This window comes from Paenibacillus sp. UNC451MF (assembly GCF_000686845.1).
Lineage (GTDB): Bacteria > Bacillota > Bacilli > Paenibacillales > NBRC-103111 > Paenibacillus_S.
In genome coordinates this window covers 1-107,292 of the sequence record NZ_JMLS01000027.1, presented here as the reverse complement: position 1 = coordinate 107,292, position 107,292 = coordinate 1, and the positions used below count along the sequence as shown (strand labels likewise).

Genomic DNA, 107,292 nt, shown 5'->3' with positions numbered 1-107,292 from the left:
TCACCTGTAGATCCGGTTGCTCCTGTTCCACCTGTGGCTCCCGTCGAGCCTGTTGCTCCTGTGTCACCTGTAGATCCGGTTGCTCCTGTCGAACCAGTAGAACCCGTGGAACCAGTTGCCCCCCCGGCTGGTCCTGGAGCTCCTGTCGAGCCTGTTGCACCAGTTCCCCCTGTGGCTCCAGTTGCGCCTGTGGAGCCCGTTGCACCAGTTCCTCCTGTAGCTCCTGTCGAACCTGTTGCACCAGTTCCCCCTGTTGCGCCTGTGGAGCCTGTCGAGCCCGTTGCCCCAGTTGTTCCGGTTGCTCCTGTCGCTCCAGTTGCTCCAGTTGGTCCTACATATTCTTCATAGCCATACTCTACTTCAATTTCAGTATCGTCGTAGAGTTCTATCTCCATTTCACTCACTTCATTCCAATTAAGAGCGGCGAGAAATAGATTCATTTCTGCTAATCTTTCACTCTCGCTTTGGGAAGGGCTAAATTTGATCTCGTATTTTTCTCCATCATAATATTTAGCTTCAATTTCTTTGACATCTTCGATATCTAACGAATCCATAACGGTCATGAATATACTTAATTTACTCAAGAAACTGCCACCTCCTTCATTTTACTAGATTTCGTATTTCTTAATCATCGTCATCCTCATCATCGTCTTCTTCTTCATCATCGTCTTCTTCATCATCGTCTTCTTCATCATTTTCCTCTACGTCTCCTACTACTACAGCCTCTTCTCTACCTGGTAGCTCTATTGAGATCTTAACATCGTCAACATACTTAAACTCTACTTTGACTATTTGATCTAAACCAACAATCTTAACTAATTTCTTTAAAAACTTCTCATAATCGTCGTTTTCATCATAGGATACTGAGATTTTTTCTCCGTTTATGAGTTTGACTTTGATTTCAATAGGCTCCATGTCGAGAAGGGTTTTAATTAACTTTTTCAATTCCTCCAAAGTATTTCACCCCTCCCTATATAAATTTGAAACATTCTAGTTTCAATATGTAGTATATGATTACTAAAAAGGGGTGGCTTGGGCGAATGAGAGAAGGCATTCATTACAAAAATAACAGAAAATGGTTAAATCCATCACAAAAGAAAACATTATAAAGAAATTCGCTACAATTCCTGACGGCGCAAAAAACAGCCTACCTCTAGGGCAGACTGTTCGTCTCAAACGGTTTAGCGATTCAACTATTTTTTCTTATTTAATTCCTGTTCAATCGCCTTATCCGCATCCTCCTGCGTCTCCCTCAGAACAGTATTAACATCCTTTGCTCCAGTTGCGAGATTAGTGACAACACCGTTGATCTTCCCTGCTACGAGTACATGATACGGATTTGGCGGAGCCATTTTAGCAGGCTTGATTTTTAAAGCACCTTGAATATTTTTCCCTTTGGTCAAAGGCAAATCAGCAAGGAAATCCTTTCTTATGGACTCATCGGCCAGTGCAGTCAAGCGGCTTGACCGGTTTAGTATATTCTGCACCTCCGGCGAAGCGAATAATTGAATAGCTGCGAAGGCTTCCTCTTTATGCTGGGATGTTTTGGAAATCACCATCATTTGGGCCCCTGGATCAATGGTAATTCCTGGCTTATCCGTGAAGGATGGGGCTCCCACTATATCGAAATTAAGCTGTGACCCTCCTTTTTGAATAAACCCTAATGTATCGGGGATCCAGTTCAAGTACATTGCCGTTTGCTGATCTTTAACAAAGCTATCCTGGTTAGGCGGCAGCTTACCATCAACGACCATGCCTGGTATTTTATAAAATTCTTGTACCCTATCCAGAACGGACTTAAACGAGTCATTATTAATAAGAGCCTTATTCGTCTTCGCATCTACCAAAGGCATGGATTTCATTCTTGCGATAAACTCCGGATTGGGAGGCAGACTACCTCTAAATTGAACCCCGCCATCGTTATACGTCATTTTTTTGACGAGCGTGATATAATCATCCCAGCTAATCCCATCCGTTGGATAAGGTACCCCCCGCTTGTCGAACAAATCCTTGTTATAAAAGAGCGCCATCTGATTTAAAGCGAAAGGAATGCCATATATCTCCCCCTTGGTGCCTAGCTCCTTTATCCAATCGATATTCGGGCTGGAAAATTTATTGAGATCCATGTTATTAGACTTAACTAACGCACTGAGGTCAGAAGGAATATCCAAGTCTTGAAGCACAGAGAATCTGGAATTTGCGCCGTATACGATGTCAGGGGTCTGTCCTGCTGCTACGAGCTTGACTATATCTTCCCTCACGATTTTTAGAGTAATATGAGGATACTTCGCTGCTAACGGCTTAATCATAATTTGATCGAATTCTTCATCGGTCATATTCAGAAAATAAGGTGTTAGCGTAAGCTCGACAGGTGTTTTTGGCTTGGCATCAGCTGTTTTCATGTCGGGAGTCGACGCCGGTGTGCTTGGGCTGCTGCAGCTTGTGAGCAATCCGATAAGTAGTGAACCAACAGTTAGGTAAGAGGATTTTTGTATAAACCGATCAACAACTATATTGGTCATTGTTATTAACCCCTTTTTGATTAGATGGTTTTTTCTCCATGCTTACTTTTTGATCTGTACCAATTTTGCATGTTCTGTTCACTACTTTGTCGCTCCCCGCTCTTCGCGGATATTATGGCCGGTAAGCACTTTGCTTTGAACACGAATCCCCCTTCTTCACAATCAGTTATGTTCCTCTATCTACACAAACTCTACAAAATTATGTAAGCACTTTCATTTATTATAACAAAGACATCTCTGCTTTGAATGTCTTTTCTTTGTTATAAAATATCGTTGTATTGCTGTTCATTTATCCATTAATATTCCAGTCCATAGTACCTTGTTTGACCAAGAGCTGATATGTAGTCTAGTTTTTTAGAATATCAGCTACAACTCTGGATTAGTTTGTCATCGCAAGCAGCCCATGTGTGTGGTACAATGTTAATAATTCCCATTAACTGTCGTTTATTTAGTTAGACTATTTGGCGTAAGGAGAGGAAGTGTATATGAAGCTGATCGAGTTCGTTAACTTTATTGGTCGCGGCCCGTTTATATTGAATTATAGGCATGAATTGATTGGCTCCGTATATGATCAATTTCATTCGCACCAGGGGATTGAGCTTTTGTTTATACATGAAGGCTCTGGCCAAATCGTGCTGGATCAAAAAATACATAACATTACGCCCAACACCCTTATCCTCTTTCAACCTTATCAGCTTCACCGGGTGCATATGAATTTATGTGCCGCCAAATATTTACGAACGGTGCTCAAATTTGATCCGGTCTTTCTTGACACTCATTTGAAACCGTTTCCTGAGCTTCGCTCCTATTTTCGTTACATCTGGAAAGACAAGCTATTACAGCAAATTTTCCATCAGGAAGACAAAACCGAGCTTACCTTCTTGTACGAAAGATTTCATACAAGGTTATCTCAAGCTTCACAGGAAACCCGTAACGAAGAATTCATCATCTTTATCGTCTCGCTGCTCAATTACTTAAGAGACACTTCGTTGAAAGCGAATACATACACCCAAATGAAATCGGTTCGATCTGATCATCACACTGAAAAAGTAATGGACTGGGTGGAAGCGCATTACAAACAGAAGTTTTCTCTTGATGAACTTGCCGCGGACCTGCATTTATCGCCCTACTATATCTCTCATCTTTTTAAAGAAACAACCGGTTTTTCCATAACCGATTATGTGATAGCACGGCGGCTTCGAGAGGCTTGTCTGATGCTTGGCACAACCGATATGCCAATAAACAGTATTTGTTACGAGATTGGTTTGGACAGCACCTCTTACTTCTCTCAATTATTTAAGAAAAATATCGGAATGTCCCCTAAAGCTTTCAGGGGGGAGGTAGAGCTTAAATTCAAGTGTAATGGGATAGAAGTTCCGCGCAACACTTACTAATTAACCCCAAAAACCGCTCGGTATCTACCGAACGGTTCTTTTCATTTAGCTTGTTGCTATTCCTCTGGAGTTAAACTATATATTTTTCACGGGCGATGCGTGTTGCTTCTACCATGTTGCGCAATGAGACAACCGTTTCCTCATAACCTCGAGTCTTAAGCCCGCAATCCGGATTAATCCAAAATAGCTTAGGATCCAGTACGCGCAATGCCCGATCAATCATACTCGTCATTTCTTCAACCTGCGGAACACGCGGGCTATGAATATCATATACGCCCAATCCGATACCTAGCTTATAGGTTTGCAGCTCGAAGCTATGAATGAGTTCTCCATGACTGCGGGACGTTTCAATGGAAATCACATCTGCGTCCATGGCTTCAATAGAATCAATCATGTCATGAAACTCGCAGTAGCACATATGAGTATGAATTTGCGTCGAATCCTGTACTGTGCAGGTGGTCATTCGAAACGCTTTGACTGCCCATGCAAGGTAGTCCTCTTGCTCCTCTTCTTTAAGTGGGAGTCCTTCTCGAACCGCTGGCTCGTCAACCTGTATCATGCCGATACCTGCTTGCTCAAGCGCCTCCACTTCTTGTCTAAGCGCATAAGCCAGTTGGTAGGCGATTTGTTCACGCGGAATATCGTCGCGAACGAACGACCAATTCATGATCGTAATAGGTCCGGTAAGCATACCTTTCACAGGTCGATCGGTCCGGGATTGAGCGTACTTAGTCTCCTCAACCGTCATCTCTCCTTCAAAAGCTACATCACCATAAATAATAGGTGGTTTGACACAACGAGACCCGTATGATTGCACCCATCCGTTTTGCGTGAATGCAAAGCCTGCGAGCTTTTCACCGAAGAACTCTACCATGTCGGTTCTTTCAAATTCTCCATGCACGAGTACATCCAGACCGATTTCTTCCTGAAGCTTGATCCATATGTCGATTTGCTCTCTTATATAATCAGCGTACCTCTCATTGTTCCAATCCCCTTTGCGCCACAGCTGACGTGCCTTACGAACCTCAGCAGACTGAGGAAAGCTGCCGATGGTTGTAGTTGGGAAGATGGGTAGCTGCCATTTTTTCTGCTGATCGATATGACGCTCGGCAAACGGTCTGCTGCGTTCGAGGCGTTCATTACTTATGGCTGCCACGGCATGCTGCACGTCGCTGCGTCTGCGCACCCCGGACTGATCGAGCGTTTGATAAATTCGATCGTTCTCCTCTAATTGAATAGAGATATTGTTCGTATTATGAAATACACCTCTGGATAAAAGTACAATCTCATCGAGCTTTTCATCAGCAAAAGCAAGTGCTGCCTTTAATTCAGGAGCAAGCTTCTTCTCATGCTCGACCGTTACGGGAACATGGAGTAAGCTGCACGAGGATTGAACGATAATCCGGTCTTGCGACACCAATTCGGCCAATTCCTCTATTAATGAAATCTTATCTCGAAGCTGCGCTTTCCAAATACCGCGTCCATCTATAATTCCTGCACCTAAAACTTTGTCCTTAGGAAAACCATGCTCGCGAATCGAGGATAAGTTTCTGGACAATCCATGTACGAAATCAAGTCCAATCCCTTTGACAGGCAAAGCGACAATATCACTGTAGTGCTCTACCGATTCAAAGTAGGTTTGCAGCAAAATATTTATTTGAGGTACAGAGGCAGTTAAGGTTTCATAAGTCGACTTAAGTCGTTGAACGTCATCTTTACTTAACTTGGTTACAAGAATCGGCTCGTCCATTTGAACCCATACAACCCCTTCAGCAGCAAGCTCCTGCAGGACCTGAACATAAAGAGGTAGCAATCGGTCAAGCCATGCATCAGTCTCGGATTGGCTGTATCCTTTAGACAGCTTGAGGAATGTTAGCGGTCCAAGGACAACAGGCTTGCCATCGATACCCAAACTCTCCTTAGCTTCCCTATAAGCTATAAGGGGTTTATTCTCTGTTAATACTGGCGATGCACCCTCAAGTTCAGGCACAATATAGTGATAATTAGTATTAAACCACTTTGTCATTTCACTTGCTGTGGAATCCTTCGTCCCGCGAGCAATACCATAGTAAACAGATAACGGAACAGGTCCTCCATTATATAGGAAACGCTTTGGAATAATTCCGAACATAGTAGCTGTATCCAACACATGATCGTAATAACTGAAATCATTGACTGGGATGAAGTCGATCCCTTTCTCTTTCTGATTACGCAAATGACTAAGACGAATTTCTTTCAATTGGCTATGAAGCTCTGTCTCATCCAGCTTGCCTGACCAGAAAGATTCCAGCGCTTTCTTCCATTCTCTATCCGCACCAATACGCGGGTAACCCAACACACTGCTTTTCACCATCTTGTAAACCCCCTGAGTATAATCTTACCAACCATCAGGTTAGTCGCTTACAAGAAAGATATCATGATTGCGTGTGTGTAGCGTAACTCCAATTAACTATATCTGGTTATAGCCTAAAGCTATAGCAAAATTCCAAAACGACCTTTGGCCCTCATTTCTTCGTCAGTACCTTATTCCGTGCCGTGTGCATTATTCATTGTTCTCTTTTAGTCGGGTCGCTTGAACTAATCCATAGGCAATTCCTGGTGTATAATGGGCTGCACCTACTAACAGCTGTGACAAAAGCGGAACATCGAACAGCCTTTGAAGAAGACGCCCCCATTGTAAAGGTCCTCTAAATTCCCGTAGTATAGATCTCGAGTAATCACGCTGCCACTTAGCCCATGTTATATCTCCTGCTAAATAGCTGTCTGCAAGCGGCGCGCATAATTGAGCTGAACGAAGCGCCATGGACATTCCGTCACCGCAGAGTGGCGGTATTGTTAATACGGCATCCCCTACTAGTGGGATCCTATCCCATGCAACGGGTTTACGAGTTAAATCTACTGGGGCAACTGCTGTTTGAGTTTCTGGTACAGGAATCGCATCAGCAAGCTTTTGATGAAGTATTGGATTTCTACGAGAACATTCATACAGTAAGCCCAAGACCGTTTTGTCACCATTCTGAAAAGCTTTCCGTTTCAGCAGTGCTGAAACATTCACTACACCGCCCCCAATGGAAGAAATACCCAAATATCCCCCTTCAAAAAAATAAAGCTCTATTACAGGTTCCATCCCTACTCCTCTAAAATGGGATTTCACCCCCATATACGAGTTATTAATGCTGCCTTTGGGATGGGGGCCAGGGAGCATCGTACGACAATTAGCGCCCCATGCAGCAATAAGAGCACGTACCTGATAGGTTCTGTGCTCGTCCCCTTGTTTCGTTTCAATCAAATATCCTTTGTTATTCGGCGATACGGAGGTTACCGTTGTTGAGGTTTGTATATGCACCCCAGAGCTTAATGCCGCACTATGGAGAGTGGAATCAAGTAAATACCGGCTTACCCCTAAAGCAATACCGGGTAGAGGAATTTCTAACACCTTACCATTGCTGAGGATCAATCGTATCCGGCTAATCACGCTAGGCTGTAAGGATTCTACATATTCACTTAGACCCAGAGATTTCAGCATACTTTGAGATTCAGGGGACAAAAATTCACCGCAAACCTTATGTCGAGGAAATTTCTTGCGGTCGATCAGTAGGGTCTCCCAGCCGCGAACGGCCAAGGCTCTTGCTAATGTGCTGCCCGCAATCCCAGCCCCAATGACAGCAGTATCTAAGTGATGCATCCCCTTCAACTCCGGTTACTTGTATTATGATTCCTAATGACGACCGCATACCGAAACAAGGGTCTCCACGAATAAAACATCTCTTCTATACCTAATGTTTTCTTGAGATATTTCCAATCATCCGAGCGAAAGCCTTTGGCCACCGACAAGGGCCCGTCATTTAAAATGTAGCGGTTTTTGGAGAAAACTCGGACCGTACACCACACTGCTGCCCATGGAATCCAGTGTCGATGAATATCATTGATGACAACGCCTAGTCGAGATGCCTTAAGCATGCTTTGAACCACCATGGGGAGCTCATTCACAGCAAAGTGATGGACAAATTGTGTTGCCGTCACAACATCTACGCAGCCTTCCGGTAATTCAAATAAATTACTTCGTTTAACTTGAATTCTCGGTTCATGTCGGAAATACAATCTTGCCTCTTCACAAGCTTCTTCCGTAATGTCGGCCAAGGTGATTTGGAGATCGATATGGTTACGCTCCGCCCATTTAAGAATGTGCCGGTTCACATCGCCCGAACCCGCTCCAATATCCAATATAGTAAACCGTTGCGGTTTGCCCGCTTCCCTCCACACTCTCTGGACTCCGAAGAGTGTAGGCGCAGCGGCTCCAAAGATTCGATTAAGCCTTCGAAGATGCGACAAAGCTTCACGAAGCTCCGGCCCTCCAATCGAAAAGTCATCCATTATTTCGTGTTCTACAGCCCGTTCCTTGAACCTGCTAAACATGGATTTCCTCTAAAATGGTTTTCTGGATTTGGACGGAAGGCATATAAGTAATTTTGATTATTTCACACGTAAGACCAGGCCCAAATGCGAGGGCTACGCCACTGGTTGGTCCGGAATTACGTCTTACCAGCTCGTGTCTCATCTCATTAAGCACAAACAATATAGTGGCGGAGGACATATTCCCATAATTGCGCAGAACGCCTCTACTATAGCTGGTTTGTTCTTCCGTCAGTTCGAACAGATCTTCCAGAGTGTCAATAATCCCCTTGCCCCCGGGATGAATCGCCCATAATAGGGGCTTTTGATCACCGCTTAACAACCGTTCTACTTGCTCTGGAACAAATCTGCCTAACAGTTTTGGAATGCTGGTTGATAAATACAGATCGAACCCGTAATTGCCTACCTCCCACAGCATCTCTTCAGAAGAATCCGGCAGGAGAACGGATAGCTCCTCCCTTAATTGGAATATCCCCCGCTGATCTGCACCCGCTGTACCTACCAGACAAGCTGAAGCTCCATCACCAAAAAAAGAAGCACTAAATAGAGCTTCACGCTGGCTCGATGGCTGAATGTGGAGTGTACACAATTCAACACATACAATTAGTATTTTGGCAGATGGATTACTCGACACAATTTGTCGCGATAGGCATATTGCCTTTAATCCAGCGGCGCATCCTAGAAAGTTAAGCGGGATCCGATTGACCGTGACTTCTAAACCCAATAGACGGATCAATGCAGCATCCATACCAGGAAGGAATTGTCCTGTACAACTAACTGTTATCAGATGAGTGATGTCAGATGCATTCACATTCCCATCGGATATGGCTTTTCGTGCTGCACTCACCCCTAACGGGATGGCCTCTCTTTTATAGGTTTCCATTCGTTCTGCAGTTGATGGAACTGGCAAATCCGCTACATGGGAGAAATAGCGGCACTCCTCCGCAGCGTCCAATAAGTTAGGTTCGCAGGTATAACGGCTTTCGACTCCGCATTGTTTAAAGATTTTTCTCGCCCATCGAGCTGAGTCTGGGAACTCGTTTAATGCTTGACTTAATCTTAGTGAAGTGTCCGTTTGATCCAGACGGTAATTCGGGACAGCTGTACCGATACCTAAAATGAAGGGGCCCGCTTCTTTCATCCTTGGTCTCATCCTCTCGCGAAATGATGTTAAGCGTAACGGCATATGAGCAAAACAACAGCCCTGGGATAAGAGCTGTTGTTGATATAAGGCAAAAAACTGTCTGTTCAAAAGTTTCACGCACTTACCAAATCTTTACCATATTTATCATCAATATAGCCCCGATGCGGATTTTTTATACAACCTCTATCAACCTGAGAACATTATGTTCCTTACCTTGTTTCACGATGAAGTGTAACTTTTTTAAGACGAGGACAATACTTTCGAAGTTCTAAACGTTCCGGGTTTGTCCTTTTGTTCTTAGATGTCGTATAATTGCGGTCTCCTGTTTCTGTGCATGCCAATGTAATTGTAACTCTCACCCTGCTCACTACCCTTCAGTTTATTAGGTTTCGTTCGCCTATAGTTCTGTTTCGCTAACATTCGGCAGCGTATCTGGAATTTGATTCCAGTCTCGATCCATCTCCTCGGCAGTTAGCAAGCATGAATCCAGACTTGCCTCGATTTGAATACGATCCATATCAATACCAATAAAGACAACTTTATTTATTCGATCCCCATATTCGTGGTGCCATTGCGCGGCAAGCTCTGGATCTTCACTCAGCATTACCCTTTGTTCTTCCTTCGGTAAAGCAGCAATCCAGTAGCCTGATGGGCCGAATCGAATGGATGGTCCTGCCTGGCTTAAGCTCTGTCCAAATTGATCGCGTGTCGCCAGCCACATGATCCCTTTTGCTCTGACAATTTCAGCAGGCCATTGCTCCATCCATTGTTTTAAACGCTCAGGATGAAAGGGTCTTACTCGCTCATACACAAAGGAGGTAATCCCATACTCTTCCGTTTCAGGTGTGTGCGCCGGTTTCTCCAGCTCTTTGATCCATCCTGCAGAATGGCTCGCTTCATCGAAATTGAACAAGCCCGTATTTAGAATGTCTGTAGGATTAACGCGTCCATGCTCAGTACGGATCAATCTAGCTCTCGGCTGCAGCTTGCGAAGAATGGTTTCCAATTCAACGAGATCGTCATCGCTCACTTTATCGCACTTGTTTAATAGAAGCACATCGCAGAACTCTATTTGATCCACCAATAGATCTACAACCTCGCGTGTGTCCTCTTCCCCTACTGCCTGACCTCTCTCCAGCAGCATTTCTCCTGAAGAGAAATCATGCCAGAACCGGTAAGCGTCCACGACCGTAACCATACAGTCGAGCAGACAAAATCGGGATAAATCGATCCCTTGTTCCTCATCAATATAGCTGAAGGTTTGAGCCACTGGCAGCGGTTCTCCGACACCTGTAGATTCAATGAGAATATAATCGAAGCGATTTTCTAATGCCAATTTTTCAACCTCTCTGAGCAGGTCCTCGCGAAGCGTGCAGCAGATGCAGCCGTTAGACATTTCCACCAGCTTTTCATTTGTTCTTGAAAGTCCCCCTCCATCCTTTACTAAGGAAGCATCGATATTTACTTCACTTAGATCGTTAACTATGACGGCTACTTTCAAGCCGTTGCGATTGTTCAGGACATGATTAAGCACGGTTGTTTTACCTGACCCCAGATAACCACTTAATACGGTTACTGGAATTTTGTTATCAATGTTCATCATTTTCATCACCTTTTATATGTAATTTTTACGATTATAACTTATAGTTAAAGGGTATAAAACCAACCTTTCAACTAATAAGCTCTCCTTCTGTCTTAACTATTTTTTGCTGCTCGTTACTTAAACGTAATTATTACGCTTTATGGATTGTAGCAAATAGTTATCCAACAGTCAAATATAATTTAAAACCCCAAATCCATCGATTTGGGGTTGGTAGCTTCATTATGTCCATTTAGAAGCACCCGGCGAGGGACAGCTCCTCTCCTTAAGCAGTGCCCTTACTTGCACAAAGCACCCGCAATGGCGGCATGTATGTGCACTCATTAGAGCTTCGCATTTGCTGCATGCAGCCAGTCTTTCGTTATATATATTTTCTGCTACACAATTTGAGGGAATGCGGCGAAGTATGGCAATCATTCGGTTTATCTGTTCTTCCGACACATCCTCGTCATCCGAACAGCTTCGACAATAGGGATTTGACATGCTGCATTAACCTATTGTCAGCAAAACCACAGACTTCGATGGCAAATTTGTGCTTAACAAGCCATCTTGCAAATGGGCTTCCCAAAAATCAGCAGTATTTACATGATTAGGTTCGGCAAACGTATTATGCGCCTGCATGTGATCCGCCGTTACGATTCGTCCTGCTACCTGTGCTGCTGAATTCACATATCCGCGCAGCTCCAATTCGACTTGTGCCTCCTGCTCATGATGAATGTTGCACAGGGTGATTCGTACAAGACCATCTGAACCTTTTGAGGCGGACACACTTACCTGTGGTAGAGAGACACCGTCCAGATCATAATATGCATTTTCCATGATATGCAGATCCAGCAACTCAGCGCCCTGGTGATCTTTGTACAGGTCAAATACATGGTAGGAAGGTGTCTTAATCATGCTGCTGCCTTCTGTTAAAATCATTGCTTGGAGCACGTTCACGGTCTGAGCAATATTAGCCATATGTACACGATCACAGTGATTGTTAAAAATATTCAAAGTGACTCCGGCAACCAGCGCATCCCGCAGCGTGTTTTGCTGGTAGAGAAACCCAGGATTGGTTCCCGGCTCAGGGTCGAACCATGTCCCCCATTCGTCTACAATGATGCCTACCCTTTTATCTGGATCGTACTTATCCATAATCGTAGCATGTTTCGTAACAAGCTCATCCATAACAAGCGCTTTACGGAGAGTCGTAAACCATTCATGAACTTCAAATTCGGTAGCGGAGCCCTTTTGCTTCCACACTCCTGGAACAGTGTAATAATGCAAGCTTAAGCCATGCATATATCGGGCAGCTTCTCGCATTAGAATTTCAGTCCAATTATAGTTAAAGTCGTTGGCTCCGCCTGCGATTTTGTAAATCTTATTCTCTCCAAAATTGCGCACATACGTTTGAAATTGTCTATAGAGATCTGCATAGTATTCCGGTCTCATGTTGCCGCCGCAGCCCCAATTTTCATTGCCCACACCAAAATACTTCAGCTTCCACGGCTTTTCTCGCCCGTTTCTTCTTCTCCAATCCGCCATAGGGGATTCTCCGTCAAACGTCATATATTCTATCCATTCCTGCATCTCCTGTACGGACCCGCTGCCAACATTTCCGCAAATGTACGGCTCGCAATCCAACAGCTCACAAAGCCTCATAAATTCATGTGTTCCGAAATGATTATTCTCCACAAGTCCGCCCCAATGAGTGTTTACCATACGCTTACGGTTTTCTTTGGGACCCACGCCATCCTTCCAATGGTATTCGTCAGCAAAGCATCCACCAGGCCAACGAAGAACCGGTATATTGATTTGCTTCAGAGCCTCAAGTACGTCATTGCGGAATCCTTCGGTATTCGGAATTGGAGAGTCTTCCCCGACCCAGATGCCTTCATAAATACAACGGCCGAGGTGCTCTGCGAAATGTCCGTAAATATGCTCGCTAATTGTACCGCGCACTAAGTCCGTATGAATAACAATTTGAGTTTTCATTGAAGAACATTCCTTTCTAATTTATAATTGAATTAATATAAATATTAATTTAATAAATATATGTATTAACCTGATAATAGTAAATCATAAGCCCAGAGGTTTGACAACCCCTTTTTAAGCTCATTTTCATTGACTTTCTTGAATTTATGTTTATATTAATTACAGGTAAAGTTCAACTGAGGATTTCTAAACGAGAAAGGAACCCCGCGTATGCTTAAGGTCACAACAGAAACCGACCATTTACCCTTGTTTGAAGCATTGGCAAGTGAAGTACGACTTCGCATTCTACAAATGCTCTCTGCCCAACCTATGAATATAAAAGATATTGCCCACCACTTGGAGCTAAGCAGCGCTATTGTAACAATGCATATTCGCAAGCTCGAAGCAGGCGGACTCATTCAGACACAATTGGTTCGCAAAGACGGCGGTACTCACAAAATGTGCTCCCTTGCCGTGGAGCGGATTCAGATAGAGCTCCCTCATACGGGAGAAATTCAGCGACAAGTATACGAGAGCACCATCCCTATTGGACATTATACGGAGTTCGATATTTACCCTACCTGTGGAATCGCTACTAAGGATAAAATTATTGGTCAATTCGATGATCCCCGTTACTTTTTGGAGCCGGAACGGATGCATGCGCATATTCTTTGGTTTGGTAAAGGATATGTTGAGTACCGAATTCCCAACTACCTTCTTCCCGGACAACAGCCTGAAGAAATCGAAATTACTATGGAGCTTGGTTCGGAAGCCCCGGGTGCAAATGATAATTGGCCTTCCGATATTCGTTTTTATTTGAATAATACGCTTCTCGGTCAATGGACAAGCCCTGGAGATTACGGGAGCAGCAGAGGAAAATATGCACCGGACTGGTGGCGGACTGGTTTGAATCAATACGGTCTCTTGAAAGTCATCAGGATTAAAGAGGAAGGAACCTTTATTGATGGTCAACTGATGTCGTCAACCGGACTAGCGAGCCTTTCACTTGATCGAAATCATTGGACATTGAGGCTTGCCGTAGAGGAAGATTCGGCTCATGTGGGTGGGTTGACTTTATATGGAGAGGGTTTTGGTAACTACAGTCGCGACCCTTTGTTCAGGGTCTACTATCGATGAAACGTCTCGCTTCTACCCATCTATGAAAAAGACTTAACGAGTCGGCTGATTCGTTTCAGATATAGCGGGCAGGACACGGACGCTCGACCCAATTATATTGTGTTGATTTCTCTGCTTTCAATGATTGATTTAGGATATCCTTCCCTAACAACCTTGATCATTGCACGTCCAAGCTGCTGCGATGTTGTGATAGCATTAGGAAACATTTTTTGTAACAATGGATTGAACGGTCGCATGAGAGTATAAAAAAATTGATAAAGCTTAGTCCTGGATTTAATGTTGTTCAGAGGCAGAATTCCTCCAGGTCGGAACATGTAAGCTGCTTTAAATGGAAGTTTGAGTAGATCGTTCTCCGTCTTCCCCTTCACCCGCGCCCACATACTGCGCCCGCTCTCCGAGCTATCAGTGCCCGCTCCTGTTACATAAATGAAGGTCATCTCAGGATTAAGTATCGATAACGTCTGAGCTACACTGAGGGTAATATCGTAGGTTACTGCCCGATACTGTTCTTCCGTCATTCCTACCGAGGAAACACCGAGACAGAAGAAGCATGCGTCGTATCCCACAAGTGACTGTTCAATATCGGATAAGTCAAGCATGTCCTGATGTACCAGCTCGTGCAGCTTATTGTTCTGCTGGTCTGTAGCTCTACGGCCGACAGTTAGCACCTTTTGCACATGGGGATCCAGCAAGCATTCGCGCAGCACGCTTTGCCCTACCATGCCCGTCGCCCCAAAAATAAGTGCCTTCATGCTTCATACCTCCATGATGAACCCATATTTTATCAAAAAAAAAGGGTTACAACCCGATTGACCATTGGTGTAACCCTTCTCAGTTTAGATGATTGCAATAATAATCCTACGAACCTGTGTGTTAAGAAGTGTGGTTAAGAATCCCTTTTATTATGAGGTCCCAATCGTCAAAATGTATTTCATGACCAGACCCGTCGAGTGTTAATATCGTTGCATTCGAAAATTCTTTCACTAGAGCTTGACCATGCTCATAAGGAAGCACTGTATCTTCTGTACCATGAATCACCAGAACAGGCATCTTGATTTCTTGCAGCCTTCCCTCATAGGAAGCGTCACCTTTTAATAAAGCATGGTTAAACATACTCAGTAGGTTGTTAGCTCGGTTTATTTCTTCTCTTACCTGCTTATAGGCTCTCTTCTCATCGAACACATGCTTCGATCCGCAGAGCAAGCTGGACCCAGCAGTTAAATAGGCCGCGACCGCATCTTCATCATTCCAGTTCAAAGAAGCTGCATTCGCGTGATAAGCAAGAATCCTCTCGTCCATGGGAGGCAAATTGCGATCATTATCCTCCGAGCCAAATATCCCCGAGGCAATCAACGTTAACGATAGCACTCTTTGCGGATGATTAATGGCCGCGATTTGTGCAATCATTCCACCTAATGACATGCCTACAAGATGCGCTTGCTCAATCTCGTAAGCATCAAGCACCCTAACTGCGTCTTCAGCCATATCTACGACTGAATAATGAGAACTTCCAGGTTCATAAGTCGTGGAACATCCAACATCTCTATTGTCATAACGGATAACAAATCTCCCCGTATCGGCTAATCGTTGACAAAACTCCTCGTCCCAATAAACCATCGAACACATGGCTCCCATAATCAACAGAACTGCAGGATTCTCGGAATTACCGAAGCTTTCGGTACATAGTTCAATTTCGTTATGATGGATAATGTTTACGCTCATGTTAAATTCCTCGCTTCATTCGAATTTTAGTTAAAATAAAAGGCACAATCAAATAAACTCATCGATTTGCATCAAAAAAAAGGTTGAGTCAGATTGGAACGATTTATTTTAACGTAAGCGAATGAATTTAATAATCACGATAAGCACACTCCTTGAAATAGATGCTAGGGTTGTTAACCCACTATAGATTATAACATGTCACGAGTACCTTCTGCATCTACACTAAGAGTTGATAGTGGTTGAATTACTTTATCTGAACAACTCAATCATTTTATTAATAAGTGCAAACTCAAGAACGACAACGATGATACACACCAGCGAGTAGGCCTGCAGCTTTACAGTGCTAAATTTATCTTTCCAATATTCTCCTCTGAAGAAGGAAATAAAATTAGGAGTAAAGGAATACCTAACGGATTCTTCAAATTCATCTGCGTCGTAAAAAAACAATTTAAAAATGAATCTGTACACCGGATAATTTATAATAAATAAAAGGATTAGGATCAAAATGCTCCAATTCATCAGGCACCTCCTTTTATTTTACTACGAGAAGTAAATTAAAAAGTTCCATATTTTACCTAAATTCATTACGAACGAATAGGAACAATTTGGGTATGGTTGAGCGCCACAATGTGCACTACCTCAGCAACATAGCGGTTGATAAGAGCCACAACTCCAGCTCTAATGACATCCTGATTAATGGTAAAGTGCCCCATATGATCACGTAAAATATACGGATACCGAGCGCAGTCCCCATCGTGCTGTTCCTCTGTATCGATAACAATCATATTTCGTTCATTCATTTGCTTCCTTACCGCGGACAGCTCTTCACGCATTCGATTGATCATGATCATTGCTGTATCTGCATAAAGCTTGCGTAAAGTCGCTGCGGATGTTTCCATCTCAATGCGATTGGTATTGACCACTGTAATGGCAATCGGAATTAATATATAATCCACCATTAATTCAAATTCTTTGTCCGAAGGTTTCATGGATATCACCTCAATCTCATTATATGAGAACTAGCGTTCCCATATCAATAAGAATTTATTCCATGAATTTATGCTGACTCCATGACAAGCATCCTTCACTCAACTTCATCGTCCTCCATGCTTCGTGCTTCCACCATCTCCAGATGTTTTCGTCCCCAGCTGCACATGCTGTCCAAGACAGAAGATACAGTCTTACCATGTTCAGACAAGCTATACTCGACCTTCGGAGGCATCTCTTGATACATGACTCGAAGGATTAGCTGGTCCTCTTCAAGCTCCCGCAATTGTTTTGCCAATGTGCCTTGAGATACATCAGGGATTAGACGTCGAAGTTCACCGAAGCGTTTGGTTCCGTCAACAAGCAGAATAAATAAAATAAGTGGCTTCCATTTGCCACCAATCATTTCGAGAGTTGTAATGACCCCTTTTAGTCTGGGCTCTTTTAAATTCATCTTTATTCTCCACCTCAACTTCTATGATACCTGCTGTTCTACACTTTTGCACGATGATTTGTACAAGCCCTATTAGCATCCATTAGTACGAAAATTCGTACCAAGTACGTTCCAAGTGCGTACTTGGCAGTTTAGGCTGCATCGCTAATAATAGTAAACGAAGACTATTCCATACTATTCAGAGGTGAATACAATGTCGATTTATACATTGAAAGATCAACGCGTCGTCATCATTGGAGGCAGCTCGGGCATTGGTCTTGCCGTTGCCAAACAAACCATTGAACAAGGCGGTCAAGTTGTAATAGCCGGTCGATCCATCGACAAACTAGAGCAGGCTCGCCAACTGCTAGGAAATGGAAGTATAGAAATGCACCCTTTAGATAATCGAAATGTGGATGAGCTCCAGACTTTTTTTGAGAAGATCGGAAGCTTTGACCATCTATTTACACCTGGCGCGTCCTATGTGAGAGGCCCTATTACATCCGATTTGGAGATTGCCTGCAGCTGTTTTGACGCCAAGTTTTGGCCTCAATATAACGCAGTGAAGTATGGAGTACCCTATATTAGCTCTAATGGTTCCATTGTTTTGATGTCTGGAGCTTTTAGCCAGCGCCCCCTTGCGGACGGGGCATCCTACGCTGCATGTAATGGCGCTATAGAAAGCCTCGGCAAAGCGCTCGCGGTTGAATTGGCACCTGTTAGAGTAAATGTCATTTCTCCAGGTACGATTCATACCTCTTTTAATTGGGAAGGAGCAGAACAAGCGGTGAGAGATAAATCCTATGAGGAGTATACTCGATTGAATCTGCTTGGACGCGTGGGTCATGCCTATGAAGCCGCGCATACTACGATCTATTTAATGACCAATGGGTTTACGACAGGTAGTACACTCTTTCCTGATGGGGGTTATATTCTAAGATGAGTACGAGATGCCATTGTAATAGCTACTGAAATAACAAACGGGCCGACAATTGCCGGCTCGTTCTTCTGGAGATGTATATTTTATCTCATTATGTAGACAGATACCAATACAAGGCTGTCTCCTCTCTGCCCTCTAATATATTTTTGTATATATAGCAATCAATTCCGCCCAGCACGAACCCACAGCTTTCATAGAACTTGCAGGCTTTCACGTTATTGTTTTGCGTTTCCAGCATGATACCCTTCATATTCCCAGACTTGGCCCAACTCTTGGCTTTATCTATAAGCTGTCGACCGATTCCATATCTTCTGAATTGTAAGTCGACCTTGATGTCCTCAATATACGCATATTGATTCCAGTTTCTCTTTATCATGATTTGACCTGCTAGTTGCTCCTCGCAAAAGGCCAAATACATAACTTGATCTGGATTATTAATATAGGATGAATAGTCGGTTTCTTCATCGTCCTTCCCCTCTATATCCATATAACTTTTCGTATACGGGGGAATTTCCTTAATTACATAGTGGAATTTATGTCCCGTAAAAGTTAGAACAAGCATGGAATCAACCGTAAAGCTGTCATCTATTGGATCTAGTCGATCCCCATGCGCAAATTCTTTTACATAAATTTCCATTTGACGCCTCCTTTTAGAGAGATTTCGCGATTGCTGCTTTCCAGTTAACTTTAACAATAACTGTCACGAGAGCAAGTATGGCAAATAAAGCACCACTCCATATTAATTGATGGATTCCCAAATGAGCGATGAACCATCCGCCCGTCGCAGTCCCTACCGTAATACCCAAATTCGTAAATGATACAAATAAGCTGTTACCGAATTCGGGAGCTTCCTTCGCTTCTGTAGTTAACCATGCTTGACTCACAATAAGCCCGCCGGAGTGCACGATTCCCCAAATGATGATAATTACTACCATCGGATTGAAATATTCTCCCAAAAAATAAACAGCAGTATAGACCCCTATATACAATAAGGGAAATATAATGACAGTCTTCCTTAGGCTTTTGTTGAGAAATCCCCCAAACACAAAATTGCCCCAAATCATAATAATACCAAAAATCATTAACATAAGACTAATCCAGGAACCGCTCATATGAGTCACTTCAGCCAGATACTCAGCAAAGTAACTGTAGACCGAGAACATAGCCGCAAAGATTAAAGTGATGGTTGCGATATGTAACCATAGCTGCGGTTTTCTTAATATGCTCAGCTGCTTGCCGTAAGACATTTTCTCTTTTATAGGCATAGACGGAAGCCAGGCAGCAATTCCCGCAAAGGCAATACCACTGACTGCAGCTCCAAACAGAAATGCGGCCTCCAGCGAAAGTCGTTCCGCAAGGTATGAAGTTAAAGGGACGCCAAAGGCAAATCCAACCGTGATTCCTGCAAAAACTTGTGTGACCGCTTTGCCGCTTTTTTCAGGCGAGACTAATTGTGCTGCCGTAACCAGAGCTACCGAGAAAAAGATAGGGTGAAATATAGCTGGGATAATGCGAAATAAAAGCATAATATCGAACTTGGACGTGAAGGCATACACAACATTGGATACAGCAAACATCAATACTGCAGTTAGTAATATGGTTTTACGATTAATACCAGAAGCAAGTAATGTCACGAATGGGCCTGATAGCGCAACAACAAGGGCAAAAATACTGACAAGCCACCCTGCCTGCGATGCCGTAATATGATATTTTTCAGTGACCTGCGGCAAAATACCGACGATCCCCATTTCCGTTGTAATAATGCCAAACACGCCTAAAGCTAGAATCATAATTAACATCGGGTTTATCTTGTTCATCTTTTATTAAGTCTCCATTTCCATGTACTATTCATGCGGACCTTTAATGATTCATTATCTATATAATCATATATCTAAATATATAGATATGTTGAGACAAAAAAAAGAGGTGCCTCCTCTCCCCTTAAAGTTCCTTTTGAACATATTCGGCAAATTCCTGAATCGTCTTTTCATTTCTTCGATAAAACGTCCACTTTCCGATCCGTTCGGATTCCAGCAATCCGGCTTTTAGCATGGTTAGCAAATAGCTGGAGATAACTGACTGAGCAAGCTCTGCCTTTGACTGAATATCCGCCACGCATACGCCAACCTTGAAGTTGATCCCATGCTGAATGTAAGGACTTTTATCAAAAAAATCCTCGGGATGCTTTAACCAATACATAATTTGACGCCGCGTCTCGTTCGACAATGCTTTATAGATTAATGAAGGGTCCATAACGGTTATTATATCTATTTTTATAGATTTGTAAATGCGTATTTATAAATGCCCATATCTGCTTATGCTTTATTTTTGCTACCTGCTAACCGTTCTAAAATAGCGGAATACTTTGTTTAGCTTTTCTTCATGTCTGCCTTTGGGGCTTTCCATGGACCCGAATTCAAAAAACTTGACCTTCTTGATTCCTACAAATTGAAATAATGCTTTCCTCATTAAAATTTGATGTGCATTGTTCAGCCAAAGCAATGGGTAATGCGCCGGACCTTTCATGGTTGAAATACATACGACCGACTTTCCTTTCAGAAGTCCTTCGGGCAGTAAGCCTTTCTTGTCTCTGTAGGCAAAATTAGCGGCAAACATCTTATCAATGTAACCCATTAGCATAGCCGGAGGCCTTCCCCACCAGATAGGGTATACGAATACGATTTTTTCAGCCCATAGGATCTGCTCCCGGTACTTTTCAAGTGCAGGATCAGAATGCATATCCCTTCTGCGTTTATTCTTATTGAACACCAGAACAGGATCAAACTCCTCTTCATATAAATCCAAAATTTTAACCTCAGTAATATGGGGATTTTCACTGCTTCCCTGGACCACTTTTTGCAAAAAAGAATAGCTTAAGCTTTGGTGATTGGGATGAGTGTAAATGACAAGCACGTTCATAGATCCACCTCTTTTGTTATCATTTGATAACCAAATCGTAACACTTTCCATTTTTGTTGTCAATTGATAATTGTTATTTGAACATTATTTTGATATCGTATAAAGAAGAGGTGAATAAATGGATAAGCATGCTTTCTTCCAAAAATTCGTAGCATTTTCTGCCGCTGTTCATCAAACAACACACGAAATGACCAAAGACGTTAAAGCCGATGATATCACCCCCGTTCAGTACAACATTCTTGAATATATTGCGATTAGTCAGCCGGTTACACCCAGCCAAGTAAGCGATTGCCAGCATATGTCCATGCCAAATACGAGCCGTGAATTAAAAAAATTATGTGAGAAAAACTTATGTGAGAAGTTCGACGCGCCAGACGATCGCCGTAAACAATATTATCGTCTTAATCCAGAAGGAGAACATATGATGAGTGAGGCATTCAAGCTGATCGAGGCTCGTTTTCTACAGCGGCTGCGTGATGCTTCCAAAGAAGACCTAGAAGAGATTGAATATGCTTTGGATGTGCTCAGCACCAAGGTATTTTACTCGGATAAACCATGATGATAGGTTCTGATGTGTTACTTTGTCTCTACACCACAGCGAAGAAGCTCCGCTTCCTTTCGATAAGGTCGCAGAGCTTTTTTTGTAATGGAAGCCTTTAGTGTCGAACAGCCGTTTTGCGAAGCACCCTTTTGAACACAGCCTTCAAGAGCGGAGGCACGGCAATGAAGATGAACAAGGTGCGGAACAGCTGGTAGCAAATCACCACGGACAATTCAGCCCCCGCTTCTTTGGCGATAATCCCCATCTGGTCCATCCCTCCGGGAGATAGACTTAAAAAGGCCGTGACTAGAGTTACATCATGAAGTTTGGTCAGCAATAGGCTCAAGCCAATAGAGCATGAGATTAAGATGATTCCGCTTAGGATGGCGAGAACAATGATTTTGAGCTTCTTGTTTAATTGCTCTGGCTTCAGCAGCATTCCTACATATATCCCAACAAACATCTGTGAAAAGTTAATGATTAAGGTCGGAAGCGCATGTCCGTGATAGCCTGACAAATTCAACAAAATGGTTGCTATCATCGGTCCGAGCAAGTATGCCGTTGGAAGTTTGACCTTATTCCCTATTATCGCGAACAAAGTACAAACCACGGCAAATACCAGAATAGATGGGAACAAATCTTGCCATCCGCTTGAAACACCTGGTATGGTGCTCGCAAGCTGCTGATGATGCTGAACGCCAAATAGTGGACTGAACACAAGCACAGGAACGAAGAAAATAATCATCATCAGCCGGGATACTTGCAAGAAAGTAACCACCGTCAGATCGACGCCCTTAATCTCTTCGGCTAACGGTATCATCTGTGTCAGACCACCAGGAATACTTCCCATTAACACAGTTGGAAAAGGAATACCCGACACCAAGGATACGATGAGTGCAATAATGAAGCTGCAGCATAAAAGAAGTACCGTTAATAAAATCATTGTTGGCAGCTGCCGACCAATTTCGTGCAAAGTCTCCAACGTAAAGGATAGCCCAATCGTATAACCAATGATGATCATTCCTGAGCTACGTATCGCAGAAGGCCAATAAGGCTGAATGGACCTGATGGATTTGGACCCAACAAGGACAAGAAACATCGGCCCAAGCAACCATGGAATCGGCATATGAATCAGTTGAAAAAGAAGCGCCCCTAACACACCGACGATTAACGTGTAAAGGAATCTCCCCCACTTTTGTCCTGCTAGCTGTTGATATTTCAAATTCACCACTTCTTTTCCTAATACAAACATACAACCAATTAATTCTCGGCTGCTGTCAATTCATCCAGTCGTTGACGAATATTCCCTTTGTATAGCCCGCCATGGTAGCAGATGACCGCTTGAATGTCATATTGTTTATATTTATTAAGGGATTCGATAGCCTGCTCCATATTCGGTGTAACATTCGGATTAGGCCCTTGCAGCTCTCCTCCTATTACAACCATAGCATCTCCTGCAATCAAAGTTTTGCTTGGCTCGTGGTAAAGGCTGATATGTCCTGGAGTATGTCCCGGTGTGTGAATAACGACCACCCCGCCGGCTAACGCAAGCTTTTCACCATCATTCACGGTATGAGTAACAATCCCAGGAGTCGTGTTCGAGAATGCTGCTTCGAATTGTTCTCGCAGGTTTTCAGGCAATGATTGAAGCAGCGTCTGCTTTCTTTCAGGGCTCACTTTAATAAACGGAATTTTTCCATCAATATAAGGCTGGTCATCCGGATGAGCGAGGACTTCTATTGGAGCCTTACTCTCTGCGAGAAATTGCGGAAGCCCTCCTACATGATCGATATCCTGATGGGTTAAAATAATCTTGCTGGGCTCATCGACTTGAATTCCTGAATTACGAACAAGATCTAATATAATATTGCGGCAGCCTGGCATACCTGTATCTACAAGTACATACGATTCCGAATCATAAAACACAGTCGGGTGAATAACCATCGGAGTACCTGGTATAGCTAGTTCAAGCATTTCAATTCCTTCAGCAATTTTCATAGTTTCCAAAGCCTCCTAATCTATACTCAGCAAAAACCAACGAGTTCATTATATGACTCGCGAGTTTCATCTGTCAATTCTATTATTGACCATTCTTATGGTATCATGTCAAAATACGGAGGGGGTGCAAGGATTGGAAGAACTAAAAAAACAGCAAATCATTCATACAGCAATGGGTGTTTTTAAGGAAAAAGGTTATTTTGCCGCTTCAATGAAAGATATTGCGGAAGCCTGCGGCATGGCCAAAGGAAGCATTTATAAAATATTCCCTTCCAAGGAGGATTTATTCACAGCAGTATTTGTAGCGTGTCATCAAACAATGTTCGATCAAGCAAAGAAGCTGGACCAGCAAGGAGGTCTATCTTCCCCCAAAGATAAGTTGCAGCGCAAGATCGAATTCCAGCTTCAATTCATGATGGAGAACTACTATTTCACGAGTGAATTCAAAGAACTCCCCGTTAAAGATAACGAGCAATTTATTATTGCCTGGAAGAAGAAAAGAGTGGCTCTTCTCAAGATGTTACGGGATTGCTTCCATGAAGCTTATGGTGATACAATCAATGATTATATTTGGGACATTGTCGTTATTTATCGGGGGTTATTGAAAGAATATTTATCCTTTACGATTCAAAAAGCGATAGCTCTTTCTATGTCCGAGCTAGCTCTCTTCTTGGTGGAACGAATGGATACGGTTGTTAACGGATTAATTACGCAAAAGCCAACAGCCGTGTTGAAAGAGTGCAACGTATATTTCAATCAACTGAACCCCATTGATCCCGCTACACTAAAGCAAATGATTAGCGAAGTGCTAGGCTCTATTGAGACTAAAATTAATGTACTCGCGGTTGCCGCTCCAGTACACAAGGAACTGCTTGAAGTTATCGGACTGCTGCAAAAAGAATTTGAGCAAGAGGTCCCTAATCATACACTTCTTCGTGTTTATGCCTCCTATCTAGAAAACAACTCGGAGCTAAGTCCCTATATACGTCAGCTTCAATTAATGATGGAACGGTGATAACCTATTCCCACAAAAATAGGATCAAGTACTTGCCCTCTATAGGACAAAAACTTGATCCGTTTCGTTTCAACTCAAATTGGGAGTGGGCTGAATTATCAGCATTCGGGGTAAGTACACGCTTACATTTTAGATTAAAGATCAATCTTCGATTCTTAATTGAATCATATCTTCATTCAAGTTAACTAATTTGCTCTTGTTCAAGTTATAAATCGATAGCATCGCGCCCAGAGATATTAATGCTCCTATTGCAGGTATGAGTGTGATAATATCTTTTATCCGGAATATGCGTAAACGTCATCACTCCCAATAAAGTTACTGGTAGTGCACAATACAATAAATACGGACGAAACTTCCCTTTCGTGCCGGCAGGCTTCGAGTCAACATAAGCCCCCACGCAACGTCAAAAAGTGCATCAAGCACTCGAGCGACCAATAAAATCATGCCCGCAGCTGCAGCTGATATACCGTAGACATCCGTATAAAATAACATCAGGTAACCGCTTATTAAACCGAAGAATAAATCAGTACCTATGTCACCAAACATATAACCAGTTTTATCTTTAATCCCAATTTTACGAACTTGATTTGTAGGTCTTGTGTCAACTGCGGTCGAGTATTCCATATTTGTATTCATGCTAGTAACCTCTATCATGATCGTTCGGAAGAGTGGCTAGTGAGTGGTTGCTCACTAGCCTGCTGCCGTTTCTCGGTAAGGCTATTACTTATATCCGAATTGGGGAATCGAATGCCAGCGTTTACGCAGCTCGTGCGCGGCGTACTTCGGCTTTCGGTCCCTAGTAAAAATGCCTTTTTTATTCCCTTGGACACGAATGATGCCTTGGCTCGTATTAAAATCAGCAAAGTTCCATACTTGTTCACCTACGAAAGTCTTGAATTCATCAAAAACCTCATGGTTAGCACGTAAGTATTCAACCTGGAACTCTTCGGTAAACATGACCGGATCCACATCGTGCAAGCCTGCTACGGTATCTGCTCCATATTCCGTCATAATAATCGGTTTGCCCGGGCAGCGCTGACTCCAGCCATTAAACTCTTCACGGAGCTTAAGCTTAGCCATCTCCCAATCACCGCTCTGAACGTACCAGCCATAGTAACGGTTTAGAGCAAGCACATCGACAAGCTCTGCTACCTTGCAGGTTTCCGGCGTTGACATCAGATGAGTTACAATCGTAACTGGTCTTTTCTGCGGATCCAGTTGTTTGGCAAGCTCTACCAGCGGTTTAAAATATTCATAAGCTCCTTCCTCCTCTGATGCCGGTTCATTGGCAATGGACCACATAACGACGCATGGATGATTTTTGTCACGAGCAATCAATTCTTCTATAACCTGTTTATGATGCTCCGCAGTTTGTAGCTCCTCCCATGTTTTTCTCTTCGGTCCGCCTCCGAAAATTGCCATAAAGTTCAAGTGAAGTCCGACTGCAGGCGTTTCGTCTATAACAACGATTCCTTCTTTATCAGCAAGTCTCATGATTTCTTCCGAGTACGGATAGTGTGCGGTTCGGAACGAATTGGCTCCAATCCATTTCATCAACCGAAAATCCATAACATTAGCCGCTTCGTCAAACCCTCTGCCATGAATCGCAGTATCCTCGTGCTTCCCGAAGCCTTTAAAATAAAACGGCTTGTGATTAATAAGAAACTGTCCGTCTTTCACTTCCACAGTCCTAACACCGAAAGGCTGTTCATATTCGTCCATGGTTTGTTCATTTTCACTTACTTCGATTCTCATTTTGTATAAGTACGGACTTAGAGGCTCCCACAGGTTCACTCCGCTAATGGTTATAACACCTTGTGCGGCACTACTCTCAGCCACAATTGTATCCTGTTCATCAAGGATGGTCACTTTCGTCTTCGCAGCTCCATTTACCTCTACCTTATAATGAACCGATCCGGAGGTTCCGTTCACTTCCGAAACAATCGTTACATCCTTGACATAAGTATGAGGTGTTGTATAGATTTTGACCGGCCGATGAATTCCTGCATAATTGAAAAAATCGAAATTGGGTTGATTACTTACAACCTTGCCTATCCCCGGCACTTCATTCTCGCTATAATTTCCTACAGGCAGTGTCGATTCATCCACGATATTGTTCACGGCAACTGTAATTCGGTTTTTTCCTTGGTTCAAGTGCGAATTGATCACGCTTTCAAAAGGTGTAAAGCCTCCTTGATGTTCAGCCACTAACTCCCCGTTAACATACACTTTTGCCTTATGGGTAGCAGATCCGAACCTCAATACGATACGCTCAGCTAAAAGCAAGCTTGGTATTGTGAACTCTCTTTCATACCACACCCAACCTACATGACTGCGAATGTCCGCCGTCACTCCAAGATCGTTATAGGATGAAGGCACCGCCATATTCATGGTGGCTATTAGAGGAGATTCATACCATTTGTCTTGAAAGCCCTTTCCAGAATCCAGTTTAAATCCCCAAATACCGTTCAAATCTATCATGCTGCGTGACTCAGTAATAATCGGATATAACATATGATGGTCTCCTTTTATTCATTTTTTTGTCGCTGTAAGACATATTATACTTATTACAAATAGGTGAAGTTAGGATTATAATTGCATTATAGGGACTTAATTAACATTTAAAAAGGTGATCAAGATGACTTTCCAACTTCAATTAACCGTTGCCAGCCTGACCCTTTATCAATTAACTGACATCAACACAATTATATTGAATGGCAATGGCTCTCCTTTTCTTGTTCATGAACGAGATCCGTTTCCAGAATATATGCTTGAACTTCAACAAAGACATTTTCAATACTTGATGGCAGAAACAAAGCACTCCCCGGAGGAATGCTGCATGTTCACCGATGAATTAGGCCTATCTTATTTAGGCAAAATCCTGCTTTTCGAAGAACAGGACACGAAAATCATCATCGTTGGGCCATTCTTGAACCAAGTTCCAGACATGAGCCGCGTTGACCATAAATTCAAGATCGATACACAGAAGCAAATCGAATTAGAGACCTTTTACCGTACTTTAAAATTGCTAAGCTCATCCAGAATTCAAAGTATGGCGAATCTTTTGGATCAAGTAAGCACCATACGCCAAACCTCTCTTCGCGTTTTAAACTCGGAGTACAATGCAACCGTCAAAGCACACCAAGCGGATATTGAGCTTATGCTTCAACAACCGGATGATTCCTATATTGAGTTAATCGAGCTGCGTTATAAGATCGAAAAGGAAATGACGCGAGCAGTTGAGAAAGGCGATAAAGCAAATCTGCAGCGCATCCTCAAGCAGGTTAAGAATTTGTTCGATTTCTCCGAAAGGTTCCCTAATCAACCGGTCCGGGCCTTAAAGAATGTGCTCATCGTATTAAATACGCTGCTGAGGGGCGCCGCAGAACGTGGAAAAGTACAGCCGCTTTTCTTGCACCGTATTTCAGAGAAATTCTCCAAACAAATCGAGCGCTCGGACACTATTGACTCACTTATTAAGCTGATGGGCGTCATGCATGAGGAATATTGTGATTTGGTACGAAACCGGGCTATTTCCGGCTATTCCCCATCCATACAAAAAGCGGTTGAACATATTGTAAGCCACTTTAATCAATCGTTAGATGTGAACCATATTGCCGATTTATGCGGGCTTCACCCGGCACATCTTTCAAGACGGTTCAAAAAAGAAACGGGTATGACTCTTACAGAATTTCAACAAAAACAAAGGATGGAGGAAGCCAAAATTCTATTAAAATCCGAACGAGCTTCCATCGGTTGGATTTCGGGGTATGTCGGATACGAGGATTCAGGCTACTTTACACGTGTTTTCAAAAAGCTCGAGGGTATGAGTCCATCGCAGTATAGGGATCCAAAGTGAAAAAAAGCGTCCCCTGAAGGACGCTTTTTTAAAGCTCATCGATAATATCGCCAGCGATGATCGACAGCTCCGTCTGGCTCAACGGTCACGGTTCGAGCGCCTTTCATTACAAGAATGACGCCATGTCGCATCGCAAAGTCTCTCGCTAATTCAATACGATCACGCTGCACATCCTGTCCGCATCTCTTGATTCGTTACTGCATACATCGGCCTTATTCCCCTCCTGGTCGGAGGTGCAGCCTTTGATGTAAAGCCTAGTTTAAGGTCTATTCATCTTAATGCGTTTTCGAGTAACCGACGACACAATTAGCAGCATTACGGGAAGGAACAATGTAAAAATAAGGGCAAATGGCCCCCAATTTTTCGATAAATAATCATTTATAAAGATGGTATTCGGATAACACATAATGGACAGGACGATCATGCCCAAGGCTAATGGAGCAATGAGAGGCTTTTCATCTTTAATATTCAATATTTGAACTAATCCTATCAGTGAAGCGTGAAACGTTAACACGATTTTAACAAAAATCGATAAAACCCAAATGGAGATCAAAATCCCTTCTACCCTTTCAAGAAAATGGCCAATGCTAATATTTTTAGCAAGCGTATAAGCAGGAAATAGTTGATTCGTTGTCAGTGTCACTCCAAGTACCGCAATGCTTCCAAGCGTTGTAACAAGAAGAATAGCTCCGCCAATCATAATACCCGTAATAAATCCATTCAAACGACCTTTCATAATGTTAACAAACGGATAAAACATTAACATGACAACCAGCTCCTGTAAGCCAGAGAACGTAAATGCACCTTGTAGAATTGGCTTCATACCGAATTCCATCATAGGAAAGAAATGCCTAACGTTAAATTTGGGTATCAATGGAAACACAAGAAGCATGAACAAAAGAATCATCCAGGGGAAAAAAAACTCGGCTGCACGCGTATACACTACAAAGCCGGACCAAACTGCCATGACAACAACCAATGTAAACAGCATTTGTACAACCTCTAAGGGTGTTTCCTGCATAATCTGCGATGTTAGGAAATAGCCTAAATCCCCGATCATTAACGAGGCCAGTAAATAAAAAAACAACACGAAGGCCATAGCTATGATCTTACCTATCCACTTCCCAAGCACGGTTTCACAAAATTGGACTAATGTCTGATTTTCCTGACGTTTACCTAGCGCGATATATAACAGACAGAGTAATAAATTAATACCGATACCTGTGAAACAAGCGATCCAGGCATCTTGTTTCGCTTCATGGGCAAGAGCTGAGGGAGTAATAAGAATGGATGTACCAATCATAAAAAAAGTAACTAGTATCGCAAACGAACGATTGGTTATACTCCCTTGGTTCAGCATCGTCAAGTCTCCTTTCATCGAAATAGGGAATAAACCGCCTTTGGATACGGACCTAATGCCATGGCAATCCAATCGAGCGGGTTCGGTAGGTGAGCTCCGATACTTTCTGCTAAACTTAGCGCGCTAACTACGATAGTAACCAGAGTCAGCAGGACAAGTTCCTTCTTCCTTCGTTCCTTCCACAATCTAGGGTATTCCTTAAGACAAGTCCATACTAAAGTCAAGACAATCCCTATTAAAAGCCACATGAGCTGCTCCTTATTCTTTGGTAATCATGTCTATTGGTTGCAAAATGGTTCCCATCCGACGAAGGATAGTGTTCACATGGACTCGTATTTTGACCGTTTTGAATACTTGCTTCCAATCCTTGATTTCATGCCAAACCTTAGGATGCTTTTGATGAAGCGTTTCGCCAAATCCGTATATATCCGTACCGTATTTTTTTTGGATTTTTTTGATGGACGTGGAGATTAATGCTTCCATTTGGCTGTCGGATTTTCTTTTCAATTCATTGACTATAGATGCATTTGAGAGATCTATCTTACATTCGGCATCGGCTATATCTTGTTCAAGTCTAATATTCACATCGAACTCGGGCTTTCCGTTATTAATGCTTGATTTGATGACCGCTTTAGAACGGATAACCTGCATCGTCAATAAGCCTTCCCCTCCTGGGCATGCAATATGGCCTGCCGATTGATGGACAGAATCGAGTACGTAATTTAGCGCCTTCGTGTCATTTTCATCCAACCATCCGACAAACCGGTCTTCATTAAATGCAGCCATACCGGCATATTTTAATAGTGCAGGAGGATTAACATATTGCCCAACGGATGTTTTGTCACCAGGCTTAAGACTACCGCTAATTTCAATCCCAGTCATAGTCGGAGATTTGCCGTTTGCTCCCAAATCCTGAAGTAAATTATTAAGATTCATGCTACCTGTTGACGCCCAGTAATTATCCGAAGTCTCAAGCTTCGTGTACATATTGTTAGATGGTATCGGATCCATCACAGTAAGTACCTGTAATATGTCTGCTGCTTTGGCTTCTCTTGCAATGACAAAATAAAAATCGGTTCGCATTTCCATATTTCGGGATAAATAATCGAGCGGTTTACTAATCCCTGCTTTAGCCACCTCTTCACCTATCACGACCATACGCAAATGCGCAAAGTATAAATGACGAGGAACTTTAACACTTATCCGAGTCAACGCTTCGGGGATAGTAGCTCCAACTTCTTCGTAGGTAATTACTGGACTTGCGTTTGTCGCTGGACCCTTTTTTACTGCGACCTGCCCTGGGTTCACCGTTTGAACAGTAACATTGTATTTGTCACCTATTCTATCGATACCCATCCCCACAGCAATGCTCATATCGTTAAGCTCATGACGACTCCAGCAGCCGCTTAACATCAAAGTGACTAGACACAGGCACAGACTTTTCACAATAACATGTCCCACGTCTGCTCCCTCCTCACTTACGCTTTTGCCGAACGAGATCTTTAGGCCGCAGCATCTTTGGTCTTGTAATAAAGTTCGGAAACGAAAATCGGAATAACGTGTCTTTTTGATCCGTGAGATGGAACGGAGCAAGCGGTGACATGTAAGGCACACCGAAAGACGTAACACCACACATATGAAGAACGATAGCTATAATCCCAAGGAAGATTCCATACAGTCCAAACGATGCGGCAAGCATCATCAGCATAAAGCGAATAATGCGAATCGTAATTCCTAAATTAAATGCAGGCAAAACAAAATTAGAGATAGCTGTAATAGACACGACAATAACCATGGCTGCACTTACCAACCCTGCTTCTACGGCTGCTTGTCCAATGACAAGAGTCCCTACAATAGAAATGGATTGCCCTACCGTTCTTGGCATGCGGACACTCGCTTCGCGCAAGATTTCGAATGTTACTTCCATCATTATTGCTTCGATAAACGCGGGAAATGGCACGCCTTCCCTCTGACTCGCCAAATTATAAAGGAGTGTTGTTGGAAGCATCTCCTGGTGAAATGTCGTAATTGCAATATAGAACGATGGCGTTAAGAGCGCCAATCCAAACGATAAGAATCTCAAGAGACGGATAAATGAGGAGAAATCTGCTGGCTGGTAATAATCCTCGCTGGACTGAAAAAACTGGGTAAATAATGCAGGAACCAACAAGGCGAACGGCGTTCCGTCCACTAAAATCGCTACCCTTCCCTCAAGAATACCCGCCGCTATGACATCGGGCCTCTCCGAATTAAAAAGTGTCGGAAAAGGAGTATAGCGTTTATCTTTAATTTGCTCTTCTATGTAATTGCTTTCCAGTATGGCATCAATATCAATAGCCGACAGACGGTTACGTACTTCCTTCAGCACCGTCTCATTAACAATATTTTTAATATAAACTACGGTGACGTCCGTTTTCGTTACCGTTCCTACGCTCGTTGTTTCCATCCACAGATTACGGTCTTTGATTTTACGGCGCAGCATAGCGGTGTTCCAGCGTAATACTTCGGTAAAGCCTTCCCGCGGTCCACGTACGACAGACTGAACGTTAGGTTCTTCGACAGAACGTGCCGTAAGTTCCTTAGTACCAATGGCCAACCCCCTATTACATCCCTCAAGCATCAAAATGCTATGCCCAGAGAGCAGTGCCTCATAGAGCTCGTTCCATTGCACAATATCCTTAACTGTACCAGCCGTAATAACTGTTTTTTTGAAATACTCCAATAACGTTTGTGAATCATACGCTGTGGGTACATTGTTATCGCAGCTTGCAAGTAGAGATTCCATCATGGAATTCAGATTGGACAGCCCTTCCACGTATACGACAGCCCCATGAATGGTTCGATTCGAGTTAAGACTAATCTTCATGTCTCGAACAGCCACATCGTCACTATTCCCAAGCTCCTGCTTTAGCTGCCTTAAGTTGTCCTCCAGCCATGGGCTGATCTCCCCCGTTATCTCCTCCTTCTCTGCCATGATGCCCTCCTGCAATAAAAATCGAATATTCTTATAGGTAGTTTCTTTCTTAAATCCATATTTATGCATAATTGGAATGAAAATAATTAAAGGACACCTTTGAGGGTGTCCCAGATTATCGTTATATTTTCAATTGGCGATACATTAATTCTTTTACTTCAAAAATATCAGTCAATTGGACAATCGGTAAGCCAGATAGCTTTTCATACGTTGTCTTTACGAAATCCCCACCAAAATCATGGATTAACATGACCATAAAAGCTTTATCAATAAAGTCCGTATAATCCATACCTTGGATAAACTCATGAATAAGTTCCTTATCATAATTGAACAAATCAAATAATATCGGCGGATATTCATACTCAGCAGGTGCGATAGTGCTATCGGCGAAGTCGATGATATACATCTCACCGTGACTATCTATGATAATATTATCGGCTGTAAGATCGCCATGAACATAAACGTAATCTGCCCACTCATACTGATTGATTAATTCTGCGACTTGCAGCCTGACTTTATCTGGAAACCGATTCCATCTAGGATTCTGAATAGCTCTTTCTTTAATGAGAGCTTCATCTGCTTTTTCGACTGGCTTAAGATTCATCTTCTGTAAATGGCGTTTAAGCTTACGAATGAACTTCTGTTTTTGCTCCCAAGTGGCTTCTTTAAGCACAGCTCCAGCAGCCTGACCTTCAATGTGCTCCATGATTAAATATTTGAATTCATACTTGTCTTGTATCCTTGATGAGGCAATGAGCTGAGGGGCACGAATTCCTGATTGGATCGCCCTTTGCATCGAACGGAGCTCAGCGTTATAATCATCATCTGGATTGGCACCTGACTCTTTAGGCGCAAAAATTTTAATAACATAATTCCCCGCTTTGAAGACTGCATTGGTTCCAGGCGTTAAGCGGGAAGTATCTTCATATCCAGTAAGCTTCTCCTTCTTGAATATGGCTTCGATTAGCGGTTGAAAATCCTCTAAGGACTGATATACGGTACCCCAGGATTTCCAATCATAAATATCTTTTTGAAATAAATGCATCCTTCTTCTCCTTTGGTTTATAAAATATCCCAAAAAACAAAAACAGTTGGCTTCGGGAAAACCGTAACCAACCGTTCTTCCTTCTTTCTATATCTTACCACTATTACTTACTAGAATCCGGATAAACACGGGGCTTTGGCAGGCACATAAATATACTTAGCATCTCCTCGGTTTAACTGGACTCGATTAACTGTAGCAAATACCCAATCTGAAGGGTCAGTGTTCGCTGGCACTGGAGCAATGGCATTCGTTAAACCGTGTACGACCACCTCCGTTGTCCCAAATTCTATAAATTGAACTATATTTATATAATATGATGACATAAACCCTCTATTAATCTAAAAATTTTGATGATAATATAACAATATTGATATCAACATGAAAAGGGGGTTTTTATATGAGAAACGTCTATTGGAATATGCTGACCGAAATCGATTTAAATCTGCCCCTTTATGTTGCGTCGACCGGTCAATGGGTAAGCCAACCAGAACTTATTCGCAAGGATGGCTACAAAAGATTCCAGTGGTTGCAGTGTATTCATGGACAAGGGGTTTTGGAGATTTGTGGTAAAACGATAACCGTGTCAAAAGGACAAGGTATGCTGCTATTTCCAGAGGTTCCCCATGCATATTGGCCGGTAATTGAACCATGGACATTACAATGGGTTGATTTTGATGGAAAATGGGTCAACGAAATATTGCGATCCTTTAACTTTTATGAGTCCACTGTGCTATACATGCTGCATCTTGAACCCTTTCTAGCCCGATTTAATGAAATGAACACCATTGTGAGCATGAAAAAAAACAAGGCGAGCTTCGACAGTTCACATCATCTCTATGGCCTCTTCTTAGATTTGTTTCAATACACTTCCAGCTCTGAGAATCGTTCCAATCATGAGCAATTTGAACAGCTGAAACCTGCACTCCAGTATATCGAGCAGCACTTTACGAACCCGATTTCTTTACAGGATCTTGCAGATCAATTATCGGTGACAACGCATTATACCTGTGTATTGTTTCAACAAACCTTAGGTACGAGACCCGTTGAATATATAAATCGCTATCGAATCAGGAAGGCGAAAGAACTTTTGCTGCAGGAGGAATTTTTAGAGGTGAAGACTATTTCTGAGAAGGTCGGATTCGGCAACCCGAGTTATTTTATTAATACTTTTAAAAAGAATGAGGGGCTTACGCCTAGGGATTTCAGGAGGCTTCATCAGTTAAAGTGATGCTGCAGGGATTGTACTGTACCGCAAGGTTTGTCTTAGGTATAAAAAAGAGGTCGGAGGCATCAATTGCCCCCGACCTCTTCATGTACGTTTATTTGTTATAAACTTCCATCTCGTTGATCGTAGGTTCACTGCTTGCCGATGAGATATATATACGTAAATACCTGGATGTAATGGGAGTGAAATTTATAGTTTTGCTGGCACCTATTGAAGTTCCGACAGTTCCGGTGATATCAGTATAGTTGGTACCATCACTGGAAGACTGTAGCTTGTAAGATGTAACTCTCTGATAAGTGGTTTCTTTAATCAGTGCTTGATTGAAAGTCGTAGGTGTACCGAAATCTACACTTATCCATTGATTATTCAGACTATCTCTGGAGGCAGACCATCTTGTTGCATCATTCACGTCAAACGCTAATGCTGCCGCATAAGATGCGCTCCATGTCGTGGAGGCGTTAAATGTCTTGCCAATGACAAGATTCGTCGCAGCCCCCGTATTATAAACTTCAATCTCATCAACCGTCGGTACGGCACTGGCCGTACTGACATACAGCCGCAAATATCTGCTGTTTACACTAGAGAAATCGATGGTTTTATTAGCTCCTATTGTCGTCCCCGTTGTGCCAGCAATATCCGTAAAGTTAGTCCCATCGTCCGAAGATTGCAGCTTATAGGAAGTCACTCTTTGGAACGAAATTTCTTTAACCACCGCCTGATTGTAAGTTGTAGATGAGCCAAAATCAACGGTAATCCATTGATCATTCAATGAACCGCTTGATGCGGACCAGCGGGTTCCCGTATTTCCGTCAAACGCTTTATCGGCACTGTATGATGAGCTCCAGGTAGTCGATGCAGAATAGGTTTTACCTGAAGCAAGATTGGTTGTAGGACTCGCTGCCTGAGTCGTTGCACTTGCTGAATTGCTTGCTCCCGATACGTTTCCAGCCGAATCCTTCGCTTTTACGGTGTAGCTGTAAGCGGTAGAAGGACTAAGTCCCTTATCCATGTAAGAAGTCGTTACAGAGGAGCCTACTTTACTAGTTCCACGATAAATTTCATACTCCGTTACGCTTACGTTATCCGTAGCTGCTGACCAGTTTAGATTAATTTGACTGCTTGATGCTGCTGCTGCGGTCAAGTTCGTCGGTGCCGTTGGAGCTTGCGTATCACTATGGTTATAACGATAGTTCTTCGCCCACATAAATCTGGAGAACGTATCCATACTCGTCGTCGTTTTATTGGGCAGATCCGCATTGGCCAGTGCATAATACATATCCGGACGGAGAGCTGTCAAGAATAAGTTTCCACTCCGTGCGTACGTCGTTGGAGCACCGTGTCCTGTTCCATCGGTGCCGTCTACACGACCCGAGAAGGAATTAGGACCCTTCATCATAACATCAGCGTACATATTGGCAAAAGGCTTCATCATCGCGGCAGTGATTCCATAGCGCCCACTCAAATAAGCTCGATAAAATCCAGCTACGTCCAGACTCGCATGATTGGAGTCTTCTCCACCAAGCAGAGTCGGGTTATATCCCCAGTTATATGCCGTATTACCGGCTGAATCCACGTAGGTTTGCTTGGCGGAATCATCATTAAAGAACCAGTTCAGGCTCGTTTGAACGATATTGTCGTACATGGCTACAAGTGTAGGATTATCGCCCAATATCTCATGTGCAGCCGCAAGATTTTGGAATCCGTAAGTAATCATCATCTGTTGGTTCCATGGAAATACGCCGCCGCTCAAATAGGGGGATTGCGTAGAGAAGTAGAGCTTAATTCCTTTGGATAAATCGAGTAATGACGGGAACAGGAATTGATTCGTTACATATTCCGCCTCAGTTACGAAGGTTTGAGCGCGCTGTTTATACGTTGCCCCATGGGAATAAGCTCTCCGTTAGGTACTGTTGTATTCCAGATCGACGGGGTTTGGAGAATCAGCTTGGCGCAGTATGCAAGATGGCCTACGGAATCGCCATTCGCCGAATCTGCGGACGCTGGATCTGTCGTGTTACCTGGCCATACAGGAGCTATCGTATTGGTCCAGGCAGTACGCTGGCCGTTAGGGGCTGCAAGGATATCATTACGTTGGGATAGGAGAACGTCGCAGAAATAGATCATTCGGTCGAGGATTGCCGTATCCTGTGTGAGCTCATACATGAGCCCCATAGCCTTAATGGCTTCGCCGCTTTTTCCTTGAGCATATTCGCTCTGCATTGAACCAGTATTAGGCCACACAACAGGCTGAAGCGTTTGAATGTACGTTTTGAAGGAATTAATTTCATTCTGTGTGATTGGACCGTCAAAGCTATCTATAACCATTGGCCCTGCCGCATGAATTGGAGGGGCTGGAAGTATTCCGAAGGATGCAATAACGAAGCCAATTCCTAAAAGAAATGCTTTCTTCGCTGCAGCAGGACGTTGATTAAATACTTGGAGACGCTTGCCTGAAATCAGAGCTCCAAGCAAGAAAAGAACAATAACGTTACCAGCCCCCCTGCCTCAAGTTCATCTTATTATCAAAAACCCGCTTCTTCAATCAAATAATATTGATAATAATATAACAATATTGATATTTTCCCTATCCTGAAGTTTGCATGTCTCAAATGTAATTGAGAAACAAACACCATTAGCAAAAGCAAAAAAGGGGGCTGTCAGATCGACAACTCCCTTTCAGCTATGAGTTTCGCACGATCTCAACTCGATACGCTCGCGCTTTGTTTCTTATAATACGCACTCTTTTTCCCTATCCGTTTCGCTGCTACAATACTGCTCAATATCAGCACTAACGCTCCGAACAAATACGGCAAGTTCATATGGAAATCAAATAATATCCCCGCAAGTCCCGGGCCGAATATATTGCCAAGGCTCATATAAGCATTATTCAAACCAGCTACAAACCCCTGCTCATCTCCCGCTTCTTTGGACAGCAGCGTATTAATCGTAGGACGTAAAATATTATTGAAAGTAAAGAAAAGCATCGTCAAGATCATAACATAAATGAAATTACCGGATAATAACAAGCAAACTAACGATACAGCGCATAGGAGCATCATCAAGCTGATGACCTTCTTCTCCCCTAACCATCGTGTCAGCTTACCAGTCAATACGAGCTGGTTAAATGTTGCAATTAAAGAACACACGGTGAGCAGTATAGCAATATCACGAGTTGTGAATCCATAGCTCTGCACTACAAACAGTGGGAAGATCGCTTCAAATTGCATAAGTCCAAAAGTAAGGGCGAATACCATAAGAAGCAGGACAAAGTAAGGAGATTTAATCGATAGTGCAAGCTGACGGAGCACATTCTCCTTTTTCACTTTGGATTCTCTTTGTTTCATCTGCTGCTCGACTGTTAGAGATTCCGGCAAAAACTTCAAGCTGCACAGCATCGCCAAAAGTCCGATGCCAACGGATGCATAAAAAGGTGTTCTTAGACCGAATTCTGCAAGCAAGCCACCTGCACCTGGTCCGATAATAAAGCCAGAAGTCATCGAAGTGCCAAGTAGGGACATCGCTTTACCTCGCTGTTCATTCGTCGTTATATCCGCTACATAAGCCATAATAGACGGAACCAAGGCGGCTGAGCCTATTCCACCAATCAAACGAGATACGAAGAGTAAAGATAGGTCGCTGGCAACGGCTGCGATAAGATTGGATAAAGCAAATAAGAAAAGCCCGACGATTATCATTGGTTTACGACCATATTTATCAGATAAATTACCCGCAATCGGTGAAAAGATGAACTGTGTCAGTCCAAAGCAGGATACCAAATATCCGGCTGCTTGTCCCCCTGCTCCAAATTCCCGTAGCAGCTCCGGTAAGATGGGAATAACAAGACCTGTGCTAAGCATTGCAAGAAACATATTTAATAACAGTAATGGAAACGATGATTTAGAAAGCATTCAGATTCTCCTCTTTATGATAGAACAACATATGAGCTTGAATTCAACAATTGGGCTCATAGACGCTATTAGTCAGCAAGAAGTATTCTATCATGCAATCAGCAATAAGAAAAATATTAAAAAAATAAGTTACACAAAGGTTTATTGAATAGCAGTGTCGTAAAACTACAAAAAGGACTCAATCATGGAGTCCTTCATTTATCTTGGATAGTCGTAAAGTAAAAACAGTGGCCTCTCGAGATGTTTCATACAGTTCTATGGTTCCATTCATCTTTTCCATGAGCAGTCTCGCTATAGATAGACCTAAACCCGTTCCTCGCTCTCCGCTTCGCGATTCATCTACTCTCACGAACGGATTGAAGATCGTACGTCTCAAATGTTCGGGTATCCCTATTCCAGTATCGGCAATATCAATAAGAATATGATCTTCCCGCTCCTTCAATTCTACTCTTAGCCTTGTACCTGGAGGATTATATTTCAGCGTATTTGCTAATAGATTCAGGATCACGCGGTTCAATGCCTCAGCTTCAAACCAAGCGTAAAGACTGCGCTCCGGAATTTCCGTTATAAACACGAATTTTTTCTACGATATTTGGAATAAACTCCTTGACCGTTTAAATAATTAACGGATCTTGTGTTACTGGAACTGCCCCAACTGATGAAGAATACTAACGGCTTTCCTCTGATCGGTTACCTCGAAATTCACTCTTACCTATCTGAACACAACCTAAATCGAATCTTAAGATTACCTTAAGCTAAAGATTGGCAATAAAAAAATCCCCCACTTCTAATGGAGGATTTTCAAATTCATATCGTTGTCTATTAAAATGCTTCATCAACAATTTCTTGACTGACCAGCGCTATTCCCCGATAGGAATAACATAATACGGGTACACCTCGTTGGATTGCAATGTCGTTCGACTCACATTCTTCCCGAAAAGAAAGTATTTCGTCAGCTGAATAATTCATGATGCTAGTCCCGTTTCCTATTGAGATACATAGGAGGTACAACCCCAAATGACTAGATTCACACTCCATAACGAAATGGTCAGAATGGCTTCTTCCATCGTCTGCGAAAATACGAATACGAGCTTGATTCTTGATTAAATCGTGAGCTTGCAATAGTTGTTGTGCTTCCGCCGACACTAATGCCCCTGCCATAATGCTTGCTATACCATCTATGGCTAGCCGTTCAGCGTCCTCATAGCTATTGAATTTATTCATAATTCTATAATCTCCTACTTTGAAAATATAACGACTACCTTATATCATACTTCATCGCTTATTTTCAATCAATCGAACCCACGCCGATAGCTCATTTCCGATTTGTTGGGAATGACTTCTTAATCCCCCGTCGCAATCGGATTGTCCTTATAACTAATCCAATCGGACCAGCTGCCCGGATACAACCGAACGTTTTTGAATCCAGCCTCTTTCAAAGCTAACACATTCGGTGTTGCTGAAATACCCGAACCGCAATAGACGATAAGTTCTTCATCCTTCGACAGCTTGTCGAATTGCTTCTCCAGATCCTGCAAAGATTTCCATGTGCCTTTCGCTTCAAGGCCATCCTTCCAGAAATAGTTCAAAGCACTTGGGATATGTCCGGCTACGGGGTCAAATGGTGCATCTAATCCCAAATATTGATTCCTATCGCGGGAATCGATCAGCTTGGCGTCCTTCTTTCCGTTCACAACAGCCTTGACTGTTGAGACATCCACAACCCAATCCTCATGTACTGCTGGAATAAATTCGCGTGCAGCAGGCTGAGGCTTATCGACTGATACCGGAAGACCGGCCTCAGTCCAAGCTTGGTAACCACCATCTAATACACGTGTATCCTCGACCCCGATGTATCGGAGCAACCACCACAGCCGGGAAGCTGCAGGTCCATTCACGTCCTCATAAACAATCACAGTGGTGGTTCGATCGATTCCAAGCTCTCCAAAACGCTTCGCAAGCCGTTCGGCTGACGGTAGCGGACTTCGTCCCCCATGCTCACCAGCAGGATCGCTCAACTCGGCTTTAAAGTCAACAAACACGGCGCCAGGAAGATGTCCTGCATCATAAGCCTGTCTTCCATATAACGCTTCTTTAGGGTTAAAGCGTACATCGGCTATAACAATATTTCCTTCTTTAATGCGAGACTGTAACCATTCTATTCCTATGATGGATGAGTTTGACATGAGATACGTACTCCCTTCAATTTGAGCTTAAATTACAAATTCCAGATCCTCTTGCGTTTTCACTTGATGTATCGCTGCATAGATATCATTTTGGACCTTAAGCAGCTGTATATCATCACGTTTACGTGGCCTCGGATAGGGAACGTCAAAGATTTTTTGAATTTTGCCTGGTCTTGGAGACAGAAGAACAACCCGATCACCCAAGAACACAGCTTCAGAAACATCATGGGTCACGAAGCAGACCGTTTTTTTCTCACTCTCCCAGATATTCAGCAGATCGTCCTGGAGCTGCAGCCGGGTTAAATGATCAACAGCGCCGAACGGCTCATCCATCAGCAGTACTTCTGGGCTATTCGCTAGAGCACGGGCCAACCCAGCCCTTTGCTTCATTCCGCCGGACAGCTGATGAGGATACTTATTTTCAAATCCTTGTAATCCTACCATGTTCAAATATTTTTGAACTGCATCTTTTCTTTCCGATTTGGATACTTTACGGAGCTCCAAACCGATGCCAACATTCTGCGAAATGGTTCGCCAAGGATATAAAGAAGGGTCCTGGAAAACGACTCCGCGCTCGATCCCCGGTCCTTGCAGCTTCTTCCCATCGAGCAGTACTTCCCCTGACGAAGGCAGCTGTAAGCCAGCCAATATTTCAAGCAAAGTACTTTTACCGCAGCCACTTGGACCAAGAATACTCAGAAATTCCCCGTCTTTTATTGTAAGATTTATATCCGATAAAGTTTGGGTAGGACTCGAGCCACCGTACATTTTAGACACCGCTTGAAGCGAAAACCCGGCCATAATCACACCTCGCTTTCTTCTTATTTCTTAGGGATGAACCGCAGATCCATGATTTTATCTACATCATAAATTTTGTCCTGCAGACCGAGGTCCAATTGAACCTGCTGCGTATCCTGAAGCGCCTTTTTATCTACGTCAGGATTGTTTTCCCACAATACTTTTTCACGCTCGAACGCTTTATCTACTGCGGCAGGATCTATCTTGATTTTGGATAAGAAATAAGTCTTGTACTCGTCAGGATGGCTTTTTGCATATTCTTGAGACTTGAAATAGGCTCTTAGCAACTTCTCGATTAATTCAGGCTTCTTTGCAATGACATCATTGCTGGAAGCCAGGACACCGGTATGGAATGTAGGTAGGTAATCCCAGCCATTGGCTAATATTTTTCCTTTTCCATTCACTTCAACCAAGGATGCAAAAGGCTCGTGGATGATCGTTGCATCAACTTGGCCTGAAGTAAGGCTTGCATAGGCCGCTTCATTCGCACCGTTAGCCAAATACGTAACATCCGTCTTGCTTAATCCATGCTTCTTAAGAATGACTTGGGTATAGACATCTAACCCGCTGCCGAAAGCGGCTGCGCCGACTTTTTTCCCTTTTAGCTCCTCGATGCTGTTAATGCCCGGACCAGCTACTAAATAGAATGGCCCTTTCGTACGGAACATAGAGGAAACGATTTTGATAGGTGCCCCCTTGCCTGCTGCAATGATCGCCGTTGTTGTCGCCACATCAGCAATATCAACGTCTTTGCTAGTCAAGCTTTCCACCGGATTTTGCGTTGTTACGAACTCTACATCCAGTCCTTCTTCCTTGAAAAATCCTTTTTCAGCACCAAAATTGACGGCCAACCCGCTAACGCCGTTGAATGCCGCATAGCGGACTTTCTGAAGCTTCTGTTCTCCTGAGGATGGAGCTGATGATGTTGTTTTTGATTCCTGTCCGCTTTTGGAGTTATTAGAGCAAGCAGCAAGCACCATTACCATTGCTAACGTTAAAACCCATACTCCCCGCCATGATTTTCTTCTCATTTTTTATCTCTCCCCTTATATCAATACAATCGGTTTTAGTAAGATTTCCACTTCAAAACTACTTTTTTCTCCAGCAAATCAATGAATGCAATAATTAGAACAGATACGATCGTAACCACAGTGATGATGGCAAACGCTTTGGCTGTATCGTAGGTGGAGGTTGCTTGCACAAGCAAGTTGCCGAGTCCGTCCTTAGATGCGATCATCTCACCGAACAACGCTCCCACCAAGCCTGTTGCAGCTGACACTCTTAATGATACGAAGATGGTCGAGGCTGCGGATGGAAGGATGACCTTCGTTATCGTCTGAAATTTTGTAGCTTCGAACACACGCGCCACCTTCAGATGGTTATCTGCAGTCTGCTTAATGCCGGTTATCGTATTGAACGCAATCGTAAAGAAGCAGAATAGAAACACGATAGCGACTTTATGCGACAATCCAATGCCAAGCCATAACATGAGTAATGGAATAATGGTAACCTTCGGCACTGCTAACAGAGCGGAAAGGAACGGTCGAAAGAACGATTCCGCCCTTGGGACTAACACGAGGAACAAGCCTGTTCCAATACCGGCCACAGCCGAAAGCACATATCCTGCCAGAAATTCACCAAGCGTTACGAACAAATGGTGAAAGATAGTGCCGTTCGTAAATAATCCTACTATTTCGTCGATAACCTGCGTCGGTTTGGATAAATACAAGGGGCCGACGATTTCCGCCCTTACGATGTACTCGATAAGACCAAGTCCAAGCAGTAAAAATAAGATCTGAGCGATAATGATCCGCCAGTTTTGCCAAGTGGATTTGCTGCTGCCCATACTCTCCCCCTCATTTCTGCTGTTGCGTCAGTGGCTTAGCCTTCCAGCACAACATCCTTCTTAGCAAAACGGTTCTCCGGTCGTTTCAAGCCGAAGTGTTCACGGAATGTGCTTCCTTCATATTCTGTACGGAACAAGCCGCGTCTTTGCAGTTCTGGAACGACGAGATCGATGAACAAATCCAAGCCTCCCGGCATGTAAGGCGAGCATAAATTGAACCCGTCAGCAGCTTCGCTGACGAACCAGCGTTCGATCTCATCGGCAATTTCCTCCGGACTTCCTACGATAAGCAAATGTCCTCTGACCACCGCAGCAAAGTAGTAAAACAGCTCGCGAACGGTAATATCTTCATGACCGGCAGCATTTTGCGCCAATCTGACCAGCTGCTCAGCTCCATTATCATTTAGTGTAGATATAGACAAATCTGGCAGCGTCCCGTCCAGCGGGTAACCGGTTAAGTCAATACCAATTCGGTTGGACAAAGCTTTTAGATCAAAATCAGTTACAATGAGCGAGCTAAGCTCACGATATTTGGCATGAGCTTCTTCCTTAGTCCTTCCAACCAAAGGTACTAGTCCCGGCATAATAGAAAGCTCATCTTTGGAACGCCCGTACTTAGCTAGCTTGTTCTTTACACTTGAATAGAACTTTCGTGCCTCGTCAATCAAGATTTGTCCTGTAAAGATGACATTGGAGAACTGCGCACCCAACTCTTGGCTTCGTTCTGAAGTACCGGCAGATAGGAGCGGAATTTGTCCTTGTGGCGGTCTGGCAACATTCAATGGTCCTGCAACGGAGAAATGATCGCCTTTGTGGTGAAGGGCATGGACTTTGCTTTCATCGACATAAACTCCGGTTTCTTTGTTTCTTACAAATGCATCGTCTTCCCATGTATCCCATAAATCCTTCACTAGCTGAACGAATTCATCTGCATAATCATATCGTTTCGTGTTGTCCCAATGCTTCTCCCGACTAAAATTCAATGCTGCCCTGACATCAGCTCCCGTTACTACGTTCCACGCGACACGACCACCGCTCAGGTGATCCAGCGACGCGGTTTGCCGAGCAATATGATAGGGCTCAGCATAAGTCGTATTCGCCGTTACGATCAAACCGATTTTCTCCGTTACTGCAGTCAAATGAGCAATCATGGTAAAAGGCTCCATCCGAACCATCTGAGACGGAAATTGATACTGCATATCAGCACTGGATGCTAACGCATCGCCAAGGAAGAAAAAGTCAAACTTAGCTTCCTCGAGTCGTTGAGCGACCCGCTGTAGAAATTTCGGGTCAAATGCTCCGTCCGTAACAGCTTCAGGCAAACGCCAGCCAGCCGGATGGTAGCCTGTTGAGAATAAAAATAAACCTAGATGCAGCTTGCGATTAGTTTGTTGAGTCATTTGGTGACATCCCCTTATCGAATTAATTTTAGGTTGCGGGAAATTTCATCGATTCTATCCAATTCTTCCTGAGTTAATCTCTGATCGGCAAAACGGATGGCATCTGTTATATGTTCCGGTTTTGAGGCGCCAAGGATGGCAGATGAAATAAATGAATGGCTTAATATCCATGCCAAAGCGAATTGTGCAAGCGTCCAGCCCCTAGCCGCAGCCATGGGCTGTATTTTCTCAATCAACTCGTAAGTTGGATTGGTCTTAAGTAGAAGCTCCAATCTCTTTTCGCCTGCGGCTAATCTTGAACCGGCTTCGGGCTCTTCGCCTTTACGGTACTTGCCGGTCAATATCCCGCGTCCCAGCGGGCTATAAGCAATAACACCTACATTATCCGTTTGAACATATGGAATAAGCTCCTGTTCGATATCTCGTGTAATCAGGCTATATTCAGGCTGTACGCTTTCGAATCGGTTCAGCTTGTGCAGAGCGCTGATGCCGTGGGCCTTAGCCAGCTGCCACGCTGCAAAATTGGAGCAGCCGAGATATCGTATTTTCCCTTGCTTAACCAATTCATCCAACGCACCAAGTGTCTCTTCAAACGGAGTTTCAGGATCGAATCCATGTACCTGGTACAAGTCAATATGATCTGTCTTTAGCCTGCGCAAGCTGTTATCTATCGCTCTGTGGATGTGGTATCGGCTAAGACCCGAATCGTTGACGCCTTTGCCTACAGGCGCTTTTACTTTAGTAGCCAAAAGGATATCGTTACGTCTTCCTTTTAAAATATTGCCTAGAATCGCTTCGGACTCCCCCAATAAGTTCGTATCACCTACATCCATGCCTCTTCCATAAACATCTGCCGTGTCTATGACGTTAATTCCCACATCTAGAGCCTGATCCAGGACAGCAGTGGAGGCTTTCTCATCGATCCAACGCCCAAATGCCATGGTACCTAAACTAATCTGTGAAACTTTTAAACCGGTTCTTCCTAATTTCCTATACTGCATCGATTCACAACTCCCAGATCCATAATAAAAGACAGCCAGAAAGACACACTGAACTTGCTAGTGTCTCTCCGGCTGTCCGGTAGATACAATATATATTATTCCAATAGTTTAAGTTGGATTAAAGTCATGGATATCTCTCTGACTTGCTAACTTTAGAACATTACTCCTTTAAGAGCGCTGCTGTGAGCAGAAGCCCTTTGTTTACAGCCACTTGGTAAGCCGTTTCACCATCAGCATTTTTCACCTCAGGATCGACTCCCTGCTCCAAAAAAAGCTTGATCAGTGAATCACGTCCAAAATAAGCTGCGACGTGTAGAACGGTGTAACCTAATCGTAAGCTGCCTTCACACTTAGCATGAACATCCGCGCCATAACGTATGAGCTTTTGAATAATATGCTCGTAATTACCCATGATAGCCGCATGAATCGCCATATTGTTCAAGCTGCCATCTTTACTTCTAGAGTTCACGTCTGCCCCTAGGTCCAGCAGAAGCTTCACCGTCTCCTCATTGCCAAAATGCGCTGCCATGGAGAGCGGATTGAACCCGTCCGGTCCATACGCCGAGATCAACTCAGGAGATTGATCCAGCAGCGTCTTCACTCTCATCGTGTTGCCGATGGCCGCAGCCTCGAAAATATTAAGCTCCGCACCGTGACCGATCAACAGCTCCTTAATATCGTTAGCGCGTAAATAGGTAGCGATTAGAACGGCTGTCTCTCCCTTGCTGTTGCTTACGTTGACGAGGGACGAGTCTCTACGGATGAGCTCCGTTACTTTCTCGAGGTTGTTGTGTGTAATAGCTTCAAGCATCTCGTTTCTAAGCTGATATACATGATCCGCAAGAACTTGAGCTTTTTTCAGCAAGTCCTCCGAGGCTTGAATGCCTTTGGTGACAAGATGCGAGACAGCTCTTGAACGATTGGTTTCCAATCCGGACTCTACGAGTAGATCCACAGCTTTGAGCGACTGGTCATCTAATCGGATGGAAATCACAACGCTATTTTTTTTCTTAGGCATGTACAGCTCCCGTTACACTTGTAATTATTATTACAAAAATACAATATCACATAAAGCTTAAAATTACTATCCTTTTTTTCTGATTGATTTACTCGGAATTAAAAATAGCTTAAAATAGCTCATTTTAAACAAAAAAGATCATCTCTTATATAAAGAAATGATCTCTATCCTTGTATTAGAATCAAGGCACTCCGTCCACATTCTAAACCTTTAGAAATTATACTTTAGCTCGTTCGTAACATAAGTAACCCACTGCTGCTGGGGAGCCACAATTTCAGGCAAACTATCCATCGGTGCCCAAAACAATTGAAATAAATGATGATCTGCTTCCTGTTCCCATTTGTCTTTAGTAGAGATTGACCGTAAGTGGTAAAATTGCCTTCTCACCGTCGAGGCTAAATGCTTTCGTTCAACCCAACCTGTAATCTGATATGTAATATAGTTTGGATAAGGATATTGGTCCTCTTCCGTATAAGACACTTGAACGAAATCTCCCTGCTCACGAATATACGCCAAATTAATACCTCTTCTAATTTCTGCCCATTGTGCGCTGCTCAAATCAGGTCTAGAGTATACCTTGGCATTATGATATGTGAAATACTTGTCGCTTGGAAGTGAAGTCGCCTGCTCTCCAATGTAAGTACATGAAGCGAACTCCCTTAATCCTGTTTCTTCAAAAGCTTCGCGCTGTGCGGCCTCCCTAAAGTCCTCATTTAATTCCACGGTACCAGCTGGCAGTTGAATTCCTGCATTCGGATGCTGAAAGAGCAGTAATTCGGTTCCGCTATCACACTCTCTGGTTATAAAGCAGGTGACTTTGCCTAAAACATTCTTATTTCGCTCCATTCCGTACCTCCATTCACTTTTAGCCTATACCTATAATTAACAAAAAGACTTGCACAAGCAAGCCTTAATTTCGATATTTTTTTATTTTAATTGATTTATCATCTTACCGATCTCTTCATCTGTCTCCCGAATAACGGAATTGATGTCTTTCCCTTTCGTAATATCTGCGGAATGATTTAAAATGATTTTTGCAGCCGAATCATCATATGGCGTTAGCACTCTCCAACCTGGCTTAAGCTTATAGGCGGCCTGCACATTTTTTCCTTTCAAATGCTCAATTCCACTACCGAATGTTTTCTGCACTTCCGGACTTACTAACGCCGACATCAACCCGTTCTTATTTTGTTCCATCTGTGCTTCATCCGATAAAATAGACTCCAGCAAGCGGAATGCTTCTTCTCTATGCTTGCTCTGCGGCGGAATGACCACCACGCGAGCTCCGGCTACCCCGAACGTACCTGGCTTCTCTTTATATTGCGGGTAAGTCACCATATCCCAGTTAAGCGGTTGACCTTGCTCGGCGGATGTTTGAAAGTCCTTTAGCATATTTGTGGTTGCTACCATAGCAACGGTCCGGTCTTTCACAAATGCATTTTTATCAAACTTTTTTGGATCCGATGGCAAATTGCCAGGGATCGACATGATACGCTGAAACAACTCGTATCCTGGCTTCCAATTCTGCAATACTCCGTTAGTGGAGTTCGAGTCCGCATATTGAACGCCCAGCGATGAGGCCAGTCGGGTGATGTTCTCGGGATCCAGTCCGCGATAGTTCACCCCGTCTACGGTCTGCGTTACTTTCTTCGCTAATTCCAGAACTTCATCCCAAGTCATGCCGTCCTTCGGATACGCCACCCCGAACCGATCAAAAATATCTTTGTTATAATACAAAGCATTAAAGTTAATAAAATAAGGCAGCGCGACAATCTCGCCAATTTCGCTATACTGCTTTACGCTATCCATAATCTCTGGATGAATACGACTCAAATCAAACGAATGCTGCTTGATCAAAGGATTCAAGTCGCTGAGAAGGCCCATCTCTTTCAGAGGAAATAGATTGAGAACCGAGACAACGATCAGATCCGGTATATCACCGGTTGAAACCAAATTCTCGAGCTTGACGCCATTTACCAGCTTAGCAGATATGTTCGGATGCTTCTTCTGCACCGGCTTGACGAACACATCATCGAAATCGATTGCCGTTTCGGCAAAACCGGAGAAGACTTTGAGCTCGACAGGCTCAGATGCATTTATGTTCGGATTCGAAGTTTTCTCCGCTGCTGGATTTTTGGATGAGCACCCCGATGCAGCAGCCGTTAATGCGCCAATAAGGCATAGGGTCCCGATCACTTTATGGATACTTTTCGGCAAGTGTAATCCATCCTTTATTTTATAATACTATTCTCATAGTTTAAGTTGGTTTTGTGACATGTGTAGATCTGAACTCCGTAGGGGACATTCCATAATAATTAAAGAACGATCGCGAAAACGAATACAGATCAGGATAACCCGTAGAACGCGCAATTTCCGTAATGTTCAACGTCGTGTTCAACAATAGCTCGCTTGCTCTTTCCATGCGCAGCTGGATCAAATATTTTCTTGGGCTGACTCCAAGCATTCGGAGAAATTCATTGTAATAATGCGAACGATGCACACCTGCTACCTGGACCGCATCCATTACGGTAATCCCTTCCATATAGTGCGTATTCATATATTCCATACTCCTCTTCAGCCATTCATCCTGAAGCGCTTGCTTCGACTTCATACCGGAATGATCCTTCGTTAATAAGTCCATAATGCTGTATAAGTTGATTTGTGCTTGCAAATCTGTGTTCTTTTCTTGCTTGGCTAGAAGGTGAAATAGCTTTTTAATCCATTCAAGCAGCTCAGGTGACAAGCGTTCACGAAGATATGGACTCTCTTGCGTGAAGCCTATTCGCTGCAAAATAGATAAAGCCTGCGTCCCGCTAAAGGCTAGCCAATACATTCTAAGGGGCGCTTCAGGACTGTAATTATGAATACTGTAACTGTACTTAATTTGGGGATGTAGACAAAATATATCATTTGCCTGTAATGGAGTGGTTTCAGTCCCATGGGATAAAAATACTGAGCCGCTCAATATAAAATGGAGAGAGTAGCAATCTATCACTTTGGGTCCAACAAAATAATTGGATTTGGCTTTGTTGTGGCCCATACGAAGAGGCCATATTCCACCCAGCTTTTCAAACTCCGAAGGTGTGTAGTTATAATTTTCCCTGTACTCATGTGCATACTCTTTCATGGTCTTCACCTCTTGAAGCATCGACAGGTTCAACACGCTTGAACATAAAAAAGAGACGAAGCTTAGTCCTTTTCATCATCATGAAAAGAAAAGCCGCGTCTCCGGGGTTCCGGTCGAACACTATGATCCTATTTGATAAAAGGGTAGCACCGTTTGTCGCAGGTGTCAATCAATTTGCAGAGCTCATTAACCCGTTGCTCTCGAGCAGCTCTAATTGTGCTTGCTGAAATTGATGAGCCCGTTGATTCTCGTCTTCCGGAGAGCAGACGCCACGAAGCTCAGCCTCCAGATCGGATGCAATATCCGGGTAATTCGTATAAACATTATGGAGTTCATCAGGATCTGCTTGCAAGTTAAACAGTTGATGCGGAGCCTCCATGTAATAGATGAGTTTCCAATCACCCTTACGGATCATATACGCGCCTGAACGGGTGCCATGACCATGATACTCAGCAAATACCGCACGGTTTGGATCAGAGGAGGCTATTTGCTGAAGAGGCTGGCCAGCCCATTCGGCAGGACGCTTCGCTCCGGTTGCCTGGAAGATAGACGCCTGCACATCATGCAGATCCACCGGCGTATCCACGACAGCTCCAGCTTTAAAATCAGGACCTGCTGCGAAAACAGGGATTCTAACGGAATCTTCATACAAGGAGCATTTCCACCATTGACCGAATTTACCCAGCATCTCCCCATGGTCGGAAGTATACACGAAATTCGTCGTTTCGGCTTGCCCACTCTGCTCTAGCGCATCTAATAATCTTCCGATTTGCCTATCGATAAAAGTTACATTTCCAAGATAACCCCTGCGGAGACCACGAATTTGTGCTTCCGTAAACAGATCCGTTTCGAAATGGTCGCGTAAATCCCGGGCATATGGATGGTTAGCACTCTCCTGCTCGCTTCCATAACGCGGAAGGTCCTCTCCTTGAGGATACAAATTCCAGAACTCCTCTGTATTCCATTGCGGGAAATGGGGATTCAATAAATTGATCGTTAAGCTCCATGGCTGTTCCAAGCCCGGTGCCGTTTGTTCAAGCCATTGCAGAGCTGCGTTCATTACCTTTAAATCACCGTCAAAGGCATCCTCTTTGACCCCAAAGCCAAAGGCTCTTTCTGCAGCATTAGTGCGGATAGCCAATGGTATTCTACGGAAATTGATGTCCCCTGGAGACTTCCCTTTTTTTGCCAAATGAATTTCTGAAAAGTCCAACTGCTCCGGTTGTGCATACACATGCGTCTTTCCAATATGTACGGAATGAACGCCTTGTTCCTTAAGCACCTTGCCATAAGACGGAAAGTGGTTAGGAAGATTAACATGACAATTGCTGTACGCCTGAACTTCATGTACCCGACGACCAGAGACGAAGGCAGAACGGCTTGGTGTGCATAACGGCGAAGGGCAATATGCGTTGCGGTAAACAGTGCCCTGCTGCGCAAGTCTTTCCAGATTAGGTGTCTGAACAAACGGATGGCCGAATACAGAGGAGTACAACGGATTATGTTCATCAGACATAAGTACAATGAAATTGCTCATTAAGATCTCCTCCTTATAAATGAACCTCTTGCTGCCATACGCGACGCTGCCCGCTTTTTATGCTTTGAGCAGGAATGATTTCAGCCGGTTGCTCTCCTGCTTCCTTCATCCTCCGATGCAGTCGCTCCCTCAGCACTTCAGTCACCTCACGATGGGATTCAAATCCGATCAAGTTCGTTAACTCATACGGATCGCTTTCCAGGTCATAAAGGAACTCTTCAACATATTGATCCGATCCAGCCTTATTTCTACCTGAATCCTGAGATGACACGGAATATTTCCATCTCTGCGTTCGGATAGCCCGACCTACTTGTGCCTCGCTAATTTGAATAAATACCTCCTCCGGCCAATCCTTGGTCTCCCTGTGGAGAAGCGGTAATATCGATTGTCCCTGCATCTCATCGGGTACAGGAATCCCGGCTGCATCTAGAAGGGTCGGAGGGAGATCGATCAGGCTCACAAGCTCTCGGAGCTGTCCTCTGCTATCGAATCCAGGCCCAGTGAAAGCTGTCGGTACACGTATCGAGCTTTCATGGCAGGAGCGTTTATATTCGCTATTTCGTGTTTTAAAATGGCAAGCATGATCGGCAGTAAACAGGATGATGGTATCGTCGCTTAACCCTAAGCTCTTCACGGTATCGAGAAGTCTTCCGAAAGCCTCGTCAAGCCGTTTGACCATTCCATAGTAGCCTCCAAGATGCTGAGCGCTTGTGCCTCCGAGTGCTGCCAAGTCCGGTGGAGTCCATCTTCCTGTAAAAGGCTCTCGGTAGCCTTCTGGTGCTGGATAGTCGTCCACATGGTTCTGATGATGAGGCTCCAAATAGGATATGAATAGAAAGAACGGATCGGCTTGATGATCGTCGATATAACGGATAGCAGCGTCCGTCAGTGCGTCTACACGATACCCCGGCAGTTTGACACGCTCGTTATCATTATTAAAGAGAACCGCATTATACGGTTGGGATGAGTGCTCCAGTGCATTTGCGGCCAGCCAATATTCATAACCTCCGCGCTTCGATTCCGGAACCGGGTTCTCATCGGCCAAATGCCATTTCCCTATATATCCTGTCTTGTATCCAGCTTCGCGGAAATAATGTCCCAATGTCTTCGAATCTGGCGGTAACGGAATGGAATTCCGAAAGCAGCCGGTCGTCGTTGGGTACAATCCGGTCTGAAGGCATGCTCTTGCTGGGCCGCATACCGGCTGGCATGTAAAGGAATTGTACACATGTGTACCTCTTGTCGCTACACGGTCAAAATGAGGAGTAAGACCGAGCGGATTACCATGGACACCTGTCGTGTCCCAACGCTGCTGGTCAGTAAAAAATACGATCACGTTTGGTTGTGATGAGCGAATTGCCATGAATGAATTCCTCCTATCAGCTCTAATAAAATCGCTTTCATTCCCATTTCCCATTCATTATACCGTTCTTCCGGATGGGCAGCCAAGTAGAAAATCGTCTTTTGAAAAGCTCCTACCTTAAGGACGCAGCTGTGAATAATCTTCTGGTTTATAATCCTTGCTCGTATCCCAATTAGGGAACTGAAAATCAGTAAGCTCGACTTTAACACCACTCCCCTTCACTTTAATCACCGCATCCTCAAGTCCTTTGTTCATTTTATCGTTATAGCTCTTAAGGAGAGCAGGAAGATCCTTCTGTGCCCCAGTCAGAACGGATTGCAAAATATCACCGTAGCTTGGTTTAATCTTCGGCTGCTGCAATGATCCCAGCTCAACAATAACCTTCGCTGTTTGAGGGTTGCGAACCGCATAATCAGGTCTTTCCTTCAATAAATTTTGATGAAGATCAATAAAAGTATTGAACTCAGGATACGGGTAAAGCGATTTGTTGTTGTTAATGCTCTCAATGGGAGTCAAAGCCACACCGCTTTTCAAATACTTCTCATAGAACGGCGGTGCTGCAAAAGCAGTCTCTATGAAAGCTCCAGCTTCTTTGGCATGTTTGGTCTGTGACGAAATCAGATAGCCCGAAGGGTTCGCTCTCACGTAAAAATAGCTTGGCTTCTCCCCATTCGGTGTGGGTACCTGGGCAAGTCCGAACTTCGCTTCAGGTGTGTCCCGTTTAACGATCCACATCCGTGCCCGTCCGTCTATCAGGAACGCCGCTTTGGCTTGACCGAACAAGACGCTTGCTTCCGTAGCTTTCATTGTATATGAAGCTGGCAGAATACTGCCGTCCTCCTTCAGCTTTTGAAGAAATTCGAATGAGTCTAGGGTTGCTTTGGCATCATACGCATATTTGCCAGTCTTGTAATTAAAGCCCCCTGCTTCTCCAGGAGATATTCCTGCAGCTAAGGCGTCGACAATTTTGGATATGCCGGAAGCAGTCCCGGTTTCTCCTCCTCCGAAAACGATGCCGTACGAGTCCCCTTTACCTTTGGAGGTAACCGTCTTCGCCATTTCCCTGAGCTCATCCCAAGTCTTAGGCGGCTTTTCAGGATCGAGCCCTGCTTTTTGAAGCACCTCTTTGTTATAATACAGAATCGAACCGAGTGTCGGTCCTGTTAACGGCCAGCTGTACGTTTTACCATCGATCACGTTGACTCCCTCTACGAAAGAAGCCGGATTAAACTGCTTCCTCCATGCATCCGATACTAAGCCGTCGAAAGCCTTGGCCCAACCGTTGGCCACGATGGTACGAATATCGCTATTCTGGGGTGTTTCGAAAATATCCGGCAAGTCATTCGACGTAACTGCAGCCTGGATCGCTGTGTTATACTCCGCCCAAGGCATGTAGCGAGCTTCTACACGCACCTTGCCTTTGTTTTGCTCGTTATACTCCTTAATCATCCGTTGGCCAGGGCTCTCCTCCCCTTTCAGAAAATCGCTGCCTCCCCAAACGGATATGACGGTCTCTTCCCCGGAGCCCGATGAGTTGGACTCCGCTGAAGGCGCTCCTCCGCTTGAGCAGCCCGCTATCAGCAATAATGCCGCAGCGGTAATCCCGACTATTTGTATCTTTGTTTGTTTCATGATGAGTTCTTCCCTTCTACAGTTCAACATTAAATTTTTATTGTAAATGCAGCTAGCCTTTGACTGCTCCAGCGACGCCTTCAATGAAAAATCGCTGAAGTAAAATAAATACAATCAGAATAGGGATAAGCGAGATACTCGCTGCTGCCGCCATCCCCGTCCAATCCATCGTATTTTCGCCGACGAACTGAAACATACCTACCCCAAGCGTGCGCAGCTTCGGCTTCCCGAGCGTAAAAATAAGGGGCATTAGAAATGCGTTCCACGTCCACATAAACTGCATAATGGCAGTCGTTGCAAGAATTGGCTTCGATAGCGGAAGCATAATTTGTAGGAAGGTCCGGACAAACCCGCTTCCATCCATCTCAGCTGATTCCTCAAGCTCCTTCGGCAAACTGCGGAAGTGGGCAACGAAGAGCAGAATGAACAGCACGTGTGCACCTCCGACCTCAGCCAGAATAATCCCCCACAAAGAGTTGTTCAGCCCGAGTGAGTTAATCAGTGTGTATACGGGTATGATTGTATAGCCCTTAGGCATAAACATCGTCGCCGTAATTGCAGATACGAAGATCAACCGCCCCCGAAAGCGGAACCTTCCGACCGCATACCCTGTTAGCGAACAGACAACTATCACGATAAGCACCACTGAAACCGTGATGATGACTGTATTCCAGAAGTAGACGGAGAAATGGGCAGTCTCCCACGCCCGTTTGTAATTAGTGAACTGAAACGATTGGGGCAGCAGCTTGATGCCGGCAGCGATGTACTCATTGTTCGTCTTGAACGATGCCATGATCATCCAGACAAACGGATAAATCCAAATGATTCCGAGCCCCATCAGGAAAAGATGAATGAGCCCTTTCCCACCAAGTCGTACTATATTAGTCATATTCATCTCACCCCCCTTACAAACTCGCTTTATTACGACCACCCGTTAGTTTCACGAGCAATCCAAGAAGCAGCGATATCACCATAACGACAATGCCGTACAGAACTCCTGCTGCAGATGCAAATCCTACACGTGCTTCACCTTTTCCCGAAAAGGCATAGCGATATATGTATACATCGACCATATCGGTCTTAAACGCAGGTCCGCCATCGGTCATAGATTTTACCAAATCGAATACGTGAAGAGCATTTACTGCAGACATCAGCACAATGACACTTCCAACCGGCAGCAGGAGTGGCACCGTGATATAGCGCAGCAGTTGAATGGCCGACGCTCCATCGATTCGGGCCGCTTCGAACAGCTCTTTGGGCAGCGATTGAATCCCAGCCAGCCAATAGATCAATTTCATTCCGAAACTTTTCCAAATACCTACCAACACAACAATCATAAAAGCAGTGTCGATCGATCCAAGCCAGTCTATTGGTGCCGAGAGCAGTCCTAGCCGGATAAGCACTTCATTAACAAGTCCTTTGTAGGCTCCGAAAATAAATCGCATCACCAGGCCAACAACCGCAGTCGTCGTGACCACTGGAAGAAAATAAATAGTCCGGTACACAACCTTCCCTTTCAGCCATTGGACATTGAGTAGCAATGCCAGCAGAAGTGCCAACGGTACCTGCAGCACGACAATCCATGCCATAAACAGAAGGCTGTTGCGAAATGCATTCCAGAAGATTGGGTCTAACAACGTCTCGATGAAGTTATCCAAGCCTACGTAATCCTTCAGCGGTCCGTAGCCATTCCAATTAAAAAAAGCATAAATATAGCTCATTCCAATCGGATATACCGTGAACAGCGTGAACAATATAACTTGTGGCGCAATGAACAGCAGGCACCATAGCTCCTTACGGGTGCGGTAATGAAGTCGTGGACGTACCGGCTCTGAAGCAATTTTACTATTCGAGTAGGTATTCATAGGGTTACTTGCTCCATTCTCTCATCTTCGATTCTGATATTTTAAATACTTTAATTCGCATGTTTTTAATCGGATTTAATTTAATATTTATAATATACGAAAGATGACCAAAGAGTAATATCATTATGTTGTGTCATGTTTATCATTTTGTCTTGTCAATCAAAAACGTTCTCATTCCATACGAAAAAACCGCCGGCTAAAATGCCGACAGCTTCAAGTGTATCTCTCCAACTTATTTATTTAACCGCTGCTTCCTAATAATGATCTCTGCGATAACAAGAAGGGATAGGATCGAGCCATATACACCTAAGGTGTAGCTTGTTTCGTATACCAAACCGATCCATCGATGCATGGTCGTTGTTATCAGATGAATAAACAGATTGGTAAAACAAAACGCATAGCTTCTTATCATCCATTTACGATGCTTGATTACCCGCTTCTTCTTGATTTGTACAATAGCCGCTATGGTGAATACCAGCCATATCAGATTCAAAAAATTGAATGCGATGCTATTGATCTTGCCGCCAGTCGCATAAGGAGCCATATAGCCGGATGTGATATCGACAAGCATAATAGCGGCAAGATACACATAGCCGTTGATTCGGTGAAACCTTCGGTATTGTGTCAGCAATCTCTGCGAGAAATTAAGGGCGCCCGATATCATAGCCAGACATGCAAATCCTACATGAACATACATGATATTAAGCCATATGGGGAGCTGTACCTGCTTTTTGAGACCTGCTTTATGTTGTAGAAAATCAGCTGCCTGCGGATCGTAGATAAAGTTCATATAGGTCACATAAATGAGATAGATGATGGTGATTAGTGCCATTATTCCATATAGACGTCTGCTACTGAACATGTCATGAAAACCTCTCTTTTGTTGGTTGCTTCCAAAAAGCTCTTCATCGTACTTGTCCGTATTGTAACAGAACGACTGTGCATTTTGCGCTACCAATCATGGCTGTTTCATGTCCAATCCCAACCTTATCCCTGAGTGAATATCCTTACAATCGCTATACTAGCTGCCATTTGCTTCTTCCAGTATTCTTTTAATGCTATCTTTCAATGATGTGACAGGTCTTCCCATGAGTCTTTCCAAGTCTGTTGAAGTGGAGGAGGTATCAATCTTGCTAAGAAAACCGAAGATCCAGTTCTTAATCTGGTTATCCTGCCGGAGTGCAACGGGCTTCCCACTGAGAATGGACAATACTTCAACCAGTTCATCGAATGTCCACGAATGTGAAGCCGTTAACTCATACGTCTTACCTTCATGACCTGATTCTCTAAGAATCGCAGCGATACCCAGAGCAAGATCCTCACGAGTTACCGTATTAAACTTCCAATCGCCGGGGGGAACATTCAGTTCACCTGTGGTTATGGCTGTATCTAAACCGATAGCACCGACAAAATCAATATACAAAGCATTGCGCAGAAAAGTATAGGGTATTCCAGATGCAACAATAGCTCTCTCCGTACTTAAATGCAATTGAGTTAATGAAATGGAGCCTTGCTCTGGGAATGCAAAGCTTGTGTATAAAATATGTTGAACTTTTGCTAGTTTCGCGGATTCGATGATCCGCTGGTGTTGGTCCAAACGAACCGTATCATCATGATGGGAACTGGATATAAATAACAGTTTATCCGCTCCAGCAAAGGCTTGAGGTAGCGATTCCGGTTGATCATAATCACAGAACCGAACTTCAATGCCCTGTTTTTCAAAATGGATTGCTTTCTCGGGATGTCTAACGCATGCAACGATTTGATCTGCCGATGATTGGCTCAGCAGGTGTTCTATAATTAGACTTCCTAATTTACCATTCGCTCCAGTGATGACTATGGACATTCGGTATCTTCCTTTCTATTGTTTCTTTTTAGTTAAGTTAAGCCGCAACATTATTGTTCCTGCCGCCTTGTGACACAATCACCCAAACACTACCACGTATATCTTTCTGGAAAAGATTGAAATTCCCTTCGATATTCACTAACTTATTTTTTAATCTATTCGGATTGGGTGTCAGGGCTGATTACCTCGAGACCACTTACCCCTTTTTATGCCAAGCTCCTTTAAAATAGTCCATAAATGCAATTCATAAATAGCCTGATCAAAGCAAATGATGAGATCGAATGAGGTCATTTCTTGATGTCTTTTTAACGCTTGAATATACTTGCCTTTAGATGTGGGGATAAATGGTATAAATCCATACAAAATGATGGCTGCTTCAGCTATGGCCGCCCGCATTTCCATCTCGTTTTCAATGGTTTGATTAAGCTGGTAATCATGTATGTTTTGGTAAGCAGTACTCAATAGTGGTTTTAGTTGGTTTAGTTCAGTACCGTATCCATTTCGGATCTTATTGAAATCGATCATCCCCTTTTGCCTTTTATCCAAAATATAACATATTCTTGTTGACTCACAAGATGGAAACAATGACTATATTAATAAAATACCGCTGACCTGAGCCCAATTAAATATTAAGATAAAGACAAAAGACCCAGCCCGAATCGGACTGAATCCTCGTCAACATGATTCCTATTATTTTTGCTTGATTTGTGGCATCAACTTGGTAATTTCCTCATCAGCCTCGCGAAGAGCGCTGTTCACGTCTTTTTTGCCAGCTACGACATCCGCAACTTTTGCGTTGAAAATTTTTCGGACATCAGCATGACCCGAGTACATCGAGCTTGGCATGTATGGGGCAATTTGACCTTTAAAAATAGCTTGCACATTTTTCCCTTTGAGAAACTCCATGTCAGCACCGAAGGAATCTTTAACTGCTTTACTTGCCAATACAGGATAATATCCGTATTTCTTGGCCATTGTTGTTTGTACTTCTTCCGAAGTAAGCACAGAGAGGACTTTCATAGCATCATCTTGATTTTTGCTGACCTTGTTCACACCTATATACATCGTATCGCCCAAGCCTTTGAGGCCATCATAGCCTTTATAGCTCGGCAGCTGCACCATATCCCAGTTCAATCCGTTCTTAGTCGCTTCCTGCATAGAAGGCATCATGTTAGAAATGACCATCGCCGTATTTTTATCCTTTACAAAGGTATTTACTACATCGGCAAAGGCTCCGCCTTTAGGTTCGTTCCCGGGAATTGATAAAAGATTCGCATATAAAGTCAGTAATTGCTTCCATTGATCGTTATTGATAGTAGGCGTATCCGTCTTAGCATCCAAGAGATCGATCGGCAACCCGCCTTTCATCGCAAAAATACTTTGAGGATGCAAGCCTTTATATTGGAAACCTGCATCTGACCTTGTCACTTGTTTGGCGACATTGATAATATCTTCCCAATACATGCCGTCTTTCGGATAAGGAATGGCAAATTTATCAAAGATATCTTTGTTGTAATATAAAGCCGTAGGACTGCTATAGAAAGGAAAAGCTACCATCTGATTGTCTACCTTGCTTCTCTCGGTAAGAGAAGCATCGAATTTACTTAAATCGATATTTTCCTTCTTAATAAGCGTACTCATATCCTGTGTTAATCCCAGATTCGTATAGGGTCGAATATCATTGGATATCGTGAAAATGTCAGGAAACTCGCCGGATGCTACAAGCTCTTCAGGATTAGTTCCTTTTCCTCTTGTCACTTGTTCTAATGTAATATGTGGGTATTTCTTCTTAACTGGTTCTACGTATAGCTGCTGCCACTGATCGTCTGCTACCGCAACCCACTGATATATTTTGATGGTTACGGGTTTGGCTTCTGCCTTGGGAGCAGCTGTGCTTGTACTTTCTTGAGCAGGCTTTCCTCCTGAACATCCAGCCAGCAACCCCACCGCCGCCAACGAGCATACAATAATAGATAATTTCTTTTTCATATTTCCATTCCCCCTTCGTTTCATAAAAAAGTAATACCACAGCGATTTTGCAGTATGCATAATCCTGCTCTTACACTAATTATTTGAAAGCGTTTTATATGTTAATTTGATTATACCAAAGCCGGCTTATGGATTCTGTATTCATATTGCTCTCAATTATGGAAATATTGCTATCTTTAAAACCCGAAAATGCTTATCATTTCAAGTTTTATCCATTATTTATAAGTTGTTTCCGATGATTCATACTAAGACACTAGCAATATTCCTATAATTTTGAGCAAGCAATCGAGAGTTTCATACCAGGCTATTCTATATAATAAGGAGGAATACAATCCTTACAATGGAGGGAAATGATTTGCAAACCTACGCTATTTCTCCTGAAGTGGCCAAGCATAAGGCTGCTGACGTCTACGCATTCATGATTTCAGGTAAATCCAGTGATACCCGTATGAATATTAACTTATGGGATTGGATTCCAGGAGTTGGAGTTATTTCGATTTTACGTTATTTCGAGAAATCCGGCCGTGAGGAGCTATACCATTATTTAGTGGATTGGGTGGTTCGTAATCATGGCAAATCACTTGTCCATCGGACGATCAACTCAACGGCCCCATTCACAATATTGCCAGCGTTGTATGGCTTTCAGCAAAACGATAGTTATTTAAAGGATGTTCTCTTAACAGCCGAATGGCTCATGCAGGAAGCTCCTCGTACAAGAGAAGGAGCACTGGAGCATACGGTTACCGAAAATGCTGTGTTTCCAGAGCAAGTGTGGGCTGACACCGTCTACATGTCCGTACTGTTCTTGGCACAAGCCGCCAACATGCTCAACTCCAAGGAGTATGCGGAAGAAGCGCTGCGCCAATTGGAGGTTCACCTGCGTTTACTTCAGGACGGTGAAACAGGAGTGCTTTACCATGGTTGGAACTGTGGAGAAGGCAATCACATGTCAGCGGCCCGCTGGACACGAGCCAACGCTTGGATTGCTCTCGGCTTCCCTTGCATTATGCAAAGCTTGTCCAAGCTCATAGAAGTCCCGATTGAGCTTCGAGAGCTATATGTTCGACTAATGACAAGCCTAATCTCCTTTCAAAATGAAAATGGACTGTGGCATACGGTAATGGATCGTCCGGACTTCTATGAAGAAACTTCCGGAAGCGCTGGTATTGCTGTGGGTATCATTCGAGCTATCGAGTGCGGGCTTCTTGATGAGAAGCATCGTGAAGCTGCGCATCGTACGGCTTTTGCATTGATAAGCAAAATCGACAAAGAAGGTCGGGTAACAGGCGTATCCGGCGGTACTCCAGTGAAGGAGACCGTCGAGGACTATAATCTAATTCCATTCAAGGACACATTATACGGCCAAGGATTAGCACTGATGCTGTTAGCTGAATATTTGTAACGTTATGTTCTACTAAGTATATTTTTAACAAGAAGAAGGCCTAATCGCTCATTGCGACTAGACCTTCTTTTTATTACTTGGCTCGTTCGACATTCCAGCCGATAGAGTCAACGCGTATTCTAAGGGTTCTTCTGGAATGCTTAAGCTTCACTTCGGTAGCCTCTGCACCCTCATCAATTTGTATAGAGAAAGCGATCTCAGATGCTGCTTCGGTTGCGCTATGAGGAACAAGAACTGTAACGAAGCGTAGGAGCTTGTTTGGAGTTACCGTTTGCTTAGCAAAAGTCGTGAATGGTTTCATTCCCCCGTTCATCGGAGTATTGGATACATCATAGCTGCGCCCCTCTGACTGCCCATAATACACTAGCAGCGAGGTTGAATCCGTCACTTCGATCCCGTCAGACTTGTACCATGTCTTCGCTTCTCCCTGAGAATCGAACCAATTTGTTCCCTTTTCTCTCAACGTGTATAGATTCCACAAAGGACCTGCTGAGTATCCGGCTGCAGAAGCTCCAGGCAGCAGCTCATCAACCAATACAAGGACACCTTCTTCTGTTAACACCATCTTTCTTGTCAGCCTACTATCGAATGTATAGTATTCTTCCAAACGGATTTCCCCGTAACTATCCTTCAGATGTGCCTCTGCTTTGGCCCCTGATAAAAGAGGTACTGAATTTGTGTCCGCTGGATAAAAATCAACATGGAGTTCAACACCATCGACTGGTTTCACCCACGCTCTAAATATGAAATCCACTTCCAACTTTTCGGGAGCGATATAAGTCCAATCGTATTTGATTGTCGTATAATCTTTCAGATTAAAGGACGTCTTGTATCCCTTGTTGTTATAAAAAACATTCGCACCCGGCTTCACATTAACATTTAGCGAATGGCCACCATGGGCAGCATTCGTACCTAGTGAGAAAGGCTTATCATTACGTTCCCATTGTGACAGTGAATCGAAATCGTCAATCACCTTCACACCGGCTGGCCCTTCTAATCGCAAATGATCTATAACGAATGTAGCACTCTTCTTAGCTGCCAGCCGCAGAGTGATCTTATCCAGAGTAAAGCTCTCTTGGTCCTGCAGAGATCCAGTCATAAGCGCACGAACGGGGATGGATTCATGCTGCCACTCCCCAGGTCCAGGAGTATCCATAGGATTAGGAAAGGGCTCATCTGACGGAAGTAACGCAACCACGTTGGCATCGGTTGCAGATCGGTTGTGTCTTGTCAACCCGTGGAATAACGGCACGTTCCCTGCCTCGTAATACATCAGCGCTCCAATACGGTTTGTGTGAGCATGGTAGCCTCTTCCATACAGCTCGCTCATCACATAAGGAGTTCCTGGAATGCGATTCGTTCCCAGAATAAGCTTATCCGCAGCTCCAGGGTTTCTTGGTTCATTCCGCTTCGTGACTTTACTTCCACCTTCAACACGGTTCACCTTGCTGTTCAGTGGTACAGTCAGAATTCCAGCCATCTGATATAGATTGTCTACCGACCACAGATTGTCATCGAAGGAACCGGGAACATATTGGAGAGGATAATTTTTCGTGTGGAATGCGAATATCTTCCAAGCAGCATCCACGAACGTTGGATCACCATAAATTCGAGCGGCAGCTTCAAATACGTAAACCCACGTTTGCCACTCATTACCGAAGTAATCATCGCCATATTCGGGCATGGCTCCTGATGGTGACACCTGATCGCGATAACGCTCGAACATGCTTCGAACTTCGCCGTCTTTAAGCTGCTCTGTTCGTCCTGTAAGCTCCGCCAATCGAATGACCGCGCTCAAGCCGATAGAATTGTAATGACCGGCATTCTCATCCAAGTCCTTGTTGGCATACCAATATTTCCATAATTCATCTATGTTAGCTTTCCATTTCAATGCATCGGGATGATTCGGAAATAACCGCAGCGCCTCGGCAGCACCTACGGCCCGTGACAGCCCTTGATTGTTATCTACCATTTGCCGGGCATTTCCATATGGCAAATAGGCTTGAAGTAAAGCTTCGTCCCCACTTGCAAGCTTACCCATCGATTTAAGATGCTCATAAACAAGCAGCAACGGTTCCACTACAAAAAAAGGATTGTCATGCTTTTTATACAGTTCTGGGTTACGCTGCCATTCATCCATCAGCACGCGGAATGTTCTCTCCGCTTGTTCCACATATTTAGCATCATCAGTAAGCTTATGCATTTCTACTGCCATTACAGCAAAAAAGGCAAGCCTGCGCGGATCGTTTAATCTTTTCTTCATGGCATTATAATCGATTTGTTGAGTTAATTCCTCGTACGTCTTTGTTAAATACGACTTATAGTCCGGCGAACTCATGAGCGTGGACTCCCCTTTCCATTGATAAATCATAGCGATGAAGATCGCAACAGCAGCTAGCACCATGACAGCGGCCAGCATCCATTGTTTTTTACTCAAGGTCATGCTATCCCCCACTCGTCTTCCTGCAATAATTCTATTATAGCAAGAAAGGCGCATCCGACTCTTTCGCTGCATTGCGGACAATTATGAATATATTGCGCTATTGCCTCAGACCGAGTAACCTGTAGATATACATCGCAGCTTTTGGAAAGGGGCTGGAGTAATTGCCTAGCGGAACGGATGAGAGACTCCGGATATACGAAGTGGAGGAAAGGTTGCAGGTTCGGCCTTTTTTTATTAAGCACCGTGCCACTGATAAGCATTTTTATATGGATTTTCATGCCCATCCTGGATACGAAATTTATTTCTTTCAACAAGGCTCCGGCAATTTCCTTATCGAGGATCGCATCTTTCCTCTTGTCGGAGGCGATATATTGCTGATTTCTGAGTATGAATCACACAAAAGCGCCCCCAGCATGGGTGTAGATTGCTCACGAAGTGTTGTTAACTTCTTGCCGGAGCTGCTGCTGCCACAAGCCAAAGCCATTTTCTTGGAATTGTTTGTACCTGGTCAGGATATGACCCATCGACATCTTCGAGTATCTGGAGATACACTTTCAAGAATGAACGACCTCCTGACCCGGATGGAGAATGAAGTCCGCAAACAGCCTGAACTATTCGAGGTTAGCTGCTCCATCTGCTTGAATGAGCTTCTCTTGGAAATCTACCGTCTGGTCCATTCGCAGCATTCTGAAGGGACTTCTCCTATTTCCCGCAGCTCTGTTAATCCTAGAGTGGAGCAGGTTATTCGGTACTTATCGGAAAGATACAGTGAACCTATAACTCTGAAGCAATTGGCTGATATGATCTTTGTAAGCCCTTACTATTTATGTCACTTGTTCAAAGAAACAACCGGCATCACGATCTCTGAATATTTGATCTATACTCGCATCCGCCAATCCAAGCGGGAGCTTGCACTCACTGAATACTCCATTGCCGAGATCGCAAGTCGCGTCGGTTTCAACACGCTTGCCCATTTTGGTCAGACGTTCAAGATGATGGAGGGAATGACTCCAAGGGACTATCGTAAGAAACTGAATAGCGGGAATGTAAAATAGAGCCAGGAGGACCAGGATCCATCACGGATTATGCTCCTCCTGGCTTTTATAATCCATTCATTAAAGTACAGTCCCTGTCGGCACGATGGTAACCGCTTGGCCTTTGGCAAGAGAAAGAGTGAGCTTACGACAAGTTGTATCCTTTCCTTTTTCCAATAGAACCAACCCATTTAATCCAATAGCATACATATCCACTTGTTCAACCTCCTGCCAGCTTTCCGGAAGTATCCAGGTGTGACTTTCATACCCGTTCCTGCTGAATGCGATAATCTCCTTATATTTATTCTCATTCCAAAGTGCCGGAATGAACACATCATGTCCGCTGCGCAGCAGTAATTCCCCTTGGCGAATGATTGGCAGACCATTATCTATGAAGCTGGTAACGTCTTCCGTGAATGTAACCACTCCATCCATGTCCGACAATCGTTGAAGACGGTTTAAATAATACCAGCTCAACGTTTTGCGGCAAAATTCGTCGAGAAAGCCTTCCAACTGTTCCGGATCCGTCTTAATCGTTTTCTGTCCCAGCATAGAGACGCCGAACCGTGCGTCGCCCCCCTCGCCACCTATGCAGAGTGCAGCAGGGACCTTCATAGGGTCAAGCTGGCCAAAATGCCATGCCATGGGCTGGAGTCCTAATAGAGGATCGATTCTGTACTTCTTGTCAAATTCCGATGTGACGTCAATCCCTTGATCCCGCCAATAGCGGAAAATTTTCTTCTGCGACTCTGTCTCCTCTTCCACACTAATGTTGTGATAAGGACTAATCGTCTCATGCTCAAGTCTTGGGATAAGCTGGTGAAACGCATCTATATGGATTGTGCCTGCCTTCTGCAGCGGAAGCATATGAATAAGCTGATTAATACGGATATGAGTTAAGCCGGAGTTCCACTCTCGAGTGAAGCTGATTGGATGGCCCCACATATATTTTTTCAAGCTTCCATCCTCGTTGCGTGCTATCAGGTCTTTCTCGACATACGTATCCCACATTGGGCTACTAGGGTTAATGTCCAGCATATTAATATGCAAGCTGACCGTAGTGTTATAGTTAAATGCCTCGTGCATTAGCCATTTGAGACTATCCAGAGCAGATGCGTCGTCCTCTCTTTTCAGCTTCGGATTGACTATATCCCATGCGGGATACCCAGTATCATGCCCCCCATACTGCCAGCCTGACAGGTAGACGATCTTGGGAATACCACGCGTAAGCTTGTCTATTTTCTTAATTGTCTCCAAGCTTTGTTCAAAGGTGCTGAATACCGTACCGTCATTAGAGCACACGCTAATTTTCATTGTTAGCGTCTGATGATACGGATGAATAAAAGGCCTCTCGGGCTCTGGAATGACCTGGAAGCTCACGCTATCGGTCAACGTTCTTCCATTCGGCAGGGTAACACTTACTGAAACGATAGCGCTTCCAGTTGTTCGGGTACCTGCTCTTACATATGCACCTACACCCATTTGGGTCACTTGAGCCAGAACATCGTTATCGCTACAAGTATATGAGGTTTTGACCCCTAAGAAGTTCGCTTCACTTCCGTCGCTCATCGTCCCGCTCAAAAATAACCAGGCCGGTTCATCCAATCTTAAGGTCGTCTTATCCGCTTTAATTTGAATAGTCACTAATTCTAGAATGTTATCGCCCATTTTAATAATGCTCCTTAACCATGTGGAATATAAAATGACTAATGAGGAAGAGTTTCTCTAAATAATTCTGCGTGCGTGCAAGCATTCCTGCGAAATGACTGCAAAAATAAAGAAGCCTGATCACTCAAGCTTCTAATTAGGTTCCACTTTAGCTATTTCACATCAAAATAAGTAACAAGCTCATCCAACAGTAAATTAGCTGCTTCATAACCGCCAGCAGAGTTCCAAATCGCTTCATCGACCTGTTTAATCTTGTTGTTCTTGGACACGTTCAAATTTTTGAACAAGGGCTCGTTCATCCATTCTTGTACTACCTTGCTTGCATCGCTTTTGCCTGCCGTCTCAGTAACAAAATAGAACATTACGTCCCCATCCATATCCGGAAGCTTCTCTTTGGTCATAACCTCGATATTGCCATTCTTATCCTGTGAAGCTGGACGGGAGAAGCCCAATTGGTTTAACAGCACACCTGAGAAGGTCTCTTTCTGATAAATACGCACTTGAGAGGCAGAAAAACGAACGACAGATATTTTGGTAGCCGCTTTGTTCCCGAGCTTAGCCTTCACTTCATTTACGCGCTTATCAAAAGCAGCCAGAGACTTACTGCCTTCATCTTTTTTATTGACGGCTTCCATATACAGCTTGAAATTTGCTTTCCAATCTCCGCCCAAATCTTCCGAGAACACGGTCGGTGCAATTTTTTTCAGCTGCTCGTATACTTTTTCCTGCCTAACTTTATTCCCGATTATAAGATCTGGTTTGAGAGTTGCGATCATTTCGATATTCGGCTGCATCTCGTCACCAACGACCGTAACATCCTTCATTTCGTCTTTAATATGGTTATACCATGGATCTCCAATCCAGGATTTCACAGCCCCTATAGGCTTAACCCCCAGAGCAAGTAAAGCCTCGGTTCCTTCATTCGTAAGAATAACAACGCGCTTGGGTGTACCTGTTAATGTGACTTCACCCATAGCATGCTTAATGACTCTAGGCGCATCGACTTCAGGCGATGGAGATACTTGAGGAGTTGATGCCACCGGTTTGCCGCTCGTTTCGATCCCTCCATTGCTGGATTGTGCCGGCCCATTCGCACAAGCGCTTAACAATAATGTAATGCAAAATAATAAGGTTGCCAGCATGGATGTCGTGGACTTTCTAAACATAGGTAAGTCGCCCTCTCTTTTATACTGATAATGATTCTCATATCCATCACCAATATAACGTCGAAGCTTGCCCTCAACAATAGGATATCCCGACACACGGGATGGATTATTTGGACTTGTCCCCCTCATTCGCTCATTTTCTTTGAATACAGTTGGAGAAATCCCTTCATACTTTTTGAACATCCGGCTGAAATAGTAGCTGTCCGAATAGCCGACACTTTCAGCAATTTCCTTGAGAGTAAAATCTGAAGTCAGCAGCCGCTGCTTCGCTTTATTCATGCGCAATTGTATTAAATAATCGATTGGGCTGGTATTCATCCGCTCTTTGAACACTCGTAACAGCTGCCGGGAATTACATCCCAGCAGTTCAACTAAGGCTTCTAAAGTAATCGGCTCTTTATAGTTTTCCTGCATGTAGCGAATGGCTTGACCAACCAGATCCGGCTTGAGAATAGGAACCTCCTGATATTCCAGCTGTCGTAGAACCTCGTAAACAAACTGATAAAACAACGCCTTCACTTGCAATTTGCCCAATGAGTCGGACTGCTGCCAGACCTGGTTCATTCTTTCCACCTTATCATATAGATCCATAGGAAATTGCGGAGTGAAACCGTATTGTATTTGAAAAGGATTTTGTTCCCCCATTAGCTTCTGAAGCTCTTGACGGCATGGCAATGCAAGTACAGCTTTGTATAATATTGTGTAGTACTCCAGTTGTTCTTCTGCAGCGATATCGAAACATAGCCCTTTGCCGCAATGTAGAATGTGAAATCGATTCACCTGGCCTTCTTTACCATCCAATCGGACCTGAGCTTGTCCCTTTACCACAAATAGAAAAGCACTGGCAGGCAATCTATAGGAGCGGATTTCCTCTCCTTGATTCATCGTCGTGTGACGAATATCCATCATCCTAATGAACACGTGGTTCCACAGCATAATTTGATCGCTGAGCTTCATCTATACTTCCTTCCCTTCTCAACCCCACATAAGCTAAACCTTTACTTCTCATACAGATTATAATTGATAATAATTCTCAATATCAACAATAAAAAAGATTGCACCCCAGCAATTAAGCTTTTGATAGATGCAATCCAGCCAAATAAATTTTTTTAGTTAAAGACCTCCATTAATGCTGACTCAAAAATACCTCAAAGCTGCTTATCATTGGATTCAAACGGGATTCGGTAATCCGAAGTCGTATCTGTCTTGCGGTAACAGCATTTAGTCGGCATATTTTTTTATACCCCACAACGGTACCGGTATACAGAAGCTTCCATACCTCTCCCTCTTTGTATTCAAGCTGAAAGCGCTCTATGCGCTGCCCAAGAGGGATAAACTCTTTAAGAACAATCCGATCAAAGACTGTTTCGCTCCCAAGATCAAACTCTATATCGAATGGTGCCAAACCTTCAGATGGGGACCAGTATGTATCAGAGCGTCCATCCAGTACATATGCAGCATCGTCACTTGGTAACGCGGTTGCTGCAGCATGCGCAGCCAAATTGTTTGAATAAGTGCTGCGGAGTCGACGCCCCAATTCAAGCATATTCTTTACATCCTTCTCATGAATACGTCCTCTTTTATCTGGCGGAAGGTTTAGAAGGAACGCCGCATTGCCACCAACTGTTTTTTCGTATAATTCCACCAGCTGTTCAACTGTTCTCACTTTATCATCCTCAACGGAATCATAGAACCAGTTAGGTCGAATGGACGTGTTAACCTCAGCAGGATACCAGATCACATCGTCGACTTGGGCAAGCACGTCCCTGCTTCCGATATCCTCTTCTCTTGAATTGATTCGTTTGGCGAAATCAGCGTCATCGACTTTTTGTGATTTTTCTTTAATTTTCTCATTATCCTTCATCGTTGCAGGAACAACACTCCATTCAGATATGCGTGTATGGCCGGCTTCATTGCCGCACCAACGTACGTCAGGACCGCATACTGAGATGACCGCATTGGGCTGCAATTCTCTTATAAGAGAGTAGTAAGCATCCCAGTCATATAATTGTACCTTCCCGTTCTTACCCTCTCCGCAAGCACCATCGAACCACACGCAGAAGATCTCGCCATAGTTCGTCAAGAGCTCTCTCAACTGATTCATAAAGTAAGTGTTATAAGCCGGCGAATCCCCATAGCTAGGCTCATGACGATCCCACGGAGATAAATAAACGCCGAACTTCAACCCATGGGCGCGGCAAGCTTCAGCAACCTCCCGAACCATATCTCCTCGACCATGGCTCCAAGGGCTGGACACTACCGAATGATTCGTATACTCGCTCGGCCAGAGGCAGAAACCATCATGGTGCTTGCAGGTTAGAATAATTCCTTTCATTCCTGCCGATTGACACACCTCTACCCACTGAAAAGCATCAAATTCCGACGGATGAAACCATTGCGGATCTTCGTCTCCTAGCCCCCACTGCTTACCGGTAAAGGTGTTCATGCCAAAATGAATGAAAGCATAAAACTCTAACTGCTGCCAAGCAAGCTGTCTCGCTGACGGGGTTACTTTTGCCGCTTCTTCTATTTTAACCGCCATATATCAATCGCTCCTCAGAGTTAATGAATAGTATCCTTTCATTAATATACGACACAGACTTTAAAGCTACTAGCCATTTTATTACAACATGTATAAGGCTGGTAGGGATAATTATATTTACGCTCAAGCCTATCAGGACATTCATCCATGCAGGACAGAGGGTACAAACGTACTATATCAAGTACATTGAATCTCCTTCAGTTACAGATGTAATAAAATACCTTCAGCTCTATTGAAAGGAGAGTGGTCTGCTTGAAAATTGATCTCGGTTGCGGCTCGAACAAGCATGTAGGCTTTTGGGGAATCGATCGCAGACCTTTGAGCGGCGTGGATTTGATATGTGACATAAACAATCCTATTCCACTACCCGACGATTCGGTAGAATTCGTGATGGCAAGCCGTTCGCTTCCTTATGTTCATAATTTTGTTGAGGTTATGACAGAGATATACAGGCTGTGCATTCACAAAGCGGTCGTATGTATTTTAGCTCCCTATGCTCACTACTTTGCCCATATGTCCAACCCGCTTTTTAATCACAAATTTGATGAATATACCCCACGGTATTTGACTCCTTTCTTCTTCCAGCCATCACAAGGTGCTCGATGTCCAGAACTGCTGTACAAACCGGAAATACCTCCTCCATATGACTTCCGGCTGCTGCGCATGGAGTTGTTTTACCAAGCACCCTTCGTCCCACCACTGTATGAATTAGAAGAACTTGAAGTATTAAAAACACTTCAAGCCAATGTGGCTCAAGAAATCATGTACCATCTCATCGTTATCAAAAGGCCAATATCGACGGGTGAGCTGGAGCTTTTGAGCCGTCGTCACTATTTGGAGCCCTCCCACGCGGCAATCCTTCGGCAATATGAAATCCCAAAATAATTTTCGAGGACAAACAAGAATTTAAATTACATTCATAGGCTTTTAAAGATGAGAAAAGGTTTCAGCTAAGCTGTACCGGGATCATTACAAATCTTTTACTGTAAGGGGGTGACATCAATTCCTCTTATTGTTCGTGCTACGTTCAATGCAACCGGAGCCATTACGTTCACCGGTAACACATTAGGGTTAAGCCGATCTGATGTTTCAGGAGTGCCAGGTACCCAAGACAGTATTGGCGCGTTCATTACGACGAACACATCCGCCACATTTGGAACTTACCCTAGCGGTACGACAGGTACGTATCAGAGCAATAATTCTTCAGCCATTCTCGTGCTTCCTACCGGGAGCACCGTGTTATATGCGGAGCTGATTTGGGGCGGAACTTATATCAATGGCAATGTAAATCTTACTTCAGCTATCAACAATCCCGTCACTCTGACTACGCCGGCGGGAAGCTTCAGCATTACACCGGATTCAGCGACAAGCAATCAGGTAGATCTAGGCAACGGAGCGTCCGCCTACGTTCGCTCCGCTAACGTAACAACTCTCATATCACAAGGAGGTGCCGGCACCTATACAACGGGAGGCGTCGTAGGCACTATTGTAATTACCGGCGACTCGACTGCCAATCATGCAGGCTGGACGCTCGGCGTCATTTATCAGAACGGGACTCTTCCCTTCCGAAATATGTCCATTCGAGCGGGTGCTGTTCTCGTTCAAGCCACATCTGGTCCTGTATTAACTACATTAACCGGTTTTGCCACGCCACTTTCTGGTTCTCTCGGAGGAAGGGCTTTATTCAGCGCTCAGGAAGGAGATGCAAACCGAACAGGGGATCAGGCATTATTCGGACCTACCTCTGCTTCTTTGGTCGCCTTATCGGGACCTAATAACTTCGCCGCCAACTTCTTTGCTTCACAGATAAATAACGACTCCGGTCAACTGGACACGACAGGTACATTCGGCAATCGCAATCAGACGAATGGCGCTCCTGGAACGAATATTGTAGGGGGACGACAAGGCTGGGATATTACCAATGTGGATGTCTCCGCCAGACTCGTTAACAATCAATCATCCGCTGTTCTAAGCTTGACTACCTCCGGTGATGCTTATGTAGTCAATGGAAATGCCATTCAAGTTGATATCAATGCTCCCAAAATCAATCTCGTCAAAAGTGCCAATGTGTCTGGCGTTATAGTTGGAGATACCATTACCTATACGGTCGTTGTAAACAATACTGGTACTGCCAATGCATCCAGCGTCGTTTTGTCTGATGTACTACCGACGGGATCGACTTTCGTAACCGGCAGCGTCACAGTTGCTGGAGTTGCCCAGCCTACCTATGATATTACAGCTGGTGCTCCATTAGGCACTGTGAACTTAAACAGTTCCATTACCGTCACCTATCGTACTAGAGTAACCTCACTGCCCAGTCCTCAGCAGCTTGTTAACACGGCCAATGCATCCTTCTCCTTTCAAAGCGTTGCCGGCGGTCCTACCATTACTGGAGTCGTTCCTTCTAACTCTTTACCTATCACAGTTTATTCTCCAATCCTTTCGATAACAAAGAGTGGAAGCACAGCTAATGCTACAGTTGGCAGTATAGTGACCTACACATTACAAATTGCTAATACCGGAAATAGCGGTGCTGTAACGACGATAACCGATAACATCCCATCGGGTAGTTCCTTTGTTACCGGCAGCTTTAGAGTCAATGGAGTTGTTGTCAGCGGTGCCAATCCTGTAACAGGAGTAGCTATTGGAACCATTGCAGCAGGGGTATCGTCGACAGTCACGTTCCAGGTGCTAGTCAATTCTTTACCTTCTCCACCCCAGCTTGTAGATCAGGCAATCGCAGCTTACACCTACAACCCACCCGATGGCCGAACTGTTTCGGGGACAGCATCATCGAACACTTTAACTATCCCGGTAAGACTGCCTAGTGTGGGTGTAGTCAAGAGTGTCAGCATACCGGATGCTACAGTTGGAGACACGTTTACCTATACATCGGTCATCTCCAATAACGGTCTCGAGTTAGTCAATAATGTCGTGTTAACGGACGTAATCCCCTCAGGCACAACCTTGGTAGCTGGGAGCGTAACCGTTGGTGGTGTCTCCAAACCGACAGCAAACCCGGGAAGCGGAATAGCCGTGGGCAGCATTGCTGCTGGTAGTTCCTCAACGGTCACATTTCAAGTCACGATTGCATCCCTGCCCAATCCTGCACAGCTAAACAACCAAGCTTCCGTATCGTATACTTCGGGGACTTTTTCTGGAATATCATTATCCAACAGTACGACAACCCCTGTCTACGTGCCGATCATAGGAATGAACAAGAGTGCGAACACCTCAAACGCAACAGTCGGGGATACGATTACTTATACGGTTGTTGTCAACAATACTGGGAATATAGCAGCACAAGTTACGGTTACGGATAATATTCCAACAGGCACATCGTTCATTACTAACAGCGTGACGGTTAATGGCACGGCTAGACCAGGATTTTCTCCTGTTACAGGCATTGCTTTGGGAACTGTAACTCCGGGAACAAGTTTCACGATTACATTCCAGGTTCTTCTTAACTCGGTGCCTTCACCACCGACTATTGTCAATCAGGCTGCAAGCAACTATACATATCAATTACCAAGCGGTAGAAGTCTGTCTGGTTCCAGTACTTCCAATACAGTCAGCATCCCTGCTTCTTCACCTAATGTTACCGTCGCCAAATCCGTAAATTTTACCAGTGCGACTATAAATGACGTATTAACATATACCATCGTCATAACAAACAGCGGAATCTCAGCTGTAAATAATGTCGTAGTCTCGGATCCGATACCATCCGGAGCTGTCTTTGTAGCAGGTAGTGTAACGATCAATGGAATTGCAGCAGCCGGTGCGAATCCTTCCGGGGGTATCTCTATCGGTACGATTAATGCCGGTGCTTCTGTCACTGTAACATTTAAAATCCAGGTCATAGCTCTGGTGAATCCTGCTCAACTTAGCAACAGAGCCAATGTAGGCTTCACCTCAGGCGCCTTTTCGGGAACCTCCCAATCCAGCACCGTTGTCACTCCCGTATATGTACCTATTATCTCTTTGACCAAAAGCGCAAGTACGTCAAACGCAACGGTTGGAGATACATTCAATTACTGGATTCAAGTAAGCAATACAGGCAATATTGCCGCAAATGTCAATGTGACCGACAATATTCCGGACGGAGCAGTATTCGTCGAGAATAGCGTAATCGTTGATAATACGCCGGTCCCGGGAGTTAGTCCGGTTACTGGTATTCTTGTGAGTTCCATTGCACCGGGAGCTACTACAAGCATAAGCTTCGTCGTTACTGTCAATACAATGCCCGCATCACAACAGCTAGTTAATAAAGCTTCTTCAACCTATTCTTATGTCTTGCCGGATTCCAGACAAATTACCGGATCCGCTGTTTCAAATACGATAACCATTCCCGTGTCCTCCCCCAACGTTAGCGTCACGAAGGCTGCCAGCGTCTCTAATGTTGTGACAGGCGACACGCTTACCTTTACCTCAGTTGTAACAAACAATGGAATAACTAATGTTAATAATGTCATTCTCAGTGATGCTATTCCTGTAAATACGAGCTTTATAACCGGAAGCGTAATTGTGAACGGCTCATCTAGGCCAACCGCAAATCCGTCGACCGGCATTCCAATCGGTACCCTGGCACCAGGCGCTGCGGCTACCGTAACATTCGAGGTGAAGATTACAATGCCGATTCCTTCACAGATTAACAATCAGTCGACGGTTAGCTTTACATCCGGTACGTTCTCTGGGTCCTCTTCGTCCAATGTCACAAATACTCCCGTCACTCAACCGCAAATTACCCTTACGAAGAGTGCCAATACTAGCAATGCCACAATTGGCGATACGGTTATTTATACCGTAAATGTCAATAACTCCGGGAACCTTCCGGCAGTCGTTACTTTAACCGATTCAATACCGGCAGGAACGACCTTTAGTCCGAACAGTGTCATAGTCGGCGGTGTTCCTCAGCCAGGCAGCTCACCTGTTACCGGTATACTTGTCGGTTCAGTAGCTCCAGGAGCTAATGTTATCATAACATTTGCCGTTGTTGTTACTTCCTTGCCTACACCCCAACAGCTTAGCAACCAAGCTTTTAGCACTTATACGTACACGACACCTGACGGCCGAGATTTGAACGGTTCAGCCGTGTCAAACATAGTCACTTTACAGGTATCCGCTACGAACGTAACAGTAATCAAAAGCACTCCAACAACGGCAGCCGCGTTTGGAGATACGGTCACCTATACCGTTACAATCAATAATGGCGGTATTGTATTGGTCAATAACGTCCTGCTAAACGATATGACACCTGCGGGCGCCAGCTTCGTTCCGGGCAGCGTAACCATTAACGGCACACCAGCACCCTCAGCTGATCCTAATTCAGGGATAGGCTTAGGTGGAATAGCTCCTTCTTCAACAGTAACGGTTGCATTCAGCGTTGTAGTAAATTCCATTCCAAGTACAGGAGCGTTAAATAACCAAGCCGCAGTTACATTTACATCCGGCGCCTTTTCCGGTATTACTTTCTCGAATACAGTCCTAACCCCCGTCTATCAAGCGATCATCGATGTTGTGAAAAGTGCAAGTACAACCAACGCTACGGTCGGCGATACCGTCACTTATACCTTTGCAGTCAATAACACTGGAAATTATCCAGCGCAAATTACATTAACGGATGCAATCCCTGCTGGTACAACCTTTGTGCCTAACAGCGTAATAGTGAATGGTTCCTCGCTTGCCGGAGCAGATCCGATAACCGGTATCAATGCAGGGAGTGTTGCTGGCGGATCGACCACATCTGTTATGTTCTCAGTTATCATCGAAAGCTTACCCAATCCGCAGCAGCTTGTGAACCAAGGAAATGCGGCTTATTCCTTCACGCTGCCGAACGGTGTCGTTCATACGGGTTCGTCTGCATCCAATACGTTAACAATTCCTGTCTCCTCTCCGAACATAAGTGTTGTCAAGAGCACACTAACAACGGCAACTTACGTTGGAGATATCATTACCTATACAACTATAATGACCAATACAGGCATTGAGACAGTTAGCAATGTTAATTTCACCGACCCGCTTCCTGCTGGAACCGCACTGGTAACCGGTTCTGTCACGGTTGACGGCGTTAGCCGCCCTACCGCAAATCCTGCTACAGGAATCACTATCGGTTCGATTGCTCCGGGAGCCTTTGTAACAGTTGCCTTTAATGTCTCAGTAGCCTTTTTGCCAACGCCTGCCCAATTAAATAATCAATCTTCCGTGAGCTTTACTTCCGGAGTATTCTCTGCTGTGACTTTCTCCAACACGGTGACAACTCCGGTTTATCAACCATCCTTTACTGCAACCAAAAGCTCTAGCACCACTAATGCGACCGTAGGAGATACCGTTGTTTATTCAATTCTATTGAACAATACAGGCAACTATGGCGCATCGGTTACTTTGACCGATACCATCCCTGTTGGAACAACTCTCGTCCCTAATAGTGTCTTATTGAACGGCTCACCGATTCCAGGTGCCGATCCTTCGGCAGGAATCCCATTGGGAGTTATAGATACCACAGCTACAGTGACCTTCTCTGTCATCATTACATCATTGCCTCCAAGCCAGCAATTAACGAACCAAGCATCAGGAAGCTATTCATTCACCCTTCCTGACGGAAGATCATCGGGCGGAACGTTCCTCTCCAATACAACCGTTGTTTCGGTCTCAGCGCCGAATGTGAGTGTAGTTAAAAGCTCGCTTCAGACGGATGCCGTTGTCGGTGACACGGTCATCTACAGCATTGTCACCACAAACAGCGGTATTGAAAATGTTAATAACGTGATTCTTACCGATAATATACCTGTAGGTTCAAGCTTCGTACCGGGAAGTGTTACAGTAAACGGAAGTTCTCGTCCAGCAGCAAGCCCGACTTCAGGGATATCTCTGAATACCATTGCGCCTGGAGCATCAGTTACCGTAACATTCAGTGTCACTGTCAATTCGCTTCCTAATCCTGATCAATTAAGCAACCAAGCCTCTGTCAGCTTTACATCTGGTGCATTCTCAGGTACGACCTTCTCCAATACGCTGATTATCCCTATATACCAGCCAATAATTGCTGTTACGAAAAGTGCCAACACGACTAATGCTACCGTGGGAGATACGATTGTATATACGCTTAATGTGACCAATACAGGCAATCTAGGGGCGAATGTTACTATTACGGACATTATTCCGACTGGAACAGCTCTTGTTCCAAACAGTGTACTCATCAATGGAGTACCACAGCCAGGGGTAGATCCAAGTACCGGTATACCATTAGGTGTCGTTCCTGCAGGAGCAACCGTTAATGTCACGGTAACCCTGGAGGTCACCGTCGAATCCCTTCCATCTCCGCAGCAATTAGTGAATCAGGCAACCGCCAATTACTCCTATTCACCGCCAGATGGTAGAGTTTTAACAGGATCTGTCAATTCCAACGTTCTGGTCATTCCGGTATCAGCACCTAATGTCAATGTGGCTAAGAGCACAAACGCCATTGATGCTGTTGTGGGAGACATTATTACCTACACCGTTGTCGTAACCAACAGCGGCATAGAACCGGTGAATAATGTCGTCATGATTGACCCTGTACCAGTAGGAACTATATTTGTTAACGGAAGCGTTATTGTAGATAATGTTTCCAGGCCAACTGCAAATCCGAACAGCGGCATCCCGATCGGCGCTATTGCTAACGGAGCTTCCTCGACCATTACATTCCAAGTACAGGTAACGACGATATGACGCCCGATGCTATACCGAACCCTCTATTGCAAAATCAATCGTTGGTTCGTTTTCGAAGCGGACAGCTAGAACAAGTAGCCTATTCCAACACCGTTGTAACCCCTTTACTAGGTCCGATTCTTACATTAATGAAATCTTCTGCCGAAACGGAAGCCTCTCTAGGCCAAACTATAGCCTTTCGTATTGATATTAAGAATAAAGGAAACAGAGATGCGCAAGTTACTCTGTACGATACACCGCCTGTGGGTACTTCATTCATATCAAATAGCGTCATCTGCAATGGCGTTCCACTTCCAGGTATAGATCCTGTCACTGGCATCCCTGTCGGAACGGTAAAGATCAACGGGGCCGCTGAAGTTGTTTTTCAAGTTATCGTCGTTTCGATTCCGAACGATTTTCAGCTCAGCAATCAAGCTGAGGCGCGGTATACTTTTGTTACGGAAGACGAGCGAATCGTTGCTGGAGCAGCAACATCTAACACGATTACGATACCTGTCAAAGCTTTTCAAATATCGGCAAGCCTTCTTGCCAGCACCGAGTATACCTTCATTGGGGATAATGTCACCTACGGGGTTACTATTGTAAATGAGGGTTATGAAACGATACATGATCTGCTTATTCGGATGCCCCTTCCTCCAGGTACGCAATTCGTACCAGGCAGTGTTGTTATTGACGGTATTTTTACACCTTCTTATGACCCGGTACAAGGTATTCCAGTAGAAACACTGTTGTCCGGGGCATCCGTATATGTTACTTTTCGGCTGCAAGTAATAGAGCTGCCTCCTACCGCCCAATTGACCAGTCATGCGTTTATTACCTATAGGGTTAGGGAACATTCGTATTCTTTGGAAACCAATTCGGTTACGATCCAAGTTATAGATCCAAGCTTATCCATTGTGAATTCTGTTAATTACGTACGTGCTACAGTTAGCGATACGCTGAAGTATCAAATCATAGTAACCAATAACGGAACCTACGCCGTTAACGCCAGCCTTGCTCTTGCAATTCCTGCTTACACATTGTTCGTGTGGGACAGCATTTACGTGAACGGTGCGCAGTTGAAAGGCGCAGTACCTTCGGAACCGATTCGTCTAGGGCTGATAACAGCTGGGTCTCAAGCCGTGGTTACGTTTGAAGTCAATATTCCATCCATAGACACCCCAAACATACCACCCCTTACGAATCAGACAAAAGTATTTTATACGTATCGGCTGCCGGATGGACGCGTTGTGCAAAACGCAGCTGCTTCCAATACTGTTGCAACAGAGCTTGTGGTTCCCATCATACAGCTTCATGCCGAAGTAGAACCACAAATTGTTGAGGTTGGAGATACAGCTGATTGCAAAGTACTTGCAGCTAATGTAGGAAATTGGCCAGCGGATATTTTCTTTACACAATATATCCCTAAAGGAACAACGTACAAGGAGGGAAGTCTGCGAATCATTGGAAGTTCATTACATCCTGAAATAAATAATGGGGTTGTCTCTCTTGGACCATTACAGCCTAATAATACCTTTATTGTGTTTTATTCGATTAGAGTGGATGAAGACGACCGACTTCATCAGCTGAAGCTTTATATTGTTGCACGCTACGAATATGATTTGGATGGAAGAGCATATTCAGGTGAAGTTCGATCCAATGTAGTTACCATCATCGTTGAAGATAGGGATGAATAGCAACAACCTCCAATTCCACCTGGTGTGGTATTGGAGGCTGTTTGTTTTTTCAGTTGCTGAGTGGTTACCATGTCCTGCAGCTTAAGGAAATCAGAAGAGATATTCCCTTCTAGGGGACCCCGCCTCCTCCCAGCTTGCCATCTTCTGAGGAACAGACAGCTTTAGTTTTCAATTTTAATCGGTTTCACTTTTCCTAGCAAAAACAAGTAATTCAAAATTCCAATGACGATCAGTGCTGCTGAAAACAGTAGAGCTGGAACAAAGGAGCCGTAGGTCGCAACGAAAAATCCGGTAATGATCGGACCTACTACTCCGCCCATATTAGATACTGTATTCTGCATACCTGCCACGACAGATGTCATATTCTTCGGAGCCACATCACTAGGCAGTGCCCAAACTTGTGACGCGGCCACCGTCGTGCCCGACTTGGCAATACATAGAAGCACTACGGCCAGTACTGCCGAGTGGGCAAATGCTGCGAACCCTATACACGATGCCATTAGAAGCCCGATGACAAGGAACAGTTTGCGCGTTGCTGTAAGCGATAATAGCCCTTTGGCATAGATGCGGTCAGATAGCCAACCGGCAATGACCTCGACAACCATTGCACATAACAGCGGCAGGGAAGCCATGAAGCCCATCTCAATCAGGCTCATGCCTCTTTCCTTAACCAAATAAGTCGGAAGCCATGTAATAAAGAAGTAAGAGTTGTAGTTGATCATGAAGAAGCCGATACACATCGCCCAAATGTTACGGTACTTAAGCAGCTGATACCATTTCATCGGCTGTTCGGTATCCAACCCTTCTCGTTTGGATTGTCCTTCACGAATGTACTTCAGCTCTGCTTCATTGACTCCTTTATGCTCCTCTGGCGTTTCCTTGAAGTATAAAATCCAGACAATCGCCCATATAATACCGAGCAGACCTATAATTAAAAAAGTCATTTTCCAATCGAACTTGGCAATTAGCCAAACAATCAGCGGCATCGCGATGGCTCCACCGAATTTGGATCCGCTGTCAAATATCCCGGCTACCGTCGCCCGCTCCTTGTCCGGGAACCATTTGGAGGAAATGCCTGCATTGCTCGGATAAGCGGCAGCTTCTCCGACGCCGAGGGCGACGCGGAAGCCAAGAATGGACTTGAATCCGGTCGCAAGGCCGGTTACTGCTGTAGAAAGCGACCACCAGGCAACGGCAAAGCCGAGTGTTTTCTTCTGTCCAATACGGTCTGCTACCCACCCGGAAGGAACTTGCAGCAGTGCATAGGACCAGAAGAAGCCGGATAATACAACGCCCATTTGAGCTGCATTCAGTCCAAATTCTTTAGTAATATACGGCGCTGCCGCCGAGAGTACTGTTCTATCTATATAATTGATAGCAATTGCTGCCCACATAAGAATGGCGACGATCCAGCGCACATTGGTTTTCTTAGTCAGAGTTTGCAAGATATATCTCTCCGTCTCTCAATGATGTAGTTGAAAATGATTCATTCAATGAATTCATGGCAACTTATTGAAATCGCTTTATTATTACAAGCCGTTCATGATGTGATCTGGTCTTTGCTCATTTATAAGGACTTTCACGATATTGTGCACGCAAGTCATGCCGAGAGTGTTTACCGCACCACTCGTATAACCGGCAATATGAGGTAAAGAAATAAAATTAGGAAGTGCGAATAACGGATGCTCCTTCAACGGCTCTTGCTCGAATACATCCAATGCTGCTCCTGCAATCGTTCCCTTCGTCAACGCTTCATACAGAGCATTCTCTTCGACGATACCACCTCTGGCAGCATTGATCAAATAAGCGCTTTCTTTCATGAGCTTCAATTGATCAGCACCAATAAAATGCTTTGTTTCTTCTGTCAGGGCGATATGTAGCGTTACGAAGTCGCTGCGGCTTAGCAGCTCGTCCAACGATACGAAGGAAACTCCATGCTGTTCTGCGAATGTATGGTCCGGGTATGGATCATAAGCTAATATTTCCATATCGAAGCCGCCCGCTCTTCTAGCGACCTCCTTACCGATGCTGCCTAGTCCGATAATACCAACGGTCTTATTATAAACATCAGAGCCGAAGATCCGAGGCCACTCTCCCTTCTTCGTCAGTTCATTCGCCAGCGGAATTTGTCTCGCTAGCGATAACATTAGAGCAAAGGCAAAGTCAGCCACCGCATGCTTATTCGCATTCGGAACATTAGTAATCCATACCTTATGATCCTTCGCAGCCTTCAGATCAATATTGTCCACACCGACGCCGTGTTTGCAAACTAGTTTCAAACGGGGCGCATTTACAAGAACCTTCTCTGATATTTCGTTAAAAGCAACAATAGCGGCATCTGCATCTTGAATACTGGCAATAAACGCCTCTTCCGTAATGTCGGCAGGTAGATTCACTAATTGGATGCCGTGCTTCTCCAAATACTCAATAGGCTCCTTGGAGTATTTGGCGAAGGACGGCGATGTCGATACAACTTTCATAGTGGTAGCTCTCCTTCATGTTGTCTGTAGTCTTGCTTAGTTAACGCGATTTTTCAGCTTTCGGCGCCAAATCCGCTCCGGATTGAATAGCTGCGAGCATGCTGCGTTCATCGGCAATATTTTTCCCTGCAATATCAAATGCTGTTCCGTGATCAACCGAAGTGCGTACGATACCACCCTTCAAGCCGACCGTAATATTGACGCCCTCTTCGAGTCCGAGCACCTTAATCGGAACATGACCTTGATCATGATAGCAAGCAACAACGATATCAAAATCTTTGCGAACAGCTCGGAAAAACAACGTATCCGCTGGGTAAGGACCTGTAACATGAATGCCTTCAGCCGCTGCTTTCTCTATGCCCGGAATCAGCTTCTCCTCTTCCTCACCGTTGCCAAAGAGTCCGTTCTCTCCCGCATGCGGGTTAATACCGCAAACTGCAATACGCGGATTATTGTATCCTGCACGGCTCAGCGTCTCATGCGCCAGCTTGATGACCTTATATGTACGCTCTGGGTTAATCGTCTCGATTGCTTTGATCAAGCCTACATGTGTAGTCAAATGAATGACCTTAAGCTTAGGTGAGGAAAGCATCATGGAGTAGTCCTCGGTACCGGTCAAATCGGCTAAAATCTCGGTATGTCCCGGATACAAATGTCCGCCTTTTTGCAGCGCTTCCTTGTTCAATGGTGCAGTGCATATGGCCTGTATCTCCTGCTCTTTGGCCAAATCGACTGCTTTCTTTAAATATTGGAATGCCGCGTCACCTGCTTGTGGTGACATGACACCGAATGGCAAATCTGCTGGCAGCAGATTCATATCAAGGCAGTCGACCGTGCCGTGTACATATCTCCCATGACAAACCTGCTCTATACGGTTGAGCTGTACCGCCGCGCCTGTAACTTGAATGGCACGCTGCAAAATTCCATAATCACCGATGACCACCGGACGGCAAATGTCATAGACGGATGCGTGTCCAAGCGCTTTCACAATAACCTCAGGACCGATGCCTGCCGCATCTCCCATCGTAATTCCAATATTAGGCTTCATAGTTCTCCTCCTTGCAGCTTACGCGCTGCTTTGATCATAGCCGACGGTGAGCCGAAATTTCCTGCTTTGGTTACTGCGTAGATGTCTTTGCCTGGCTTGCGGACAATTCCAAGAGGAATGCCCGGCTCTACTTCATCCAACAGATGAAATTCGTCCACCTTCAGCTGCTGAAATACTTGGCGTGCGGTATCTCCACCTGTCAGGAACAAATTACGCAGATCAAATTGTTCTGTAAGCATAACAGCCCACTCGCCAAGAACCTGAGAAATTCGATTGCTGATTTCCACGAGGCTGAAGCCTAGCTCCTGCCCCAGCTGCTGTGTTTGTGACACTTCATTAGATGAATACAGCACTATATGGCGACCCGCTTTCACTGCTGATTTCGCCTCCAGAAGTACGCGACTCCACTCCATTTGTTTGGGAGCTCCCTTCTGGATAATTTCCTGCGAGCGAATCTCAATGCCAGCCATATCCGGTTCAATAAGCAGCTTCTGCAGCTGCTTGCGGCCGATAGCGCTTACGCTTCCCACAACAAGCAGGACGGGCGTTCCATGCGCTGGTATTGTTACCCGCTTCGATTCCGAGTCGAAGCCATAGGCGAGCGGCAGTACATTCATTAATCCCGCTGAGCCTACCCAAATGATAGACTTTCCGGTTTGTTTCATTTGCCGGACAAGCCGTTCCAGATCGGAAGGTTCAGTGGAATCCGCAGCCACATAAATAATGCCTTGTGCTTGCATCGCAGCCAGCTTGCTAGCCATAACTTCAGAAGTTTCCAAAAGATCGTCGCGAGACAAAAGCCCGACTTCTCTACCCGCTTGCTCTTGGATGAGCCGCGTGATGAGTGAGTCACGGACCGGAGTCTTGGGGTCTCTCGCCACTTCTGTTTCATGAAGCGGCTTGCCGTCCAAGTACATAATCCCTTTCTCGACGATTCTCCCGTTCTGGGGGAAGCCGGGGGCAATGATGACAAAGTCCGGGCGGAATACATCATATACTGCGTTGATCTCTTGCCCGATGTTTCCTCTCATAGTAGAATCGATCTTCTTATAAATGATATCGAACGGCTCTGACTGAAGTGATTCACACGCTTCCTTCACTCTGCGGTATGCTTCTTCCGCTGTCACAGATCGGCTATCCGTATCGATGATGACGGCATCCTTGCTTCGCAAGCCATCTGCTTGCGGCTCCAGAATGACCGAGACGTCAAAGCCATAGCGGATCAGCTGACCTCCGCAATCACTCGCGCCTGTCAAATCATCCGAAATAACGGATATTCTCATGCACATCCCCCCTTTGTCCATTGAAAAGCTGCTGCAAACTGCAATTTAGGTAAGCAATTTGCGATAAATCATTTCCATATCCTGCAGACTGACTGCCTTCGGATTATTATTCAGCAGCCGAGTCACTTTGGAAGCCGAAATGGCCAGTTCCGGTACGTCCTGCTGCTGAACTCCAAAGCTGCTCAAGTCTTGAGGAATTTCGAGAATTTTCGTCCATTCGACGATACGCTCGACGACTTTGACAGCTGCCTGAGCAGAAGTCATTCCCTGTACCTGAATTCCCATCGGTTCGGCAACCTGATATAGACGGTCTTCAATCGCGTCCATATTGAATTCCATGACATGTGGTAGCAGCATGGAATTGGCAACACCATGAGCAATTTTGAATTTGCCCCCAAGCGGATAAGCCAAGGCATGTACAGCTGCGGTGCCTGCACCTGTCAAAGCCATCCCTCCGTACATAGAGCCGAACAGCATTTTCTCTCTTGCTTCTACGGATGAGCCGTTCTGATATGCTTCCACGATGCTGGCAGAGATCAGACGAATCGATTCCAATGCGAACATATCGCTGATCGGATTGGCTTTATTGGAGATAAAGGATTCCAAAGAATGTGTGAATGCATCCATCCCCGTAGCCGCTGTAATCGGCTTGGGCAGTCCGAGTGTCAGCATCGGATCGATGAAGACAACCTTTGGAAGCATATGCTTGCTGACTATGCCCACCTTCAGCTCTTCATCCGGCAAGGTGACGATGGCATTCGGAGTGACCTCCGCGCCCGTACCGGAAGTGGTTGGGATGAGAATAGTCGGAATGCCCGGCTTCTTGACCAAATCCGTTCCAAGCAGTTCACGAATGGAGTTATCGTTCGTTGTTAACACGGATAGGATTTTAGTCGTGTCAAGCACACTTCCCCCGCCAAGCCCGATCAAGGCATCGTAAGACTCTCCTGCCATGTTTGCAAATACTTGCTCAATATTTTCAACTGTCGGTTCAGGCAAGATGCTCGTATTCACATCCGCCTTCACGCCATTGGCTGCTAGTTGGCTGACCAGTGCATCGACGAAGCCCAGTGATTTAATCGAAGGCTGCGTAATAATAAGCACCGACTTCACATCAACTCCGGTCAAGTGTAAATGCTCTCCCACGGTTTGCAGTGAATTTCGTCCTGCGACAATATGATCTGCGGTTTGAAATTGGTATAAAGCTTGCATAGATTCAACCCCTTGAATTTTGTATAGATGAGTCCATTCAATTTTGGAGATAAGAATTAACCATATCCTGCACCTTGTTCAATGCTTCTCCTGATACGACAGACACAGGCGATTTGGGAGGTCCAACCGGAATCCCATACAGCTCCACCGCTTTTTTAAGCACCGATGGAAGAGTCCCTAAAGCAAACGTATCGCGAAGCATTTGCAGCTTATCTTGCGCTATCTGTGCTTCTTCGATGTTGCCGTTCTTCCAGTGGTTGTAGATAGAAACAACCGTTTCAGGAAGCATGTTGGCTGTTGCTGCAACCGCACCCACACCGCCTGCAAGTAGAGTTTTTAGAATCAATGAGTCCGTACCAGCAAAAACCGTAAACGCTTCACCTTTCGTTGCACGAATATAATTCTCAATGTTGGCAAAGTTACCGCTGCTGTCTTTAATACCGATGATATTAGGAATCTTAGCCAGTACTGCTGCTGTATCTGGCTCCAAATTGACTCCAGTTCTTGAAGGAATGTTGTACAAAACGATGGGCAGGCTCGTTGATTCAGCAATCTTCGTGTAATGAACAATGAGTTCTTCTTGTGAAGGCGCTATGAAAAACGGTGTAATAATCGAAAGTGCATCCGCTCCCAATTGCTCTACCTGTCTGGAAAGCTCGATTACTTCTTCCGTCGTTCCTCCACCTGTTCCTACAATGACAGGTACCCTCCCGTTGACTTCCTTTATAACGATCCGAGCCACGGTCAACTTCTCGTCCCTAGATAGCAAATGGAATTCACCATTCGTTCCAAGAATAAAAATTCCATGAACCCCGGATTCTACAAGCCGATTGGTTAGCTGACGCAAAACAGGTTCGTTCACCTTTTGCTCTTCAGTCAATGGTGTTAGCATAGCAGGAATAATTCCTTTTAATTCCACAAAAAAACCTCCTTCTACTTCTCGCTCAATTGTGTTTCATTATTTAACACCATTAATTATCATACGATCTCACTCCATGAATTATAGACAATATAGTTCGAATTATCAACACTAATATTTAATTTCTCTACATTTTTTAACTATTGCTGCATATTGAAACAAATTACGTTGCGTTTTGCAACAAAAAAACCTATAACCAACTGTCGGATTTCAAATCCGGGCTGATCATAGGGTCTCTTTATTGATTATCCTTTTCCTACAAATGATTATGTTGAATCTTTCAAAATTCTCCATAGCGTCGAGCGGTTGATGCCTAGTCTTTTGGCAGCACGGGACTGATTCATGTTCTCCTCTTGAAGCACCAGCTGAATAATATCTTTTTGGATACTTTGTAAAGGCTGATCAAGATTAAGTGTTCTAGTACCACCTGCCGCGCTATGCTCGGATTTTTGTTTTTCCAGACTTGAGAGCATCTCTTCTTCGATATATTCGCCTTCCGCTGATTTCACCAGCTCTTTGACCGTATCACGCAGCTCGATCAAATTCCCTTTCCATGGGAATTCATAGAGTGCTGCTTGTGCTTTCGGACGGATACCGACGATCTGTTTGCCGTACTTCTCATTATTTTCGGAAATGAAAATACGGATAAGCTCATCCAGCTCTTGTAGATTGCTGCGAAGCGGCTTCATTTCAATGATCGCCCCTGTCATCAGTGCGAACAGCTCAGGCTCCAATAATCCTTCCTCCCTTAGCTGATCAGGGGATTTGTCAAAGGAGAAGATCAAAAACGCCGCGCTTTTGATGACTAGCTCCGCAACTCTTCTTTGATATTTGGGCGAAAACCGCTCCACTCCACGCAAATATACCATACCGCCCTGCTGCGTCTCTTCCAGCAGATGCTTCAGATGCAAGAAAGCCTCTTCGGTGCCGCGTGTTACAACCACCTCGAGTAGCTCCTCTTCTTCCGGACGAAGCTGCTGCCACAGAGAACCCGCAAGAATCCGTTTACCCGTTCCCTGCTCTCCATATACAGTAACAGGTTCATGCTTACTAAGAATCCCCACCGCAGATGTCAAAGCTATCTGGAAATCAGCCCGCGCCCGAATAAGATGTGGGAACGTGCCGATAAATGGCTCCAGACGCTGAACCTGAATGTCATTCTCGCTGTCCGTCACCGGTCGCAAATACAAATTGTAAAGCGATGGTTCGAGCTCCGCTAATCCGGGAACAGCCATCAATTTATGACGGAACGTCGAATCATACAATTCAAATGAAGAGGTTGGTTCTCCCTTTACACTCGATTTGCGCAGCAAGTCCATGAGTTGAGGAAACCGCTGTCGCAACACTAAACCTGCATCTTGATCGGATCGCACGCCCAGAATTTCCTGGAAAACTGCATTCGCATAACGCAGTCCGCCATCCACCTGTATGCTGGCCATCCCACATTCGGTCCCTTGAGCGAGTGTGCTTAACATCAGCCAATCGGACTTATACCGCCCGATAGCTTGGCACATATTTCTTGCATTCTCAAACGCCTCCAGTACAGACTCTTTACCGGATGTAATAAGGATCCCCTGAAGTCCCTGCTCCTTCGCCAGCCGTACTGTATTCGAACCACCGACAATAACGAGGGCTCCTTTCTTTCTCGCCTTTTCCAGTGCTTCGTTCACTTCGTCCTGTTCATGGATGATTGTATACGGAATATACACATCAAGCAGACGCGATACAGCGACAACCGCTTCAATAATGTTTGGGAAGCCTATCATTTCAATGGGTGTCTTGTATTCTTTAAGCAGTGTAATAAGCCGCAAAATATCAAATCCGGAAATCTTGATCTCTACAACAGGCAGCGAGCAATGGTCCCGGATGAGCTTGGCCGTTCCTCCACGGCTTATAACAACATCGTAGCCTTCCTCTTCATATTGACGGACAGGCAATGGCTCTGATATATCACCTTGAACAATAGTTATGTCAAAATCATCCAACTGATCGATAAGACTGGAGGTCAGCTCCACCAATCCCCGGTAAGGTGCAATCACCAATGCCTTCATTTTTTTCATAAAATACTCCCTTTTATCTAGCAACTGCCAAAACTATCATAAGAATATAGAAAGTTCAACAGTACCTCGAAAGGTAGACCGTCCTTCCACGATATACATTCATTATGATTTATTTTCGGTCATATTATAGATAAATATACTGATCCCTACCTATAGTGTCAATTTAGGTAGCGTTTTGCAACGTTCTTGCATGTTCTAGAGGGAGTTATCTAGTTCATACGGATTGGAGGAATGTGTAGAATGTTCATTTCATTGCTTTAATCGATAACCATTGAGGAATGGCTGCCGTGGGGTTTATTTCCCAATTGCACAATGCATCAAGCTCTTCCTTTGACCTTATGTCTTCTTCACCGCTCGACTCATCAATCCAAAATGTACCATCTTCCGCATACATCTCTTCAAATGGCATTAAGATTATTTATCCATACATGAACACCATTCGAAGTGTAAACAAAATCATATTTACCACTGTCTATTTTGTCTAGCTTCATCGTATCGTCACAGATAAATTCAATATCCCATCCATGTTTATGTGCTATGTTCGCTGAGTTTTCCAGCTGCCTTTCTGAGATGTCGCAGGATGTTACTTTTGCCCCCATCAAATGAAAAGCAAAAACAGCATGGTTATCTCCACTGGAAGGAACACAAATTCGTTTGCCGTGTAAGTCTGGAAATGCTTCTTGGATCATCAAATACGTGGTAGGATGAAATGCGGATTCAGGACGGGTAATTATTTTTGCAATTGCTTCTTCTGTTCGATACATTTGATACCATGTCTCAGACCATTGGTTCCAACTGTTTTTGATATATTAGTATGATTATCCATGATTCATTGCCTCCTTCAATTTACGTCTAGTCCTGAACCAAGTACTCCTCTACTCTAGATTCAAGTATGTCAATTAGTTCATCGTCCATGAATTTATAATCATCAGGTATGTGTAAGCATATCACTCGTTTGCTCTTCAACTCCGTTCTGAATTTTTCCTCAAGCCTTTTTAAATGTTTTTTCTCCATCACAAAAATCATGTCCGCCCACCCTATATGACCGTGGGTTACACGAACTCTGGCGTTCTCTTCCGTACCAGCCGATCTAACTTCATGGCCATTTCGTCAGTTAAATATTTTTTCAGCTGTCAAGCATCTCCATTTGTTCCGACTGCAAATAAACAATAATTGAATATTAATCACTTCCTGTACTACATATTGTCGCTTTCATTATTTTCATTGAACTATTATTTAGTCGGAAAAGATAACAATTGATTACGCACCCGGTCATAATCACTGCGTCGGTTAGCTTTCGCATAAAATCTCATTGCATCCAATCCGCCAAAATAATGACATCCCAAGAGCCTTTCTTCCAAGCTTTCTAAAGGGAACCCCAACTGCTCATAAGTTTCCAGAAAACGATCTCGAAGTCCACTGTTATTGAGCGGACTGATCCAGCCTGCTAAATCTTTTACAAAATCGCCATACATGAAATTGCCATCAATAAGTCCTACTATCTTGCCATCATTTACGATAATATTGCTTTCATGACAGTCATTATGGAGGATATAACGATAAGGAGCATTATACTCAATATAGTGCAGCATCCTGTCATAGCATTCTTCAAATACATCCCTTTCAAGGAAGCTCGTTTCAAATAATTCCGTCCAGCCTTCCCAGAAACCTTGCTGTTCGGGTAGGTAAAAAGAACGCGCGAAGTGTTCCCACGTAGTAAATTCTCCATCACCTGTTAAGGTCAGCCATCCATAACCTTTTGACGAGCTTACGTCTACTCGATGCATGCGAGACAAAATAGGTATTAATTCTTGCTTAAGGTGATTTTTCTCCTCTTTGTCGAGCTCGGATAATGTCGTTCCATCCAATCTTTCTGCAATCTGGTAATTCATTTCACCATACTCTCCGGCATCTATGTTGAAAGCTAACGGTGCTCCCCCTCTTACGAATTGGTTCAATATATATTGTTTGCTTTGCACATCATGTAAGGTATCCCCTTGTTTGTGACCAACCCGCAACACATATCCCTTACCATCGCAATTGAAAGAAAACACCCGATTGATGTTTCCACCCTTGTACTCAGTAACTTCCTCTATGGCGCCATTCATACTAAGCTTAATTAGCTTAACCGCTTCTTGAATACTCATTTCAGGTTTAAAATGATTCATTTATGCTCTCACCCTTTAACTATTTGTTGAGACTTCAGCAAATGAACGTGGGCCTTACGTATGACTATACCACACCAAGAAATGTTAAAAAATGGATACTTTGTCTATAATCAAAGGTTCCTCAGGCGACAGTATGACGTTTTCAAAATCAGAGTGAAGATAATTAAACAAAAATATTAGTTATGGGTCACAAAAGTTTTTTATTGACACTTATTTACTATAAGTGGTATTATTTTCTTCCGTCTCTCTAAAAAGAATGGAGGTTTCAAGCTTGATAACTCTAAACGGAATCAGTAAATCGTTCCTGGTGGCACAACGCACATCAGGTTTAAGCCATGCGATCAAAGCATTATTCCACCGAGAATACACTGTTGTGGAAGCGCTTCAGGACATCTCATTTTCCATCAGACAAGGAGAAATAGTCGGGTACATCGGTCCCAATGGAGCTGGAAAATCTACCACGATCAAAATCATGAGCGGTATACTCGTGCCAGACCGAGGAACCTGTTCCATCAAAGGCTACACCCCTTGGCTAGATCGCGTGCCTTACGTCAAAAACATCGGTGTAGTATTTGGACAGCGCTCCCAACTGTGGTGGGATGTACCTGTCATAGATTCTTTCGAGCTGCTCCGTGATATTTACAAAGTCCCCTATTCAGAGTACAAAAAAACACTTACTCTCCTTATCGAGTCACTCGACTTGACAGGAATGATTAACACTCCCGTTCGCCAGTTGAGCCTAGGGCAGCGGATGCGATGTGAGATTGCGGCTTCCTTGCTTCACAATCCCAGTATCCTGTTCCTGGATGAACCGACGATTGGTCTCGATGCCGTATCAAAAATCGCCGTTCGTCATTTTATCAAGACCATCAACAAAGAAAAAGATGTTACAGTCATTCTTACTACTCACGATATGAATGATATCGAAGCACTTGCAGATCGAATTTTATTGATCGGTAAAGGCACCCTTCTCTACGACGGAAGCATTCAGGGATTGCGGGGACGATTCGGCACGAGAAGGACGATAACGGCAGAATACCGTGAGAACAGCAGCCCTCTTCAAATACCGGGTGCGACTTTAATGTCTTGGACACCAGACCGTGCCATTCTTAGCGTGGATACAGAGCAGATTATGATTTCGGAAGCTCTAACCCGATTATCTTCTCAGGTAGAACTGCTGGATGTAACGATAGACACGCAGCCTATTGAAGACATCATAGTGCAGATGTATAAGGAGTACCAGCTATGATGAAAGGGTACATATCGGTTTTTAAGCTGCGAATTAATACCGGTCTGCAATACCGTGCAGCAGCGCTTGCAGGCATAGGCACACAATTCTTCTTCGGTTTTATGTTCATTATGATCTTTGAGGCGTTCTACGCCCACGCTACACAGGAGCCTCCAATGACACTATCACAAGTCGTTACCTATACGTGGCTCAAGCAGGCATTCCTTGCACTTGTTGTTTTATGGCTAAGGGACAATGAATTGTTTCAGCTCATTACTAGCGGCAACATTGCCTATGAACTATGCAGGCCAAGCGGCATCTACGGTCTATGGTATGCCAAGCTGCTAGCTCAGCGATTATCGAGTGCCCTTCTGCGCTGCTTCCCCATCCTGATAATTGTATTTTTTCTGCCAGAACCCTACGGACTACTGCTCCCCCCGGATTTTGCTTCATTTCTGCTTTTTATCGCCGTACTCCTGGTTGGCTTGTTCATGGTCGTTGCTCTCTCTATGCTCATCTATATATCAGTATTCGTAACCATGTCGCCGGTCGGCTCCTTATTATTTTTCAGTGTTTTCGGTGAGTTTTTTGCTGGCTTGATTATCCCCGTCCCACTGATGCCTGGCTGGATGCAGCAGATCGTATACGTACTGCCGTTTCACTGGACTGCTGACTTTCCATTTCGTGTCTTCACCGGAAGTATATCCATGTCTGAAGCTGTTCAAGGTTTAATCATTCAACTGATTTGGTTAGCTGCACTAATCACAGTTGGAAAATTTGCTATGGATAGGGCACTGCGGCGCATTGTAGTGCAAGGAGGGTAACAAATACAATGAAACTTTATTTTAAATACATGCTTCTTCTATTCAAATCGCAGATGCAGTATCGTGCATCGTTTCTGCTTCTTATCGTCGGACAATGTTTAACTCCATTCACGACATTTGCAGGCTTGTATTTCATGTTTGATCGCTTCGGTATGGTTAAGGGTTGGAGTTTTTACGAGGTCGCATTATGCTTCGCAGTCACCAATATTGCATTTTCGATTACCGAGTGTTTTGCGCGCGGCTTTGACACCTTCTCAAGTCTTGTAGTAAGCGGCGACTTCGATAGATTGCTTGTTCGTCCCCGAAGTACTGTCATCCAAGTGTTCGGCTCCAAATTTGAATTCGCCCGTATCGGTCGACTATTTCTTTGCGCAATCGTCCTCGCTTGGTCTTGTATGCATATTTCAGTGGACTGGTCCATTCTCAAAATGGTAACTCTGGTGTTAATGATTATTAGCGGAGCTGTCATTTTCACTGGAATCTTTATTTTAACTGCTGCTATTAGTTTTTGGACCGTTCAAGGGCTTGAGATTGCCAATATTTTTACAGACGGAGGGCGTGAGATGAACCAATACCCATTAAATATTTATCACATATGGGTACGACGGTTGTTCACTTTCATCATACCTTTCGGATGCGTCAATTATTTGCCCTTAAATTACATCCTGGAACGGGATGGCATTAACAATTCGCTTTATGCCTTTCTACCCTTGACCGGCTTCTTGTTTCTAATTCCTTGTTTATTAGTCTGGCATATTGGAGTTCGGCATTACCGATCGACAGGTTCTTAATAGCGAGAATCAAGTAGAGAAGCCAAACATTCAATTTCTTCTTATAGGGGAAGTTTTATGTTTGGTTTTTTTGTTATTCGCCAAGTTTGTATAATTCGGAGGGAAAGGGTCGGCCGATTACAATGAAAAAAGGCCCGTGAAAACTTGCCTTAAGTCTCGAAGTGTTCTTCTTTAAGCTCAATGATTTCTACATATGGAACTAATTCTTTTAGTTTCCTTGCTAAAGATCTCACGCCAAAAAGCTCTGTAAACGTATGACTCCCCACTATCAAATTCATCCCAATATATTTTGCATACAGAATGGTATAAAGCGTCCTCTCACCCGTTATATAAGCATCACAACCAGATTCATGAGCATCCCGAATGGATAAGGTTGAATTCCCTGCGCCTGTAACGATCCCAACCCGATGAATATCTTTACTGGAATGTTTCCAAGCCCGCACGTCCTCATTGAGTTCATATTTCATACGTTCATGCAGCTCCTCGAAAGCAATCGGAACTTTATATTCTCCAATACCTGGAATACTTCGATCTTCATGATGTACTGAGGGCTGAATGAGATTATCGATGCCAATTGCGTTGAACAATGAAGAGCATGTACCAAAATCCGCGTAATCCAATGGCAAATGAATAAAGAAGTGATGGATACAATGCTTTTTCAATTGAACATGACATTCTTCTTGCATACCGTAGATAAAATGCCAGGCATCGTGATGTGTTAGAATACGATCTATATTTAGATCAGCTGCTTGCCTAACTATCTCGGGCGTTATATTGGTGGCATAGCCAACTCGATGTATGGATTTAGGCCCATATTCATAAAATGCATATTCCTCACCCTTATCAAACCTTGTCAGAAGATCACCGAAAATCGTTTCCATCGACTTCATGAATTGTTCTACATCCATGTTAAACCTCCTAATAATGATTTCAAAAAAAACGATGCAGCAAAAATCTTGACGCTGTCGTGTTCCGTATATAAAAAAAGTCCATTGCTATTTAACAATGAACATAACTTTGGTCCCATCCGGGTATTTCTCGACCTGATTGCTCACCCAACTGCCTGCACCACGATTGTCTGATGGGGAGATATATCTAATATCCGCACCTTCCCCGCCCTCGTCGCACATTGCCATCGGCCATTCATCACGATCATAGCCTTTTTTTGTAGGGACATCATGAAGTGATTTCTTACGGTTGTCTTCAGCACCTTTACGATCTATAGTGCATATGGCAGATTCCCCTGAAGCAATAGCATCTTTAATGTGCTGTGCCGTTTCAGGAAAGCGATCCGCTGGAAAAATCAATTGGACGTTAGCTGTGACACTAGTCTCAGTATCATCAAAATGTTTCTCATAAAATACAGATCCGATGAAGACGGATATTCCGAGTGCAATGGTGTATAACAACTTATGCTTCTTCAATACGCTGCCTGCCCTTCGATAGTGTATCTATATTTTATAGGCTCAATCTATACATGTAAAGACTTCCAAATGGGTCAAGAACATCGGTTCATCTTTACAAACTCAACTGCTTCTCTATTTCTGACACCCACTCACCACCTGGATCTGCAATAATTGTATGCCATCCGAGCTTCTCAGCTTCTACCATATTTTTCTCCTGATCGTCGACATAGATAACGGATGCATTAGGGTCTTCAATCTTGCTTTGTACGAGACGATATATGGTCGGGTCCGGTTTACAGCAGCCTGCTTCACTGGATATTGTAATGCTTTTAAGGTTATTGGCGATTGGGTTTAATACTGGAGCTAGCCATTCCGTACGATGGTTACTGAGAATGTGGATATCAGCTTGTACGCTCCATTGGATAATAAGGTCAAATGCAGGTAAGGAAACCAAATGTTTATCGATCAGTCTCTTCGTATGTAATTTATCCATTTGAGGAGTCCGTTCAGAGAGCCAACTCCAGAATTCGTCCAAACTAGCTTCTCCTGTCCAGAGCCGCAATCGCATTTCTTTTTTAAATAAAGCTTTTAATTCTTCAAAAGATATAGCAGAATCTCCAATAATCTCTTTCCAAAATAAAGGTGAAAAGTTCGTAACGATGACGCCGGCTGCATCTAAAACGAGTTGAGGCTTATTCATCATCAGCTCTCCTTTGTTTTCATCGGATTCATTATTGTTAAAAGTGGCCACTGAATTCTCAGCAGCCCTCATGTATACCACAACCATCCATTAATTCGTGAATGCCATTGGAAATTGTTGGATAACACCTTTCATCATAACATCTGCCATCCCTAGTGCCTGCGATTCAATTTGATCACCTAGAGCTACATTTTGCTGGTAATTTCCAGCAAATCGTGTGGCGACCTCGTCGCTTAGCAGCCTAAGATGTTCATACATCATGCTTCTCCATTCTTCTTTAGACCAATAGGGATTAATGCTGCTTAAGAAGTTGGCGATGTCATCTGCATTAGCGAACCAACGTTTTCGAGCATCAGATGCAGCCAAGGCATTCCCAGCACGTAAATATTTTACCAATTCCGCGGCGATAGCTAGATGATCCGTTAACAAATCAGCAAATCGCTTGGCAATGTCCTCACCGTATAACGGCTTTAACACTTCTGCAAAATCAGCTGGATTCCGTAGAAGCCTTGCTGTCGTTTCCTTTTCATCCGGAAGCCCGTCTATAATGGAGTTTACCGTCAATCGGGTCCAGTACACGTGCTGTTCCCATAATGCTCTTAATTTGCGGTTCAATTCCACCATCGATGGAGTCTAGGCCAACTGAGGTTCCTGTCTGAATCCATAATAGTAATAAATAGGAGGGTAACCATACATTTGCTTTCTAGCGCTCCTTTTTCCCGAATCCTTTTCCCTATATCATATAGGCGGAACGCTTATGGTGTGCATTTACCATTTAAGAATCGTAATTTTTTCTTATTAACAACTATTTATCAGTAAATCCAGAATCCCTTCAGGATACAACGACTTCTGCTTTAATTGTTCAAAAAACCGCCAAGTAAGCTTGATAACTTGTCGCTTCATTGCCTCATTGCGAAGTTCATCTAGCCAGGTAATTCATGATCATATTCACATTATCATTAATATTGCTCTTATGCGTTTGAATAGTGATCTCAGGTTTTGTCGGAGGCTCGTATACGTCCGAAATGCCTGTAAATAAAGCGATCTCGCCTTTGCTGGCTTTGGCATACAGTCCCTTCACATCCCGGCGGATGCACTCTTCTAACGGACAATTCACATACACCTCGATGAACTGTTCAAGTTCCGATCGAGCATACTCCCTCATCTCAAGATAGGGAGAGATCATAGAAACGATGGTTATGACCCCATTACGATTCAAAAGCTTACTAATGTAAACGGCTCGACGAATATTTTCCATTCGGTCTTCCCTGCTGAATCCAAGCTCACGACCGACTTCGCGACGAAGCTCGTCTCCATCCAAGCATTCAACCAATACTCCTTTTTCTTTGAGAGCATTCGCCAAAGCAATAGCTGTAGTTGTTTTTCCAGAGCTAGGAAGCCCTGTTAACCATATAGTTTGACCTCTATGCTCCATAGTACGCTTCTTTCTCTTTACTTTGTTCTAGCTATCCTTTCCAACAGCCTTTCCCCATAAATTCGGTCAAGCTGCAGTTCCGGCATATGAATATAGCCGATATAGCAGTCACACTGCTTCATCCGGCATGGCCGTATTTCAGCAATCCCTTCCAGCCCATCCCTGTACAGATTGCCTATAACTTGACGATCCTTATAGCATCGCTTAACACGGCCGTCGCCTTGAACATAGAACACGCCTTGCCCAGCTGAGCAAGGCTTGCCCATACTATCGTAATCTACTGCATTAATAGTAAAATGCGGATCTATCTGGGTCAAAAAAAGAATATCTGCTTCCGAATAGTATTCCAGTTTATCCTTATAAGCGTTAACCCACATATAAACGTCTTCTGGAAGCGCCTGTCTTAATGAGTAAATGGAATCGAATGCACTTTTCACTCCTACCGAGCCTACACTGAATGGTATTTTCTGCGAATACAGCCTCTCACACTGAGTTACATATCTGGATTCGTCCGTCTGTCCAGGATGATAAGTCGCCCAGAATGCAGTCTTAGCTGCATGCAATTCCGAGGTCCAATCCAGTTTAGCGGAGAGGTTTGTTTGAATAGCTACTTTGTCCACATGCTTCATATGGGACAACTCAATCATTGCATCGCAATACCACCTGTGGGTGAGGCCTTCGCCATACGGATTAAAAAATACGGATATACGATGTTCTTTGGCTTCCTGACTACGGATCCATTGCACAAACTTCTCTATCTGCTGCCGGTCTCTGGCCAATGTCTCAGGACTATCCGTGTTCTTGCTAAAAGGGCAATACGGACAATCATAATTACAGGAGGATAAGCTGCCTCTGAAATAAATGGTCGCCCTCATAACAGCACGTAGCTTTCCATACGAGACCGTATATCAGCTGAGATTAACCAATCTCCGATAGCATCGGAGTACATAAGACCTTCATGGGTTAAGCACAGGAGATCTGGCTCTATACAAGCAAGTCCGGTAAGAACCAACAGCTGTAGCTCAGGATAATCGTCCAGCGTCTGTGTTCCGAAACGCTCCACATAACTGCTAAGGGCAAGCCCTTCAGTATGCAGCAGGGCTTTCAGAATAAACCGTCGTTTTTTCTCGTCATCACTCAGGATTATTCCGTAATCTGCAGTCGAATAATTCTCGGCAGCCACATAATCGGCAATGATGCTTGCGGTTGCTGAACGGCCAACGCTATATCTCGATGAGTAATGAACGTTCCTCGTGTATGAACGTGCGCCGCAGCCTAAACCAATCATTCCTTCCTCCTGGCAGCCATACGGAAAAAGTGGTTTGTTTGAACTGGCTTCCTCCCTTGCAAATCTGCGCATGGAGTACTGGGTGTATCCTTGAGCAAGCAATCGATCACGTGCTGCAGTATATAAAAGGATACGCCGGTCTTCACCACTTTGCCGAATCTGTTCAGGCTTCACAATCGTGTGCTCTCGGGTATATAACGGATAAATGAAGATTTCACCCGGTTCAAAGGATAAAGCGCGATCCAGTGAGTAAAGCCAAGAATCAACCGTTTGACCAGGGAGTCCATAGATCAAATCCAAATTAAGTATCGGAAACTGATACTGCTTAAGCTGCTCAAGAGCTCTTTCTACCTCCAAAGGCTTTTGGGGCCGGTAAATTGCTTCCGCCTCCGCCTCGATAAAGCTTTGAATCCCCATGCTGACACGATCCACCTGGTGTGACTTTAATATGTCTAGACGATCGATTGTCACCGTTTCGGGAGAAGTTTCTACTGAAATGGAAGTTCGCGATGGGTCCATTCCAACCTTTTCTTTCGCAATACGAAACAACCGATCAAGCTGAAACGGCTCCAGTAATGTGGGTGTACCCCCTCCTATGGCGAACCTTGCGATAGGTTTATTCTGGATAAAAGGAGCCCATTGCTCAGCTTGCCGCTCCAATGCATCCACATACTGTGCGTGGACATCCGCACTTTTGTCAGGCAGCGTAAATAGATTACAAAAACCGCATCGTGCTCCGCAGAACGGGATATGCATATATAAGAAGAATGATTCCGCGGGTTCTTTACTCCACAGCTCGGATAATGGCAATTTTGTCTCAAATTCTCTGTAGGAGGTTTTATGCGGATAAGAGTATAGATACGACTTGTAGGGCTCAGAAGCAATGGTTTCCTTCCATCTGCGAAGAGCCTCGGGATGTTCAATTATGTACGAATAGTTAGTGTCAACCGTATGGCTCAATGTCATCTGCTCCTCTCGCTTCTATAAAATAAATTCTCGATACGGCACATTCCAGACCACCTCATGAGCAAGCCGGTGACCTTCGTAACCATCCTCGCCATAAGCTGTACCGTGATCAGAGAAAACCATACAAAAGACGGGCCGCTCCCTTTCTCTCAACGTTTGGAACAATCGTCCAAGCTCTCCATCGACATATCTGAGCGCTGCACGCTGCGTCTCTACAGAGTCTTTTCTCGCCCCAGGAACAAAATAATGATTGGGTCCATGAATAGCAGACACATTCATAAACAGAAACAGACGCTCTGTTGCTTCTAATTTTTGAAGAAGCTTGATAGCGTGATTCACCTGATACTCCGTGGAACGCGGATTCGTAACACCGAATGTCATTCTCCAATAGCTCTCTTGAAAATATCCTGGAAGTATTTTCGCAAGCGGAACCTTTTTAGTAAAGAAAATAACCCCACCGATACATATAGTACGGTATCCTTCTTCCTGAAGTCCCGAGACCATATCCGGCGTATCGAATAACCACGTATAAGGGTGCGTCTTTAAGCCTGTATTCTTCGAATGAAACAAACGAACATGCTCCGATTTATTCGTCGTAGCGGGGGTAGGCAGAAATCCTCCAAAGAAAGCATGATGCGCTGCATATGTAAAGCTGCCTGGAGTATGGCGCCGCTCCCAGTGTCCTCCACCGCATAGATTCGGACAATTCTCTTCCTCTAGCACAGCCGCATCGTACCGTAGCGTATCCAGTGTAATCATCAAAATATCATGACTGCCTACTATTTCATTCATGTTGATCATCATGGTGATCCCCCTTCTATTATGCCAGTCGAGGGAGAGCTGCAATTCTTTTCATTTCCCACTCGTACGGATCGTGCCCTTCAAATTGATTACGATACAACAGATCTCCAAACGGATTAACATCCAGCACATATGGGCGGTACGCTCCGCTGCTTAGCAGCACATCGATACCCGCTACGGTAGATCCGGGAAATGCTGACACCGTTTGTTCGGCACAACACCTCACTGCTGCTTGGATGTCATAAGATAGGCCTATCTCATCTAGGCTCATACGATCACTACGCAAATGCAGGTTCGTAATCGGCGTCCTGCTTACTCTGGCAATGCTGTGGCAAGCCTCCCCCGCAACAACCAGCTGCCGGATATCAAAGGTCCTATCCCCGTAAGCCGCTTTGGGAATCCATTGCTCAATATGCGCGCCATGGCTTAATAGCCAATTGACGATTTGACGTATGCTATCTCGGTCTTTGTATTGCTGAAGCTTTTTCAGATTATAAAACACTGGAGGTCTGGACAAGTTGTTTTCCACACTCATTGTGGTCACTGCGGATTCTGCTCCGGTAACCGGATTCACTTGATAAGCAATCACTCCGCAAGCGCCGGAACCTGTCGCCAGCTTTATGAAAATTCGATGTGTCCGATTGCTCTCCATCATTTCACGAAGTACTTCGTAATTCGGTACAGCTTCAGGAGACGCTAATCTCCTTGGGACTGGCAAGCCAGCCTCCGACAATACTTGGTAGGTATAACGTTTATCGAACATAGCAGCAATGTCCTCAGGAGCGTTCATCCAACCTGGCTTGCTCCACAGCTGCTTTGCCTCCCTATCCAATCGAGACAGGAGCCGACAATAACCGCGAAACCATTGGGATGGATGATAGAGCCTTCCATTGCTTTCCTTCAAATCCCTTGCGAACCTAACGGAAATAGGCTGAAACAGTCTATTGTCATATCGCAGCCAGCGATCATCCTCGTCCCTGATTGCTATGTCTGGAGCACCGCAAGCAATTAGCTCACGCTCAACTTCGAAATGCTCTCCCGGAGCATCTAGCCTTAATAGAGGTGGCTCATCCATCGCAAGCCCATGCGACTCGACTATCGATAACAAAGACGACTTACCTTTCAACAAATCGATGTAATTCAGTTGTATGGCCGGTGACAAGTCCAGCTTGGCCCGCGCAGCTTGAATACCGGCTGTCCTCCGATTCCCAGAGTTGCCGATCAAAATCATCTGATCCATTCTTACTCCGTCAAGGAAGGATAGCGATAATCCTCATCATCATCGGTTTCCTGCTGATCGCTTGTATCTACATTGAGGCCGGATTTGCTCCAACGGTTCATCATTTCATCGGACATGTAGTGATAGTTTAGATCCAGAAACTTCAGGTTCTTGATCTTATCGCTTTGGATCAATGCTTCTGCGCCTTTGTCCGTCAACGTTCCCATCGAGAGATCCAGTGTATGTAATTGATCAAGAATTGGAGCATTCGCGAGGGCGATCGCAATTTCATCTTGAATTTCGCTATCTTTAAGTCCTAAATAGGTGAGTTCGGGGAATTTCCCTGGTTCGATCAATGAAAGAACGTCCTCCAGGCTTCCATCAAACCCGTATTCATCCACACCTAAATAGAGCTCTAGCTTTTTCAAACGACTAAAGCTTCCTTCACTAATGCTTGCTATGACCTCTTTGCCTAAACCACCACAAATAATGGTCAACTCTTCCAACTTTTCATGTTTAGCTGGATCAAGAACAAGGCCCGTGCTTCCTTTAATTGTAAATGATGTAAGTTCAGGATACGCGGATAACAACGGGGCAAGGTTCGATTGATTGATCCACGACACCTCACACTCTTCATACGACATATCACCGATGAACAGTTTTCGCAGCTGCGGAAAACGGTCTTTCAATCTAACTAACGCCTCAACCGCTTCGCTTGAATCATTCTCATAAGCGCCTCCCCAGTCACCGATAATGAGGCTCTCAAGCTGTAAGCTTTCTTCCTTGCTCGCTAGTTGTTCTATTAAATCAACGATTTTGACTCCATCCTCATATTGATCGTAATCTACGGATAGTTTGATTTCAGACATTGTGTTCCCTCCTATTAATTGAAGTACTAGACTTTACTTCATTATAAAAGCTGCTGACAGGACTTTCAAATTGTTTCCAATTGATCGGGAGTGGTACCCTTTCCAATCCTATACTCATTGACAACCTCACATACGAATAAATAGTCAACTACATTCGTGTTCGATCCACTTCCCCCATCATCTGGCATCCATTTCGCATACATCAGTAGCATTTGGTTCTTGTTCAGAAGAATGTTATACGCTAAGATCAAAGTTGAACATCAGTTACGAAGGAGTGTAAGAACATGAATAACGACTTTCAATCTGATGACAAAGAATCACCTTGCCATTATCGGCGTGCATTGGAGGTAGTCTCCAGCAAATGGACCGTGCTCGTTTTTTACGAACTCGAAAGCGGCAAGAAGCGTTACAGCGACTTGAAAAAGCAAATCGAAGGCGTAACGCAAAAAATGCTTACCCAAACGTTACGTCAGCTTGAACGAGACGGCTTAGTCAACCGCCAGGTCCATCCCACGGTCCCGCCTACTGTTGAATATTCGTTAACCCCATTGGGTGAAACATTAATTGAACCCATGCGATCGCTTCATAGATGGACCGATACACATTATGATTCCGTTCTTGAGGCTAGAAAAGCATTTGATCATCAAAAATTATAACGGCACAGCTTGGCCTATTTTCTTATAGTACAAATGCAGAATGGATATTCCGGATATTCTTGGTAAGCATTTTTTCTTTCGATGGCATAAGCCGTATTGGCTATGTAGGCTTCTAACTTCCATATTGAAAAAAAGACTACCTTACTTAATTAAGTAGGCAGTCGTCTTCCAATGCTGTCATATTTTGCTGTTTGTGTCTACTTTACGAGTTTAATCGATTGATCCTCTGCCGATACGAGTATAAATTGATCTTGATTAACAAAAACTCGCGATACCTGGTCAGCAATAGCAAGTTGTACTTTGCCGGATGCATCCAGTACTTTAACACCGTAATCCCCACCCGGAGTAAGCTTACAGATCAATTGCTCGTTCATTCTTTGCACGCTGTCAATGGACTCATTCAACAACAGCTTATCTTCTTGTGTTTTCCCAGATTTATATAGATGAATTTGGCCAACTGCATTAGTACTAGTATAGTACACTTCTCCGCCTATTTCGTCGTACCAATTTCCAACTTGGTTATGGGACAGCTTTTGCTCGCCGGTTCCATCCAGATTAGAAACATACAAGGATTGATCCTCATCCTTCACATAATAAAGCTTATTATTAACAAGCTTAAAATGGCTTACTTCTGTGTCGATGATCTTATCCGTTTCATTGGTTTTCAAATTTACTCTATAAATCCTATTGAGGTTCTCCTTGCCAACCGGATAGGTGGATGCCAAAACATATGCATTGTCACCAATTATGGTTGTAGAGCGGTCGGATGAGTAGCCGGCGCCAATATGCCATCCATAAATAAGATTCGGGTCCCCTACGTTTATGCCACTCGCCGCGTCAGCCCCACTGGCTATCCACGATAAATTATTTCCTCCTGGGGGGACAAATTGTCGGATCGTCAAGGTTCCTGTCGGACTATTTTTAAAATCAAGGTATCCCCGATGCTCCTGGGTTGCCTTTCCGTCACTGTTGACTTTGCAGTATTCATCTGATCCCATGATGGCTCCACCTGAGTGATAAGAAAACCACAATTCACCGTCTCTTATATCGAACTTCAAATTTTTATTGAGGCCATAGGAAGTATCTAACTCATAGGAGTAAACCAATTCTTTATGGGATGTATCCTGAACAGGTGCTCTGAACACTTCATTCTTAGTCCCGGTTGTCTCTACAAAGTAATAATAGTCCTTAAATAGAGCAACATCATTGTCTCCAGCGAAAGCCGGCAATGCTGCCGATATCAACTGAGCATTATCGGACTGAATGGATAGGCCTTTTGAAGATTCCCACTCATATTGCCACCCGAACTCATCATGGGCAAATCTCCAGGTTAACGGGAAATATATAACATCATTATAGCTTAAGAGCGGGTATTGTTCCTGCGCATTGTTTACTGTTTTATTATTTATCGTAATCTCAAGGTTCGGTATGGTAGCCTTGAAGCTTTTCGCATTTTTGCTGCTCGTTTTATAAGGCATATAAGAGGAAGCTACATGATCTTTACCAATGCTGAGACCCTCGTCCGGTGACCAGTTCGTTTGCAAGCCCAACAGCCTAGCGTCATAATATGTCATTGGAAAATACGTTATATCCTTATACACTAGAAGCGGATATTGTCGGTATTGGTTCTCAACATCATTACCGTTCAGCTTAACCTCAAATTCGGGCAAGGTAACCTTAACACTTTGTTCTGCCGCGAAGCTTTGCCAAGGTGTTAGCCCCGTGCTAAGACAAACTACTAAGAGACCAACCCATAATGGCTTCTTCCCTTTCATTACATTGACCACTCCTCTCCCTGCTTCACTATCTTGTTAGACGTTCATTATCCTCCTTTGTTTCACATTGGATCAAAATTTACACTAGCCCCTCAGCAACCACTAGAACGTACGTTCTGTTTTCAAAAAAAAGAAAAGGACAGCTGTTGCTATCCCGCATCCATTGTATCTAAGATCCATCATAATATAGATGTTCAAGTGTAACCACACGCGACAATCCTAAAGACTCCGCTACTTTTATCGATGACAAATTAGAATCGAGCACTTGATATCTTGGAAGAAGCTCCTTCTCTAATAACCGATTGACTGCTGTCGCAACTACTTTCTTTGCATAGCCCTTTCCCCGGTGTTCTTCAGGGGTATACACGGCGCCGATTTCCCAAACCTTAGCGTAATTATAAAATGTTAAGCAGGTGCTCACAGGTTCGCCAGCTTTATAAAGCGTATAGGATCTGGCTCCAAGCTCAAACATTTGATTCAATTGTTGCGGATCGTACCCATTATTAGACCAAAGTGGGAGTAAACTATTATTGAGTTCAGTCTCTTCAATTATTTCATTGATTTCAGTTATAGGTATCGACTCAAAGCACGAATACGTATAAAAGGAACGCATTCTCTTTAACTGAAATCCTGACTTAATAAGCTTCTTGTAATCCTCCCTTTGGACTTTGAACACCATCGGTATTCGATCCGGCAATTCATCAAGGAGCTCACGAATGGCAGATAGATCGGAGCCGCTGACAAAAGCAATCATTTTTGACTCAGCGCGGTAGATTGAGAATAGTTGCTCGTTAGATGGAAATATAGAACAGCCATATTCCCGCGGCATATGCCATTGCTGGAACCGCATACTTACTGAGCTTATTCATCACCTTCCGTGTTACCGTTTCAATGAAATTGAATTTTTCCTTAATCAATCCGTATGCGATATATAAAACAAGCATGGGAAGTACAAAAATAAAGCAATAAACTATTAAATTCAGCATCATAACCGAGAATGGTACATGCTGTTCCGTTAAATGACTAATGAACACAATATACGGGATCGAAGTCGGCGCATCACCCAATGTTGATGTAATAGACAAACCTAATAGCATCATCGGATGAACGCTTTTAATATTGGAAATTCCTGAGCTGCTCTCCGCTTCCTTATGTCGAAAGGAACGGACAATCCGAACAGTGTACAATACTCCTACTCCGATAAGCAGTCCCCCTAGAATCATGCCAGTGATGGAACAAGCAAGAGGATATGCTTGCAATAACGAGAATAGCCATTTCTTCGCAAAGCGGTCAATTCCATAGTAAAATACTAATCCCGTTAAAAGATAGGTCATGAAGGCACCGCCAATAAAGAATACAGCATGCCAAGTTTTTTTGACCATAGGAAGTATGAAAATTAAGATAGAAATAGCAGCCGGATTTAAACTATCAAGCAGTGCCATACCGAGCATATACATGCTGCTCCCCCCTTAAGATTCCTTTTTACGAAGCCATTACCCGCAACGGAATCCTTTGAAGCGAAACTGCGACTTACAATGAAGGTACTTTGGATTAAATTCATTTCCAAAATAAAAAACCCGCCAAGTGGTCATACCCCTGTCAAGTAGACAGATGAAAAAAGCTAAGCTGCCAACGCGCATCGATATTCAATCGGTGCGCGTTGTTTTAATTTGGCTTGAAAACGGTGGTAGTTGTAATCGTAAATATATTCTTCCACCGCTTGCTGAATTTCCGCTCCTGAATTACACTGTTTGAGGTACAACTTCTCTGTTTTGAGATGCGAAAAAAAAGATTCGATGCATGCGTTATCCAGGCAGGTTGCTTTG

97 protein-coding genes and 2 pseudogenes are annotated in these 107,292 nt (G+C 44.1%); 16 read left to right on the top strand and 83 right to left on the bottom strand.

Translation table 11 applies throughout. The annotated features are described in order from the left end of the window. The 3 genes from BP97_RS40750 to BP97_RS0124980 all read right to left on the bottom strand — a co-directional run. Window positions 1-584: hypothetical protein (locus tag BP97_RS40750; RefSeq protein WP_197035532.1), on the bottom strand; the 584-nt coding region annotated here is incomplete at its 3' end. Window positions 585-624: 40 nt separating this feature from the next. Beyond that, window positions 625-954 (bottom strand): hypothetical protein, encoded by a 330-nt coding sequence (locus tag BP97_RS0124985; protein WP_028551577.1) that lies wholly within the window; start codon window positions 952-954, stop codon window positions 625-627. Window positions 955-1,193: 239 nt separating this feature from the next. Continuing rightward, the gene (locus BP97_RS0124980) at window positions 1,194-2,522 is read right to left on the bottom strand and encodes an ABC transporter substrate-binding protein (RefSeq protein ID WP_028551576.1); all 1,329 of its coding nucleotides are present in this window, start codon (window positions 2,520-2,522) and stop codon (window positions 1,194-1,196) included. A gap of 485 nt (window positions 2,523-3,007) precedes the next feature. Here BP97_RS0124980 and BP97_RS0124975 point away from each other — a divergent pair, with 485 nt between their 5' ends. After that, window positions 3,008-3,916 (top strand): AraC family transcriptional regulator, encoded by a 909-nt coding sequence (locus BP97_RS0124975; RefSeq protein ID WP_028551575.1) that lies wholly within the window; start codon window positions 3,008-3,010, stop codon window positions 3,914-3,916. A 70-nt stretch (window positions 3,917-3,986) separates the two neighbouring features. Here the strand turns inward: BP97_RS0124975 and metE are convergent, their stop codons facing one another. From metE to BP97_RS0124945, 8 genes are all read right to left on the bottom strand, one after another. Further along, window positions 3,987-6,269 (bottom strand): 5-methyltetrahydropteroyltriglutamate--homocysteine S-methyltransferase, encoded by a 2,283-nt coding sequence (gene metE, locus BP97_RS0124970; protein ID WP_028551574.1) that lies wholly within the window; start codon window positions 6,267-6,269, stop codon window positions 3,987-3,989. A gap of 189 nt (window positions 6,270-6,458) precedes the next feature. Continuing rightward, window positions 6,459-7,601 carry an NAD(P)/FAD-dependent oxidoreductase gene (locus tag BP97_RS0124965; RefSeq protein WP_028551573.1) on the bottom strand — a complete coding sequence of 381 codons (1,143 nt, stop codon included), beginning with the start codon at window positions 7,599-7,601 and terminating at the stop codon, window positions 6,459-6,461. 5 nt (window positions 7,602-7,606) lie between these two features. Then, window positions 7,607-8,332: a methyltransferase domain-containing protein gene (locus tag BP97_RS0124960; protein WP_028551572.1), complete on the bottom strand. Its 726-nt coding sequence runs from the start codon at window positions 8,330-8,332 to the stop codon at window positions 7,607-7,609. Continuing rightward, window positions 8,325-9,470, bottom strand: coding sequence for a type III polyketide synthase (locus BP97_RS0124955; protein ID WP_081824351.1), 1,146 nt, complete (start codon window positions 9,468-9,470; stop codon window positions 8,325-8,327). The genes BP97_RS0124960 and BP97_RS0124955 overlap by 8 nt, the downstream gene beginning before the upstream one ends. A 212-nt stretch (window positions 9,471-9,682) precedes the next feature. Further along, complete coding sequence (gene rpmG, locus BP97_RS39815) at window positions 9,683-9,832, bottom strand: 50S ribosomal protein L33 (protein ID WP_081824350.1); 150 nt, start codon at window positions 9,830-9,832, stop codon at window positions 9,683-9,685. Between the two features lie 38 nt (window positions 9,833-9,870). After that, the gene (locus tag BP97_RS0124950) at window positions 9,871-11,076 is read right to left on the bottom strand and encodes a GTP-binding protein (protein ID WP_442952387.1); all 1,206 of its coding nucleotides are present in this window, start codon (window positions 11,074-11,076) and stop codon (window positions 9,871-9,873) included. A 219-nt stretch (window positions 11,077-11,295) separates the two neighbouring features. Further along, window positions 11,296-11,556: a DUF6171 family protein gene (locus tag BP97_RS41760; RefSeq protein ID WP_442952386.1), complete on the bottom strand. Its 261-nt coding sequence runs from the start codon at window positions 11,554-11,556 to the stop codon at window positions 11,296-11,298. Window positions 11,557-11,562: 6 nt separating this feature from the next. Beyond that, window positions 11,563-13,050: an alpha-N-arabinofuranosidase gene (locus tag BP97_RS0124945; protein WP_028551569.1), complete on the bottom strand. Its 1,488-nt coding sequence runs from the start codon at window positions 13,048-13,050 to the stop codon at window positions 11,563-11,565. A 210-nt stretch (window positions 13,051-13,260) separates the two neighbouring features. Here BP97_RS0124945 and BP97_RS0124940 point away from each other — a divergent pair, with 210 nt between their 5' ends. Then, entirely contained in the window at window positions 13,261-14,166 is a 906-nt protein-coding gene (locus BP97_RS0124940; protein WP_028551568.1) for an ArsR/SmtB family transcription factor, read from the top strand. A gap of 92 nt (window positions 14,167-14,258) precedes the next feature. Here BP97_RS0124940 and BP97_RS0124935 read toward each other — a convergent pair whose 3' ends face one another. From BP97_RS0124935 to BP97_RS0124915, 5 genes are all read right to left on the bottom strand, one after another. Continuing rightward, window positions 14,259-14,918 (bottom strand): NAD-dependent epimerase/dehydratase family protein, encoded by a 660-nt coding sequence (locus tag BP97_RS0124935; protein WP_028551567.1) that lies wholly within the window; start codon window positions 14,916-14,918, stop codon window positions 14,259-14,261. Window positions 14,919-15,039: 121 nt separating this feature from the next. Then, window positions 15,040-15,888 (bottom strand): alpha/beta fold macrolide esterase, encoded by an 849-nt coding sequence (locus BP97_RS0124930; RefSeq protein WP_028551566.1) that lies wholly within the window; start codon window positions 15,886-15,888, stop codon window positions 15,040-15,042. A 249-nt stretch (window positions 15,889-16,137) separates the two neighbouring features. Then, on the bottom strand, window positions 16,138-16,407 hold the full coding sequence (locus BP97_RS0124925; RefSeq protein ID WP_028551565.1) for a hypothetical protein: 270 nt from the start codon (window positions 16,405-16,407) through the stop codon (window positions 16,138-16,140). Window positions 16,408-16,472: 65 nt separating this feature from the next. Continuing rightward, on the bottom strand, window positions 16,473-16,877 hold the full coding sequence (locus BP97_RS0124920) for a YhjD family protein (RefSeq protein WP_028551564.1): 405 nt from the start codon (window positions 16,875-16,877) through the stop codon (window positions 16,473-16,475). A gap of 95 nt (window positions 16,878-16,972) precedes the next feature. After that, on the bottom strand, window positions 16,973-17,329 hold the full coding sequence (locus tag BP97_RS0124915) for a winged helix-turn-helix transcriptional regulator (protein ID WP_028551563.1): 357 nt from the start codon (window positions 17,327-17,329) through the stop codon (window positions 16,973-16,975). A 193-nt stretch (window positions 17,330-17,522) separates the two neighbouring features. Here BP97_RS0124915 and BP97_RS0124910 point away from each other — a divergent pair, with 193 nt between their 5' ends. After that, on the top strand, window positions 17,523-18,251 hold the full coding sequence (locus tag BP97_RS0124910; RefSeq protein WP_028551562.1) for an SDR family oxidoreductase: 729 nt from the start codon (window positions 17,523-17,525) through the stop codon (window positions 18,249-18,251). Window positions 18,252-18,339: 88 nt separating this feature from the next. Here the strand turns inward: BP97_RS0124910 and BP97_RS0124905 are convergent, their stop codons facing one another. From BP97_RS0124905 to BP97_RS0124890, 4 genes are all read right to left on the bottom strand, one after another. Then, window positions 18,340-18,885 (bottom strand): GNAT family N-acetyltransferase, encoded by a 546-nt coding sequence (locus tag BP97_RS0124905; protein WP_028551561.1) that lies wholly within the window; start codon window positions 18,883-18,885, stop codon window positions 18,340-18,342. Between the two features lie 13 nt (window positions 18,886-18,898). Further along, window positions 18,899-20,065 (bottom strand): MFS transporter, encoded by a 1,167-nt coding sequence (locus BP97_RS0124900; protein ID WP_028551560.1) that lies wholly within the window; start codon window positions 20,063-20,065, stop codon window positions 18,899-18,901. A 124-nt stretch (window positions 20,066-20,189) separates the two neighbouring features. Next, a complete protein-coding gene (locus tag BP97_RS0124895; RefSeq protein ID WP_028551559.1) occupies window positions 20,190-20,501 on the bottom strand; it encodes an ArsR/SmtB family transcription factor in 312 nt (103 codons plus the stop codon). 78 nt (window positions 20,502-20,579) lie between these two features. Beyond that, window positions 20,580-21,167 (bottom strand): NAD(P)H-dependent oxidoreductase, encoded by a 588-nt coding sequence (locus BP97_RS0124890; RefSeq protein ID WP_028551558.1) that lies wholly within the window; start codon window positions 21,165-21,167, stop codon window positions 20,580-20,582. 118 nt (window positions 21,168-21,285) lie between these two features. On the opposite strand from BP97_RS0124890, the gene BP97_RS0124885 reads away from it, so the two are divergent. Beyond that, the gene (locus BP97_RS0124885) at window positions 21,286-21,726 is read left to right on the top strand and encodes a MarR family winged helix-turn-helix transcriptional regulator (protein WP_028551557.1); all 441 of its coding nucleotides are present in this window, start codon (window positions 21,286-21,288) and stop codon (window positions 21,724-21,726) included. 97 nt (window positions 21,727-21,823) lie between these two features. Here BP97_RS0124885 and BP97_RS0124880 read toward each other — a convergent pair whose 3' ends face one another. Then, window positions 21,824-22,936 (bottom strand): AbrB family transcriptional regulator, encoded by a 1,113-nt coding sequence (locus BP97_RS0124880; RefSeq protein WP_231506395.1) that lies wholly within the window; start codon window positions 22,934-22,936, stop codon window positions 21,824-21,826. 32 nt (window positions 22,937-22,968) lie between these two features. Then, window positions 22,969-23,706 carry an MBL fold metallo-hydrolase gene (locus BP97_RS0124875; protein WP_028551555.1) on the bottom strand — a complete coding sequence of 246 codons (738 nt, stop codon included), beginning with the start codon at window positions 23,704-23,706 and terminating at the stop codon, window positions 22,969-22,971. Window positions 23,707-23,839: 133 nt separating this feature from the next. Here BP97_RS0124875 and BP97_RS0124870 point away from each other — a divergent pair, with 133 nt between their 5' ends. Next, a complete protein-coding gene (locus BP97_RS0124870; protein ID WP_028551554.1) occupies window positions 23,840-24,721 on the top strand; it encodes a TetR/AcrR family transcriptional regulator in 882 nt (293 codons plus the stop codon). A 315-nt stretch (window positions 24,722-25,036) separates the two neighbouring features. On the opposite strand, the gene BP97_RS0124865 is transcribed toward BP97_RS0124870, so the two are convergent. Further along, on the bottom strand, window positions 25,037-25,357 hold the full coding sequence (locus BP97_RS0124865) for an MFS transporter (protein ID WP_028551553.1): 321 nt from the start codon (window positions 25,355-25,357) through the stop codon (window positions 25,037-25,039). An 84-nt stretch (window positions 25,358-25,441) separates the two neighbouring features. Next, complete coding sequence (gene uidA / locus BP97_RS0124860; protein ID WP_028551552.1) at window positions 25,442-27,235, bottom strand: beta-glucuronidase; 1,794 nt, start codon at window positions 27,233-27,235, stop codon at window positions 25,442-25,444. 124 nt (window positions 27,236-27,359) lie between these two features. On the opposite strand from uidA, the gene BP97_RS0124855 reads away from it, so the two are divergent. After that, the gene (locus tag BP97_RS0124855) at window positions 27,360-28,580 is read left to right on the top strand and encodes an AraC family transcriptional regulator (RefSeq protein ID WP_036746489.1); all 1,221 of its coding nucleotides are present in this window, start codon (window positions 27,360-27,362) and stop codon (window positions 28,578-28,580) included. Between the two features lie 35 nt (window positions 28,581-28,615). Here BP97_RS0124855 and BP97_RS41465 read toward each other — a convergent pair whose 3' ends face one another. From BP97_RS41465 to BP97_RS0124830, 6 genes are all read right to left on the bottom strand, one after another. Beyond that, on the bottom strand, window positions 28,616-28,750 hold the full coding sequence (locus BP97_RS41465) for a hypothetical protein (RefSeq protein WP_269321926.1): 135 nt from the start codon (window positions 28,748-28,750) through the stop codon (window positions 28,616-28,618). A gap of 89 nt (window positions 28,751-28,839) precedes the next feature. Then, the gene (locus BP97_RS0124850; RefSeq protein WP_028551550.1) at window positions 28,840-29,940 is read right to left on the bottom strand and encodes a GerAB/ArcD/ProY family transporter; all 1,101 of its coding nucleotides are present in this window, start codon (window positions 29,938-29,940) and stop codon (window positions 28,840-28,842) included. A 14-nt stretch (window positions 29,941-29,954) separates the two neighbouring features. After that, window positions 29,955-30,188: a hypothetical protein gene (locus tag BP97_RS37335; RefSeq protein WP_051620949.1), complete on the bottom strand. Its 234-nt coding sequence runs from the start codon at window positions 30,186-30,188 to the stop codon at window positions 29,955-29,957. Window positions 30,189-30,198: 10 nt separating this feature from the next. Further along, on the bottom strand, window positions 30,199-31,401 hold the full coding sequence (locus BP97_RS0124840) for a Ger(x)C family spore germination protein (protein WP_051620948.1): 1,203 nt from the start codon (window positions 31,399-31,401) through the stop codon (window positions 30,199-30,201). Between the two features lie 13 nt (window positions 31,402-31,414). Continuing rightward, window positions 31,415-32,914, bottom strand: a complete 1,500-nt coding sequence (locus BP97_RS0124835) for a spore germination protein (protein ID WP_051620947.1) — start codon at window positions 32,912-32,914, stop codon at window positions 31,415-31,417. A 121-nt stretch (window positions 32,915-33,035) separates the two neighbouring features. Further along, window positions 33,036-33,959 carry a phosphotransferase family protein gene (locus BP97_RS0124830; RefSeq protein WP_028551547.1) on the bottom strand — a complete coding sequence of 308 codons (924 nt, stop codon included), beginning with the start codon at window positions 33,957-33,959 and terminating at the stop codon, window positions 33,036-33,038. 397 nt (window positions 33,960-34,356) lie between these two features. Between BP97_RS0124830 and BP97_RS0124825 the strand changes: the two genes are divergently transcribed. Beyond that, window positions 34,357-35,187, top strand: coding sequence for an AraC family transcriptional regulator (locus tag BP97_RS0124825; protein WP_028551546.1), 831 nt, complete (start codon window positions 34,357-34,359; stop codon window positions 35,185-35,187). A 91-nt stretch (window positions 35,188-35,278) separates the two neighbouring features. Here BP97_RS0124825 and BP97_RS39085 read toward each other — a convergent pair whose 3' ends face one another. The 24 genes from BP97_RS39085 to BP97_RS0124700 all read right to left on the bottom strand — a co-directional run bounded on the left by BP97_RS39085 (window position 35,279) and on the right by BP97_RS0124700 (window position 60,700). Beyond that, window positions 35,279-36,901 (bottom strand): discoidin domain-containing protein, encoded by a 1,623-nt coding sequence (locus BP97_RS39085; RefSeq protein ID WP_081824345.1) that lies wholly within the window; start codon window positions 36,899-36,901, stop codon window positions 35,279-35,281. Between the two features lie 128 nt (window positions 36,902-37,029). After that, a complete protein-coding gene (locus tag BP97_RS0124810; protein ID WP_028551544.1) occupies window positions 37,030-37,656 on the bottom strand; it encodes a hypothetical protein in 627 nt (208 codons plus the stop codon). 227 nt (window positions 37,657-37,883) lie between these two features. Next, a complete protein-coding gene (locus BP97_RS0124805; RefSeq protein WP_028551543.1) occupies window positions 37,884-39,092 on the bottom strand; it encodes an MFS transporter in 1,209 nt (402 codons plus the stop codon). Between the two features lie 178 nt (window positions 39,093-39,270). After that, a complete protein-coding gene (locus tag BP97_RS0124800) occupies window positions 39,271-39,666 on the bottom strand; it encodes a sensor histidine kinase (protein WP_028551542.1) in 396 nt (131 codons plus the stop codon). 248 nt (window positions 39,667-39,914) lie between these two features. Further along, window positions 39,915-40,316: a hypothetical protein gene (locus BP97_RS0124795; protein ID WP_028551541.1), complete on the bottom strand. Its 402-nt coding sequence runs from the start codon at window positions 40,314-40,316 to the stop codon at window positions 39,915-39,917. A gap of 119 nt (window positions 40,317-40,435) precedes the next feature. Continuing rightward, window positions 40,436-41,278, bottom strand: coding sequence for a sulfurtransferase (locus BP97_RS0124790; protein WP_036746486.1), 843 nt, complete (start codon window positions 41,276-41,278; stop codon window positions 40,436-40,438). A gap of 27 nt (window positions 41,279-41,305) precedes the next feature. Then, window positions 41,306-42,079: an ABC transporter ATP-binding protein gene (locus BP97_RS0124785; RefSeq protein ID WP_028551539.1), complete on the bottom strand. Its 774-nt coding sequence runs from the start codon at window positions 42,077-42,079 to the stop codon at window positions 41,306-41,308. A 20-nt stretch (window positions 42,080-42,099) separates the two neighbouring features. Further along, window positions 42,100-43,107: an ABC transporter substrate-binding protein gene (locus tag BP97_RS0124780; protein ID WP_028551538.1), complete on the bottom strand. Its 1,008-nt coding sequence runs from the start codon at window positions 43,105-43,107 to the stop codon at window positions 42,100-42,102. A 35-nt stretch (window positions 43,108-43,142) separates the two neighbouring features. Further along, window positions 43,143-43,922: an ABC transporter permease gene (locus BP97_RS0124775; RefSeq protein WP_028551537.1), complete on the bottom strand. Its 780-nt coding sequence runs from the start codon at window positions 43,920-43,922 to the stop codon at window positions 43,143-43,145. Between the two features lie 35 nt (window positions 43,923-43,957). Further along, window positions 43,958-45,322: an LLM class flavin-dependent oxidoreductase gene (locus tag BP97_RS0124770; protein ID WP_028551536.1), complete on the bottom strand. Its 1,365-nt coding sequence runs from the start codon at window positions 45,320-45,322 to the stop codon at window positions 43,958-43,960. Window positions 45,323-45,336: 14 nt separating this feature from the next. Further along, the gene (locus BP97_RS0124765) at window positions 45,337-46,323 is read right to left on the bottom strand and encodes an aldo/keto reductase (RefSeq protein ID WP_028551535.1); all 987 of its coding nucleotides are present in this window, start codon (window positions 46,321-46,323) and stop codon (window positions 45,337-45,339) included. Window positions 46,324-46,483: 160 nt separating this feature from the next. After that, window positions 46,484-47,341, bottom strand: a complete 858-nt coding sequence (locus tag BP97_RS37325) for an ankyrin repeat domain-containing protein (RefSeq protein ID WP_051620946.1) — start codon at window positions 47,339-47,341, stop codon at window positions 46,484-46,486. 210 nt (window positions 47,342-47,551) lie between these two features. Further along, window positions 47,552-48,187, bottom strand: a complete 636-nt coding sequence (locus BP97_RS39080; RefSeq protein ID WP_051620945.1) for an NUDIX domain-containing protein — start codon at window positions 48,185-48,187, stop codon at window positions 47,552-47,554. An 81-nt stretch (window positions 48,188-48,268) separates the two neighbouring features. Beyond that, on the bottom strand, window positions 48,269-49,558 hold the full coding sequence (locus BP97_RS0124750; protein WP_028551534.1) for an ABC transporter substrate-binding protein: 1,290 nt from the start codon (window positions 49,556-49,558) through the stop codon (window positions 48,269-48,271). A 40-nt stretch (window positions 49,559-49,598) separates the two neighbouring features. Further along, window positions 49,599-50,468, bottom strand: coding sequence for a helix-turn-helix transcriptional regulator (locus BP97_RS0124745; protein WP_028551533.1), 870 nt, complete (start codon window positions 50,466-50,468; stop codon window positions 49,599-49,601). A 169-nt stretch (window positions 50,469-50,637) separates the two neighbouring features. Beyond that, window positions 50,638-52,005, bottom strand: coding sequence for a sulfatase family protein (locus tag BP97_RS0124740; protein WP_028551532.1), 1,368 nt, complete (start codon window positions 52,003-52,005; stop codon window positions 50,638-50,640). Window positions 52,006-52,018: 13 nt separating this feature from the next. Beyond that, on the bottom strand, window positions 52,019-53,368 hold the full coding sequence (locus BP97_RS0124735; RefSeq protein WP_028551531.1) for a sulfatase family protein: 1,350 nt from the start codon (window positions 53,366-53,368) through the stop codon (window positions 52,019-52,021). Between the two features lie 117 nt (window positions 53,369-53,485). After that, entirely contained in the window at window positions 53,486-55,000 is a 1,515-nt protein-coding gene (locus BP97_RS0124730; RefSeq protein WP_051620944.1) for an ABC transporter substrate-binding protein, read from the bottom strand. A 52-nt stretch (window positions 55,001-55,052) separates the two neighbouring features. Beyond that, window positions 55,053-55,889: a carbohydrate ABC transporter permease gene (locus BP97_RS0124725; RefSeq protein WP_231506393.1), complete on the bottom strand. Its 837-nt coding sequence runs from the start codon at window positions 55,887-55,889 to the stop codon at window positions 55,053-55,055. Window positions 55,890-55,905: 16 nt separating this feature from the next. After that, window positions 55,906-56,865: a carbohydrate ABC transporter permease gene (locus BP97_RS0124720; RefSeq protein ID WP_028551528.1), complete on the bottom strand. Its 960-nt coding sequence runs from the start codon at window positions 56,863-56,865 to the stop codon at window positions 55,906-55,908. A gap of 232 nt (window positions 56,866-57,097) precedes the next feature. Then, complete coding sequence (locus tag BP97_RS0124715) at window positions 57,098-57,727, bottom strand: DUF2306 domain-containing protein (protein WP_028551527.1); 630 nt, start codon at window positions 57,725-57,727, stop codon at window positions 57,098-57,100. A gap of 159 nt (window positions 57,728-57,886) precedes the next feature. Continuing rightward, the gene (locus BP97_RS0124710) at window positions 57,887-58,711 is read right to left on the bottom strand and encodes an SDR family oxidoreductase (RefSeq protein ID WP_028551526.1); all 825 of its coding nucleotides are present in this window, start codon (window positions 58,709-58,711) and stop codon (window positions 57,887-57,889) included. 171 nt (window positions 58,712-58,882) lie between these two features. Next, window positions 58,883-59,236 (bottom strand): hypothetical protein, encoded by a 354-nt coding sequence (locus BP97_RS0124705; protein WP_028551525.1) that lies wholly within the window; start codon window positions 59,234-59,236, stop codon window positions 58,883-58,885. 165 nt (window positions 59,237-59,401) lie between these two features. Further along, window positions 59,402-60,700 (bottom strand): ABC transporter substrate-binding protein, encoded by a 1,299-nt coding sequence (locus BP97_RS0124700; RefSeq protein WP_028551524.1) that lies wholly within the window; start codon window positions 60,698-60,700, stop codon window positions 59,402-59,404. Between the two features lie 355 nt (window positions 60,701-61,055). Here BP97_RS0124700 and BP97_RS0124695 point away from each other — a divergent pair, with 355 nt between their 5' ends. Continuing rightward, window positions 61,056-62,102, top strand: a complete 1,047-nt coding sequence (locus tag BP97_RS0124695; RefSeq protein WP_231506391.1) for a glycoside hydrolase family 88/105 protein — start codon at window positions 61,056-61,058, stop codon at window positions 62,100-62,102. Between the two features lie 73 nt (window positions 62,103-62,175). Here BP97_RS0124695 and BP97_RS0124690 read toward each other — a convergent pair whose 3' ends face one another. Beyond that, a complete protein-coding gene (locus tag BP97_RS0124690) occupies window positions 62,176-64,539 on the bottom strand; it encodes a hypothetical protein (protein ID WP_156043305.1) in 2,364 nt (787 codons plus the stop codon). A gap of 167 nt (window positions 64,540-64,706) precedes the next feature. Here BP97_RS0124690 and BP97_RS0124685 point away from each other — a divergent pair, with 167 nt between their 5' ends. Further along, complete coding sequence (locus BP97_RS0124685) at window positions 64,707-65,600, top strand: AraC family transcriptional regulator (protein WP_028551521.1); 894 nt, start codon at window positions 64,707-64,709, stop codon at window positions 65,598-65,600. 60 nt (window positions 65,601-65,660) lie between these two features. Here the strand turns inward: BP97_RS0124685 and BP97_RS37315 are convergent, their stop codons facing one another. The 3 genes from BP97_RS37315 to BP97_RS0124670 all read right to left on the bottom strand — a co-directional run bounded on the left by BP97_RS37315 (window position 65,661) and on the right by BP97_RS0124670 (window position 70,955). Further along, window positions 65,661-67,247, bottom strand: a complete 1,587-nt coding sequence (locus BP97_RS37315) for an endo-alpha-N-acetylgalactosaminidase family protein (protein WP_051620942.1) — start codon at window positions 67,245-67,247, stop codon at window positions 65,661-65,663. Window positions 67,248-67,399: 152 nt separating this feature from the next. Continuing rightward, complete coding sequence (locus BP97_RS0124675; RefSeq protein WP_028551520.1) at window positions 67,400-69,370, bottom strand: AraC family transcriptional regulator; 1,971 nt, start codon at window positions 69,368-69,370, stop codon at window positions 67,400-67,402. 169 nt (window positions 69,371-69,539) lie between these two features. After that, the gene (locus BP97_RS0124670) at window positions 69,540-70,955 is read right to left on the bottom strand and encodes an alpha-L-fucosidase (protein WP_028551519.1); all 1,416 of its coding nucleotides are present in this window, start codon (window positions 70,953-70,955) and stop codon (window positions 69,540-69,542) included. A gap of 252 nt (window positions 70,956-71,207) precedes the next feature. Here BP97_RS0124670 and BP97_RS0124665 point away from each other — a divergent pair, with 252 nt between their 5' ends. The 3 genes from BP97_RS0124665 (at window position 71,208) to BP97_RS0124655 (ending at window position 80,338) form a co-directional block, all read left to right on the top strand. Further along, window positions 71,208-71,840: a class I SAM-dependent methyltransferase gene (locus BP97_RS0124665; RefSeq protein WP_028551518.1), complete on the top strand. Its 633-nt coding sequence runs from the start codon at window positions 71,208-71,210 to the stop codon at window positions 71,838-71,840. A 108-nt stretch (window positions 71,841-71,948) separates the two neighbouring features. After that, window positions 71,949-78,662 (top strand): DUF7507 domain-containing protein, encoded by a 6,714-nt coding sequence (locus BP97_RS0124660; RefSeq protein WP_028551517.1) that lies wholly within the window; start codon window positions 71,949-71,951, stop codon window positions 78,660-78,662. Further along, window positions 78,659-80,338, top strand: a complete 1,680-nt coding sequence (locus tag BP97_RS0124655) for a DUF11 domain-containing protein (protein ID WP_028551516.1) — start codon at window positions 78,659-78,661, stop codon at window positions 80,336-80,338. Before BP97_RS0124660 ends, BP97_RS0124655 begins: the two co-directional genes overlap by 4 nt. A gap of 161 nt (window positions 80,339-80,499) precedes the next feature. Here BP97_RS0124655 and BP97_RS0124650 read toward each other — a convergent pair whose 3' ends face one another. The 11 genes and pseudogenes from BP97_RS0124650 to BP97_RS0124600 all read right to left on the bottom strand — a co-directional run bounded on the left by BP97_RS0124650 (window position 80,500) and on the right by BP97_RS0124600 (window position 91,508). Further along, a complete protein-coding gene (locus tag BP97_RS0124650; RefSeq protein WP_028551515.1) occupies window positions 80,500-81,783 on the bottom strand; it encodes an MFS transporter in 1,284 nt (427 codons plus the stop codon). An 84-nt stretch (window positions 81,784-81,867) separates the two neighbouring features. Further along, complete coding sequence (locus tag BP97_RS0124645; protein ID WP_028551514.1) at window positions 81,868-82,818, bottom strand: phosphoglycerate dehydrogenase; 951 nt, start codon at window positions 82,816-82,818, stop codon at window positions 81,868-81,870. A 40-nt stretch (window positions 82,819-82,858) separates the two neighbouring features. Next, window positions 82,859-83,866 (bottom strand): 4-hydroxythreonine-4-phosphate dehydrogenase PdxA, encoded by a 1,008-nt coding sequence (gene pdxA, locus BP97_RS0124640; protein WP_028551513.1) that lies wholly within the window; start codon window positions 83,864-83,866, stop codon window positions 82,859-82,861. After that, on the bottom strand, window positions 83,863-85,149 hold the full coding sequence (locus tag BP97_RS0124635) for a four-carbon acid sugar kinase family protein (protein WP_028551512.1): 1,287 nt from the start codon (window positions 85,147-85,149) through the stop codon (window positions 83,863-83,865). Before BP97_RS0124635 ends, pdxA begins: the two co-directional genes overlap by 4 nt. 45 nt (window positions 85,150-85,194) lie before the next feature. Continuing rightward, entirely contained in the window at window positions 85,195-86,361 is a 1,167-nt protein-coding gene (locus BP97_RS0124630) for an iron-containing alcohol dehydrogenase (RefSeq protein ID WP_028551511.1), read from the bottom strand. 37 nt (window positions 86,362-86,398) lie between these two features. Beyond that, entirely contained in the window at window positions 86,399-87,280 is an 882-nt protein-coding gene (dapA, locus tag BP97_RS0124625) for a 4-hydroxy-tetrahydrodipicolinate synthase (protein WP_028551510.1), read from the bottom strand. Window positions 87,281-87,546: 266 nt separating this feature from the next. Next, window positions 87,547-89,340, bottom strand: a complete 1,794-nt coding sequence (locus tag BP97_RS0124620; RefSeq protein ID WP_036746484.1) for a sigma-54-dependent transcriptional regulator — start codon at window positions 89,338-89,340, stop codon at window positions 87,547-87,549. A 244-nt stretch (window positions 89,341-89,584) separates the two neighbouring features. Continuing rightward, the gene (locus tag BP97_RS41150) at window positions 89,585-89,749 is read right to left on the bottom strand and encodes a hypothetical protein (protein WP_231506384.1); all 165 of its coding nucleotides are present in this window, start codon (window positions 89,747-89,749) and stop codon (window positions 89,585-89,587) included. Further along, window positions 89,739-90,104, bottom strand: a complete 366-nt coding sequence (locus BP97_RS0124610) for a class I SAM-dependent methyltransferase (protein ID WP_028551508.1) — start codon at window positions 90,102-90,104, stop codon at window positions 89,739-89,741. The genes BP97_RS41150 and BP97_RS0124610 overlap by 11 nt, the downstream gene beginning before the upstream one ends. A gap of 88 nt (window positions 90,105-90,192) precedes the next feature. Next, window positions 90,193-90,519: pseudogene (locus tag BP97_RS41145) on the bottom strand (low molecular weight protein tyrosine phosphatase family protein). Window positions 90,520-90,572: 53 nt separating this feature from the next. Further along, window positions 90,573-91,508: a phosphotransferase family protein gene (locus BP97_RS0124600; protein ID WP_028551507.1), complete on the bottom strand. Its 936-nt coding sequence runs from the start codon at window positions 91,506-91,508 to the stop codon at window positions 90,573-90,575. Window positions 91,509-91,779: 271 nt separating this feature from the next. On the opposite strand from BP97_RS0124600, the gene BP97_RS0124595 reads away from it, so the two are divergent. From BP97_RS0124595 to BP97_RS0124585, 3 genes are read left to right on the top strand one after another with little or no spacing between them, the layout of a single operon-like run. After that, window positions 91,780-92,757: an ABC transporter ATP-binding protein gene (locus BP97_RS0124595; RefSeq protein ID WP_028551506.1), complete on the top strand. Its 978-nt coding sequence runs from the start codon at window positions 91,780-91,782 to the stop codon at window positions 92,755-92,757. Further along, entirely contained in the window at window positions 92,754-93,560 is an 807-nt protein-coding gene (locus BP97_RS0124590) for an ABC transporter permease (RefSeq protein WP_331281323.1), read from the top strand. The genes BP97_RS0124595 and BP97_RS0124590 overlap by 4 nt, the downstream gene beginning before the upstream one ends. Window positions 93,561-93,568: 8 nt before the next feature. Further along, window positions 93,569-94,351: an ABC transporter permease gene (locus BP97_RS0124585; RefSeq protein ID WP_028551504.1), complete on the top strand. Its 783-nt coding sequence runs from the start codon at window positions 93,569-93,571 to the stop codon at window positions 94,349-94,351. Between the two features lie 149 nt (window positions 94,352-94,500). On the opposite strand, the gene BP97_RS0124580 is transcribed toward BP97_RS0124585, so the two are convergent. The 10 genes and pseudogenes from BP97_RS0124580 to BP97_RS0124535 form a co-directional block, all read right to left on the bottom strand. Further along, entirely contained in the window at window positions 94,501-95,259 is a 759-nt protein-coding gene (locus tag BP97_RS0124580; protein ID WP_028551503.1) for a Nif3-like dinuclear metal center hexameric protein, read from the bottom strand. 87 nt (window positions 95,260-95,346) lie between these two features. Continuing rightward, window positions 95,347-95,724, bottom strand: coding sequence for a NucA/NucB deoxyribonuclease domain-containing protein (locus BP97_RS0124575; protein ID WP_231506400.1), 378 nt, complete (start codon window positions 95,722-95,724; stop codon window positions 95,347-95,349). A 145-nt stretch (window positions 95,725-95,869) separates the two neighbouring features. After that, window positions 95,870-96,457, bottom strand: a complete 588-nt coding sequence (locus BP97_RS0124570) for an HAD-IA family hydrolase (RefSeq protein ID WP_197035531.1) — start codon at window positions 96,455-96,457, stop codon at window positions 95,870-95,872. Between the two features lie 90 nt (window positions 96,458-96,547). Continuing rightward, the gene (locus BP97_RS0124565; RefSeq protein ID WP_231506383.1) at window positions 96,548-97,072 is read right to left on the bottom strand and encodes an acetylglutamate kinase; all 525 of its coding nucleotides are present in this window, start codon (window positions 97,070-97,072) and stop codon (window positions 96,548-96,550) included. A gap of 304 nt (window positions 97,073-97,376) precedes the next feature. Beyond that, a pseudogene (cysC, locus tag BP97_RS37305) lies at window positions 97,377-97,895 on the bottom strand (adenylyl-sulfate kinase); the annotation flags it as partial. 14 nt (window positions 97,896-97,909) lie between these two features. After that, entirely contained in the window at window positions 97,910-98,767 is an 858-nt protein-coding gene (locus tag BP97_RS0124555; RefSeq protein WP_028551498.1) for an STM4011 family radical SAM protein, read from the bottom strand. Further along, entirely contained in the window at window positions 98,764-100,140 is a 1,377-nt protein-coding gene (locus BP97_RS0124550; RefSeq protein ID WP_028551497.1) for an STM4012 family radical SAM protein, read from the bottom strand. Before BP97_RS0124550 ends, BP97_RS0124555 begins: the two co-directional genes overlap by 4 nt. 21 nt (window positions 100,141-100,161) lie before the next feature. Next, window positions 100,162-100,947: an STM4013/SEN3800 family hydrolase gene (locus tag BP97_RS0124545; protein ID WP_028551496.1), complete on the bottom strand. Its 786-nt coding sequence runs from the start codon at window positions 100,945-100,947 to the stop codon at window positions 100,162-100,164. Between the two features lie 19 nt (window positions 100,948-100,966). Next, the gene (locus BP97_RS0124540) at window positions 100,967-102,187 is read right to left on the bottom strand and encodes an STM4014 family protein (protein ID WP_028551495.1); all 1,221 of its coding nucleotides are present in this window, start codon (window positions 102,185-102,187) and stop codon (window positions 100,967-100,969) included. Window positions 102,188-102,189: 2 nt separating this feature from the next. Then, a complete protein-coding gene (locus BP97_RS0124535; RefSeq protein WP_028551494.1) occupies window positions 102,190-103,035 on the bottom strand; it encodes an STM4015 family protein in 846 nt (281 codons plus the stop codon). A 284-nt stretch (window positions 103,036-103,319) separates the two neighbouring features. Here BP97_RS0124535 and BP97_RS0124530 point away from each other — a divergent pair, with 284 nt between their 5' ends. After that, on the top strand, window positions 103,320-103,691 hold the full coding sequence (locus BP97_RS0124530; protein WP_028551493.1) for a winged helix-turn-helix transcriptional regulator: 372 nt from the start codon (window positions 103,320-103,322) through the stop codon (window positions 103,689-103,691). 197 nt (window positions 103,692-103,888) lie between these two features. On the opposite strand, the gene BP97_RS0124525 is transcribed toward BP97_RS0124530, so the two are convergent. From BP97_RS0124525 to BP97_RS0124510, 4 genes are all read right to left on the bottom strand, one after another. Next, the gene (locus tag BP97_RS0124525) at window positions 103,889-105,466 is read right to left on the bottom strand and encodes a DUF5050 domain-containing protein (protein ID WP_028551492.1); all 1,578 of its coding nucleotides are present in this window, start codon (window positions 105,464-105,466) and stop codon (window positions 103,889-103,891) included. A 169-nt stretch (window positions 105,467-105,635) separates the two neighbouring features. Beyond that, window positions 105,636-106,220, bottom strand: a complete 585-nt coding sequence (locus BP97_RS0124520) for a GNAT family N-acetyltransferase (RefSeq protein WP_028551491.1) — start codon at window positions 106,218-106,220, stop codon at window positions 105,636-105,638. Between the two features lie 37 nt (window positions 106,221-106,257). Next, on the bottom strand, window positions 106,258-106,923 hold the full coding sequence (locus BP97_RS0124515; RefSeq protein WP_028551490.1) for a GAP family protein: 666 nt from the start codon (window positions 106,921-106,923) through the stop codon (window positions 106,258-106,260). A gap of 164 nt (window positions 106,924-107,087) precedes the next feature. Beyond that, a partial coding sequence (locus BP97_RS0124510) for an IS3 family transposase (RefSeq protein WP_028551489.1) occupies window positions 107,088-107,292 on the bottom strand: 205 nt, incomplete at its 5' end.

Coding starts and splice junctions, on each gene's coding strand:
- BP97_RS0124940 (WP_028551568.1), top strand. CDS start 13,261: ATGCTTAAGGTCACAACAGAAACCGACCATTTACCCTTGTTTGAAGCA.
- BP97_RS0124905 (WP_028551561.1), bottom strand. CDS start 18,885: ATGGAAATTTATGTAAAAGAATTTGCGCATGGGGATCGACTAGATCCA.
- BP97_RS0124530 (WP_028551493.1), top strand. CDS start 103,320: ATGAATAACGACTTTCAATCTGATGACAAAGAATCACCTTGCCATTAT.
- BP97_RS0124580 (WP_028551503.1), bottom strand. CDS start 95,259: ATGGATGTAGAACAATTCATGAAGTCGATGGAAACGATTTTCGGTGAT.
- BP97_RS39085 (WP_081824345.1), bottom strand. CDS start 36,901: ATGATGATTACTTACGGATTCCAAAATCTTGCGGCTGCACATGAGATA.
- BP97_RS0124570 (WP_197035531.1), bottom strand. CDS start 96,457: ATGAATAAGCCTCAACTCGTTTTAGATGCAGCCGGCGTCATCGTTACG.
- BP97_RS0124735 (WP_028551531.1), bottom strand. CDS start 53,368: ATGGCAATTCGCTCATCACAACCAAACGTGATCGTATTTTTTACTGAC.
- BP97_RS0124795 (WP_028551541.1), bottom strand. CDS start 40,316: ATGAATAAATTCAATAGCTATGAGGACGCTGAACGGCTAGCCATAGAT.
- BP97_RS0124950 (WP_442952387.1), bottom strand. CDS start 11,076: ATGATGAACATTGATAACAAAATTCCAGTAACCGTATTAAGTGGTTAT.
- BP97_RS0124610 (WP_028551508.1), bottom strand. CDS start 90,104: ATGTATCGAACAGAAGAAGCAATTGCAAAAATAATTACCCGTCCTGAA.
- BP97_RS0124705 (WP_028551525.1), bottom strand. CDS start 59,236: ATGATCGATTTCAATAAGATCCGAAATGGATACGGTACTGAACTAAAC.
- BP97_RS0124935 (WP_028551567.1), bottom strand. CDS start 14,918: ATGAAGGCACTTATTTTTGGGGCGACGGGCATGGTAGGGCAAAGCGTG.
- BP97_RS0124710 (WP_028551526.1), bottom strand. CDS start 58,711: ATGTCCATAGTCATCACTGGAGCGAATGGTAAATTAGGAAGTCTAATT.
- BP97_RS0124895 (WP_028551559.1), bottom strand. CDS start 20,501: ATGGACCCTTCATTAATCTATAAAGCATTGTCGAACGAGACGCGGCGT.
- BP97_RS37335 (WP_051620949.1), bottom strand. CDS start 30,188: ATGTGGCTTTTAATAGGGATTGTCTTGACTTTAGTATGGACTTGTCTT.
- BP97_RS0124785 (WP_028551539.1), bottom strand. CDS start 42,079: ATGGCCGGGTTTTCGCTTCAAGCGGTGTCTAAAATGTACGGTGGCTCG.
- BP97_RS0124720 (WP_028551528.1), bottom strand. CDS start 56,865: ATGAATACCTACTCGAATAGTAAAATTGCTTCAGAGCCGGTACGTCCA.
- BP97_RS0124675 (WP_028551520.1), bottom strand. CDS start 69,370: ATGAAGCTCAGCGATCAAATTATGCTGTGGAACCACGTGTTCATTAGG.
- BP97_RS0124850 (WP_028551550.1), bottom strand. CDS start 29,940: ATGCTGAACCAAGGGAGTATAACCAATCGTTCGTTTGCGATACTAGTT.
- BP97_RS0124585 (WP_028551504.1), top strand. CDS start 93,569: ATGAAACTTTATTTTAAATACATGCTTCTTCTATTCAAATCGCAGATG.
- BP97_RS0124630 (WP_028551511.1), bottom strand. CDS start 86,361: ATGCAAGCTTTATACCAATTTCAAACCGCAGATCATATTGTCGCAGGA.
- BP97_RS0124540 (WP_028551495.1), bottom strand. CDS start 102,187: ATGGATCAGATGATTTTGATCGGCAACTCTGGGAATCGGAGGACAGCC.
- BP97_RS0124715 (WP_028551527.1), bottom strand. CDS start 57,727: ATGTTCAGTAGCAGACGTCTATATGGAATAATGGCACTAATCACCATC.
- BP97_RS0124700 (WP_028551524.1), bottom strand. CDS start 60,700: ATGAAAAAGAAATTATCTATTATTGTATGCTCGTTGGCGGCGGTGGGG.
- BP97_RS0124945 (WP_028551569.1), bottom strand. CDS start 13,050: ATGAAAACTCAAATTGTTATTCATACGGACTTAGTGCGCGGTACAATT.
- BP97_RS0124955 (WP_081824351.1), bottom strand. CDS start 9,470: ATGAAAGAAGCGGGCCCCTTCATTTTAGGTATCGGTACAGCTGTCCCG.
- BP97_RS0124975 (WP_028551575.1), top strand. CDS start 3,008: ATGAAGCTGATCGAGTTCGTTAACTTTATTGGTCGCGGCCCGTTTATA.
- BP97_RS0124535 (WP_028551494.1), bottom strand. CDS start 103,035: ATGTCTGAAATCAAACTATCCGTAGATTACGATCAATATGAGGATGGA.
- BP97_RS39080 (WP_051620945.1), bottom strand. CDS start 48,187: ATGGAGCGAAATAAGAATGTTTTAGGCAAAGTCACCTGCTTTATAACC.
- BP97_RS0124825 (WP_028551546.1), top strand. CDS start 34,357: ATGAGAAACGTCTATTGGAATATGCTGACCGAAATCGATTTAAATCTG.
- BP97_RS0124670 (WP_028551519.1), bottom strand. CDS start 70,955: ATGGCGGTTAAAATAGAAGAAGCGGCAAAAGTAACCCCGTCAGCGAGA.
- BP97_RS0124545 (WP_028551496.1), bottom strand. CDS start 100,947: ATGATCAACATGAATGAAATAGTAGGCAGTCATGATATTTTGATGATT.
- BP97_RS0124900 (WP_028551560.1), bottom strand. CDS start 20,065: ATGAACAAGATAAACCCGATGTTAATTATGATTCTAGCTTTAGGCGTG.
- BP97_RS0124920 (WP_028551564.1), bottom strand. CDS start 16,877: ATGAAACCTTCGGACAAAGAATTTGAATTAATGGTGGATTATATATTA.
- BP97_RS41150 (WP_231506384.1), bottom strand. CDS start 89,749: ATGCCATTTGAAGAGATGTATGCGGAAGATGGTACATTTTGGATTGAT.
- metE (WP_028551574.1), bottom strand. CDS start 6,269: ATGGTGAAAAGCAGTGTGTTGGGTTACCCGCGTATTGGTGCGGATAGA.
- BP97_RS0124555 (WP_028551498.1), bottom strand. CDS start 98,767: ATGAGGGCGACCATTTATTTCAGAGGCAGCTTATCCTCCTGTAATTAT.
- BP97_RS0124915 (WP_028551563.1), bottom strand. CDS start 17,329: ATGAATTTAAAAGAGCCCAGACTAAAAGGGGTCATTACAACTCTCGAA.
- pdxA (WP_028551513.1), bottom strand. CDS start 83,866: ATGAAGCCTAATATTGGAATTACGATGGGAGATGCGGCAGGCATCGGT.
- BP97_RS0124885 (WP_028551557.1), top strand. CDS start 21,286: ATGGATAAGCATGCTTTCTTCCAAAAATTCGTAGCATTTTCTGCCGCT.
- BP97_RS0124960 (WP_028551572.1), bottom strand. CDS start 8,332: ATGTTTAGCAGGTTCAAGGAACGGGCTGTAGAACACGAAATAATGGAT.
- BP97_RS0124645 (WP_028551514.1), bottom strand. CDS start 82,818: ATGAAAGTTGTATCGACATCGCCGTCCTTCGCCAAATACTCCAAGGAG.
- uidA (WP_028551552.1), bottom strand. CDS start 27,235: ATGTTATATCCGATTATTACTGAGTCACGCAGCATGATAGATTTGAAC.
- BP97_RS0124525 (WP_028551492.1), bottom strand. CDS start 105,466: ATGAAAGGGAAGAAGCCATTATGGGTTGGTCTCTTAGTAGTTTGTCTT.
- BP97_RS0124635 (WP_028551512.1), bottom strand. CDS start 85,149: ATGAGAATATCCGTTATTTCGGATGATTTGACAGGCGCGAGTGATTGC.
- BP97_RS37325 (WP_051620946.1), bottom strand. CDS start 47,341: ATGCCTAAGAAAAAAAATAGCGTTGTGATTTCCATCCGATTAGATGAC.
- BP97_RS0124855 (WP_036746489.1), top strand. CDS start 27,360: ATGACTTTCCAACTTCAATTAACCGTTGCCAGCCTGACCCTTTATCAA.
- BP97_RS0124745 (WP_028551533.1), bottom strand. CDS start 50,468: ATGAAAGAGTATGCACATGAGTACAGGGAAAATTATAACTACACACCT.
- BP97_RS0124835 (WP_051620947.1), bottom strand. CDS start 32,914: ATGGCAGAGAAGGAGGAGATAACGGGGGAGATCAGCCCATGGCTGGAG.
- BP97_RS0124930 (WP_028551566.1), bottom strand. CDS start 15,888: ATGAGCGTAAACATTATCCATCATAACGAAATTGAACTATGTACCGAA.
- BP97_RS0124590 (WP_331281323.1), top strand. CDS start 92,754: ATGATGAAAGGGTACATATCGGTTTTTAAGCTGCGAATTAATACCGGT.
- BP97_RS0124655 (WP_028551516.1), top strand. CDS start 78,659: ATGACGCCCGATGCTATACCGAACCCTCTATTGCAAAATCAATCGTTG.
- BP97_RS0124805 (WP_028551543.1), bottom strand. CDS start 39,092: ATGCTTTCTAAATCATCGTTTCCATTACTGTTATTAAATATGTTTCTT.
- BP97_RS0124620 (WP_036746484.1), bottom strand. CDS start 89,340: ATGAAAAAAATGAAGGCATTGGTGATTGCACCTTACCGGGGATTGGTG.
- BP97_RS0124780 (WP_028551538.1), bottom strand. CDS start 43,107: ATGAGAAGAAAATCATGGCGGGGAGTATGGGTTTTAACGTTAGCAATG.
- BP97_RS0124875 (WP_028551555.1), bottom strand. CDS start 23,706: ATGAAAATTGCTGAAGGAATTGAAATGCTTGAACTAGCTATACCAGGT.
- BP97_RS0124910 (WP_028551562.1), top strand. CDS start 17,523: ATGTCGATTTATACATTGAAAGATCAACGCGTCGTCATCATTGGAGGC.
- BP97_RS0124520 (WP_028551491.1), bottom strand. CDS start 106,220: ATGATTGCTTTTGTCAGCGGCTCCGATCTATCTGCCATTCGTGAGCTC.
- BP97_RS0124600 (WP_028551507.1), bottom strand. CDS start 91,508: ATGAATCATTTTAAACCTGAAATGAGTATTCAAGAAGCGGTTAAGCTA.
- BP97_RS0124865 (WP_028551553.1), bottom strand. CDS start 25,357: ATGAATACAAATATGGAATACTCGACCGCAGTTGACACAAGACCTACA.
- BP97_RS0124725 (WP_231506393.1), bottom strand. CDS start 55,889: ATGACTAATATAGTACGACTTGGTGGGAAAGGGCTCATTCATCTTTTC.
- BP97_RS0124765 (WP_028551535.1), bottom strand. CDS start 46,323: ATGCAGTATAGGAAATTAGGAAGAACCGGTTTAAAAGTTTCACAGATT.
- BP97_RS0124890 (WP_028551558.1), bottom strand. CDS start 21,167: ATGAACGTGCTTGTCATTTACACTCATCCCAATCACCAAAGCTTAAGC.
- BP97_RS37315 (WP_051620942.1), bottom strand. CDS start 67,247: ATGGGCGATAACATTCTAGAATTAGTGACTATTCAAATTAAAGCGGAT.
- BP97_RS0124830 (WP_028551547.1), bottom strand. CDS start 33,959: ATGCATTTATTTCAAAAAGATATTTATGATTGGAAATCCTGGGGTACC.
- BP97_RS0124965 (WP_028551573.1), bottom strand. CDS start 7,601: ATGCATCACTTAGATACTGCTGTCATTGGGGCTGGGATTGCGGGCAGC.
- BP97_RS0124925 (WP_028551565.1), bottom strand. CDS start 16,407: ATGAATTGGAGCATTTTGATCCTAATCCTTTTATTTATTATAAATTAT.
- BP97_RS0124770 (WP_028551536.1), bottom strand. CDS start 45,322: ATGACTCAACAAACTAATCGCAAGCTGCATCTAGGTTTATTTTTATTC.
- BP97_RS41760 (WP_442952386.1), bottom strand. CDS start 11,556: ATGTCAAATCCCTATTGTCGAAGCTGTTCGGATGACGAGGATGTGTCG.
- BP97_RS0124515 (WP_028551490.1), bottom strand. CDS start 106,923: ATGTATATGCTCGGTATGGCACTGCTTGATAGTTTAAATCCGGCTGCT.
- BP97_RS0124730 (WP_051620944.1), bottom strand. CDS start 55,000: ATGAAACAAACAAAGATACAAATAGTCGGGATTACCGCTGCGGCATTA.
- BP97_RS0124740 (WP_028551532.1), bottom strand. CDS start 52,005: ATGAGCAATTTCATTGTACTTATGTCTGATGAACATAATCCGTTGTAC.
- BP97_RS0124775 (WP_028551537.1), bottom strand. CDS start 43,922: ATGGGCAGCAGCAAATCCACTTGGCAAAACTGGCGGATCATTATCGCT.
- BP97_RS0124790 (WP_036746486.1), bottom strand. CDS start 41,278: ATGTCAAACTCATCCATCATAGGAATAGAATGGTTACAGTCTCGCATT.
- BP97_RS0124980 (WP_028551576.1), bottom strand. CDS start 2,522: ATGACCAATATAGTTGTTGATCGGTTTATACAAAAATCCTCTTACCTA.